Raw genomic sequence first — 115,343 nt, forward strand, 5'->3', positions numbered from 1 at the left:
GCTGTTGAGTTCTCAAGGAACGGACGCTTCCTTTGTACTCACCCTCTCGGGCTTTCCTCCGGGCGCTTCCCTTCGGTCTTGCGTTTCCGACTCTATCAGATCTTTTCTCGATCCGATTTCCTCGGTGCTTTCCAGGTTCTCGCTTTCGCGTTTCCCTTTCCGGCGGCTCCGACTTTATCAGAGATTCTGAGTCGGAATTCCCGCCCCCTTCGGGGACTGGTTCCGGCGCACGAGGTGGCCGGGTTCCCGTTCGGGCGGAGCCGTAAACGTACTGGAGCGGGGCGCCCCGATGCAAATCGAGGCGCCCCGCTCCGGGTTCAAACGGTCGTGCGTCCGACGGGCCGTCAGACCTCCACCACGACAGGGAGGATCATCGGCCTGCGTCGATACGTGTCCGAGACCCACTTGCCCAGGGTGCGGCGCACCAACTGCTGCAGCTGGTGGGGTTCGACCACACCGTCCTGCGCCGATCGCTCCAGCGTCTCCGTGATCTTCGGGATGACGTCCCCGAAGGCGGTGTCCTCGATGCCGGAGCCGCGGGCCTGAATGTGCGGGCCGCCGGTGATCTTGCCGGTGGAGGAGTCCATCACCACGAAGACCGAGATGATGCCCTCGTCGCCCAGGATCTTGCGGTCCTTGAGCGCCGGTTCGCCCACGTCGCCGACCGAGAGACCGTCGACGTACACGTAGCCCGCCTGCACCTTGCCGGAGATCTTCGCCTTGCCCTCGATGAGGTCGACGGCCACGCCGTCCTCGGCGATCACGATCCGGTCGTGCGGAACGCCGGTCAGGGCGCCCAGTTCGGCGTTGGCGCGCAGGTGGCGCCATTCGCCGTGCACGGGCATCAGGTTCTTCGGGCGGCAGATGTTGTAGAAGTACAGCAGCTCGCCGGCCGAGGCGTGGCCCGAGACGTGGACCTTGGCGTTGCCCTTGTGGACGACGTTCGCGCCCCAGCGGGTCAGGCCGTTGATGACCCGGTAGACCGCGTTCTCGTTACCGGGGATCAGGGAGGACGCCAGGATCACGGTGTCGCCATGGACGATCCGGATCTGGTGGTCCCTGTTCGCCATCCTCGACAGGGCTGCCATCGGCTCGCCCTGCGAGCCCGTGCAGACCAGCACGACCTCGCTGTCCGGGAGGTCGTCGAGCGTCTTGACGTCCACCACCAGGCCCGGGGGGACCTTCAGGTAGCCCAGGTCCCTGGCGATGCCCATGTTGCGGACCATCGAGCGGCCGACGAAGGCGACCCGGCGGCCGTACTCGTGGGCGGCGTCGAGGATCTGCTGGATGCGGTGGATGTGGCTGGCGAAGCTGGCCACGATGATCCGCTTGCGGGCGCCCGCGAAAACCTGTCGCAGGACGTTGGAGATGTCGCGCTCGGGCGGAACGAACCCCGGGACCTCGGCGTTCGTGGAGTCGGAGAGGAGGAGGTCGATGCCTTCCTCGCTCAGCCGTGCGAACGCGTGCAGGTCGGTCAGGCGGTTGTCCAGCGGGAGCTGGTCCATCTTGAAGTCGCCGGTGTGGACCACCATGCCGGCGGGTGTGCGGATGGCTACCGCCAGGGCGTCCGGGATGGAGTGGTTGACCGCGACGAACTCGCAGTCGAAGGGGCCGATGCGCTCGCGGTTCCCCTCCACCACCTCGAGGGTGTACGGGCGGATGCGGTGCTCCTGGAGCTTGGCCTCGATGAGGGCGAGGGTCAGCTTGGAGCCGATCAGCGGGATGTCCGGCTTCTCGCGGAGGAGGAAGGGGACGCCGCCGATGTGGTCCTCGTGGCCATGGGTGAGGACGATGCCCTCGATGTCGTCGAGGCGGTCCCGGATGGACGAGAAGTCCGGCAGGATCAGGTCGATTCCGGGTTGCTCCTCCTCTGGGAAGAGCACTCCGCAGTCGACGATCAACAGGCGACCGCCGTACTCGAAGACCGTCATGTTTCGGCCGATTTCGCCGAGGCCGCCGAGCGGGGTGACCCGCAGGCCGCCCGCGGGGAGCGGCGGGGGCGCGCTGAGTTCAGGATGCGGATGACTCAAAAGACTCTCCTCACCACGCGCGCCACGTACCGGTCGGGCACGTGGCGCGCGTGACGTTCGTGCAGAAGCAGTTGTCGTTGTGGGGTGCAGGCACCGGTGGCCCGCTTATTCAGTTGTGAAGTCTGGTGCGCGCCCCGGGCGCGCGAAGTCTGGTGCTAGAGCTGTACCCCGCCCGCAGCAAGATCGATCTTGAGCTGCTCGATCTCCTCGGGTGAGCACTCCGCCATGGGGGCGCGCAGCGGTCCGGCCGGCAGGCCCTGGAGGGCGAGCGCGGCCTTGGTGGTCATGACGCCCTGGGTGCGGAACATGCCGGTGTAGACCGGGAGCAGCTTCTGGTGGATCTCGGTGGCCTTCTGGACGTCGCCGGAGACGTATGCCTCGACGAGCGCGCGCAGGTCCGGGGTGACCACGTGGCCGACGACCGAGACGAAGCCGACCGCGCCCACGGAGAGCAGCGGCAGGTTCAGCATGTCGTCGCCGGAGTACCAGGCGAGGCCGGAGCGGGCGATGGCCCAGCTGGCGCGGCCGAGGTCGCCCTTGGCGTCCTTGTTGGCGACGATCCGCGGGTGCTCGGCGAGGCGGACGATCGTCTCGGTGTTGATCGGGACGCCGCTGCGGCCGGGGATGTCGTAGAGCATGACCGGCAGCTCGGTGACGTCGGCGATGGCCTTGAAGTGCCGGTACAGGCCCTCCTGAGGGGGCTTGTTGTAGTACGGCGTGACGACCAGGAGGCCGTGTGCGCCCACCTTCTCCGCTGTGCGGGCGAGCTCGAGGCTGTGGTGGGTGTCGTTGGTGCCGACGCCGGCCACGACGTGGGCTCGGTCGCCGACGGCCTCCAGTACCGCTCGTACGAGGTCCGATTTCTCCGCGTCGCTGGTGGTGGGCGACTCACCGGTGGTGCCGTTGATGATCAGGCCGTCGTTGCCTGCGTCCACCAGGTGCGTGGCGAGCCGCTGCGCGCCGTCGAGGTCGAGTGCGCCGTCCGCCGTGAAGGGCGTGATCATGGCGGTGAGGACCCGCCCGAAGGGGGTCTGCGGAGTGGAGGTCGGAGCCATGGGTTACACGCTACTCGTTGCGCACGGCCTGGTCTGCCCTCGGGGGGTTCGGAAAAGTCCGGACAAAGATGGAGCCCGGCACTGCCTGCTCGGGGGTTCAAGCAGTGCCGGGTCCGTTTGATCAGGCTAGATGAACTTCTCTAAATGCCGCAATACGGACACCTTGTGAGGCTGGGCCGTGCGGCCCTGCCCGGCCGGGGAACCTGGGTGCGTTACGGCGCCACACGACCGTTCGCATTGAAGGCGGCGTACGTCAGCGGCATGAGCTTGGCCCACTCCGCCTCCATCTTCTCGCCGACCATCTCGATCTCCCGCTGCGGGAAGGACGGGACCTTGGCCAGCTCGTGCTGGGTACGCAGACCGAGGAAGTGCATCAGGGAGCGGGCGTTGCACGTGGCGTACATCGAGGAGAACAGGCCGACCGGGAGGACAGCGCGGGCGACCTCGCGGGCGACGCCCTGCGCGAGCATCTCCTGGTACGTCTGGTACGCCTGGCGGTACGACTCCTCCATGGCGTGCTGCACGAACTCGTGCTGCTCGGGGGTGCCCTCGACGAACACGTACTTGCCGGGTCGGCCCTGCTGGACGAGCTTGCGCGAGGCGTCCGGCACGTAGAAGACCGGCTGCAGCTCCCTGTACCGGCCGGACTCCTCGTTGTACGACCAGCCGACGCGGTGCCGCATGAACTCGCGGAAGACGAAGATCGGGGCACTGATGAAGAACGTCATGGAGTTGTGCTCGAACGGGCTGCCGTGCCGGTCCCGCATGAGGTAGTTGATCAGGCCCTTCGACCGTTCCGGGTCCTTGTTCAACTCATCCAGGGACTGCTCCCCGACGGTCGACACCCGGGCCGCGAACAGCACGTCGGAGTCGGCCGCGCTGTGTTTGACCAGTTCGACGGTGACATCGCTGCGCAGATCGATCTTGAAATCGTCGTCGGGGGTGGGGGTCACGGTTCGGAGGGTCCTTCCCATCTCGTCTCTTGGCGACGCCACTCTACGGCCCACCAAACGGGACGTTCGCTGGCGGGACCGAAGGAAATCGGTGAAACCGGGCACCTTTTGGGGCACTCGCTCGTCTGTGTTGATGACAGTGATTCTTTCGATCCCGAGGGGAGACGCACCACCCATGTTCCGTCGGCGCGAGCCCGTCCCGTTCGCCTTTCTTGCCGAGGCCGACAGGTTCCGCAGTGATGTCACTCCCCCACCTCGTGAGCGGGCGTCCGCAGGTCAGATAGCCGGGCACTGGCTGCTGGGCCTCACCATCGTCGCCGCGCTGGTCGGCTCGCTGGTGGTCGGCATGCCGGCGCTGTCCACCGACACCGCCACGCCGACTCAGCAGTCACAGGCCTCCCAGGGGCGCTGACTCCTCCCCCACTGCCTGAATGGCGTGGGAGGTACCCCCATGGCCCCCCAAGGGTGGTGAGCAGGGACACCGGTCGATAACCTCACCGGGCACAGCCCAAGCATGGATTGAGTGAGGACCAGCCGTGCCCCTGCCCTTCCTGACGGCCGACCGCGCATTCGAGGCAGCCGATGACGTCGCGCTGCCCTTCGACGACCGTGACCGCTGGCGGCGTCCTTACCGTCCCGGGCCGTGCCGGGTGGGCGTTGCGGCGCTGTGGTTGCTGCTCGCCTCGTATGTGCTGTTCGCGGCCGTCATCATCGCCCTGACCGGGACGCTGACCGAGGCCGGTGTCGTCTTCGGTATCGCGCTGCTCGTCATCGCCGGTGCCCTGCGGCTGCTGCGGATGGGTGTGTGGGTGAGCGCGCACGGGCTGCGCCGGGTGGGCTTCCTCGTCACACGTACGGTGCCCTGGGAGCAGGTCGTCGCCGTGCGGACGGTGCAGCAGCCGGTGCGCTGGCTGGGGTTGCCGCGCACCGTGCAGGGGCAGGCGCTGATGCTCGTACGGCGGGATGGGGCGGCGGATGACATGCCGACGCTGATGACCACGCACAATGCGGACTTCCTGGGGCGGGTCGCGGCGTTCGACCGGGCCACCGACGCGGTCGAGGCGTGGGCTGCGGAGAACACGCGCGGCTGAGCCCGACAGGTACGCCGAAGGGGCCGGTCCGCGGTGAGTGCGGGCCGGCCCCTTCGGTGTACGGCTGAGGAGTCACCGCAGGGCTTGGGCGGCTGTCTCCGGGCTCAGGCCTCGACGGTCCTGCCGTCGTGCAGGGCGATGGCCCGTTGCATCGCCCTGCGGGCACGCGGGGTGTCGCGGGCGTCGTGGTAGGCGATGGCGAGGCGGAACCAGCTGCGCCAGTCCTCGGGGGCCGCCTCCGTCTCGGCCTTGCGCCGGGCGAAGACCTCGTCGGCCGAGTCGCGGTCGATACGGCCGCTGGGGGTGCGCTTCAGCTCGTCGACGGGCAGGCCGCCCTCGGCGTCGAGTTCGGCGGCCAGCGCGTTGGCCCTGCGGACGAACTGGGTGTTCTTCCACAGGAACCACACGCCGATCACCGGCAGGATCAGCACCGCCACGCCGAAGGTGACGGTGAGCACCGTGCCGGACTGGATGAGCATCACGCCGCGGCTGCCGACCAGGACGAAGTAGACGACCAGGACGGCGGCCGTTATGGCGTAGGAGAGTTTCGCGCGCATCGGTGAGTCTCGTGTCAGCCGAGGTCCAGGAAGTGCTCCAGGCCGAAGGTCAGGCCCGGAGTGGTGACCACGCGGCGCGCGCCGAGCAGGATGCCCGGCATGAAGCTGCTGTGGTGGAGGGAGTCATGGCGGACCGTGAGGGTCTCGCCCTCGCCGCCGAGGAGGACCTCCTGGTGGGCCAGGAGGCCACGCAGGCGGACGGCGTGCACCGGGATCCCGTCGACGCTGGCGCCGCGCGCGCCGTCGAGGGCGGTCTCCGTGGCGTCCGGCGCGGGGGCCGTGCCGGCGGCGCGGCGGGCCTCCGCGATGAGCTGGGCGGTGCGGGTGGCGGTGCCGGACGGGGCGTCCACCTTCTTCGGGTGGTGCAGCTCGACCACCTCGACCGACTCGAAGTAGGGCGCGGCGATCTGCGCGAACTTCATCGTCAGGACGGCCCCGATGGAGAAGTTCGGCGCGATGAGCACACCGGTCTGCGGGGACTCGGCCAGCCAGCCCTTCAGCTGCGCGAGGCGCTCGTCGGTCCAGCCCGTCGTACCGACGACGGCGTGAATGCCGTGGCCCACGCAGTAGTCGAGGTTGGCCATCACCGAGTCCGGCGTGGTCAGTTCGACGGCGACCTGGGCGCCCGTCTCCGCCAGGGTCTCCAGCTTGTCGCCCCGGCTCAGGGCGGCGACCAGCTCCATGTCCTCGGCGGCCTCGATCGCCCGTACGGCCTCGGAGCCGATGCGGCCCTTGGCACCGAGGACCGCCACGCGCAGCTTGCTCATCTCTTGTGCTTCCTTCACCAGGGGATGGTCAGGCGACCGCGTCGTGCAGCCGGGACGCCTGCTTGTCCTTCAGCGGGCCGATGACCGACAGCGAGGGCCGCTGTCCCAGGATCTCGCGGGCGACCGAGCGGACGTCGTCCGGGGTCACGTCCGCTATCCGGGCCAGCATGTCGTCGACGGACATCTGCTCGCCCCAGCACAGCTCGCTCTTGCCGATGCGGTTCATCAGCGCGCCGGTGTCCTCCAGTCCGAGGACCGTGGAGCCGCGGAGCTGGCCGATGGCGCGGCCGATCTCGTCGTCGGACAGGCCGTGCTCGGCGACGTGGTCGAGTTCGTCGCGGCAGATCTTCAGCACGTCGTGGACCTGCGAGGGCCTGCAGCCCGCGTACACGCCGAACAGGCCGCAGTCGGCGAAACCGGAGGTGTACGAGTACACGCTGTAGGCCAGGCCGCGCTTCTCGCGGACCTCCTGGAACAGGCGGGAGGACATACCGCCGCCCAGCGCCGTGTTCAGGACGCCCAGGGCCCAGCGGCGCTCGTCCGTGCGGGACAGGCCGGGCATGCCGAGGACGACATGGGCCTGCTCGGTCTTGCGGCCGATGAGCTCGACGCGGCCCGCGGTGCGCAGGGCGCGGCGGCCCTCGCGCGGGCCGATGGGCGTGGCGTCCAGGTTCTTGAGGGCGCCCGCCTTCTCGAAGGCCGCGCGGACCTGTCGTACGACCTTGTTGTGGTCGATGTTGCCCGCGGCCGCCACGACCAGGTGGGTGGGGTCGTAGTGCTTTTTGTAGAAGCGGCGGATGCGGTCGGCGGTGAGGGCGTTGACCGTGTCGACCGTGCCGAGGACCGGGCGGCCGAGGGGGTTGTCGCCGAACATGGTGTGTGCGAACAGGTCGTGCACACAGTCGCCCGGGTCGTCCTCGGTCATGGCGATCTCTTCGAGGATGGCGCCCCGCTCGACGTTGACGTCCTCTTCGAGGATGAGGGAGCCCGTCAGCATGTCGCAGACGACGTCGATCGCGAGCGGCAGGTCGGCGTCGAGCACGCGCGCGTAGTAGCACGTGTACTCCTTCGCCGTGAACGCGTTCATCTCGCCGCCGACGGCGTCGATGGCGGAGGAGATGTCGAGGGCGGACCTGCGGGCGGTGCCCTTGAAGAGCAGGTGCTCCAGGTAGTGCGTGGCGCCGTTCAGAGCCGGGGTCTCGTCGCGGGAGCCGACGTGCGCCCAGATGCCGAAGGTCGCGGAGCGGACCGAGGGCAGGGTCTCGGTGACGATGCGCAGGCCGCCCGGGAGGGTCGTCTTGCGGACCGTGCCGATGCCGTTGATGCCCTTGATGAGAGTTTGGGTACGGGCGACGGCCCGCGCCTCCGAAGAGGTGCGGGCCGTCGCCGTGGAGCTACTCGACGTCACTTGTCGGTGTCGTCCTTGTCCTCGGAAGCGTCCTCTTCACCCTCGATCACGGGGATCAGGGAGAGCTTGCCGCGGGAGTCGATCTCGGCGATCTCGACCTGGACCTTGGCGCCCACGCCGAGCACGTCTTCGACGTTCTCCACGCGCTTGCCGCCGGCCAGCTTGCGGATCTGCGAGATGTGCAGCAGACCGTCCTTGCCCGGGAGCAGCGAGACGAACGCACCGAAGGTGGTCGTCTTCACGACCGTGCCCAGGTAGCGCTCGCCGACCTCCGGCATCGTCGGGTTGGCGATCGAGTTGATCGTGGTGCGGGCGGCCTCGGCGGCCGGGCCGTCGGAGGCACCGATGTAGATGGTGCCGTCGTCCTCGATCGTGATCTCGGCGCCGGTGTCCTCCTGGATCTGGTTGATCATCTTGCCCTTGGGGCCGATGACCTCACCGATCTTGTCGACCGGGATCTTCACGGTGATGATCCGCGGCGCGTTCGGGGACATCTCGTCCGGCGTGTCGATCGCTTCCATCATCACGTCGAGGATGTGGAGGCGGGCGTCACGGGCCTGCTTCAGGGCGGCGGCCAGGACGGAGGCCGGGATGCCGTCCAGCTTGGTGTCGAGCTGGAGGGCGGTCACGAACTCCTTGGTGCCGGCGACCTTGAAGTCCATGTCGCCGAAGGCGTCCTCCGCACCGAGGATGTCGGTGAGGGTGACGTAGTGCGTCTCGCCCTCGATCTCCTGGGAGATCAGGCCCATGGCGATACCGGCGACGGGGGCCTTCAGCGGCACACCGGCGTTCAGCAGCGACATGGTGGAGGCGCAGACCGAGCCCATGGACGTCGAGCCGTTGGAGCTCAGCGCCTCGGAGACCTGGCGGATCGCGTAGGGGAACTCCTCGCGCGTCGGCAGGACCGGCACGAGGGCGCGCTCGGCGAGGGCGCCGTGGCCGATCTCGCGGCGCTTCGGGGAGCCGACGCGGCCGGTCTCGCCGGTGGAGTACGGCGGGAAGTTGTAGTTGTGCATGTAGCGCTTGCGGGTCACCGGGGAGAGGGTGTCCAGCTGCTGCTCCATGCGGAGCATGTTGAGGGTGGTGACGCCCAGGATCTGGGTCTCGCCACGCTCGAACACCGCGGAACCGTGCACGCGCGGGATGGCCTCGACCTCGGCGGCGAGCGTGCGGATGTCCGTCACGCCACGGCCGTCGATGCGCTTCTTCTCCTTGATGACGCGCTCACGGACCAGGGTCTTGGTCAGCGAGCGGTACGCGGCGGAGATCTCCTTCTCGCGGCCCTCGAACTCCGGCAGGAGCTTCTCGGCGGCGAGCGCCTTGACGCGGTCCAGCTCGGACTCGCGCTCCTGCTTGCCGGCGATGGTCAGCGCGGAGGCGAGCTCCGGCTTGACGGCGGCGGTGAGGGCCTCGAGGACGTCGTCCTGGTAGTCCAGGAAGATCGGGAACTCGCCGGTCGGCTTGGCGGCCTTCGCGGCGAGGTCGGCCTGGGCCTTGCACAGGACCTTGATGAAGGGCTTCGCGGCCTCGAGACCGGCGGCGACGACCTCCTCGGTCGGGGCCTCGGCGCCGCCCTTGACCAGCTGGATGGTCTTCTCGGTGGCCTCGGCCTCGACCATCATGATCGCGACGTCGCCGTCCTCCAGGGTGCGGCCCGCGACGACCATGTCGAAGACGGCATCCTCGAGCTCGGTGTGCGTCGGGAAGGCCACCCACTGGCCGTTGATCAGCGCGACGCGGACGCCGCCGATCGGGCCGGAGAAGGGCAGACCGGCCAGCTGCGTGGACGCGGAGGCGGCGTTGATCGCCACGACGTCGTACAGGTGGTCGGGGTTGAGCGCCATGATGGTGGCGACGACCTGGATCTCGTTGCGCAGGCCCTTCTTGAAGGACGGGCGCAGCGGGCGGTCGATGAGGCGGCAGGTGAGGATGGCGTCCTCGGAGGGGCGGCCCTCACGGCGGAAGAAGCTGCCGGGGATCTTGCCGGCGGCGTACATCCGCTCCTCGACGTCCACCGTCAGGGGGAAGAAGTCGAGCTGGTCCTTGGGGTTCTTGGAGGCGGTGGTGGCCGACAGCACCATGGTGTCGTCGTCCAGGTACGCCACGGCGGAGCCGGCGGCCTGCTTGGCCAGGCGGCCCGTCTCGAAGCGGATGGTGCGGGTGCCGAAGGAGCCGTTGTCGATGACGGCCTCGGCGTAGTGGGTCTCGTTCTCCACTAGCGTTTTCTCCGTTACTTGTCGTCTTTTGTCCCGTCGCTGCCCGTGTGGCAGGGGGACGGTGGCGGAGAAGCGCTCCGTGCGGTGCGGGCCGGTCTTCGATCGAAGCACCCGGGGCTCACTTCCCCCGGGGGCCACTACCGAGGACCGGCGGCGGCTAGGCGCGCTTCTCCTCTTCTTGTCGTGCTGTGTCGTCCGTATTGCGTTGTGCTACCACACTACAAAGCGTGTGTGACACTCCGCATGTTTCCGCACGCACGGTTGACGTTCCGCACGTACAGCAAAGGGAGCGGCTCCCGATCTCTCCGGGAACCGCTCCCCTCACGGCGTCTTACTTGGCGCCCGCCGCACCACGGCGGATGCCGAGGCGGTCGACCAGCGTACGGAAGCGCTGGATGTCCTTCTTCGCCAGGTACTGGAGAAGGCGGCGACGCTGACCGACCAGGATCAGCAGACCACGACGGGAGTGGTGGTCGTGCTTGTGGGTCTTGAGGTGCTCGGTCAGGTCCGAGATCCGGCGCGAAAGCATGGCGACCTGGACCTCGGGAGAGCCGGTGTCGCCTTCCTTCTGACCGAACTCGGTGATGATCTGCTTCTTCGTAGCGGCGTCGAGCGGCACGCGTACTCCTCGTAGTCTTTGAGTGGCCACCGAGTGCCCCCGGTCTTTGTCTCGGGGGAGCTTCCGTTACTCGGGAGGCGGGGATCCGCTGGGCGCGTCCCCCAGGCGAACCCGGAGGCGCGTACACAAACGGCCGTCACACAGCGTACCAGCACGCAGGCGCGCCCTTGACAGGCGGTCCCCGGCGGCGCCGCGCCGGTCAGAGACCGCCGCGGACCTTGGCGTAGATGTCGAGGACGGCCAGGCAGATCGGGACCAGGGACAGCAGCACCAGCGAGTCGGCGAGGTCGAGCATGCGGCCCCAGAAGGGGGAGAGCCCCTTCTTCGGCACGATCAGGGCGATCGCGATCAGGAGCAGCACGCCGACGCCGACCGAGGCGCCGAGCCACAGGGTCCGTACGTTGACCGGGCCGGAGTTGTTCCGGAGCAGTTCCATGATGATGTCGGCCGGGGGCGAGATCGCGAGGCCGAGGACCAGCAGGGCGAGGGTGACGACACCGGCCACGAACAGGCAGGTCACCTGGGCGGTGTAGCGGAACAGGCGGGCCCGCAGCATCGCGGCGAGGCCGGTGCACAGAGCCAGCAGCTGGGCCCAGCCGCTGCTGCTGAAGCCGAGCACCGCGCCGCCCGCGCCGATGATGACGGCGGCGCAGCCACCGACCAGGCCGAGCAGCAGTTCGTGGCCGCGGCTGGTCTGGGCGACGATGCGCTGGACGTCGACGGCCTCGAGGTCGCCCTCATTGCCCTCGCGACGGGCACGGGCCAGGTCCTCGGGGTTGCGGAAGCCGATCGGCAGCTTGGCGAAGCGGGCCGACCAGCCGGGCAGGAAGCCGACGACCGCGAGAGCGACGACCGAGGTACCGGCGGCGATCTCGCGCGGCTGCGCCTCGGTGAGCACCCCGCAGAACACGGCGAGCGTGCCGATCGCGGAGGCCAGTGCGGCGGCCACGAACGGGGCGTCGCCCTGCGGCAGCAGCATGATCAGTACGACGGAGAAGAGCAGTACGGCAACGCAGCCGACGAGGAACTGGATCCGGCCGGGGCCTTCGCCCGGGTCCTGGGCGATGGCGCCGGAACCCGCGATGAGCGCGTGCGGCAGCGCCGAGATGCCGAGCGCGACGGCGGAGCCGCGGTCGTCGTACACCCGGGCCCGTACGCCGGCGAGTGCCGTCAGGGCGAGCGCGGTCACGCCGGCGAGGATGCCCTGGAGGCCGTGCATGTCGTGCCGGATCGGGTCCGCGAACCAGAAGACGAAGCCGAGCATGATCAGCAGCAGCGACCCCGCGACGAGGCCGGCGACCCGCATCAGGTTGTCGTTCCAGCTGCGCATGTCCTGCTTGACCGCGGCGGCGATCGCGTCCACCACGTCGTCGTGGACGGCCGGTGGCAGCGAATCGGCGAAGGTGCGCAGCAGCAGCACCTCGCCGTCCCTGACGCGGTGCTCGAGCAACGAACGGCTCGCGTCGAGCACTTGGCCCTCGCGGGTCACAAGGTGATAACCGGCGGGGCTGGCGTCCGACTGGACCAGGCCCGAGAGCCTGATGATCTCGGGAAAGAGGTCCTGGATCGGCAGGTCCTCCGGCAGCGCGACATCTACACGGCTGTCCGGTGCTGCGATGGTGATTCGGCAGAAACCTGTCGAAGTCCCCGTGCTCACCTGGTGTTCCCCCTGCTAGACAAGGCTTCCTCACGCCGCTCGTACGACGCGGAGCGCCACCATATCCGTTGCCGTACCGGCCACAGGACCTACCTCCCCCATTCCTCCCAGGACCTGCGCCGCATCTCCATCCGCCTGCCTCACTCGGGCACTGAGCGCATCAGTAGGATCGACGCCTACGCGAACGACGCCTACGCGAACGAGAACACGTCGCGGTACACGGGGGCGTCGGTGCCAGGACGTATCACGTATCAATCGCGAAGGATGAGTGCATCGGTGAGCGTCGTCATCATCAAACGACCACCGCGGACAGTGCCACCGGCCGTCCCGGACGGCGAGGTCAAACTCGAGACGCCGCCCGAGATTCCGCGCGAGGGCGACGACAGCATGCTGATGAACATGCTGCCCATGATGGGCATGCTTGGTTCCGTCGCCTTCTTCTTCACAGCCGGCCAGTCCTACATGAAGGTCGTCGGCGGGCTCATGCTCGCCTCGACCCTGGCCATGATGATCGCCCAGTTCGCCAAGGCCCGCCAGGGGCCCGGCGCCGGCATGGCCCAGGACCGGCGGGACTACTTCCGCTATCTCGAGCAGGTCCGCAAGGACGTGCACAAGACCGCTGAACTGCAGCGGCGCAGCCAGCTGTTCCAGCATCCCGACCCGGAGCAGCTCTGGGCGGTGGCGGCCGACAGCAAGCGGCTGTGGGAGCGGCGCCCGGTCGACGCGGACTTCGCCTCCGTACGGATCGGCCGCGGCACCCAGCAGCTGAACACTCCGCTCGTCGCGCCGGAGACGGCTCCCAAGGACGAGTTGGAGCCGCTGACCGCGGCGGCCATGAAGGCCTTCCTCGACGCGCACGGCAGCCTGCACGACCTGCCCGTCTCCATCTCGCTGCGTGCCTTCTACCACGTGACGATCTGTGGAGAGACCGACACGGTCTACGGCAACGCCCGCGCGACCCTGTCCCAGCTGGCGACGCTGCACTCGCCCGAGGACCTGATGATCGCCGTGGTGGCACATCCCTCCGCGGCGACGGACTGGGACTGGATCAAGTGGCTGCCGCACAGCCAGCACCCGAAGGCGAAGGACGGGGCGGGCTCGGCCCGGCTCCTCTTCGACGACCTCGGCGAGCTGGAGGAGGCGCTCGCGGACCAGTTGGACGACCGCCCCCGCTGGAACCGTGAGGCGACCCCCGTCTACGACCAGCCGCACCTGATCGTGGTGCTCGACGGCGGCACCGTGCCACCGGACTCCGAACTCGCCGGCGCCGAAGGCCTCCAGGGCGTCACCTTCCTGGAGATCGCCCCCGGCGAACTGGAGGAGGAGCTGCGCGCCGGTCTGACGGCCTATGTGAAGCCTGACCGGATGCGGCTGTTCGTCGGCCACGAGTCGGCGTACACCGGCAAGCCCGACGTGCTCAACCCGGCGCAGGCCGAGTCCCTGGCGCGGCAGTTGGCCCCGTTCCGGGTCGGCTCGGCGGAGGAGGGTGAACCCCTCCTGTCCAACCTGGACTTCACCGACCTCATGGGCATCGGCGACGCGGGGACGGTCGATGTCTCCCGCACCTGGCGTCCGCGCACGCTGCACGAGCGGCTGCGGGTGCCTATCGGCGTCGGCGAGAACGGCGAGCCGGTCATGCTGGACCTCAAGGAGGCCTCGCAGGAGGGCATGGGCCCGCACGGTCTGTGCGTCGGCGCCACCGGTTCCGGTAAGTCCGAGGTGCTGCGTACGCTGGTGCTCGGTCTCGCGGTGACGCACTCCTCGGAGACGCTGAACTTCATCCTCGCGGACTTCAAGGGTGGTGCGACCTTCGCCGGCATGGCGGACATGCCGCACACCGCGGCCGTCATCACCAACCTCGCCGACGACCTCACCCTCGTCGACCGCATGCGCGACTCGATCATGGGTGAGACGCAGCGCCGCCAGGAGCTGCTGCGCTCGGCCGGCAACTACGCCAACCTGCACGACTACGAGAAGGCCCGGGCCGCGGGCGCCGCGCTGGAGCCGATGGCCTCGCTGGTGATCGTGCTCGACGAGTTCTCCGAACTCCTCACGGCCAAGCCGGACTTCATCGACATGTTCATCCAGATCGGCCGTATCGGCCGATCGCTCGGCATCCACCTGCTGCTGGCCTCGCAGCGCCTCGAAGAGGGCAAGCTGCGCGGCCTGGACACCTACCTGTCGTACCGGATCGGTCTGCGTACGTTCTCCGCCGCCGAGTCCCGTACGGCGATCGGTGTCCCGGACGCCTATCACCTGCCGTCGATCCCCGGCTCCGGCTATCTGCGGTACGACACCGACACCATGGTCCGCTTCAAGGCGGCGTACGTGTCGGGGCCGTACCACGGCGAAGGCCCGTCCCGGGTGCACCGCTCCACTCAGCTGCGGCCCGCGCTGTTCTCGGCGGAGCACGTGGCGCTGCCCCCGCAGCCGGTGATCGAGGAGCCGGAGCCCGACAACCGGGTGGACGACGCGCTCGCCGACACCGTCCTGGACGTGCTCGTCGGCCGCATGATCAACCAGGGCCCGCCCGCCCACCAGGTGTGGCTGCCCCCGCTGGACGAGGCGCCCTCGCTGGAGCAGCTCCTCCCCCAGCTCGCCGTCAGCCCGGAGCGCGGTCTCACCGCGCCCGACTACACGGCGCTCGGCCGGCTCAACGTGCCGGTCGGTCTGGTGGACAAGCCGTTCGAGCAGCGGCGTGACGTGCTGTACCGGGACTTCTCGGGCGGTGCGGGTCACGGTCTGTTCGTCGGTGGTCCGCAGTCCGGCAAGTCGACGCTGCTGCGCTCGCTCATCTCGTCGTTCGCCCTCACCCACACGCCGTCCGAAGTGCAGTTCTACTGCCTGGACTTCGGTGGTGGCGGTCTGATCTCGATGGAGGAGCTGGCGCACGTCGGCGGGGTCGCCAACCGTCTCGACGCCGAGAAGGTGCGTCGCACGGTCAGCGAGGTCGAGGGGATCCTCAACGCGCGCGAGGAGTACTTCCGCGCGAACAACGTCGACTCGATCCAGACCTACCGTCAGCGCCGGAACGCGGGGCAGCTGCCCGACCAGCCCTGGGGTGACGTCTTCCTCGTCATCGACGGCTGGGCCACGTTCAAAACGGACTACGAGATGCTCGAGGCCACCGTCACCGAGATCGCCACGCGTGGCCTCGGCTTCGGTGTGCACGTGATCCTGACGGCGAGCCGCTACACCGAAGTGCGGCCCGCGCTCAAGGACATGCTGCAGAACCGCATCGAGCTCAGGCTCGGTGACCCGACGGAGTCGGAGATCGACCGCAAGGTCGCTCAGAACGTGCCCGCCACCGTCCCGGGCCGTGGTCTGACCCAGGACAAGCTGCACTTCATGGCGGCGCTGCCCCGCGTGGACGGCTCCTCGGAGACGGAGGACCTGTCCGAGGCGCAGTCGATCCTCATCCGCGGCATCAACGACAACTGGCAGGGCAACCACGCTCCCGCCGTACGACTGCTGCCCACCATGCTGCCGTCGGACCGGCTGCCCAAGGGCTTCGAGCACCCCGACCGCGGTGTCGCCATCGGCATCGACGAGTCGTCGCTCTCGCCGGTCTTCGTCGACTTCGAGACGGACCCGCACTTCATCGTGTTCGGTGAGAGCGAGTCCGGTAAGTCCGCGATGCTGCGGCTGCTCATCAAGCAGATCTGTGAGCGGTACACGCCGGACCAGGCGAAGATCGTCATGGGTGACTACCGGCGCGCCCACCTGGAGGGCGTCCCGGAGACGCACCTGTCGCGCTACTGCGCCTCGGCGCCGGCCCTGTCGGAGACGCTGGAGGGCCTGGCCGGCTCGCTCAGCCGCCGTATGCCGGGCCCGGACGTGACACCCGAGCAGCTGCGCAACCGCAGCTGGTACAGCAGCCCGGACGCGTTCGTCATCATCGACGACTACGACCTGGTGGCGACCGGCGTGAACCCGCTGGCCCCGCTCCTGGAGTACCTGCCGTTCGCCCGTGACGTCGGCCTGCGCATCATCATCGCGCGCGCCTCGGGCGGTGCCAGCCGGTCGCTGTACGAGCCGGTGATGCAGCGCCTGCGCGAGCTCGGCGCCCAGGGCATCGTGCTCTCCGGCGACCGCGCGGAGGGCGCGCTGCTGGGCAACATCACGGCGACCCAACTGCCGCCCGGCCGTGGGTACTTCCACACGCGCCGCCGCGGTGGGCAGCTGATTCAGACGGGGTGGCTGCCGACTCGGTTCTGAGCGGCGGCGGCTCGACGATCGGTCCGGCCGGAGGGGCGGTACCCGCTTGGGTGCCGCCCCTCTTCGTTGTCCGCGGGGCCGGGTGCCCGTGGGGACTGGGTATCGTCCGGGCGCCGCCGTTAAGGTGGAGTCGCGACAGAAATGACGAGCCACGGGGGGCAGTTGTGCCGTCGGACTACATGGACTCCGATCCTGAGGTACTGAAGACCGAGGGATTCCACCTGTTCAACACGGGCGTGGAGTTCGCCAAGGCCGTGAAGACGCTCACGACCGGGCTGGGCGCCCTCGAGAAGGGCGACACCCCGCCGTGGGGTGACGACGACATCGGCGAGAAGTTCGGAGTCGTCTACGAGGGTTTGCGCGACGGCATGTACGACTCGATGGGCAGCCTGGCGGAGCGGATCGCCGGGATGGGGGCCGCCTTGGCCAAGATGGGCGTCGCCCACGAGCAGAACGAGGCCGCACAGGACGCCATCTGGAAGGACACGATGGCCCAGTACGACGGCCAGGTGAAGATGCCGCCCGGGGTCGCGTACGGCGAGATCCACACCCGGCCCGCGACCTGAGGCCTGCCGCCTGAGCCGGTCACCTGAGCCGGTCACCTGAGCCGGCCACCTGATCCGCAACGCACCTGTGGCGGTCCACCCGCGCCAGTAGGGTGAGACACACACTTCGTTCGCACGTCAGGAAGAGGCCCAGCAGCATGACCGAGGCACGGGACAACGAGGTCGCGACTCAGGCCGAGGACATCAAGGCGCGTAAGGAACGGGAGCGGGACGAGCTCTACGCCCTCGACATCTCGGGAGTCGAGTGGCACTGCGCGCCCGGTACCGAGGAGCACGAGGAGCGCGTCGAGATCGCGTACCTGCCCGAGGGGGCGGTGGCCATGCGGTCGTCCCTGGACCCCGCCACCGTGCTGCGGTACACCGAGGCGGAGTGGCGGGCGTTCGTACTCGGGGCGCGGGACGGGGAGTTCGACCTGGAGCCGACGCCGCGCAATGGTGGGGTGGTGGCGGAGTAGGTCGGCTTCGGGGGTCGCCTTCGGCGTTCGCAAAGGGGTCGTCCACTCGCCCCCGGGCCCGGCTCGGCGCCTAAGATCAGGGTCGTACGCGAAGGCGTCCGCGACAGCGGAGGACGGGGACCCATGACCGGCTCGACCGAGGACTACGCACCGCACCCCCACATAGGCGGCCGGGCCGCCGCACTGCGTGCGCTCACCGCTTGGCGCGGGGCCGCGCCCGGCGCTCCGCGCGTGGTGGTGGTCACCGGCGGCTCCGGCAGCGGGCGTTCGCGGTTGCTCACCGGCTTCCTGATGCTGTGTGAGCCGGAGTACCGCAAGCAGCTGCCGCTGGACGAGATGGACCCGTCGACGGTGCCGCCGGAGCTGCCGGCCCCGGCGGTACCGGCCCCTGAGGGATTGACCGCGGCCCAGGTCCTGTGGCTGCTCGCCGACCACTACGAACTCGACGCCACCAGCACCCGGGGGGTGTACGCCGAGCTGGCCGCACTCGACGAACCGGTGACCGTCGTCGTACCGGACGTCGACCGCGCCGGTCCGGTACGGGCAGCGGGCGAGCCCGCACGGCTCGTACGGGAGGTGCTCGTCCCCCTGGCCGTCACGGAGACGGTCCGGCTGCTGGCCGAGGTGCCGCGCCCGCTGGTCGCCGAGTTGGCCGAGGGTCTGCCGTCGGGCACCGTGCAGATCATCGATCTCGACGAGCCGGAGTGGGCCGACCCCGAGGGTCTGGTGCTGCACGCGCAGGCGGCGCTGAACCCGGAGTTCGGGGCGCCCGAGCTGCCGTTCACCGTGGATCCCGCCGCCCGCCTCGCTCTGGGAGCGGCCATCGGTCGCCGGGCCGGGACCAGTCCGCTGGTCGTCCAACTCGCCGTCAACTGCATCCTGATGGCTCCGGAGGGCTTCGACCCGGCCGACGAGAGGCACTTGCCGACCTCTATCGGGGAGGCGCTGGACCTGCATGCCGAGCGACTCGGCGCCGACCCGCGGACGCTGCGGTCCCTGCTGGCGCCGCTTGCCCTGGCCGAGGCCGACGGCATACCGGTCCAGCTGTGGGCGCGGCTGGCGAGCGCGGTCGCCGGGCAGGACATGAGCCAGGCCATCGCGGGCGGGATGCTGCTCGCCGGGCCCTTCGTGCAGCCCGAGGAGCAGGAAGCGGAACCGGAAGGGGGCGCGGCAGAGGGCGAGCAGGGGGAAGGCGGGCGCACGCTGCTGCGGCTGCTGCACCCGGCCCTCGGTGATGAGATCCGCGCCGGTCTGCCGAACGTCGCCGCTGCTCAGACCCAGATCGCGATGGCCCTGCTGGAGGCTGTGCCGGAGCAGGACTGGAGCAAGGCCGACCCCTACGTACGCGACCACATCGCCGGCCACACCCTGGAAGCCGGACTGCTGCCCCAACTCCTCACGGATCCCGCGCTGTTCGTCCACGCCGACCCGGTGCCCCTGCGCGCCGCCATCGAGGCCGTACCGGCTGAGAAACTCGGCGCACCGGCCCGTACGTACCTGCGTACGGCACCCCTGCTGACCCGCACCCAGGCGCCCACCAGACTGCGTGCCGCCCTGCTGGAGACCGCGTTCGTCGAGGACGGCCTGCCGGAGTACGCCGAGGCGATTCACCAGCGACTCGGCCTGGATCTGCCCTGGCAGACCCTGTGGAGCCTGTCCGTGCCCGGCGTCAGCGCCGTGACCGTCGGCAGCCTGCCTCACCCCGAGGGACCTGCCACCCCGGTCGCCGTGCTGGTCGTACCCGCGGGCACACCTGGCGCACGGCCGGTCGGTGCGCCCGGCGAGGAGTCCGGTTCCGCGGTGCTCGTCCGTGGCCTCGTACAGCCTGATGACCTCGGCGACGCCGATCCCGAGCAGGTTCTTCGCCCCACGGAGGAGGAACGTGCCGCCGCCCCGCTGGGCCTGAGCCGCGGCGCCGACTACCTGCGTGTCTGGGACCGGGCGGATCAGGAGGTCGTGGCCGCGCTGATCTCCGACACACCCTTCACCGCGGTCGACCTGTCCCCCGACGGCATCCTCCTCCTCGCCACCGAGCGCGGGGCGAAGGCCCTCCGCATTCGCGCGGCGGGCGCGGGGATAGCCTCGTAGACACGTGCGAGACCCTCGTGAGCCTCGTAGAGGCCGCGACGCGGGGCCCCGTCCCTCCCGGTCGCCCGCACCAGCCGCCTCACCCGCAACCGACCCACTTCGAAGGAGCCTCCCCGTGACCAGCCAGGAGCAGGCGCTCGCCATCGCCGACCGTTGGCTCAACCCGGAAGGCTCCGCGGAGCCACGCCGCGAGGTCCGGATGCAGGAGTTCGACCTGGGCTGGGTCGTGTGGGCGGCGCCTGCGGAGCCCGAGCGTGACCCGGTCACCGGGGAGCGGCGGCCGCCCGCCGAGATCGGCAACGCGTGCGGGGTCGTGGACCGCCGTACCGGCGAGCTGACGGTGTGGCCCTCGGTGCCGGTCGACGAGGTCGTCCAGATGTACCGGCAGAAGCACGGCGGCGCGGCACAGGGCGCGGGGTCGCCGGAAGGTGCCCGTCCGGTCACCGGGCCGGGCAACACCGCAGTCTTCACGTACGTCGACCCGGCGAACGGCGAGGAGACCACCCTCTTCCGCACCTCCGCTCCGGGCCTGTCTCCCGCCGAGTACCAGGCGTGGATGGAGCTGCGGCGGATGAACGTGCCCGCCGACAATGTCGTGGCCGTCCACACCGACCTGCGCCCCAGCCTGCTCCCCGGCGGTTACACGGCCGAGCTCCTCAACTCCTTCCCCAACGCCCAGCTGTCCTGCTCGCAGACCTACGGGGCCCGTCCCGAGGCGCGTGCGGAGGGCATCGCGGCGCTGGTCGAGCAGGTCGAGACCATGCACCGGATGGCCGGCCAGCAGCCGCCGCCCCGCCCGCACCGCCTGCCGGTTCCCGCGCAGGTGACGCCCGCGGAGCCGATGCGTGACGTGGCCCTGGGCCGCCATCTCGTCGAGGTCTTCGGCGAGGACGGCGTACGACGTCACGACGCCGACGACGTGGCCGAGAGCCAGTTGCCCGAGGCCGCGAAGTCGTCGCTCACCTGGGCAGGGCTCCCCGCCGACCTCCCGCTCTTCTTCACCGCAGACCGGCCCGACGCGCCTCCGGCCGGCGGCCTGTTCACCGACGTCGCCACGAATCTGCGCGAGCGGCGCAGCCCGGCCGGTGAGGAGAAGATCGGCGCCCTGTCATACCTGACCCGGATCGGCTTCGACGGTGTCGCGGTCGTCGCGGTGCAGTGCCTGCCGGGGACGGGGCAGCCGGACGGCCTCGGTGCCGTGTGGGCGGTGGATCCGGTCACCGCCGCGGCTCGCTACGTCAACGTCTCGGTCGCCGCGTTCGCCCGCTCCCTGGCTCTGCTCGCCACCGCACGGCAGCGGATGCAGGGGCTGGATCCGGTCGCGGCCGGTGCGGAAGTGGCCGCGTTGCAGGAGCAGTTGGCGGCTGTGGACGCGTCTGCGCTGGGGAACGTCGAGACGTGGTGGTCGCTGGTGGTCGAGCAGATGTGGCACGGATTGTTCTGACCGGTCGCCGCCCGGCCCTCTTTGCCTCTCACCACCGAGACAACCAAACGACAGAGGCGACAGAGACGACCAGGAGAGCGACCCGTGACTTCGGACACCCCGGCCACACCGCCCGCCACCTCCGAGCAGGCCCTCGACATCGTGCGCAGCCGCTATGCGCAGCCCAAGCTGCCGGACGGCACCCCTGCCGAGCTGCGCGTCGAGGAGTTTGACATCGGATACCTGGTGTACGCGGTGTTCCCGCCTGTCACGGACACCGCCGGGCGGCCGCAGCCCGCTCCGCCCGGCGGCAGCAAGATCGTGGTCTCCAAGGAGAACGGGGAGACCGTCACCGTCCCCAACCATCCGACTGAAGCTGCCATCGCGCTGTACCGGAAGCAGCGCCAGGGGTAACTCGTACGGCGCCGTTCATAACTCGTACGGCGCGGGTCACAACTCATACGGCCTCCGCGTGATCAATACAGCGAGAACCCTCCGCTGTGCCGCCCCTGGTTCTTCTTCCCGGACTGCGAGCCCTCGCCCTCCGACCGCCTCGGCTCGGACGACCCGGAGGACGGGCCACCGCCGGCGATGGGTTCGCCGTGCCTGACCTGATCGCGTTCCTCCTCCGACAGTGACTCCCACTGGCCGCGCAGGGACGCCATGCCTGCGCCCAGTGCGCGTGACACCGCCGGGTCGTCCAGTGCGTCGCGCAGGGCGAGGCGGCCGGAGAGCAACTTCTTGGCCGCCTCCTGCATGTCCTTGCCGGCGGCGTCGGTCTCGGACAGCTTGCGCAGGGCGGAGTTCAGGGAACGGATCTGCTCCGGTTCGAGTGCCTCGTCGAGCACACCGCGTTCCTGTGAAGAGCCGTGTGGGGTGGGTGAGTTCGGTGAGTTCTGGGGGTTCCTGGTCATGATCGCTTCTCCTCGCCTCTCGACACCTGAAGTATCTCCCGTCCCACACGGGTGCCATGCTGGGGTCGGGCCAATGCCTCACTGGCCGAAGTGGAGAAGGACCGAACGCGGAGTAGGACCGAGGAGTAAGACCGAGGAGAAGGAACGCATCGTCATGGATCGGACGCACGGCACAGGAAGCGGCACAGGCGTCGACCGTTCCCTCACCGGTCTCGTCGGCGGAGCCTTCGGACGCCTCGGGCGGGCGGGTGGCCTGGTCTTTCTGCTCGCGGGACTCGCCCTGAGCGGATTCGGCGCGTACGAGGGGGCGTACGCGGCGGGTTGGGCGGGCACGCCCGGCACCCTGACGGTGCAGCAGTGCCAGGTGAGCTATCCGAGCAACGCCTCCCGCAGCAGCCGTAAGAACCGCCGTCCCGTCCGCTGCGAGGGCACCTTCGTCTCGGCGGACGGCAAGCGTACGGACGCGAATGCCGCGGTTCAGGTCAGGCGACAGTACGCGCAGGGCGCCGAGTTGGCGGTGCAGCAAAGCGACCCGCCGACGGCGGCGGGCGCGACGGATGCCGAGTACGTGCAGACCGGCATGGACCGGGCCTGGCGCTGGTTCGGTGCCTTCTTCGGTGGCTGGGTCCTCACGGGACTCGGCGTCTTCTGCCTCGCCACCAGGTTCGCGCCGTTCGGGCGGAGCCGTATCTCGTTCGACGCGGCTTGGGAGGCGGCGGGGAGGGGCGGGACGCGGTCGGTCGTGCTCGGGATGATCGGGGTGGGGCTTGTCGGCGCCGGGGTGTCGTTCCTGGTCAGCTACCTCTTCTGACAGGTCTTCTGACGCGACTTCTGACCGCAGCCCTACGGCTGCCCGCAGCAACCTCAGCCCCCGCAGTCTCCGCAGTCTCCGCAGTCTCCGTACAGAATCAGGGCAGCGCATCCGCCAGCGACGCGCCCGCCGCCGCCAGAATGATCGCCATCATGGCCCATCGGGTGCGGGCGCGCCGTGCCAACTCCACGCTGAGGCCGGCGAAAGCGAGACTCACGCCGTAGACGACGGTTCCCACGCCCGCCGGCGTACCGCTGTTGAGACGTCCCACGATCACGACGAGACAGACCAGCGCCACCAACGCCCCGGCAGCCATGAGACCCACGCGAGCGCTCCGCGCCTGCTCCGACCGCTGTCTCGCGAACCCCGGATCCGATTGCCGTGGGAAGCTAGCTCTGAGTTCGTCCACGCCGGGCGGGGTCGGATCGCCCCCACCGCCTCCCACCTGCGTCTGTACCTGTTCCCCACCGTGTCCCCGGCCGTGCGTCGTCATGAGGAGGGAGCGTAGGTCAATTCGCTAAGCTCACGCACCATGTTGCCTTCGCACACGCCCTCCCCGCGCCGGATGCCACGGTCATACGCACCGGCCGCCGCGGTGCCATGACCGGGCTCCCCTGCTCCGTCCTGCTCATCGTGCTGGGCGCGGTCGGCCTCTTCGGAGCTGTCGTGGTTGCTACCGGGAACCAAAAGGGCACGGCCAGCCCGGCAGGGTATGCGGGTCTCGTGTTCATGCTGCTGCTCGGGGCGCTCGGCGTGTGCCTGTTCGTCGTCCACTGGGCGAACCGCCGCACCCGGGTAGTCGTCGACGCCACCGGCCTGTGGGTCGAGAACGGAAAGCACCGCGCCGTCATCCCCTGGCAGGGCCTCGCCGGAGTCGCCCTGTACTGGAGCAAGTACGGCCGCCAGACCGTCTACTCCTTGGAACTGTTCCCGACCGGCCCCATCGACCGGGACGACCCCCTCCTGTGGACCCTCGTTCGGGACGAGGAGCCGCTACACCCCGACCTGCCCCGCCTGCGCCACCGTCTCCCCTTCCCCGTCCCCTGCCGTCAGGAGCTGGTCTCGGCGGTCCAGCAGCGCGTCCCGCACCTCTGGCTCGGCGAGTCCGAGCGCGCGGAGGGGCACGTCGGCCGACCCGACGCCAAGGGACACCGACAGCGCGCCCAGGGCCGTACCCAGTGAACGGCCGGCCTCGTACCGCGCTCCTCCGGACAACCACGGCGGCCTGCAACGGACTTGTGACAGCAAACCCCTGAAGTCACCGGCAGGTGAGTCCGTAAACTTTGCGGACGGCTGTACTCCTGTGTGATTTCCCTTGGCTGGTGAGGGATGTGTACGGCCGTGCTGTCTGACGGGGGTGCTTTCTGCTGTGGCGATGATGTTGCCGGACGAGCTCGAGTGGGTTCTCCAGATGCTCGGCTACAAGTGGCCGACTGCGAACGAGGACAAGCTCAGAGACTGCGCCACCGTGTGGCGGGAGTTCGGCGAGAAGGTCAACGAGCTCCACACCAAAGCGAACAGCAGCGCCCGCCAGGTCACGGCCCACAACGCCGGTGAATCGATCGACAAGTTCACCAAGACCTACGAGAAGTTCGACGGTGGCGGCGGTAACGACGGCTACCTGCGCAGCGCCGCCGAGGCCGCGTTCCTCATCGCGAACGTTCTGGAAGCCTGCGCCTACCTCGTCGAGTTCGCCAAATGGGCCGTCATCGCCCAGCTGATCGCCCTGGCCATCCAGATCGCCGCCGCCGCTGCCGCCGCACCCTTCACCTTCGGTCTGTCCTCGGTAGCGGGAATGGGCGCCACCCAGGCCGCCCGCCTGATCGTCCGACGCCTCCTCGACGAGCTCAAACAAGCCATGTTCGAGGCGCTCATCGAGATGATGAAGGAACCCGCGATCTCTGCGGTCGAGGCGATGATCAGCGACCTCATCCGCCAGACCGTGAACGTCGGCTTCGGCGCCCAGGAAGGCTACGACGTCGGCGCCACCCTCAAGGCCGGCGGCGAGGCAGGCCTCGACGCCCTCAGGCAGAGCCCGCAGACCTTCGCCGAAGGCGTCCGCGACAGCCTGGGCCAGAAGGCGGGCAGCCGGGCGCGGCACGCGGTCGACAGCCGGATCGACGGGTACGACTTCGGTTCGGGGCCGTCGGGCAGCGACATCGGCAGCGAGTCCGGGTCGGGAAGTTCCAACTCCTCGTCCTCGGATTCCTCTTCCACGGACTCTTCGTCTTCCGACTCGTCTTCCTCCAACTCGTCATCCTCCGACTCCAGTTCGTCGGGGTCGGACTCCTCCACCTCGACGCGTACCGGCAACGGCATCCCCGGCGCGAACATAGGCAACGGCATATCCGCCGACACAGGCGGCAACGACATCCCCGCACCCAACATCGGCGCGGGCCCCGACTCCGGCTCCGGGCCGGGCTCCGACTCCGGGAACACGTCCTCCTCGGACACCCCGTACTCCAGGCCGACGCCATCCACCGGGCCTTCCCTGTCGGACTTCGACGACCCCTCGTCCGGCGGTCCGTCGTCCAACGGCTCCGACTCCAACGGCTCGTCCGGCACTCCGAGCACGTCCGGCCCCTCGCATTCGGGCGGCGGCTCCCCCGTCTCCGGCCTGTCGTCCCCGAGCCCGCAGTCCACGCCCACGTCCGGCGCTCCGTCGTCGGGCGGTACGTCGTCCTCGCCGGGCGGCGGCTCGATCGGCACCCAGATCGACGGCTTGGCCGCCAGCGCGCCCACGCAGTCCAACGCGGCGCCGACGCCGACGGCCGCCGACCCCTCCCCCGCCGGAACCGGGGGCCGCTCGGACGGCGGCTCGGGCATGCCGACATCGCCTACGGCGCCTTCCGCCGGGACTGCCACTCCGGGCACGCACCACGCCCCGAGCGCTGCAGGCGGTACCCCGACCGCGACGAGCCCAACACCCAACTCGGGCCCGGCAAGGACTCCTTCCGCCGGGTCCCCCAGTACGCCCTCCGCCACAGGGACGGGGCCCGCCTCCACTCCGAGCCCCACGTCTCCCACGGCACCTCGCAGTACGCCTGCCTCGACGCCGGACGGGCGAGCTCCGGGGACGGGGGACAGCCGTACGCCAGGCACGCCTACACAGAGCACGCCGGATGGTCGAATACCGACCCAGCGCCCCGGGAGTGCGATCCCGGGCGACGGCAGCACGCCACGGAACACTCCCGGTGCGACGCCGGGGGACGGCAGCACACCGCGCAACACCCCCGGCACGACCCCGGGCGACCGCACTCCGCCCCGCAACAACCCCGGGACCACAACACCGGGCGACGGCACCACGCCCCGCAACTCCACGGACTCGACCGGCGGCAGCCGTACCAACACCCCGGGCCAGAACCCGAGTACGACCACCCCGAACCAGAACCCGTCCCAGGCGACTCCCTCCAAGACCGCATCGCCGTCCACGAGCAGTCCGACGACGACGCCTTCCACGACGCCCGCTACATCGACCGGCGCCGGATCCGGGCACACGTCGACACCCAGCAGCGGGACGCCGAGTTCCTCGACGCCGAGCAACAGCACGCCGAACTCGTCGACCCAGCCCGGCCCTGCCGCTCAGGGCACGCCCGGCCACCCCAACCAGCCGAGCGCTGGGGCCACCCCGAACAGGCCGCCCCAGCAACCCGCGGGCAGCACGCCGAACACCCCGAACCAGCCGGGCTCGCAGCCCAACAACCAGCAGCCCCCGGCGAACACCCCGAACCAACAACAGCAGCCCCAGGTCATCCCGGTACCGGTCCATCACGTGACCCCGACACCGAGCAACCAGCCTGGGCAGTCCACCCCACGGACCCCGGACTCCGCCCCTCACAGCCCCAACCAGCAGGACTCCTCGGACAACCCGAAGCCGAAGGAGACCCCGACCCCGGCCTCACAGACCCGCAACACCAACCCCCCGGGCGGTGTCACCGACCCCACCCGGGCGGAACAGGACGCCCTGGAGAACTCGGTCCCCCGAGACGAGAACGGCGACCCGACCCGTCCGCCGGACCCGGCGGACGGCCCTTGGGTGGAGCGCATCAACGGCGAGGGCAGGGACGCACCGGGCCGCAACAACAACTGTGTCGACGTCGCCCTGTCCACGGTGGACACCTACGCGGGCAACCCCACGGCAGCGGCCAGCCGTACGCCCGACCTGGACGCCGACGGCAACCCCTCGGACCGCGGCGAGAAGGGCGGCCGCGACCGCATCGAGAACACGCTGGGCGCCCGCTTCAGCGACATGGGCAACGGTCGCGACGCCTTCAACCGCCTAGAGAACACCCTCCGCAACAGCGGCCACGGTTCGCAGGCCGTGATCATCACGCAGGACGCCAACGGGCGGGCGCACGCGTGGAACGCCGTCAACCACAACGGCAAGATCACATACATCGACGCCCAGACTGGGCAGCAGAGTTCGAAGCCGCTGCACAGTGGGGACAACGGGGTCTTCGCGATTCCGCTGGACGGGAACAGGCAGCCGGTCTCGCCCGACGGTGGACCCACGGGTGACCACTCCCGGCCGGACAGCACCGACCAGGCCGACCGCCAGACCCCCGCCACTCCTGCCGGGGCCGACCGAAGGCCGCCGGAGGATCCGGCAGGCGCAGATCCGAAGAAAGACGACCAGAATCTGCCCGACGACCCGACTCGGGAAGAGCGCAACAAGTCGCTACCCAAACCCGAGGACAGGTCTGAAGAGCATCAAAACCTTCCTCCGGACTCACCCCAACAGGCGGTACGCAACTACCCGAGCGACGACCAGCACGAGCACAAGGACCACGATCCGGACGCTCCGAATGGCCTGAAGGTCCACCGCATCGGGCTGGACCCGGTGCACGACAGTCTCAGGAACTGGGCGGACGAAGGCCGTCTGACGCCCCTCCTGCAGAGGGCTGCGGACCGGATGGACGCGTACAACCAGGCCCGTGAGAACGGCGACACGGACCTGCCGGCCACCGCGTTCACGCGACAGGAACTGGAAGACGCTCTGGGTGACGACTTCCGTCAGATGAACGACGGGCAGCGGTACGCCGTAGTCGCCTCGCTCGCCCGGCTCAGTCTCGGATACCACGAGAGCCAGGGAGTGGGACACAACCCCGAGCACGACCGGGACGGCCGGCCCTACGCGGACTCCAAGCGCTCCGACGGTACGGCCGACGTGGCCGCCGACAACGATCGGGCTCGCAGCGCGGAGGCCCGGGACGAGGCCAACGCGAAATTCCCCAAGATGTACCGCTCGGATCCGGAGACCAACAAGAACATCTCCGAACTCCATCATCGAGTCAGCGGACAGAAGAAAGCCAATCCAAGCAACGACAACGTAAATGCCCTCATCGACGCCTTGGGTCCTCATAAACCAGACTTCTCCGGCAAGAACTATGCCGTCATCGAAGTGGTGGACAACAACGGAAACAGCACCTTCGTCGTCGACTCCTCGGTCCCGGCGGACAACAGCGGTGTCAGTCCCCGGCACTCGGAAAAGCATCTCCTCGACTGGTTCGACAGGACGAACTCCGGCCCGGACGGCAAGAAGTACCGGATGGCAGGCCTCTACACGGAGCGTGAACCATGCGGTTCCGGGCAGGGCCACGCCGATTGTTCGACACGACTGCGTACGCACCCTGAATTCAAGGACGGAAAGGTGCCCGTTTACTACAGCACCACCTACCGGACCGATCCCGACGGCGTGGCTGCCCGCGACGCGGAGCGCACAAAGTTGAAGAGCCAGCAGGAGAAGAGCGGGCTGACTGACCAGCAGATCGCCACCAGGGTGAAGAAGATACGCACCCAGAACGAACGAGCGATGCAGGCCGAGATGGACGACCACCTCTCAGTCATCGGATCGGTTTGGGCGAAGGCTATGCTGCACGTCGATCCGCCGCAGTAGGGAACCCCATGTCCGAGACCTCCCCAGACCCCCGCCGCTTCACTCCGGCCCAGGCAGTCGCACAGGTACGAGACTGGTGGGGCGACGGCACTCCCAAGAAGAAGCGCTTGGACATCGTCAGCCTCACCGACGCCACAAGCATCCTTCGGGAAGTGCACCGGCACATCCCCCAAAGCGTGCTGCTCGATGCCACGGAAGCCGATGCGGAAGGCGTGTTCCGAAACGCTCTCAGGCTCATCGGGGTGCCCGATGACAAGGCGCAGCACTGGGCCTGGCGCCAGGCCGCCCGCCGACAAGGGGATGGCAAGCTGGTTCTGATCGCGCACGCGGGCCGGGCTGGGCTCACCCGCAGGTCCGCCCAGCCGGTTCTCGTTCGCGACCATGCGGCGGAGAGTCTCGCCCTCGCCGGACCGAGCGTTGTGGTCGGTACACTGCCATCGGTTCTTGATACGTCACCGTACTCCAGGCCCTCGCTCTGGCTGGACGACACCTCGCCGGACGACGACCCGCAGAACGCACCAGGGGCCGCAGTCGTGACCGCCTCGCAATCCCTGCAACTGCGCGCGCTGGCCCTGTCCGAGCCGCGACGTGTGCCCTGGGAAGCGTGGAGTGAGTTGGCCCGGGCCGCCGGAGCTCCGGACTACGACGAGGCGGCACTGCACGAGCTTGCCGACCGTTTCCCCGAACTCGTCACCGTGACCGAGACGGAAGTCTCGTTCGCCGACGAGGCCGTGGCCGAAGCACTGCGTCATGAGACGCCGGCAGAGTTGAGCAAGCAGGTGAACAGCCACATGGCCCGGTGGCTGCGAGGGCTGGCTCCCCGGCTGCGACATCCGGACGGCTGGGCCGCAACCGGTCCGCTGGGTCGTTACGCCGCGCATGGTCTGGCCATGCATGTGGTGCAAACGGGCGAGTTCGACGAGTTGCTGCGAGAAGGCGGCGTACTCGCCAACCTCCCGCAAAACGCCCTCTTGGACGCTGCCCACTGCGCGTATGACGGTTCGGTGCCCGGTTCCAACGCGGCTGCCGACGCGGTGTACTTGTGGATGCACGGGGTAGCGGCGACGGATCAGGGTGAGTGGGCGGCCTGGCTGCACCTGATGGCCATGGCGCGTAACGACACCGAGCTGTGCGCCGGCATCGAACAGTCCGGCGTACGTCTCCCCTGGAAGGCCCGTTGGACACACTGGCGCCCACCGGGCGGATACGACCCGGCGTACCTCCAACCCGGTCCGGTCTCCACGCTGTTCGAGGTGCGATGGCGCGATCGCCCGGCGGTGGCCGCGAAGGCCGAGGACGGCGGAGTACGTGTGTGGGACGCCGAGACCGCGGAGCTCGTGGCGGGCCCTTGGTTCGATGAGGACTTCCCGGACGAAGCCGCAACTGCGCTGGCCTGGCCGGAGGCGACAGGCCGGACCGGACCGGCCTCTCGCAGTGAACTCCTGGCCCACGACGACTGCGAGGACGGGGCCGACGGCGACCTCCTGCCTGTTTCACTGCGTCTAGGCAACCTGACGGTGTTCGCCGGCCCCGGAGGCGTCCTCGCCGTGGAGGGCTCCGATACGAACGCGGAGCACGTGCTCAGGCCACTGCGCGGGGCGCCGCTTCTCGGCTCACTCACCGCCGCAGGCCCCACCCTGCCCAAGAACGCACCCACGACGACCGCGGCCGACTTGGCAAAGCTCTTCCCCAGGGCCACGGTTCTGCGTACCCGACAGGAAAGTCTGCCGGCCGGACTGACCGATGAGACCGCGCGGCGGGTACTCATCGACATCGGCCTTCCCGTCATGGACGAAATGGGAATCAGGCTGGAGCCCGAGTACGAAAGATTCCTGTGGGAACTTTCCTGGACAAAGAACATCGAACAGCCCGCGGAGCACGGCCCGTTCTTCCAGATCGGCTTGTGGATGGGCGCCGAGATTGTGATCGACGGCCCCTCCGGGCACGTCCTGCGCATGCCGCGTACCGCCGACGAGAGCGGACTCGACGGCTTTCTCGTCGCAACGTCCCTCGACCGCTTCCTGGCCATGGTCACGCGGTGGATCACCGGACGTCGCATTCTCGGGACGCTGGAGAACCAGGACGAAGACCATCTGTTCCGGCAGCACATCGAAGATGCCGTCTGGGAAATCGACGCGGCCGGCTCCCAGGCCGAGGTATGGACGTACGCACTGCACAACGACTGACGCACAATCCGCGCAGGCAGAGGCCCAGCAGGCCTCGCGTGATGCTGATCGGCCCTCGAAGCGGGGCCGCCTCAGCTGCTCACGGATACGGGCCTGTTCGTTGATGCCTACCCCTATCACTCGGGGCGGCTGCCGAGTCAGTGTCGGCCGACGCGCCGGGGGCACCCACCCTCCCGCCCTCACATATCTGCAAACGTCTCCACTGCCCGCCCGCAATGACCGAGAACGCCCGAGTACGCCACGGCTGCTGAGCGTGATGCGTGTCTGCCATCCATGGCCTGGCATGAGCATCGGGCCAAGCGAGACATTGAATTGAGGACCAGGTGGAGCCCCGTGAGCAGGCCTTGGAACGGGCCCAGACGTGGCTTGCGGCGCCACCGAACCGGGGGCAACCCGCTCTGACAATCCGCGGCACGGCCGACTCGGGCAAGACCGAGTTCCTTCGGGGCAAACCCTGGCCGATGGCGGGAACACGCGAACACTGAAGCGAGGAATCGAGTGGAACTGACACCCGAGCGGGCACTCGAGCAGGCCGAAGCCTGGCTGGCAGAACCCCATCGCCTCTACCGAACCCTCGCCGTCCGGGGTGGAGCGGGGTCCGGGAAGACGGCCTTGCTCGATGAACTGGCAGCCATGATTCCGGATGCCGTCCATGTCGATTGCCAGGGCAAGACCGCGGATGATGTCGCCCATCACCTCCTCCACGCCTGGGGCGTCTCCGACTCTCCGGCCTCACTCGTTGCCGGAGCCCAACGCATTCGGAGTGGCAGCGTCGCGCTGCTCAGCAACGTGCAATGGGCCGGTGAATTCGTGACCTCGAGTGAAGCAAGTCGGATCAGCCAGCGCATGGTCCGTACGCTCAAGCAATTCTCGCGACCAACCTTGCAGTTCGTGGTCGAGAGTTCCGCCGACAAACCGTGGGTGCCGGCACCCACCCGAAATGACATCGTCCTGGCCTCGCCGCGCGGCGGGGAGACCCGGTCCGGGGAATGGCTGGACATCCTCACCCGGCACCCTGCCGTCCGGGCTCTGGCGGCAGCAGAACGGCGCACGATCCCTCTCCCTGTCTGGGGGGAGCTGTGCCGATGCCTGGGCATTCAGGTCTCGTCCGGTGAACTCGCCGAACTCGCGGAATCCCTCTCGGATCGCCTGCTCATCACCGAAATCCCCGGCTCGGGCAGGGAGTGCGGATTTCAAGCCGAATCGGATCGGCATCGGATCAGACTGCTCCGCCCCGTCGATCACGGCAGGCTGCTCTCCGCACTCCTGGAGCCGTTGAAGGCACACGGTGCGACAGCCTGGGAGAACGTCGGCCCCACCGGTGCCTATGCGGCGCGAGCCGCGGCGCTCCATGCTGCACATGCAGGTCTCCTGGAGACCCTGCTGGCTGATGGTCAGGCCCTTGCGAATCTCGATGCGACGGGGCTGTTGCAGGGCATGGCCGCGACCTGGCCCCGCGGGATTCCGCAGGGCGGCCTTGCCATCGATGCCCACTATCTCGAGCAACTGGGGCTCGCGGCCGCACCACATGCGGAGTGGGTAGCGTGGCTGCATCATTCCGCGCTCAATCGGGGGGATGAATCGCTGGCCCGGTCGATCATCGCCGACTCCGGGGTCGAACTCCCGTGGAAAACCGTCTGGACCAGGTGCCGACCGTTCGGCACCTTCGGACGGTCGGAAGAGCCCGAGGACACGCTGGCGGACCAGCTGTCGGAGGACGCCCCTGGAACTCGAGACTTTCCGGAACTCGCCGAGAGCGGTTCCTGGCGCCTCCGTGCAGTCGGACCACCGGTGCGCCACATCTTCGACGGGCGCCTGGGCGCATCTCGCCCCTTCAGGTCCAAAGCCGTGTCGGATACGGAGTGGCTGATGTCAGGCCCCACCGGCCCATTCGTCGTGGACGTGACAACCACATCGAGGGAACAACCTCACCTGGAGGCGCCGCCGGAACCGTTTGTCGGCCCCGTCACCGAGGCGGCCCTCTGGCGCTGTCCTGCACAAGCCGTGGCACGGAACGCTCCCACTCGGTCATGGCTGGAGAGCTCGTTCGGGCAAGGTACGTGCCGGGTCCTTTCAGAAGGCGAACTGCCATCAGGTCTGAGCGATTCGGATAGTCGACAGTTCCTGACCGGCGTCGGTTGGCCCTACTTGACGGACCAACTGCCCTTCGTTCGCACGGCCGACCTGGCGAAGACCGGGCTGGTGGAAGTCCCATGGCCTGATGACGCGGATCCTCCGGAGAGCGAGGGCCCCTTCTACTCTCTGGCCGAGTGGACCGGCGGTAACGTGCTGCTCGACGGCGGTACCGGTGCTGTCGTCCAGGACTACAGCACCGGATACAGCTCGTTGACCTTGGCCACGAGTCTTCGCCATTTCTGCACCCTTCTCCGCCTGTACCACGAATTGCTGACAAGCCCCTTCCATACGCCCGCCGAACGCGCAGATGCCCGCCGCAGCTTGTGGCAGTGGGCGGAAGACATCGACTCGGCGACCGAGGACGCGGACCACTGGGAGCACGTCCTCGACGGAGATCTGGATTCCTGGGGCACCGAGTAGGGCCGGGACGCTCCCTCTGCTCGCCGCGCTGTGCACTCCAGTGGCCTGGTCCCCTGCCAGGCTGGGCGCTGGCGAGAAGACGAAATATGATCACCTGCTGCAAGCCACTGCTGGGGACAGGATCTGCTCAACTTCCTCAGTCTCAGCACCTACAAACCTCGCAGGCACCGGCTTCGCCGAGCACAGTCGAGCAACCGGGACTTGGCGAACGTCGGGGCCTGTCGGGGTGTGCGCAGCACGGGTCCTTGGGCTCCATGCCATCCATGTGGGCATGCTCAACGACATGCCGAGTGACGGCCGCGTCCTGGCAAACCTAGTCGTCTATGGCCCCGGATACCGCATGGGCGAACTCACACCCGCAGAAATGCAGAAGCTCAACGAGGATCCGAAGTTCCAGGCCATGTCGGACGAGCAGAAGGCGAAGGAGATCGAGAATCGCCCAAAGGACGCCGCCGAAGTCGGCCCTCCTGACGGGCCTGCACGACGACCTGCCCGATTCACTGGTCCTGGACTGCCGTGGCCTGACCGCAGAGGAAGTACTCGACCGGCTTCTCACCCACTTCGGCCTCGAAGTCAGGCAGCGCCCCCTGCGGGATCCATTGGAGGATGCGCTCACGGGGATGCGCACAGGGGGCATTGTGCTCCTGGCCAACGTGCAATGGGCAGGCCGCCTCTTCTCCTCGCCGGACAAGGCATACGGCATCCAGCGTGTCGCCGCGCAGTTCAGTCGCCGGGGGCAGGACCATGTGCTGCCCGTCCTCGAACTCGGCGGGCCCAGCGGCCCAGCGCGGGCCGACGGTGCGGAACGAGATCCTGTTGGAAGCGGATGTCGATGGGTCCCGACCCTGCCGCCCTGCTCACGGGGCACCCGGCGTTGCGCGCTCTGGCAGCGGCCGAGTTGCGTGAAATCCCCCTTCAGGTTTGGGCATTCCTGGACACCGGGCTAGGTCGACGGAGCACAGAGGACGACCTGCGCCGCAGAAGGAGATTGACCCCGAAGCCGCCGCATCGTCCAACTGGCAAGCAGCACTGGGCGGATACCTGGACGACCCGGAATCGCTGTGACACGAGCGCCGGAGCCGCACCGGAACCCCGGTCACAGATCACCGAGAGGCATCGACATGCGCGGGACCACACCTGACGAGAGGCCATAGAGCAGGTCGAAGGCTGGCTGGCGACGCCTCATCGCTTGGATCCCATACTCGCGATCCGCGGGCGGCTGGGTAGGTAAGACCAAGTTGCTTCGGGAACTCTCCGAACGAATGCCGCACGCTGTTTACTTGGACTGTCAGCGTCTGGAGGTAGGTGACATCGCCCGGCATCTCCTGCGGGAGTGGGGTGTCGCACACGAGGGGCACTGACCGAGCATTTTCAGCGGTGCCGCTCCAGGGTGAGGACGGCTGCGGTGATTTGACGGCATCGATCGGGGCTGCACCGGGCTCGGCGGAAGATCCGCCAGGACTTCAGCCGGTCCCCACCCCGCTGGGTCAGCGACAGCTCGCCGCTGGGCGGGCGCCTGACCGGTGTGGCCACCCACCCTGACGGCGATTTGCGCAGCAGGTCGTTGGTACGCGCTATGCAGGTGGGGGCGGGCTGACGGCGAAGGGCCCCTCGGCGCCGCGGCGGTGCGGCTGGGGGGCCGCAGGTTGTTCGCCGAAGGGGTCGTCCCGCCAGAGGTCGCCCCGCCAGTTGCGGGTCAGCTCGAAGGCGGCCTACTAGTGGCGGCAGGCTGGGCGGGAGGGCGGGGCCGAGGCGTTGGCTCTCCTGGGGCGCGAGCAGGCAGTGCTGCAAGCTGTCGCCGCAGTGTCGGGAGAAGTCGGCCGGCTACCTGGAGCAGGGGCCGGCCACGCACGGCTGGGACCAAGGCCAGGTGTGGACCGGGGCACGGGTGGTGACGCTGATCGGACGGAAACGGGCGGCCTGCGGCGGCTGTTCGTCGCGCTCGTGCGCAACCGACTCAAGCGCCTCCACTACCGACCGAAGTCCTCGACGGCTTCCTCTCCGGGACCGGACTCGCCATCGACCTCCCGCCACCATCGCCCTGAAGCGCTTGGTCAGTTAATCGGTTGCACCCCGCCGAGACGGGGTGTCAGATCCAGGCTATGACGATTGCGCTGAGTACGCCGACGGCCGACGGGGTGCGCGAGGCTGTGGCGGCGCTGCGGGAGTGGCAGCACGACGAAGCGCCGATGCAGCTGCATCCCGGGGACATCGGCTGGAACTACCGGTTCGGAACGGCCGAGACGGCCGCAGCGGTGCGGACCTGGAGCCGGGACGGACGGATCCTCGCTGTCGGGATACTGGATTCGCCGACGCTGGTGCGGATGACGGTCGCTCCCGACGCTTTCCAGGACGAGGACTTGGCGCGGCGGCTCGTCGAGGACTTCTCGCTGCCTGAGCGCGGCGTGCTGCCGGAAGGAGCGGTGTCCATCGAGGCGCCGCAAGGCCTGCTGCTCCACGACCTGTTGACCAAAGAGGGCTGGGGCGTCGACGAGCCCTGGACGCCGCTCTTCCGCGACCTCGCCGAAGCGGTGGAGGACCCCGGCGTGTGGATCAAGGCGATCGGTCTGGAGCAGGCACAGGACTTCGCCGACGTCCTGCGGTCCGCGTTCAACACCACGAGGCCCACGCGCGAGTACCGGCACGAGATGTCCGCGGCACCGTTCTACACCGACGCCCGATGCCTGGGTGCTTACGACGACCAGGGCAACCCCGCAGCGGTGGTGACGGTCTGGTCGGCCGGCCCGGGAAAGCCGGGACTGGTCGAGCCGATGGGCGTCCATGCGGACCACCGCCGCCGCGGATATGGCCGGGCGATCACCCTCGCCGGGGCGGCCGCACTGCAGGAGATGGGCTCGTCGAGTGTGCGCGTGTGCACACCGAGCTCCAACGTCGGCGGCGTCGCGACGTACAAGGCGGCCGGGTTCACGGCGAGGCCGGAGATCGCCGACCGGATCCGGAAGGTCTGACGTCGAGGTCTCCGGGCGTTCTCACCATGCCGCAGCACCTCGTACGGCGGCCGTGCGCGGAAGAGCCTCGTGTGGCCGCCGTACGAGGTGCTCTGCTCTCGACTCGATCGAACATCCGCTGCTCCAACTCCGAGGGAGTCCGGCCGACGAGGACGGTTCCATCCGTCATCCGCATAGCGCATAGCGCCTAGCGCCTAGCGCCTAGCGCTTAGCAACGACGTACTGCGCAAATGACCGCCCGTCAGCCGTACAAACCGGCCCACCACCTCTAAGCGCCGAAATCCGTTAAACCAACATGGAGTTCACCAGGACACAGGCACCACAACCAAGCAGGCCACCGAACAGCAGGACGAGGCCGGTGATGAACGTCCCGCGCCCCCTGGGGCGGTTCCCGCGACGGAACGCGGCGCTCAGTGGGAAGGTCGCCACTCCGAACATGGCGGCGGCGACACACCAGAACCGAACGCCCTCGACGTACAACGACGTGAAGGTGCCGCGGTTGAAATACCCCGTGCCGTACCCCACCGCCTGGACCTTCTCACCCCTGTCCAGGTCCTCACCGGGCTCGAAGTCCTCCGCCCTGGAGCGGACTTGGCCATCGTTGGAACGGAAGGTGCCGGAGCACTCCACGTCGTTCCCGATGTCGTCCTTGCCGCAACGGGCGATGGTGATCGTCCCTTCCATGCCGTCGGACACCTTCCTGGGGCCTTGCTCGTAGCCGGACCCGACGAGGACCAGGCCGAAGAGCAAGAAGAAAACGCCCACCATTCCGGCGCCTATACGGCTGCCGACGCCCCGTTTCGCAGCAACGGGGCCGGCGTCCGGGCCTCCCGTTCCGGCCTTCCGCAGGTTCGGCCCACCACTCGCGTCCGTCTTCAATGCTGTCTTCAATGCCGCCCCGTTCCCCTACTTGGTGCTCATGCACCGACTGGCTCAGAGGATCGTGACGAGGTCGGTTCATGCAGGTCAAGCGTCCCAGCAGTCGCTCCACAGCAACCGCCACGGCCGTTCACGCGTCGGAACAGGGCGTGATCCACATCTCGGAGAGTCCCGACTCTCGCACAGCCCGACTGCTCGAGGTCTGGAGCCGGGTCCAGGCCGACACCAGCCCCAAAGCCGCCCATCCCGTCGTACTCGACGGCGCATGCAGCGTCCTGGCTGACCCCAATGGCGAGACACGACATGTAGGGGTGGCCGGACTCGCGGAGAGGGTGCCGTACAGCGGGGAGTGGTGACGCGGTCGAGGGACCGTTCCGGCTGCCGATCCGCTCGGCGCCCTTCACGCGGCCCGCTCCGGCTCCGACGACCCCCTCCTGATCTCACTGATAGCTTGCTGCTCCAGACCGTTCACTCCGTGGGAAGTCAATGAGCCAGCCGCCGTTCCAACCACCACCGCAGCCTTCGCAGCCACCGCAGGCTCCCAACAACCCCTACGCGCAGCCCGCCCCGCCGCAGCAGCCCCCGGGGTTCGGTCAGCCTCCGGCTCCCGGTCAGCCCCCCATGCCGGCGGGACAGCCGCCGATACAGGCCGGGCCACCGCCTGCCCTCGGCCAGCCCCCGATGTACCCGGGGACGCCGCCCGTCCCTGGACCGGGACAGCCGCCGGGGCAACCGATGTACGGCATGCACGCCGCGCCGCCGTTCCAGGCACCCCCCTTCGGGCAGCGGCCGAACGCGAGCGGTAATCCGGTGGGAGCGGTCTTCCTCGGATTCTTCGTGTCGGTCGTCGTCTCGCTGCTCTACAGCGGTCTCAACCTGGTCACGTACAAGGACCAGTCGTACGTGGTGGGCAACGCGCTCTATCTGGGCCACGCGCTGCTCAACGGAGCGATTGTCGGCTTCCTGGTCGGCAAGGTGGGGCACCGGAGCAACGGCGCCTGGATCGGCGGGGCCGTCATCGCCATGCTCGGCGCGTTCTTCGGCTACACCAATGCCATCGTGCTCATGATCGCCGAGGACAGCGGGGGCGGCACCGTCTGGGACATGGTGAGGTACGACCCCTCCTGGCCGGCCGAACTCTGGTGGACCGACAACACCAACGGCGGCGTCGACTGGTTCTCCCTGCTCGGCCTCGTGCTCGCCGCGGCCGCCGCCTGGGGCCTCGCCTACCTCGTCGGTAACAAGCGCCGTCAGGCGTGACTTCTCGTCAGGTGCCGGTCCGGGCGTCCACCGCCTGGTGCCCGGTCGGTAGCTGAACCCCTGCCGTCACGGCCGCCGTCAGTCGACCGCATTCGGCCCGCCTTCCGCCGACCCGCCTCAACGAAAAGCGGGGCTGTCGCCGAGGCCCGCCAACGCTCCCCCGATACAGGTGACCATCATCGCCCAGCGGGTGTAGCCGATCCTGGCGAGCACGAAACCCCAACCGCCGAGGGCCACACCCATGGCATACGTGGCGACCCAGACGCCGAGCGCATCGCCCTGACCGAGGCGTACGCCGATCAGGACCAGACAGACGACGGCGACCGCCCCCGCGAACGCCGCGTACATCCCACGCGCCTGCCGCGCCTCGCGCCGCCGCTCCTCCTTGGGCTCCGGTAGGCCCTGAGCCTGGAACCGCGCCCTGAGTTCGTCCGCACTCGCCCCAGGACCCGGACCGGAAGACAGCGGCTGCCCGCCCGTCTCGTCCAACCTGTTCGCCGCGTTACCGCCATGCGTTGTCATGGGAGCCGAGCCTAGCGACCGAGCCCGCCGGCACCGTCGTACCCCCCAACCGATCACGCCAAGCACGCCACTTGCGTTACGAGCCCTCGATGTACGCCAGCCCGAGCATCAACGGCAGTGAAATGAAGGCGAGTCCGAACGCCGTAGCCGACATCCCCGTACGAATTTCCCGTCTGGCGCAGATCCCCAGGTAAGCAGCGACCAGCGGGAGAACGGCCGTCACCAGAAAGCTGAAGCGCCAGCCCTCATCTCCGATGAGGAAGACCATGAGGCCTCAACAGGCTGGAACGGACGCGATGCTCAAGTAGCACGAGCGCGTGAGGAACCGCTCCAGGTCGTCGACCCCGCCGAGAAACCCCATTGATCCTGACCGCCTTCTCCACTACACCCGTTCATGGCCGCGGACATGACCATTCCGAGCGCTCTGCGCGCTATCGCGAACCTGTCGAACGCCTCGGCCTCCTCGCCTCACATCTGCAGCAGGTTGACCAGCCGAAGACGAACAGCGCGGCGTATCCGGACCGGCGTGAAACTACCAACACGCGTGTCAACGCATCAACACACGACCGGTCCGGGGTCCTCGGGCGGACGCCGCCCTTCGTAGGACAGAAGGCCTCCGAACCGACGCCAGTGCATGACCGGCCTGCCGCGCATCCCATTGCGCCTCAGCGCTGCCCCGCCCGCCCACCCCGCCCGGAGTCGTGCACCGGCGCATCCCGCTCGGCACGCTCGCGATCCAGCTCCGCCTGCTGCCGCGCGTCCCACTGCTCGAACTGGGCCTTGGACTGCTGGCGTTCCGCGTATGTCTGGTCGTCGGCCGCCCGGCGGATCTCGTGCATCCGCTGGAACACGGCCTCGGTGTAGCGCGGGTCCTGGAAGGCGTCCTTGATGTCGACGCTCCCGCTCAGCACGGCCCGCGCCATCTCGCGCAGGTCCGGGCCGAGCGAGGTCGCGTCGGCGATCGTGCGCAGGGAGCGGCGCAGCCGCAGGGCCTGCTCGGAGTCCTGGGCGATCCCCATGAGTTCCTCGTCCTGGATCTCCCGGTCCGCGGTCATGGGTGCGGCGTGTCCTTCTCATTGGGAGTTGGTGGGGCCGGCTTCGGTGGGGGCAGCTGGAGCGACGGCGGCGTCATCCGAACTCGCTTCGGGCCCAGTCGTCCGCGCCGCCTGAGGAGCCGGAGGAGCGGGAGGAGCGGGAGGAACCGGAGCTCGCCGCGGAGGCAGTAGCCGCCAGCCTGTTGGATGCCTGCGTGGTGCCTGAAGAGCCGGCACCCGCCCCGGAGCCGGAGCCGGAGCCCGCCCCGGATGCGGTGGCCGCCGCCGCGTCGGCCCCCTGCGCGCTCTGGGCACCATGTCCGGCCAGCGCGTCGACGCCGTGCTGTACGCGGTCCCCGGCCGCTCCGGTGACACGCTCGGTCGCGGCGTCCACGGCGTTGTTCACGTGCGTGGTCGGATTCACGTAGTCGGCGAGGGTCGATCCCTCACCGCCGGTGACCTCGTTCTTGAGGCCGTCCACGTACTCGCCCGCCGCCGTCTTGGCAACGTCCGCCGTCTCGCCGAGGTCGACACCGGACCGCGCGTCGAAGTAAGTCTCGATGCTCTGCTGGCCGATGTTCTGCGCCATTCCGACGGCGGCCTCGGTGGCCTTCTCCTTGGCGGCGTCGACCACCTTCTCCTGGACGAACTGCTTGCCCTGCTCCTTGAGCTGGTCCTTGGCGAACTGCTTGACCTTCTCCTTGGTGACCTTCTCGAGCTGCTCCTTGGCCATCTTCTTGATGGCGTCCATGGTGGCGTGCTCCATGGCCTTGGTGACCGCCTCCATGACCTCCCGCTTGAGCCGGTCCAGCAGCTCGCGGACGATCAGCCGCGTGGCCTGTGTCGCGCCCAACGCCCCGACCTCGGACAGTCCGAAGGTGAAGGGAGCCGCGGCCTGCGCCGCGATGATCTCGATGGCCAGCGCCACGAGTTGGGCGATCACGGCCAGCTTCGCCGTGAGTACCGCCACCGCCGCCGCGTCGAAAGCGAGAGCGATCACTTCGCATGCGGTCTTGGCGTCCGGCAGATATCTGTCCTCGCCATTCGCGCCGGTGTAGGCACCCCAGTCCTTGCTGAAACCATCGACAGCCGTACCGAAGTTGTGGGAGACGACGGTGCGGGCGAGACCTTCGCCCTGCCGCTGGATCTCTTCGAGTTCCTCGCCGAAAGCCCGCCAGGTCTCGGCGACATTGTGCAGTGCTTCTTCGTCGGCCTCGGGCCAGTTGTAGCCGAGGAGGTCGAGCACCCAGACAAGCTCGCCGGGCAGTGTGAGCGACATGCCAATAGCCCCGTATTTTATTAGAGTTCGCCGGAAATACCGTTCAGCAGGCCATTGTTCGACGCTTCCGACGCATCGTAGTTACGTGCCATGTCCTGCAGGTTGTAACCGACCTTCTGAAGCCTTTCCGCAAGGCTGTTCATCGATGTGAGGATTCCGTCGCGGATCGGCGTGTACACCTGGCCGAAGATCTCCCCGAAATCCGCGTCCGCCCATGGCTCACCAAGGTCTTCAAGGTTGCCCTTGAGTCGCTTGGACGCGGTTGAGAAATCACCACCGAGGTCGACGAACTTCCCGCCCTGCTTGCGGAGTACACCCGTGTCCACATCGAAGATGTCGAACTCCATTGCGCTCCCCCGAACTCCCCTTGCTGCACTTCATATTGAACGACAGACGGATACCTTAGACTCCTCGCGCACTACCCTGCCAAGCCCGCCAGTCAAGAGATCGTCAAGTTAAGCAAGGGGACGACAAAAAGTGGTGACAGTACAGTCGCGTCACAGCGACACAGGGAGCCTGTGGGCGGGAAGACTCCTCGGCCTGGGGTTGCTCCTGTTGGCCGCAGTCGTCGCCGCGGTGACCATTCCGGAACTGCGCAGTGAACTCGCCGGAGAGGGCACCGCCGGAACCCTCACCGTTTCTTCATGCGAGACACACACGAAGACCCATTACGGCACGCACAGACGTTCCACCGAACTGAAGTTCAGTTGCACCGGAAACTGGAGCGCAGAAGAAGGTAAGGCCGCCTACAAAGACGTAGTGGTGGAAACCTCATCGCGTTTCGAAACGGGGGCGAAAATCCCCGTGGTTCAGGTGGACCACACCTTCGAGCAACCGCAGGACCGCGACCCCGGAGACGACGCCGCCATCCTCGCGTTCTGCCTCTCCTTGCTGACCTTCGGCATCTACTGCCTCCTGACCGGCTTCGGTACCCGCAACGGCCCCGGCTTCACGGCTTCTTGGCAGCGTCTGCCGGCCCGGTCCGTCACCGGCCCCGTCCTGGGCGGCCTCTGCGCCCTGGGCGTCCTGGCAGCGCTCGTCTGCGCCCTCGTGCTGTGACAGCCGGCCACATCCCCATCCCTGAGGAACCCTCAATGACACAAGTACACGGGAACGCCGCGCCGAACACCGCCGAACCGCAAGACCGGGCGGGCCTCGGCCGCCTCATCGGCGCGGGCCTGATCCTCGTAGGCGTCGTCCTGATGGCCCTGGGCGCCTACCTCGGCCCCTACACCTACGCCACGTCCACACCGGGCAAGCTCACCGTCGAGACCTGCACCGTCGACTACAAGTACCGCTCGAGCACGTCGAGCAGCTCCCGCAAGAAGACCAAGACCAGGTGGTGCTACGGCACCTTCACCGCCAACGACGGCTCCGTGAAGGACCTCAACGCCGAGCTCAAGAGCGATGCCCTGCACCAGCGCGGCTACGTCATCGAGGCGCTCAAGACGGGCGACACCTCGTACAAGCTGGACCGCGGCTGGGTCGGCGCCATCGCCACCGGCTGCGCGTGGTTCTTCGGTGGCCTGATGCCCCTCGCGATCGGCTGCTTCGGGGTCGTGACCGGCTTCTCCTCCGGGCGGGCGCCGAGCTCGGGGCTGTTTCGGACCTGTTTGGTGCTGGTCGTGGTGGGCGTGATCGGATTGCTTGTCAGCCTGTTGGTGGGGTTCTTCGCTTGACCTTCGCGTCACCTTCGCGTGACAGAAGCCTTGGCGTTGATCCCGAACGGCACTCGGCGGCATGGCGGACCATGAAGGTCTGCCATGCCGCCGAGTTGCTGTTGCTGCTGGTGTTGGTGCCGGAGTTGGTGCCGGAGTTAGGGCCGGCCGGCGTTTCTTAGGTATCTAGGAATCAGTCGTGGGCAATGCCGCGAGGGAGAAGGAATCCCCACTGATGCCGGCACCGACCGAGGTGACGTAGATCACGCCCTTGTGCCAGAACGGCCACGCACCGATGCCCGTGTTCGTGTCCACCTCTTCCGGATATTCGACGAGTGTCGTCATCGCACCGTCCTCCGGGTTGAACTCCACCAGCTTCGGCCTCTCCGTGGACTCGGTGACGTACACCAACAGACGCTCGTCACCGGTCTCGCGGAGTGGGATGTACTCCATCTTGGGTGATGCCTTCGACCGCCACAGCTCCTTTCCGCTGTCGAGGTCGTAGGCGACCAGCGACCTGGGGCTGCCGGCGCCCCCGTCCGGGTCATAGCCGCCCATGAGGAAGATGTTTCCGAAACCTGCGGCCTGACGCATCGGACTGCCGTTGTCCTCAGCGCTCCGAGTGTATTTCTCCGGCTTTCCTTGGAATTTGCCGCCGCGCTTTTCGCCGGTCTTCTCGTCGAGCGCATATACGCCGCCTTCATCGCCACTGATGACGAGAGGAGAAGTGGAAACGACCTGCCCTGCCGTACCGTCGGCAAATTGCTTGGTCCACTTGGCCCTGCCACTGGCGGGGTCGATCAGCGACACCTCGTCCCAGGCCTTGTCGCTGGTGTCGTCGCCCTCGGTGCAAGCGCGTACCCGGATCAGATTCTTGCCGCCGGTGTACGAACCGGCTGAGCAGCCACCGTCGTGATACAGGTCCTGTGTATTCCAGACCTTGCTGCCGTCCTCCAGCCGCATCGGGTCCCAGGCCTTACTGCCGTCGGCCACCTTCAGCGCCACGTGCTCCGTATCCGCCGCGATCACCACGGCCTCGCCGGAACGAGCCACCGTCAGCCCGTCACCCATGCCGAACTCGTCCTTCACCTTGAAGGCCCGCTTCCAAAGCACCTTGCCGGAGTTGAGGTCGAAGGCGGCAACATGGTCGCACTTACCCCTAGCCCCAGCCGTTGCCGAAGCGCCATAGGCAACGATGCCGACTCCGCCGTCGGATTCAGAAGGAGCCAAGCACGCCTGCTGACCCGCGCCCGGCAGCGCTGTGGCCCAAAGCTGCTTACCGGTGTCGAGCTCGTAGGCCTTCACACCACCGGACAGCGTCTGTACGACTGCCTTGTCCGTGAACCAGGTGCCGTCCACCTCCTGCTCCCTCAGGCCCCAGCTGACGTCCGTCGGCACGCTGTACAGCGGCTCGGTGGCAGCGTTCGCCATCAGGTACCACGCGCCCCCGCCGGCCCCACCGAGCACGACGAGTGCGACGACGAGCAGCACGATCAGCCCGGTCTTCTTCTTCCTCGGCGGTCCAGCCGGGACGGGCCCCCCGGGGAACTGCTGCGGATGGCCCGGCTGGCCGTAGCCCGGCTGGGGGGCCATCGGATACTGCGGGGGCCCCGGCTGTTGGGGGTAGCCGTAACCAGGCTGCCCCGGAGGCGCGGCGGGCGGCGGCTGCTGCGGATGGCCGTACGCCTGCTGCGGATGGCCGTATCCCTGCGGGGGCGGGTTGCCCTGCTGCGGTGGCACGGGGGGCTCCTGCGGCGGAGGGTACTGCTGCCCGTAGGGGCCGGGACCGGGACCAGGGCCGGGACCGGGACCGGTACCCGGCATGGGTCCGTTGGCGCTCATCAGATGTTGCTCCTGACGTACTGGGCCCACGCGGCCTCGAATTCGCTCTCGTTCATGCCAACTGCCGTCTGCAGCTGCTGATCGAGGTTGGTGGGCTTCCTGTAATGGTCTACGACAAACTCGAAGAGCGCTTCCTCGCCGCCCTTCTCCGCGATGAAGCGGATGGCCAGATAGCTGAGGGAGTAGTTCGCGCCCACGGAGCTGTTCTGCAGTTCGAAGTCCTGGCCGGGCAGTTGGCCATCGAACTCCTCGCCCGCGAGATCACTACGTACGCTCGCGTCGCCCATGGCCCGGTCGAACCGGTAGGAAACGTACTCTGCAAACCCTTCGACGACCCACGCCCGAATGCTCGTTTCCTCATCCTGGCCGTATGCGCCGGGGTCCTGCGGCTGAACGAGGGCGTGCGCGATCTCATGCCGGGAGATGTCTCCGACGCCCCTCTGCCACCAGGACGAAGTGAATCGGCCCGTCGAGGTGTCCATCTTGATGCGGGCGCCACCGTATTCGAGGGCGTCCTCGCCGCCGCCGTAACTAGCGTTGAAGGCGGGCATGGGAACGCTCTGTCCTGCATCCCACCCCACGTCCTGACCGTTGTTGTTGTACAGCTTTGTGTACGTCTTGCGGTCGGGCTCGAGTACGACGAGAAAACCCTCAGGAGTGTTGGGAACCGACGACGCATTCGATGCCCACAACTCGAGATCCTTCTTAGCGCTGTCCTCGACAATCGGCGCGAACCGGCTGGCGTCCGCAGCGTTCTTCTTGGCCGCGATCGTAATGGTGTGCGCCTGACGCTTGACGTACATGTCGTCGTAGAGATCCCAAGGGGCCGGATAGTAGACGGCGTTGGCCATGGCACTCGCGCCCGGCGATCCGCCCACCTCACTGATCTGCGGCTCAGCCGACTCGGACTGCTTCTCAACGGTCCACCGATACCACTCGGAGACCGGCCGAACATCAATGCCCTTGATCTGATGCACAAAGGCGACATCCAGCGCGAGCTTCACATCGGAACCCCACTCGTCCGAGCCGTCGCCCGTCTGCTGGAGCACCATGTACTTGCTCTCCGTGAAGGGAATCTTCCGCAGATTCTTGAAGATCGCGCGCTGCTTGTCCTTTGCCTCACCGACGAAGGGCTCCAGGAACTCGTCCTCGTCCCCGCTCTTCAGGGCGTCCGTACGGCCGTTGAGCAACGTCGCGATCTCGTCCGAGCTCAGGATCTGCTGTTTCTCGTCGTCACCACCCTGGGCCCCGGGCAGCGAGCCCCCGCCGACAGCCTGGTACACAGCCAGCCCGCCCACCGCGAAGACGGCCACCACAGCCAGGACCAGCAGACCGATGACGACGCCCTTGAGCCCCTTGCCCCCGCCGGAGTTGCCAGGCGGCGGAGGTGGTGGCGGCGGTGGCTGATACCACCCTTGCTGCTGGACCGGTGCCCCGTACGGGCCGGTATTCCCCGGCCCTCCCGGCGGCGTCGAATAGGACATGACAACCTCTCACGCGGACATACTGATGAGGGGCACGATGCGGTCCGGCCGCACGCGGCAGAGGCCTGGGTGACTCACCCAGGCCTCAATGAGCGATACGTGCAGGCTCTTTGAGCGGCAGTCGCACTGCCGTCTCATCCTCCCCTTAAGTCACACAACACCTTATGACCTTTGCTTACGCGGCCCTTACCTGCCGGCATGGGACTCCTGTGGAGAAACTGTGATCAAAAGTCGCGTCAGCCGCGGCTCTGGGCCCAAGCCTTCCGCACCTGTTGCAGTCGGCTCGGACCGCTGGCGGCGCCACGACCTCGAATCTCCGGACGAGGCATACGACTTGGGCGGTCACCTGCTCCAAGCGGAGCTTCGTTGGCTACGAGACGGCGAGTAGATGTGGCCGCTCCGCCGGACCTGCCCTGCCCTCCCTTCTACGCCGCGCTCTCGTAGAACGCGGGGCTGTCCGCCGCGATGGTGTCGGGCGCGGGCTGTTGTGTACGGGGAGCGCCCAGGGAGGTCGTCGGCATCCTGTCCGTCACAACCGGCGATAAGATCACCAGCCTTGTCGTAGCGAAGAGCAAGGCATGGAGGGGTCGGGCGTGCAGTGGGAAATGGTCATGGTGTGCGTGATGTTGCTCATCGTCGCCGCCATCGGGGTGGCTGAACTGAGACGCCGAACCAAGCCGGAACAACAACGTATCTCGGAAGCCGAACAACGTTTCTTCGCCGCGGCGGAACCCCGGGTCGAAGTTGGAGCGTCCGAGGCGAACCTGAAGAGCGAGCCGCTGGTACGCCTTGCCCTGCGGCATGGCTATGAGCTGGAGCGAACCGGGCGGCGTGGGGCAGGACCAATGAAAGATTCCACGTATCACTTCGTGCTGCGTGGTTCCGAGGCGAAGCCGGCCCCGTTTCTGCCCGAATCGCCGGAATACGAGTCGTATATGCGCTGGGAAGCGGCTCGAAGGCGAAAGCTGAGGCGATTCTACGTGGTGTTTTACGCCGGATTGATCGCCATTCTCGGATTGCTCGGAGCGGCAGCGTCCGCGATGCGCTGACCACTCCCCCTCCTCCTGCCCGGCACGGCCGACGCATCACGCGCGCGTCGCCCACACGGCTGGCGACGCCCACACATTGCTCGACCTCCCGGACATGGCTCCATGGGCAAGCCGACGTCTACCGGCCCGACGGAGCCGGCACGGACACCTGACAAATCGCGACCGAATTCGGCTTCAGCGACCATGCGCAACGAATTCAGACAGGAACGGAAGCACCACATGGAGAGCCCACCCGCGGCACCCGATGTCGCGCAGGTGCTCAAGCACAACCGCACCCTGCTGTACCGCCACATCGCCACGCGCCTCGCGCTCGCAGCGGCCCTTTTCTCCGTGCCGTACGTGGCGCACCTGGCCGGGTACGACGCCGCCCTGCCCGCATTCGGTATCCCGGCCTCCCTGTTCGTGCTGATCTTCCTGGCACTCCGCCTGCGTCACGGGTCGCGGCTCAAGGTGTGCGAAAAGGTCCTGCGCACCTACCCTCTGGAGTACCGCACCCGGGTGTCCAAGAAGGGCTCCGAGTGGAAGTACCTCGGCGATGTGCACACCGTCCGACTGTCAGTGCGTGGACAGCACGGCGCCCCTTCTCTGCGTGCGGTCAACGCCTCGACCGTACGCCGCTGGCCGAAGGAGGCTGAGGAGGGCGGCGCCTGGTTCGCCGGTGACCCTGCCTTCGGCGGCGTCATGATCGTGCCGGAGAGCAACGCCATGCTCTTCACGCAGCCCGCCAACTGGCAGAAGTACGAGCAGGAGCGCGCCCATGCGGACCCCCAGCGCAGGGCTCTTGCCGAACAAGCTGGCATCTCCGGACTGTTGGAGAAGGAGCCGACCATCGGGGTGATCGGATGAAGCGCGTACTCGGCTGGGTGTGCGGCGTCCTCCTCGCCCTCGTCACCACCTTCTGGTGCGTCACCGCGACCGCCGACTTGGCGCTGTCCGCCGGTATCTACGGCACCCCGGGCACGTACATGGTGGAGACCTGCTACGACACCAACTACAGCGGCAGGAACTCCGATTACGACTGCCGTGGGGATTTCACACCGGACGGCGGCACCGCTGACGACGCCGACTACGTGCGCCTTGAGGACACCGGACGTGACTACCCGGACGGCACCGAGTTCGACGCGCGACAGGGCATCGAGCCGGAGACGATCCAACGGGTCGGATTCTGGGGCGTCGTGGGCGAGCTTTGGCAGGTCGCGATCTGCGTGGCCGTCCTCGCGGTCCTCGCGTACCAGGCCATCAAGCCGCGCGGGGCGGACCGACGCCGTGAGGCCCATCGCCGGGAGCCCTCGCGGCGCCAGAAGGTGGCCGACCGAGTGGGCTACGCCGTCGTCGTCGCCATCCCCGTCGGCATCCTGAGCCTGATCGCCCAGGCCGCGGAGCCGGCTCCGTAGCGTCAGCGGATGTCGTGATCGGGGTGGGTCTCGTCGTACGCGCGTCGTGCCTCGGCGATGACGGCGCGGTGGGCAAGGGACCTGTCCGCGAGTGCTTTGACCAAGTGGGTCAAGCCGGCCCCGGTATCGGCCGACGCGGCCGGGCCCGCCCCCTGAGTGGACGACCAGACGCCGTCTGCTGCGTGACCGCGAGGAACGGATGCGGGACTGCTCGCGTGAGCCCGCACCGGCGGCAGACCGGCACCGCATCGTCCACTCCAAGTTCCTGACCTAGTGCGCCGACACCGAGATCCCCGAAGTCCTCCAGCTGGCCGTCACGGTGAGCCGCTGGGCACCGAGATCGCCAGATTCACCCCGAGCTCCCCGCCTGTGCGGCAAACAACTCTGCATGCGTCGGCACCGATGCCACCAACGCGATCCATGACCCATCCGCAAACATAAGCTCGAAACGGCCTCGCTGGAGAACGCCCTTTGGGTTTGCGCGGACTCCAAGGACAGTGGACCGCGGGGCCTCCCACTGGAGTTCGTACGCCCGACTGGTCTGCCATAGTTTGGCTCGGTCGGCGAATGCGAGGACCCGGCGGTTGGTGAACGCGACCGCCAGCGTCGCCGGCAAACGTGCCGCAGTGTAGTGGGTCACCAGGAATCGCCCGGCCTGGCTCTCCCAACCGCCGTGCATGCCCTTGCTATGAGCGGCCCGGGTGAAGGCGTTCTCGGTCGCCTGTTCAGCTCCTTCCATCACCTCCTCGAGTCGGGTGACGGACTTCCGTTCGCTCGGCCGTAGGAGCCTCTGCATTGCCCCAGGAAGGCGGGACTTGAGCCGGCGCTCCAGTTCTGACTCCTGTGGCGGCTGCCGTAGCCGGACCGGCCGCTCCGGCACCCCGGGAGCCGTCTCGCACTCGCATACCGCGAGTAGTCGCTCTCCGGCCTGGAGGCGCGGTTGGATCTGGTCACGGTGCCGAGATTCCACAGTCCGCCGATCGTTGTCTGCCGGATTGGCGATGCCCAGTGCCTCACGAGCGGATGTGCTGGGGTTGGGGTTTTCCGCAAGCCGGTCGTCGACTTCTTCGGCGGCGATGCCCGCGGCTCCCTCCAGACCCTCCTGAGCGGTCTGACCGACAGGGTCACCGGTGAGGCCGACCGCGCCCAGCACCGCCTTACCAGTGGTCTTCACACCTCGATGGGCGGCGAAGGCTCCTCCACGAGACGCCAGGACTGCTGCCGTTCCAGCCGCCCATCCTCGCTTCGATCGCCACCGGCATCCGACACGGCTTCCTGGACGCCCCTGGCCCCGACCTCGCGGAGCTGCTTGGCCGGCCGGCGCGCCAGCCCGCGATCCACTGGGTACGGCCGTTGCAGCCGCCTCCGCCAGGAAACCGCACGTGCGCGTTCAGCGCCAGGCGACGCACACTGGGCAATAAGTGAGTCCTGCCTACATCCATTCACCGAGACCTTCGACGCCGATACGTGATGTGCCGTGCCACTTCCTGCACTCGCTCGCCACGTCGACCGCAAAGGGCACGTCGTGGTGGATGGTCACTCCACGCACCGCTGCCACAAGGTCTGCTCCTGGCTCGCCGGTCATCCCGACGAGGTCAAGCGCAGTGCTATCGTCCCCGCCAACGCCAAGCACACGCTATCGACGGCGACTTCGGCGGCCAACACCCTCCGCTACTTCCTCAAACAGAACCGACCGAGTCGCGGATCAATATTGAGCCATCAGTTCGGCTTGAGCGGAGTGACCAGGCAAGCCCAACCGATGGCCGACGTCACGAAGCAGACCCGACGGCATCCTGGCTGCTGTCCGACCGCCTCTGCGCCGCCGGGTTTTGGCTCACGACTACGTACAGGCCGTACACAAGAAGGACAACCGTGCCGACGATTCCGAGGACCAGGCGCCAAGCCGCCGAAGGAACGGGAAGCGCGAGCGCCACGATACAGAGGGTCCAGAGCAGGAGAACGTTCACCAGACGGTTCGACATGCTGAGGATCCAGCCGCCGTCGAGGTCGAGCAGCCGGCCCTCGCCCGTTGAGTCGACAGAAGCCTGGTGATCAGCCGCCGCCCTCGCGGGCTCCTCATACTCTGGGGCGAGCCCGCCCGGGATGAACCAGCCGGCTTCGCTGATGAAGACCGCGCCCGTACGATGCGGCCCCTTCCGGCCTCCTTGCCGGTTGCTGTCCGGCACCCAGACCAAATGGCCTTCCGCACGGCCCACCGTGTCCACGTACTTGGCGTTGTCCGCGTGGACATGCAGTTGCACCGGCCCCGTGGACGTGTCCAGGGAGATTCGTGCCTTCCCAGCCCCGTAACCGTCGTACCCGGAAATGCTCGCCCGCAGCACACGTTCGTCACCTCGCAGCCGCCGCGGAAATCGCAGGTCCCTACGGCTCGTGAGATAACCGAAGAAGAGAGCCCCGATGAGGAACAGCCATCCCGAACCCAGAATGCCGGTCCACCAGTTGTTCATCGCGCGACCGGAGAGTTGACGATCGACACTTGCCCGTTCGTTGTCGCCCACGGCTCCCAGTTCGGGTCGGTCGGGCGCGAAGGCGACGTAGGCGTTCTCACCGACCACTGCGGGATCTGGCCATTCCGATCGGAACTCGGCGCGCGTCCCTCTCCCGGCCTCGTCGGCCGGAGGCAGCGTCACCGTCACGGTGCAGTAGTACGTGCTGCCGTTCTTGTGTCGGTCCCTGACGACATCCCGCACCGACTCGATCGGCAACGCCCGCACAACCGCCCCCGCAGAGGCGATCTCCGCCGCCTTGCCCGTGGGCTTGGGAGTACCGACCCCTAGGGCGAGCGGGAGGATCAACGCCATGACTCCGCCGTAAAATGACAGAGCCTGTCCGCTCGCCAGGGCGGAGGCTCCTCGCAACCGCGCGGGGAGTGCCCCGGGCCCATGCTCTCTCGCAGCCGTTGTGCGGTCAGCCAAGGCGCGATAGACCGACGCAGGATCCGGGTTGCCCGACGCGCGCCGCAACGCCCATGCCGCAAGGGCAAGAAGAGCGAGTACGACCGCGCAGCCCAGCACCAGCGCGTCACGCAGCGAGGACTTCACCATGAAGAGCCAGCACCCGAGGAGCACCGTCACCAGGAGGCATGCCCCCCAGGCCACCACCTTGCCCAGGAGGATGGCCGGACCGAGCGTGCGATTCTCGCCATCCTTCATGGCACCTGTCCTTCCATCCGAACCATTCATCCGAAGTCGTCCACCAGACTCGTGTTCTTTGCGTGCTCGCGGAGCTGTTCGGCGGTCTTCTGCTGCCCTTCGGACAGGTCGTCCTCAATGCTATCCGCCTCTTTGAGCCTGTTTCCGGCCGCGCCGAACTCTGTGCCCGCTCGGCTGTTCGTGGCCTCGTCGCGAATCGCGTTCTGCTGCTCCTGTGTCAGCCCTTCGGCGTCCGCGCCAGTGTCGGGCGTCGTCTGGTCGCCGCTCCCCTCGCTCGCCCCCGTAGCTCCGCCCGTTGCGCCCGCGTCGGCGGCTCCACCGGAAGCGCCGTCTGCCGTGCCGCTCGCGTCGGCTGCCCCATTGGAAGCGCCGCCTGCTGTGCTATTCCCGTCGGCTGCCCCGCCGGAAGCACCCTCTCCGGCGCCATTCGCCTCCCCGGCTCCCGAACCATGCGTCAGCCCGCCTCCGACGCCTCCGCCAGCCGCTCCGGCTCCGGCTCCGATCAGCGACTGCGACCAGTCGAACTCGTCGTCCTTGTCCGCCCACGGGCCGTAAGCGTTGGCGGCATCCCCGACCAGGCTGCCCGTCGCTCCACCGACGGCACCTGTGCCGATCGACTCGCCGATTCCTCCACCGAGCCTCCCGCCGAGCGCGGCGTCGGCAAGCTTTCCCATGCCTGCCCCAGCCATCCCGCCGACGAGGTTGTTCTCCCACTCAGGACCCTTACCACTGATCATGCTCGTGGCCACACCGTTGCCGAACTCGATCGCGGTCCGGCCCGCGAAGGTACTACCGAACCGGACTCCGTACTGCAGAAACTTGCTTGAGTGCTCGAACGTCCGCAGTCTCTCGAACCAACGGGCGATCGTGGCCAGGATCCTGCCGAGCCTCGCGGCGGCGGCCGCCGCCTGCCCGGCGAGCCGGGCCGCGTTCGCGGCGCCAGCGGCTGCGGAGAAACCGAGGGTGATGAAGGAGGTGGCGATCGACACACCGATCGTGACACCGATCTCCGCGTAGATCGCATGGATCTCGTCGTTGATCTGCTCGATCTTTTCTGCTGCCTCGTTCAGGCCCTTCTTCGCCTCGTCGAAGGTCGGTTGAGCGTCCTCGACGGACTTCTTGACCTCTTCCCAATGCTTGACGAAGGCATCGGCAGCCGGCCCTCGCCAGTCATCGCCGTAAACGTCTCGAACGACCTTGTCCATGTGGACGACGAACTTGTCGAGGGCATCCCCCATCGCGCCCCACGCCTTGGCCGCGTCCTTGAGAACATCCGGTTCGCCACCGGGGTTCCAGAGCTCGAGCCCGGCTTCGTAAATGGTCTCCGCGGCCGACTCGCCACTCACGCCTTCTCCCCCTTGAACAGATCCTCCAAGGTGTGCTCGGCGGCTGAGGTGTTGCGGGAGTTATCGGAGAGGTTGTCAGCCATCTCATAGAGATGCTCCTGCAGCCCCTGGATCGCTTTAGTCATATGGTCGGCCAAGTCAATGTAGGCGGTGGTCACCTCCTCTGACTCCGTCAGAAATCCGAACCCGTCATGGATCGCCTCAGCATCCGTCTTCGGCTTAAACTTAGTCAGTTGCTCACCGAGTTCATCGGCCTCTCTCTTGAAAGCGCCACTCAGCCTTTCGAGCGCGGAGTGGCCGATGTAAAAGCCGTCCGACACAAGGTCCTCTCTCTCGGTGTTGCCGCGCGACAGGCCGAGCCAAGCTGTAGCTACACGCGAACGCTAAACACAATCATCGATTTTGCCAGGAGCTAACTGCGACTCAGCCACGTCATAGGGCCTGGTGCGCTTCTTCACAAGGTTGCGCCCCGTCCCGAAGGGGCCGGGTTACCTGCCCAGCACAGCAGTCGGATAAGACGGCTGATGCCTTGTATTTATGAAGCATCAGGGACTCGTCGGCATCCGCCTCTGGCGACGCTCGGCGATGCGTCCCGATGTGCATCGCCGAGCGTCGCCAGAGGTACGAGTGTCGTGGCTACCGGGTACCCTCTGCTGGGGAGCTACTGCCCTTGCCAGGGGGGGGCTATTGGGCGTAGGGATTGGGCTGCTGCGGGTCTTGCACAGGGGGAGGAGTGTACCCCTGGTTGAAACTTGGCTGGTAGGGCTGCTGGGGATTTGGGTAGTTCGGGTGCTGGAGCGGATAGCCCACGTTCTCCACGTAATTGCCGGAGCCAGGACTGATTGGGCCAGCGTTGGAGTTGCGGCGGCTGCGCAGTACAGCGAAGACGACGACGGCGCCGATTACGGCTCCAAGGCCGATGACGCCAACCACAAGGACGACGAGGCCCATTGAGGGGGATCCCTTCTCGTTCTTGGCTTCTAGGTCCACTGCAGAATCTTGGCATTGACGAGATAGAGCAGCAGGGTCGCAGCATGAGTTCCTGCCCCCACCTTTTCAGAACTCGATTTTCATCGCGGTACCCGCGCACCATGGCCAAGAGACCCACATGCGTGCCGATCAGATTGAGCCCTGTCAGCCACCAAAGTGTGCCGGACACAATCGACATAACGAAGAGCAGCCAAGGGACAAGGATTCCAAGTCCGAGCAAGATGGTGGTGAAATCGCTCGCTGCTCGAGCCGTCATCTCATCGGCAGCGTAGTGGGAATTCAGGGGCTCGTAGTTCCGAGTTCACAGGCTCTCCGAGCGGGAATTACGCCTACTGTCCTTGGTGCGGTGGCTGTTGGGCGTATGGGTTGGGGTGCTGCGGAGACTGTCCCGGAGACGTGGGGTATCCCTGGTTGGGAGCTGTGTTGGGGTACTGCTGATAGCCCGTGGGAGGCTGGGGCGGGTAGCCCGTGCCGGCAGGGGGCGTTCCGCCGCCGGAGCCGGGTCCGCCGTTACCGCCGTTGCGGCGGCTGCGGATTACCGCGATGGCGATGCCGATGACGACCACGGCGGCTGCGATGCCGGCGATGAGAAGGATGCTCCCCGAGGAGGACTTCTTCTTTTTCTTGGCCAGGCTCGTGCTGTCGTTGTCGTCGGAGGCTGCGCCGGAATTCGTGGACGTGGACGGCGTGGACTGAGCGAGGGGGCCCTGCTTGGGGCCCTTGGGGATGTCCATCGTCAGCGCTGTACCGGGGCGGGCGATGCCGTAGCCGAGTTCCCTGTCCGGGGCCGTCCTGCCCTTGTTGTTCAGGAAGGATGCCGACTTGATCAGGCGGTTGATGATCTGGCCTGCGGTTAGGTCGGGGTACTTGGAGCGGAGGAGCGCAACGATGGCTGAGACGTAAGCGCTGGAGCCAGAGGTTCCGTCTGCCACCGAATAACCACTACGTGTGGTCGGGTCAGCCTGGGCCACCTCCACTCCGGGGGCTGCGACAATCACGTTCCCGGTGTTTGACTTAGACCAAGGGTTGAGGCTCTTGTCCACAGCAGCGGCAGCCACAACGCCTGGGAGAGCGGCCGGATAATTGACCGTCCCTGCATCGTTGCCCGTACTCGCTACAACCACGACATCGTGTGCTTGCGCATATTCAATTGCCTTGGCAGCTTTCGAGCCAGGGTAGGCGGAAGAATCATCGAGAGACAGGTTGATTACTTCCGCACCCTGCTCAACCGCAAAGCGGACTCCAGCGACCCAACCCGCCGTATCAATCTTGCCGTCAGTCTCATCCTCCCCCCGCGTCACGCTCACCCGCACCGGGAGAATCTTCGCTTCGGGCGCAAGACCCATCACGCCCGCAGAAGCATTTACCCCATGCCCGTGTCCAGCGATGAGACTGGCCATTGCAGTGCCGTGTCCAACATTGTCTTCGTGAGGGTTTCCAGCTCCGGTGAAGTCCTTACCAGGCAGAACTTGTCCGGTGAGATCCGGATGACTGGCATCTACGCCTGAGTCAATTACAGCAACTGTGACGCCCGCGCCTTGCGAGGTTTTCCAGACCTTTTCTGCGCCATACACCGTCAGCGGCCACTGAGCGTCTCGGACTTGATCCGCCGACGCCATTGGGGCTGAAGTGAGGAGCAAGGCTCCTGTCAACGTCACGACTCCTGTCGTGGACCAGAATCGCTTGACACCCAATTCCTTGCTCCTCACTCAACTAAGACTGGTTTCACCAGCCTTCACAGCGGACCGGAACCAATTGCTCCGGTCCGCTTGCCTGCCTATTCGATGGTTCGGGGCACGTTCCGGTTGCGGTCCTCCTCCGAGATCCACGTCTCTTCGTCCTCGACCAAGTAGTCGGGACGGTCACCGCGGCTGTTCTCGTCATCGGACCGTCGGCCATTGCGACCAACCATGCCGCCGGCCCCGCCCGCCATGGCGCCGCGCTGGCTTCCGCCACGGCTGCCGTGGAGGCCTGCACCGCCACCGGCACCTTTGCCAGTGACTCCCTTGGCCGCGCCGACCACGCCGCCACGGGACTTCGCAAGGGCTCCCCGGCCGCCAGCACCAGCACCACCTCGGCCAGCTGCGCCAGCTCCGGCGCCACCCATACCACCCATACCGGATCGTCCTCCAGCGCCGCGGCCTGCTGCCGCACCGCCACCAGACAGACCACCGCGACCGCCAACGGCGCCAATGCCGCCGCGTGCGGCAGCACCGCCCGCCAGGCCAGATGCTCCGCCAGGGGCCACGATGCCGGAACCTTGAGCTCCGCTGGTGCCGAAGTTGCCACCACCGACGCCGGGTCCGCCAACGCCCGTGCTGGGGCCAGTCCCTGTCAAGCCTGGGGAGATGCTGTCAACCTTCGTTCCAGCTGTCGGGAGCTGGGAACCGCCCGTGATGCCAGGGTCACGGGGTACCGTAGGCGTCGGCTTAATGTTCGTCGTCGGCCCCGCGCTCCAGGGCTTAGCCGTGCTGCCTCCTCTGCTCGGACTCGAGCTGCCAGCGGACGGCATAGGGATGGGGGGAGGCATCGGCGTTTGGGGGTTCGGGGGCTGGAAGGGATCCTTCGGGTCAGTTTCTCGGAGATTTCCGCTCGAGTAAGCCTTGTAGTTGACCCCCAGCTGCTCCATGATCGCCACCCCCTTCAGCTGCGCTTCCTTACCCGCAGAAAGGGAGTCTGCATTCGCCTTGGCGGCGGCCTCCGTACTCACGCCCTTGTTGATGTCTGCCAGCAATTGCTCGTCGCTGCGCTCATCGTCCGTGAGTTTGTCCCAGGCTCTGTCCCAGCCAGAAGGTTCTTCGACCTCCCGCATCTGGGTCATGGAGTTCCGCAGATCGTTCTGGACGGCGTGCATGGTTTCCCCGTAGTGGTTCGCCCACGCAGCTCCGTTCCGAATGTTCTGCATGATCTCGTTGGCCTTCTTGCGGAACGCCTCGGCTGCGTCGCCCTCCCAGTGCTCGAGGACGTTTTCAATGGCGCTCTGCATCATGCCCGCGACGCTGTCCTTCGCGGATACCGAGTCCACGCCACCGGTCTTGCCGTCGCCGTCGCCACCGGAAAGGATGTTGTGGACCGACTTCCAGTGCTGGCTGACCTCGTAGATCCGGCCGGGGTCCGCGTCCAGGATCATGGATCGCAGCTCCGGGATACTCATCGCCATGAAATTCGAGTCGAGTTTGCTGCGGTCCGGCCCCCCCATACCGCCGTCCTTGGTCGACTCAAGCCTTTGGTCGTGCTTGTCCTTGATGCGCTGCTGCTGTGCCTTCTGCTGAGCCTCGTAGTACTCAGGGCTGTTGTAGTAACCGCCATAGCCGTAGCCCATTGCCGTAACGTCCCCTCTGTCAGTGACCTGTCGCTGAACCGATTAGTAGGCCGAGCCCGTAGACCCGCCGTCGGGAGCAGCGCTCACGCCCTGCCTGTTCGCCTGCTCCTGGTTGCTGTACTTGTCCCTGACCTTCGAGGTGCTCGTACTGAAGTCGTCGATCAATTTGTGCAGATCCCGAATGATGTTCTCGATCCGGGTCTTCTGCTTCTGGTGGGCTTCATGAAGCTCGTTGGACTCCAAGAACTTCATGCTGCCGAACGCAGTACTCGGGATGTCCGTCTCGTACTTGGCCTTGGTGTTGGCCTTGTCCATATCCGAGAGAAGGCCGTTGAGCTTGCGGATGACGTTATCCAGCTCGCTCAGATCAACCCGCATGCCGTTACTCATACCCCGTTGTCCTCTCCCCTGTTCCTCAAGTTGTCAGCACCCACTCGGTGCCCAAATCATCGCCCGCGTCGGCTGACGGACTGCCCAGCCCGTCCAACCGGCCCAGCCAACCCATCCCGCCGACTACGCCAGTCCCGCAAAGCCACCCCACTCCCCGCAACCACCAATGCCAGAGCCATCCCCGTGCCCAACACATAGATGGCTACCCGGCGTTCCCGCTCCGCCTCGCTCTCCCCCATGGTCACAGCCATCGGGACAACCCCACCCCCTCCGGGCGCAACCGCCGGATCCGGCTTCGGGGACTCACCCGGTGTCGACTCCTCCTGCAACGCGGCGACCGGGTCGACGACGCCCCACCCGATGTAGGGGTTGGGCTCGCGGCCCGGGCGTTGTGCGGTTTCCTCGATGCGGGTGGCGATCTGGGCGGCGTTCCAGGTCGGGTACTTGTCCTTCAGCAGAGCCGCGACACCCGCGACGTACGGCGCCGCGAAGCTCGTGCCGTCCGCGGTGCACTGGCCGCCGATGGGGACCGTGGAGACCATGCTGACGCCCGGTGCCGCCACGTCGACGAAGTCGCCCGACTGTGAGAAGGGGGCGCGTTCGTCGTTGCGGTCGGAGGCCGCCACCGCCAGGACGCCGTCGTAGGCCGCGGGGTAGGTCTTCGCGAGCTTGCCGTCGGCGCCGTCGTTGCCGGCGGCCGCCACGATCAGGGCGCCCGCATCCACCGCGTCCGCCACGGCGGCCGCGAGTGTCGGGTCGTCCTTCTTGTTCTGGGTGTCCGAGGAGATGTTGATGATCTTCGCGTCCTGGGCGACGGCGTACCGGATCGCGTCGGCCATGGTCCCCGCGTCGCCCTGCTTCTCCTGCCCGCCCGTGTACCGGAGGGACAGGATCTTGGCGGCCGGTGCGATGCCCACGAAGCCCGTGCCCTTGAGCGGGCGGGCCGCGATGATGCCTGCGACTCGGGTGCCGTGACCTTCGATGTCCTTGGTGGCGGCGCCGTCGACGAAGGACTTGCTGCCCGGGGCCATGGCGCTGGTCAGTTGGCGGTTGGAGGCGTCGACACCCGTGTCGATCACCGCGACCGTGACGCCCTTGCCCGTGGCCTGTCCCCACAGCTGGTCCAGCAGGATCCGCTGGAGCGACCACGGCGTGGACTTGATGACCTTGCCGCCGAAGACGCATTCCGTGCTGTCCGCCAGGCCGAACTCCGTGCCGGCCGAGACGGTCCCACTTGAACCACCGGACGAGACGGTGCCGTTCGAACCAGGGGCGTCTGCGGCCGTGAGGTGCGTGGTCGGTGACGGGTCGGCGAATGCCGACAGAGGCGCCGACGCGCAGCAGATACCGGTCACCGCGAGCACGCCAAAAACCCGCTGCAGTGCGCGGGTTCCACTGTTACGGCTACGCGAGCGGGCTGTCCGGCCCTTCACGCTCAGGCCCCCCATGTTCAGGCCCCCAGGGCTTCCTTGCTTCTCTCGAAGCTGGGTCATGTGTATGTGATGGATGTGGCTGATGTAGCGCACGTATCGGAGAAAGCGATACGTGTGAAGATTTGCGGGATTTGCTGCGTGCGGCCCTACCGAAGTCGTGCACGACCCCGAAGCAGAGCTCGGCCCAGCCAACGCCGTGGCGTCAGCTGGGCCGATTCTCTTCATCTCATGCCCCGCGGGCCGCCGACGGGCTCAGGCCCAGGTGTTGGCGTTGCTCTTCTCAGTGGCCTGGTAGTTCTCGGCCGCGCTCTGCAGCGCGGTGGAGATCTTCAGCAGGGTGGAGTGCAGGTCAGCGGCGGTCTGGTCCCACTCGCGCTGCTTGCGCTGGTAACCCTCCTGCGCCTCGCCTTCCCAGGACTGGGCGACGCGCTTGACCGCGGCCTCGAGGTCGTCGAGCTGCTGCTTGATGCGGCCGGCCGTGGACTTCACGTCCGTGGACGCGTTGGTGATGGTTGCGTAATTGACGAGGATCGACATCGTCGTTCCCTTTCAGGAAGAATCGAAGGAAGTCTGTGGAAATCGGGAGGAAGTGGGGAACTTCCGACTGAATGGCTCGATCAGTCCGAAGGGCCTTGTCGGCCCGGACGGCTCGATCGGACCAAACGGCTCGATCAGCCGAAGTCCGACATGATCTTGCTGATCTCGGAGTTCTGCTGCTCTTCCGACGCCGAGTAGTTGCTCCGCGTGGAGTCCACGGCTTCCTTGATGTCGTTGAGGATGTCGCTCATCCTCTTCGCGTCCGCGTTCCAGCGGTCCTGGAGCTGGCGGTAGGACTGGGCCGCCTGGCCCTTCCAGCCGCCGGCGATCTGGTCGATCACTCCGTTGAGACGGCGGATCTCGCCCTGGAGCTGGCCGTTGACGGTGCTGATGTCACCGGAGAGCTTGGTGAGTTCGTCCTCTGTTACCCGGAACTGGCCGGCCATGATGAACCTTCCCCCATGTCGTCGTTGATCCGGGAAACCTGCACTGGTGCCCGGAGAAGCTTCGCACCGTTGAGCGCTGCAAACACTCTATCGTCAGCCTGTCACCAGACCACAGGCAAGCCCAATCAGTTACACGGCTCACACACTTGAGCGATCATCTTGTGACCCGTGCACCGTCTTACTGTCAAGTGCGCCTGCCCGCAAGCCTGTTGGTCAGGTCACTGGCTCTGTTCCTGCGCCGCGCTTCCGGTGTCCAGCATGGGTCCCTTCGGGATGAATGTCGCCCACGTCTGCGGCACGATCGCGGGCTGGGAGACGTCCTCGTAACCCAGCCGTGTGCGCGCCTTGTCCGTCTCGCTCGCGTCACCGTTCGAAGAGCCCGAGGCGTCCGAGGACGAGTCGCTGCCGCTCTCCTCCGCCTTCGCCGCGCTGTCGTTGCTCTTCGGCAGCGAGTACCGCAGGCCCGTGTCCGTCAGCAGGTACTGCCCACCGCCACCCGCTGCCGCGCCGGTGACCTCCGTGAAGAGCAGGCCCGAGCCGGACGAGACGTAGGCGCTGAGCGAGTCGGCGATGACCCTCTTCGGGTACGCCGTCCCGGCCCAGGCGGCGAGCTGCGGCTTGTTGCCCTCGCCGATGGTGCCGTCGTAGACGCTGCACGAGGTGTTACGGGCCTCGCCGTTCGGCGTGGTCGCGGGGTTGGCCTGCTGCGGAACGGTCTGGGGCCAGCCCTTGTTCTGGTAGAAGCGGTTCGCCGGGCCGTTGTTGGCCGTGATGATGTCCTGGGGGGCGACCTTGATGTCGTCGATCACGTCCTGGCCGTACGCCTCCTCGGCGGCGGGCGACGCCTTGAGCAGGGCCGCGACAAAGGGCGTGATGGCGGCAACCTCGTTCTTGAGGACGACGTAGTACTTCTCGCCCTGCGCGTCCTGCGCCTTGAGCACCCTGCCCACCGTGCTCGCGTCGGCGGGGAGCCCCTGGACCGAGGTCGCCTCGCCGACGTTCGGGACCGTCGGGAAGGTGATGACGCTGCCCTTGTTGAGGGTGCGCAACCACTCGGCGCTCACCGGCTGCGGCTCGGCGTCCCGGCCGACGACGGCGGCGCGCAGCAGCTCCATGGTGGCCTTGTCGAGACCCGCCGTGTCGCCCAGCAAGAAGAGGTTGCCCTTGCTGTCGACCAGGAACTGCCGTCCGGTCTGCCGCTCGACGACGTAGAGAGCCTGGCTGGGGCGGACTTTCCCCGCGTTGTTCAGCGACTTGGCGTCGTCGGCGTCGAGGACGAAGACGGCACGGTCGATGGCGCCGGTCTCCGATCCAGGGGTCGGACGCTCGCACACCGCCCAGGTCTTCGGCGTCTCCGCGTCCTCCTTGCCGGGCAGCCGGTCGGGGGCGTAGGGGATGCCGATCGTCGCGCCGTGCCGGATGCCGCTCTTGTCGATCTCCTTGCCGGGGACCTCGAGAACGGTGCCCTTGCCCTTGTCGAGCAGCAGCTTCGCGGAGGCGTAGTTGAGGACCGGGTGGAGGACCTTCTCCACCTTGCTGTCCTTCGGGTCCGGGTCGAGGACCACGTACCGCGTCGTGGAGTCGCTGTCGACGATGATGTACTCGCCCGGTGTGTCCCAGCCCTTGGGCGCCGTGGGCTTGATCACGCCCCAGGCGATGAAGCCGAGCACCAGCACCAGGCCCACTCCGAGACTGGGCATCACCGTACGAATGGGACGCGGGGCGCCTTCCTCGGAGCCGCCCGGTGACGGCGCCAGGAACGCCGCGACGGTGCGCTTGCGAGCGAACGTGTAGGCGGCGAGCTCATCCCGACGCTTTGCCATGGTCCCCGTTTCTCCCGTTTGTGATGCTCGATGGTGTTGCGACGTTCCGGCCGCGTCTGCCGCGCCTGTACTGCTCGATCACGGTCGTGATACTTCGATCACGGTCGTGGTGTTTCGGGCCTGATCGCGATGCTTCGACCGCGCTCGACAGGCCGATTCGGCCGCGCAGGCACCTACTATGCCCTGCGCCACGGGGCGACGATCCATCAGGTGTGTGGCCGACCCCGCATCTTCACAGAGCTTCACGTCAGCGCTCCACCACGCGGGGCCGGTCCATGACAGGCTGACCGCCTGGGTTTTGGGTGTCCCCCGTGTCGCGCGGTGTTCCGCAGCGGGTACCGTGAGCCACCCGCATGGATGTTGTGGGCCATCGGTGCCCCTGGCCCGTCGCCGGGATCCCCGAGACCTCTCGGAGACCACTCGGACAGAGGGTCCGCCCGACAACGGCCACTAACTTCGCGAAAGGGATGTCCCGGGGGATGACCAGCGCTACGAGCACTCGGCGCGGACGCCGCGCACAGCAGCAACAGGGAGGTCCGGGCGGCAGACGTTCGTCGACTGCCCCGGCCGCCCCCGCCGCCGCGTCGCCGCGCACGCTGCCGCGCCCCGGCGGTCTGGGCCCGGTGCGGCTGCAGCAGCTCATCCTGGTGGAGCTCGCGGCGGCGGTCATGCTGGCCGCCTGGGCCGCCGACGCGTCCTGGCTGCTCGTACCGGCCGGTGTCGTGGCGGCGTTGCTGCTGCTCCTGGCGGTTCTGCGCCGGGGTCGCCGTCCGTTGCCCGAGTGGTACGAGACGACCCGCGCGCTGAGGCAGCGCCGACGCGACGCCAAGCAGGCCGTGCCGCCCGGGACCGACGCGATGCTGGCAGCGGTCGTGGAATGCGACCCCGCCCTGCGGACGTACTCCTTCGTCTCCCGTGACGACCGCTCGATCGGCCTGATCGGCGACGGGTCCTTCCTGACCGCCGTCCTGTTCGTGCAGCCGGGAGACCAGCCGTTGCGTCCCGGCGCCGGCGAGCGGCAGCTGCCGCTGCGGCTGATCCAGGACGCCCTCGAGGTCGACGGGATCCGACTCGCCTCCGTACAGGTCGTGCAGCACACGCAGCCGGCGCCGGCGCCGCATCTGCCGCAGCAGTCGCTGGCCGCGCGGTCGTACGGCCCCCTCCAGGCGCAGTCCGGTTCGCCCGCGCTCCGGCTCACCTGGGTCGCTCTCAAGCTCGACCCGGAGCTGTGCCCGGAGGCGGTCCAGGCGCGCGGGGACGGCGTTCCCGGCGCGCAGCGCGCCCTGCTGCGGGTGGCGGACCAGCTGGCGAGCCGACTGGCCGGGGCCGGCTTCAAGGCGACCATCCTGGACGAGACCGAGCTGGTGCAGGCGCTCGCGACGTCCAGCTGCCTGAACCCGCGCGCCAACGCCCAGCACGCCCAGGACGGGCGGACTCCCCAGCGCCGTACGGTCGAGTCGGTGCGGACCTGGCGGGTCGACGACCGGTACCACACGACGTACTGGGTCTCCCGCTGGCCGCAGTTGGGCAGCGGCGGTGTGGCGCTGCCCGAACTGGTCACGCGGTTCACCTCGTTGCCGGTGCTCGCCACGACGTTCAGCATGACGCTGAGCAAGGCCGGCAACCGGGGTGTCGCCCTCACCGGGCACGTCCGCGTCACCGCTCGCGGTGACAGTGAAGTCGGCCAGGTGGGGCGGGAGTTGGAGCGGGCCGCGAGTGCCGCGAAGGTCGGTCTGGTCCGTCTCGACCGGGAGCAGGTCCCCGGTGCTCTCGCCACTCTGCCGCTCGGAGGTACGTACTGATGTCCCACCCCGCCTCGACCATGCCCCCGGGGCAGCAGGGCCGGGCCCCCGGGCGCACTCCGGCACACGTGGCCTCGCCCACCGACACCGGCATGATCCCCATCATCGGCCGGCAGCCTGAGGCACCGCAGCAGCAACGCCGCATCGTCAGCCCGGGGTTCGGGCTGCGCGGGCCACGCCGCAACCGCCATGTCGTCACCGCCGACGAGCTCGCGGCGATCAGCATGCCGATCGGTGACGACGGCGTGATCATCGGCACCGACCCGGAACAGCAGCCGGCCGTGCTGGGTCTGTCCCGTCCGACCGCCTTCGACGTCGTGCTCGTGGGTGGCCTGTGGCTCGCCCAGGTGCTGGCGTTGCGCGCCGCCGCGACGGGTGCGCGCGTGGGCGTCGAGACCGGACGTCCGCAGGCGTGGCAGCAGTTGGCCCAGGCGGCCGGCGGCGGTCAGCAGTGCGTGACGGTCTATCCGGTGGGCCGGGTTCCGGCGCAGGGACCGTCGGTGTCCAGTCCGGTGGTGTTGTTCCGGGACTGTGGCATCCGCCCGCCGCGTGGGCGGGTGACGTCCGTGCCGTGGCAGGCCGTGGTGACGGTGCTGCCGTTCGTCAGTGAGCATGCGCCGCGCTGGCTGGCTCAGGCCCATCTGGTCGGAATCCAGCGCATCTCGCCCTACGAGACCGAGGCCGTACGGGACACGCTCGGGATCCCGGAGGAACAACTCCAGCACCTGCCGACCCTTCACGACGGCGTCGCCCTGTGGTGCACTCGCAAGCATCAGAAGTTCGTCATGACCGAACCCACCGATGCGGAGACGGGCCTGCTCGGCGTGGCCCGTCGTATGGACTGACACGTCGTCGTCTTGGGGCGGGGCGCGAACGAGGCCTCGCCCGCGGGGCTTTGCGTCCACGCCCATGCGGCACTCACGTCCACACGACCGCGGCTATGGCGTCCGCGCCCGTGGGGGCTTTTCCGTCCCGCCATGCGAGTGATTAGGCTTCTGGTGGTGCGGTGACGATCGCAGTCGCGTGGGACTAGCCACTCGGTCCGCCCGGCCGCGACGACGACCAGCTCAGCAGCAGTGGCTGACCAGGAGGCAAGCAGTGAACAGGGATCGGTCCGAGTACAACGGCGGGAGCCCTTCCTCGGACGGGGACGATCACGAGGTGGATCTCACCGGCGAGTTCGAAATCGTCTACACACCTCCCGCCTGGTACGCCCAAAGTACGCAAAGTGGTTCCTCGGCCGGTGGACAGCAGGACGGCGGGCAGCCGTCGCCCCCACCGCCGACGGGATCGCCCGTCGGGTCGCCCACCGGGCCGCCCGGCGTTCCCGCACCACCCGCGCCCGGACCGGCCCAGCCGCCGGCCCAGGGTGCGCCTCAGCAGCCCGCCCAGGCCCCGCAGTCGGCCCAGCCCGCACAACCCACTCCGGCTCAGGGCACGCCCAGCCCGCACCAGCAGGGCCCCGCCACGGGTGGCTACGGTTTTCCGCAGCAGCAGTCCACGCCGGGCGCCCCCGCGGCCGGTGCGTACGGCTATCCCCAGCAGACCGGAACCGGTGCACCGCAGCCGGCCCAGGACACGTCCGGCGGGTACGGCTACCCCCAGCAGACCGGAACCGGTGCATCGCAGCCGGCCCAGGACACGTCCGGCGGCTTCGGCGTACCCCAGCAGGACACCTCGGGTGGTTTCGCCGCCCCGCAGCAGGGCGCGCCTGCCCAGCAGCCCGCTGCACCCCAGCAGCACACCCCTGCCCAGCCACCCGCCGCACCCGGCTTCCCCGTGCTGCGTCCGGTAGACACGGACGCCCAGGCCGGCCCGTCCCCGACCGCCACCCCGGCGGCCGGCGTCCCGGCAGCGCCCGCGCCCGCACAGCCCGCCCCCGCACAGCCGGTGGCGGAGCCGGAGCCCGAGCTGAACCACGCCGCTGCGGACGCCGAGGCGGCGCTGCTCTTCGGCGGTGGCGACGACGACGCGGAGCCGGAAGCACAGAGCGACGAGGGGGAGTCGGCTGACTCCACCGGTTCCGTACCCGGTGCCGAGGGCGACGAGCCGGCGGCCGCCCAGGCCGACGCGGACTCCGCCGCGCAGGCCGATTCCGAGGCCACCGCGGCGACGGCGGAAGCAGAGCCGGAGCCGCAGGCGCAGGCACCGACCGCGCCGGCCCCCGCCGCCCCCGCGGACTCGGCGACGGCTCAGGGACAGCAGCCGCAGGCACAGCCCACCGGGCAGGTCCCCACGCCGCCCCAGACCGGGCAGCCGCTTCCCCCGCTGCCCCAGGGCTTCGCACCGGCGCACCCCGGCCAGGGCATGCCGCAGCAGGCAGGGCACCCGGACCAGCAGGCCGCGGCAGCCGCTGCCCAGGCAGCCGCCGCACAGGCAGCCGCCGCACAGGCCGCCGCCGCACACGCCGCCGCCGCACACGCGGGCGGCTACGGCTACCCCCAGCCCCCCGCCCAGCAGCACCCCGCACCTCCGGCTCACCAGACCCCGCCGCAGGGCACGTTCGGCCCCGCCCAGCAGGCCGGCTACCCGGCGCCGCAGGCCGGACAGCCCGCGGCCGACCCGCGGCAGGCGCCTCAGCCCGGACAGCCGCATCCCGGACAGCCGCAGGCCGCCGGATACGGCTACCCCCAGCAGGCACCGCAGGCCGCACAGCCGCAGCCCGGACACCCCCAGCCGGGGCACCCCCAGGCCGGACAACCGCAGGCGGACGGATACGGCTACCCCCAGCAGCCGCAGCACCCCGCACAGCCCGGCTACGGCTACCCGCCCCAGCAGGCCGGTTACGGCTACCCGCAGCCCGCACAGCCGCAGCAGCCCGCCCCTCAACAGCAGCCCCCGGCCCAGCCCCAGCAGCAGGCCCCTCAGCAGCAGGCGCCGCAGCAGCCCGCGCCGCAGCAGAACCCCGCTGTGCCGCCCGCCGCCTACGGCAACCCGGGCGCCCAGGGCAACCAGGGCTGGAGCGCCCCGCCCGGCCCCCAGGCCGGCCCCGGCGCGCCCCAGCAGCAGCAAGCCGCGCCCGGAACGCCGCTCGGCTACAACGCCGCCGTGGAGCTCTCCTCCGACCGGCTGCTGCGCAACCAGCCCAAGGCCCGCAAGAACAACCAGGCCCCGTCCCGGTTCAAGCTCGGCGCCAAGAAGGAGGCGGCGGAGCGGGAGCGGAAGCTCGGTCTGATCCGTACGCCGGTGATGTCCTGCTACCGGATCGCGGTGATCAGCCTCAAGGGCGGCGTCGGCAAGACCACCACCACCATGGCGCTCGGCGCCACCCTCGCCACCGAGCGTCAGGACAAGATCCTGGCGATCGACGCCAACCCGGACGCCGGCACCCTCGGCCGACGGGTCCGGCGTGAGACCGGCGCGACCATCCGTGACCTGGTGCAGGCGATCCCGCAGCTGCACAGCTACATGGACATCCGCCGCTTCACCTCGCAGGCGCCCTCCGGTCTCGAGATCATCGCCAACGACGTGGACCCGGCGGTCTCCACCACCTTCAACGACGAGGACTACCGCAGCGCGCTCGACGTGCTGGGCCGGCAGTACCCGATCATCCTCACGGACTCGGGTACCGGTCTGCTCTACAGCGCGATGCGCGGAGTGCTGGACCTCGCCCACCAGTTGATCATCATCTCCACCCCGTCGGTGGACGGCGCGAGCAGCGCCTCGACCACGCTCGACTGGCTGTCGGCGAACGGCTTCGCCGACCTCGTCCAGCGGTCGGTCACCGTGATCTCCGGTGTCCGCGAGACGGGCAAGATGATCAAGGTGGAGGACATCGTCGCGCACTTCGAGACGCGTTGCCGCGGTGTCGTCGTGATCCCGTTCGACGAGCACCTCGCGGCCGGTGCCGAGGTGGACCTCGACATGATGCGCCCCAAGACCCGCGAGGCCTACTTCGACCTCGCCGCCCTCATCGCCGAGGACATCGCGCGGACGCAGCAGGGCTTCGGCAACCCGAACATGCAGTACCAGCAGCAGCCCCAGCAGGGGTACCCGCCCCAGCAGGAGTACCCGCAGCAGCAGCCCCAGCAGCCCTACGCCCAGCCCGGCGGCGCCCCGCAGCCGGGGCAGGGCTGGGGGCAGGCCCCGCAGCAGCCCGCGCCGGGCCAGGGCTGGCAGCAGCAGGCGCCGCCGCCGCAGGATCCGCAGCAGGGTCAGCAGAACCAGCAGCAGGGCGTCGTACCGCCCGGCTGGACGCAGCAGTAGCGGACGGCTGGAAAAGAGCTGGAAAACAGAGGGCCGGCACCTTCACGGTGCCGGCCCTCTGTCGTCGTGCCGTTCAGCCCGCGGCGGCGATGAGCTCCCGGCAGCGCTGCACGTCCTCGGCCATCTGCTCCAGCAAGGCTTCCAGCGAGTCGAACTTCGCCTGGCCGCGGACGAAGGAGAGGAAGTCGACGGCGACATGCAGGCCGTACAGGTCCAGGCCCACGCGATCGATCGCGTACGCCTCCACCGTGCGCTCGGTCCCGTCGAACTGCGGGTTCGTGCCGACGGAGATCGCGGCCGGCATCACCTCGCCCTGGGCGTGCAGCCAGCCGGCGTAGACGCCGTCGGCGGGAATGGCGGTGTGCGGCAGCGTCTCGACGTTGGCGGTCGGGAAACCGAGCTCTCGCCCCCGCTGAGCGCCCCGTACGACCACGCCCTCCACGCGGTGCGGGTGGCCCAGGATCTCGGCGGCGCCGGTGACATCGCCCTCGGCGACCAGGCGCCGGGTCAGGGTCGAGGAGAAGGGCTCGCCGCCGCCCGCCTCACCGGTCACGTACAGGTCGACGACCTCGACCTCGAAGTCGTAGATCTTGCCCTGTTCGGTGAGGAAGTCCACGTTGCCCGCCGCACGGTGGCCGAAGCGGAAGTTGGGGCCCTCGACGACCGCCTTGGCGTGCAGCTTGTCGACCAGGACCTTGACGACGAAGTCGGCCGGCGACAGCTTCGAGAACTCGGTCGTGAAGGGGAGGATCAGGACCGCGTCCACGCCCAGCTCGGCCATGAGGTCGGCGCGGCGGTGGTGCGGGGCCAGCAGGGGCGGGTGGCTGCCGGGGCGGACGACCTCGCTGGGGTGCGGGTCGAAGGTGACGACGACGGCCGGAACGCCCAGTTCACGGGCGCGGTCCACGGCATGCCGGATGATCAGCTGGTGCCCGCGGTGGACCCCGTCGTAGGAGCCGATGGTGACGACGCTGCGTCCCCAGTCCTCGGGGATGTCCTCCAAGCCACGCCAGCGCTGCACTGTGCCTGCTCCTTGTCGCAAACTCGTCGAACCCGTGTCCGTCTGTGCCTCAGACGCTCTTACGCAGGTCTAAGGGTGCCATGCCGGGCGCCTCGGGCCCGCATCGGCATGGGGCTGTGACCGGGCGCACGTAGGGACGCGCTGGTCAGCTGCTCATGCGGGAACTCGTACGCCGGCCAGGCTCTCGATCATCCGGCGGGTGCTCGGCCCCACCACCGTCGCCCATTCCTGCGGGGTGTCGTTCAGCCAGCCGGCGATGCGCGCGGCGAAGCCGGGGACGTGGCGGCCGAGATCGACCAGTCCGCGGTCGAAGCGGGCCGCGCCGTCCGGGGTGCGGACGAGGAGCACGCCCGTGTGGTGGACCAGGTCGCGGAGGTGGCCGTCACCCTGCTCGCCGCTCTGCCGGACGGAGGCGTGCAGGAAGGCGTCCAGCACGGCGGGGCTGCGCTCGCGGTCCAGCAGGAAGTCCAGGAGCTCGCGGCGCAGGGCACGCGAGGCGGGGGTGCCGGGAGCGGCGAGGACGGCGGCGAGGGCGGCCCGCACCTCTTCCGGGCCGTCGGCCAGCAGGCCGGTGACCAGCGGGAGGAGTACGGCGCGGGCGATGGGGCCCTGGTCGAGGCGCCGGCCGACATACGCGGCCATGTCCTCGGCAGTCTCGGGGTGCCGCTCCACCGCCTCCCCCACGAGGGCGGCGATCCGGCCGGCGAGGCCGGGCGGGGCGACATCGGCGAGGGTGCGCAGCGCCTCCGCGGCGTCCGATCGGTGCAGGCGTGCGCGGAAGGCGTCGAGGACCGACTCGGGGTGCGTGGTCAGGGCGGTGACCAGGGCGCTGGGCGGCAGCTGCGGGTCGCCGGCCGCGAAGTGCCGTACCGCCTGCGGGAGATGACGGGCACGGGTGCGGGGATCCCGGACGAGCATGGCGAGCGCGCCGCCGTGCAGGGTGCCGTCGGTGGGGCGGTCGAGCAGGGCGAGGGCCGCGGAACGCAGGAGCCCGCGGTCGGCCTCGGTGCGGGCATGGGGCGCGGCGCGCGGCCCGTACGCCACCGCGGCGACGCGTCGGGCGGGCCGCTCGTCGTGTGCCCAGCGGTCGACGGCGCGGCACATGACGGACGGTTCTTCTTCGGCCAGCACGGCGAGCAGCTCGTCGGCCCGGCGGTGCGCGCTGTCGACCAGCGTCTCCGTGAGGTCGTCCGGCGCGCCGTCGCGGTGTGCGTACAGCAGGGCCTGGGCGGCGCGGCCGACGGTCGCGTGGGGGGTGGCGGGGAGCGGGCGGTCGTCGTCGAACCAGCGGGTGAGGTGGGGCTGTACGGCGGTGGGGTCGGCGGCGAGGAGCTGGGCCACGGCGTCGAGGTAGCGGGGCTGCCGGGGCGCTGCGGCGTCGGTCGGCGGGCCGTCGGCGAGGACGAGTCGGCGGAGCAGGTCGAGGCGCTCGCCGTCCGGGACCGGCAGCGCGGTCCAGAAGTCGGGGCCGAGCTCGGGGGGCACGCTGCCGTGGTGTCGGCTCCAGGCCACGATCCGGTCGGTGAGGAGGCGCAGTACGTCCTGGTACGGCGTCGCGTCGGGGACGCGCAGCAGGGTCTCGGCGAGGAGCCGGGCGGCCCACCAGGAGTGCCGGTCGGCGTCCAGCGCATGCGTCAACTCCTCCAGGCGGAGGGCGAGTCGGTGGACGCCCTGGTGACGCGCCAGCAGCAGGAGGGCCTGGACGACGGGACCGATGCGGTGGTGCGGCACGGGCACGGGGTGGGCGGCGTCGGGGTCGCTGCGGCGGCGGTGCACCAGGGCGTGCAGGGCCTCGTCGAGGTCGAGGTGCAGGCCCTGGATCCAGTCGGCGAGTTCCTCGTGGGCGAAGCGGTAGCCGTTGCCGGCGGGGACGAGGAGGCCCTCGGCGAGCACGGCGGACGCCCAGCCGGTACCGCCGCCGAGCCTCGCGGGGGCGGTGCCCCGGGGGAACACGGCCTCGAAGGACGTGCGGTCCAGCTCCCCCTGGCCGGGGCCGAGGCTGCGGCGGGCGGCCTCGTGCACCTGGCCGGAGACCTTGGCGGCGAGGCGGCGTACGGCGGTGCCGCGCAGGCCGTTCTCGGCGGCGAGGCGGACGGCGATGCGCAGGCACATGAGGTCGAGGTGGGCGGAGAGGACGTCGTCGCGGTCGAGCCGGGGATGGGGGGTGTCGGGGAGGGCGGCGCGGACCTCGGAGAGGAGGCGGAGGGTGAGGGGGTGGCGGGCGTCGGGGCAGGCGAGGGCGCTCTCCGGGATGCCGTAGCGGGCGCGGGCGTGCCGGGCCTCGTCGGGGGTGAGGTCGTCGAGCCGTACACAGGGCGGAAACCGCCCGGACGTGCCGTGCACCGCCCGATCGGCGGAGCCGTACAGCACTTCCTCCGGGAACTCGGCGCCCGCCCTTTCCCAGTACTCCGCCCTGCACGCCACCACCAGCCGCGCCCCCGTCACCCGCAGCCACTCCTCCGTGCCCTCGGTCCACTCCGTGAGGCGGTGGGCCAGGACGGGGGGCATTTCCTCCGGGCCGTCCAGCAGGAGCAGGAGGGGGCGGCCGGTGCTGTGGGCGAGACGGGCCAGGCGCTCGGGGGTCGTGTCGCCCAGGGCGGCGGGGCCGGACGAGGTCGACGCCGCCACGATGCGGGCCGCTCGGGTCAGAGCCCGACCCGCGGCGTCGGCCACCGAGGTGTCGTCGTCCTTCAGGTCTGCGCCGCGCAGCCACAGGGTGGGGCACGGTTCCGGGCCGCAGTGGCGGCGGGCGGCCAGGGCCGCGAGTTCGGTCGTACGTCCGCTGCCCGGAGGCCCGACCAGGCCCAGCACCGCTGCCCCACTCTCGGTGAAGGCCTTGAACTCCCGTACCACCGAGGTCCGTTCGACGGGGGCCACCGCCGCCACTCCCCCGGCCTCCACGGTGCCGGCGCAGCCTGCCGGAACCCCCGCCGGACCGCCCTGGCCGACCGAGGTGGCCGTCAGTTCCAGTACGCCCGCCAGATTCAGGTCGGCGCCGTACGCCGGCACCGTCGCCGCGTTCTCGGCAAGCAACTCGGCCAGCGGCCCGTCGGCCGTGCCGGGAGGCGGCAGCGGCACGGCGAACCCGGCGTCGCGGTGACCGGACCTCAGTGCCGTGCCGAGAACGCCCACCACCGCGCCGGTCCCGGCGTCGACCACGGGGCCTCCGGCCGCCCCTCCGCCCAGCCGCAGCGCGTCCCGGCCGGCGGTGCCGATCGCCAACTCCAAGGCGTCGTCGAGGAGATGGCAGCGGTCTTTCGCCGGGTAGGTCACGGACGTGGCGCCCAGCACCCTCGCCTCCCGCCAGCCGCCGGCCGCGATCCGTACGTACGCCCCGGTCTCGACCCGGTCCCGCACGGTCACCGGCAGCGGGTCCACGCCCAGCCCTTCGGTGCGTACGAGCGCCAGGCCGAGGGCGGGCAACGGGGTCACCGCGCTCTCGGGCACCACACAGCTGCGGTCGCCCTCGGCGGCGTGCAGGACCAGACGGGACAGGCCGTCGACGGCCTCGTGGCTGGTGACGACCGTGCCGTGGTGGTCGGCGACGAAGCCGAGGCCGCGGGGCCGACCGGCCGGGTCGTGGATGCGCACCAGGGCCGTTTCGCGGACGCGGGAGCCGATGCCGTCCGCCGCATCCCACGGGTCCGATGGATCCGGGCCCTCGGCGCCCCACGCCTCCCCCGTCACCCCCGCCCCGTCAGCCATCCCCGGCGTCCCCGGCATCCGGCGGTCGCCGCCCGCCCGCGGGCCCCGTCCCGCCATCGTCGAACCTCCCCGCCGTACGTCCACACGCCCATACGCCCGCGCCCTGTTTTTTCGACGGTAGGTGCGATGTGATCAGCGGGACAGCTCGCGCGGCGAACGCGCCCCCTTCCGCTCCCTCGGTTCACTCCGAGCGCCCGCACGGACGGGTGAACAGACGGGGGTCGCTGGATACACCCTAGGGGTGGGGGAACCGAGGGGGACCGTGGAGCGGCGGGCAGAGGACCACCCCGTGACCGCCGCTCCACGGGCGGACATCCGAAGGAGGCCGGGCGCCTCGGCCGGCCTCCTCTGTCGGCCCCTCAGCCGAAGATGGCGAGGCTCTTCGCCTTGCCCTTGTGCTGCTCCACGAGCGCCAGGAAGCGGCCCTCGGGGTCGAAGACGGCGACGGGGCCGCTGCCCGCGTACTCGTCGGGCATGTCGAGGCGGACGCCGTTCGTGAGCAGCCGGGCGCGCCTGGTGTCCACGTCCCAGCGCGGGAAGGCGGCCGCCGCGGCCTCGGCGATCGGCATCACGGTCAGCTCCTGCTGGAGCTGGTCCAGGGTCTTGGCGGCATCCAGCTTGTAGGGGCCGACCCGGGTGCGGCGCAGCGCTGTGAGGTGGCCGCCGACGCCGAGGCCGGCGCCGAGGTCACGGGCGAGGGCACGGATGTACGTGCCGGAGGAACAGACCACCGACACGACCAGGTCGAGAACGGCGGTGCCGTCGTCAGCGACGGCGTCCCGGACGTCGTACACGGAGAACGACGAGACGGTGACCGGCCGCGCCGGGATCTCGAAGTCCTCGCCGTCCCGGGCCCGCTTGTAGGAGCGCACGCCGTCGATCTTGATGGCGCTGACCTTGGACGGGATCTGCATGATGTCGCCGGTCAGCTTGGCGATGCCGGCGTCGATGGCCTCGCGGGTGACCTTCGAGGCGTCGGCCGACCCCGTGATCTCGCCCTCGGCGTCGTCGGTGACCGTGGTCTGGCCCAGGCGGATGGTGCCGAGGTACTCCTTCTCGGTCAGGGCCAGATGACCGAGGAGCTTGGTCGCCTTCTCGACGCCGAGGACGAGGACGCCCGTCGCCATGGGGTCGAGGGTGCCGGCGTGCCCGACGCGGCGGGTGCGCGCGATGCCGCGCATCTTGGCGACCACGTCGTGCGAAGTGAAGCCCGACGGCTTGTCGACGATGACAAGGCCGTCGGGCGTGGTGTGCTTCTGCGTCATTCCGCGGTGTCGCCGTCCGTCTCGTCCTCGGAGCCCGGCTTGCGGTACGGGTCCGCCTCACCGGCGTACTTCGCGCCCGCGGACACCTCGCGCACCTTCTCGTCGGACTGGCGCGCCTTGTCGAGGAGGTCCTCGATGGTGCGCGCGGTGTCCGGCAGGGCGTCGGCGACGAAGGTGAGGGTCGGCGTGAACTTCACGCCCGCGGCCGCCCCGACGGCCGAGCGGAGCACGCCCTTGGCGCTCTCCAGTCCGGCGGCCGCGGCCTTGCGCTCCTCGTCGTCCCCGTACACCGTGTAGAAGACGGTCGCCTCCCGCAGATCACCCGTGACGCGGGTGTCCGTGATGGTGACGTGCGAGCCGAGCCGCGGGTCCTTGATCCCGCGCTGCAGCTTCTGGGCCACCACCTCTCGGATGAGGTCCGCCAGCTTTTTCGCCCGCGCGTTGTCGGCCACTGGTCCGTCTCCCGTTCTTTCTTCTTCTACGTTCTTGGCTGTTGGTCGTCAGTCGTCGTGCTCACCGTGGAAGCGCCGCCGTACCGACAGCAGTTCCACTTCGGGACGCCCGGCGACCAGCCGTTCGCACCGGTCCAGTACGTCGGTGAGATGACCGGCGTCGCCGGACACCATGGCGATGCCGATCTCGGCCCGCCGGTAGAGGTCCATGTGGTCCACCTCGGCCGCGCTCACCGCGTACTTGCGCTGGAGCTCGGCGACGATCGGGCGGACGACGGAGCGCTTCTCCTTCAGCGACCGTACGTCGCCGAGGAGGAGGTCGAAGGACAGCGTCCCCACGTACATGTGTAGCCGGTTCACCCGCCGGTACGGGATCGATGGTCCTGCCGGCCGTGTGGCCAGGGACATCAGAAACCGTACAACGAAGGGGCCGGGCGGATCGACGGATATTACGCTCCGCAGACCATGCGGCCCGGCGTCCCCGTGCCGGTCGGACACTCTCCGCAAACGGCGCGCTGGCCGACAGGACCGAAGTCCCGCCGGCCAGCACGAACCGTCGGCTTTACGCCCGCGGCTTCTCCCGCATCTCGTACGTCGCGATGACGTCGTCGACCTTGATGTCGTTGAAGTTGCCGAGGTTGATACCGCCCTCGAACCCTTCGCGGATCTCGGTGACGTCGTCCTTGAAGCGACGCAGACCCTCGATGTTGAGGTTCTCCGCGATGACCTTGCCGTCGCGGACCAGACGCGCCTTGGTGTTGCGCTTGACCTCGCCGGAGCGGATGAGAACACCCGCGATGTTGCCCAGCTTGGACGACTTGAAGACCTCGCGGATCTCCGCCGTACCGAGCTCGACCTCTTCGTACTCCGGCTTGAGCATGCCCTTGAGGGCCGCCTCGATCTCCTCGATCGCCTGGTAGATGACCGAGTAGTACCGGACGTCCACGCCCTCGCGCTCCGCCATCTGCTGCGCACGGCCGGCTGCCCGGACGTTGAAGCCGATGACGATGGCGTCGGAGCCCATGGCCAGGTCGATGTCGGACTCCGTGACCGCACCGACACCGCGGTGCAGGACGCGGATGTCGACCTCTTCGCCGACGTCCAGCTGGAGCAGCGAGGACTCGAGGGCCTCGACGGAACCGGAAGCGTCACCCTTGATGATCAGGTTCAGCTGCTGGACCTCGCCGGCCTTGAGCACCTTGTCCAGGTCCTCCAGCGACACGCGGCGCGTGCGCTTCGCGAAGGCCGCGTTGCGCTCGCGAGCGGCACGCTTCTCCGCGATCTGGCGGGCCGTACGGTCCTCCTCGACCACGAGGAAGTTGTCGCCCGCACCCGGGACGTTGGTGAGACCCAGGACCTGCACCGGCGTCGACGGACCGGCCTCGGTGACGAGGTTGCCGTTGTCGTCGTGCATCGCCCGGACTCGGCCGTACGCGTCGCCGACCACCATGGTGTCGCCGACCCGCAGGGTGCCTCGCTGGACGAGGACCGTCGACACGGCACCGCGGCCGCGGTCGAGGCGGGACTCGATCGAGATGCCCTGCGCGTCCTGGTTCGGGTTGGCCCGCAGGTCGAGCGAGGCGTCGGCCGTGAGGATCACGGCCTCCAGCAGGGAGTCGATGTGCAGACCCTGCTTGGCGGAGATGTCGACGAACATGGTGTCGCCGCCGTACTCCTCGGCCACCAGCCCGTACTCGGTGAGCTGACCGCGCACCTTGGTCGGGTCGGCACCCTCGACGTCGATCTTGTTGACCGCGACGACGATCGGGACCTCGGCCGCCTTGGCGTGGTTGAGCGCCTCGACCGTCTGCGGCATGACGCCGTCGTTGGCCGCGACGACCAGGATCGCGATGTCGGTCGACTTCGCACCACGGGCACGCATGGCGGTGAACGCCTCGTGACCCGGGGTGTCGATGAAGGTGATCTTGCGCTCTTCGTCGTTGACCTCGGTCGCGACCTGGTAGGCACCGATGTGCTGGGTGATGCCGCCGGCCTCGCCCGCGATGACGTTCGTCTTGCGGATGGCGTCGAGCAGTCGGGTCTTACCGTGGTCGACGTGACCCATGACGGTGACGACCGGCGGACGGACCACCAGGTCCTCCTCGTCGCCCTCGTCCTCGCCGAACTCGATGTCGAAGGACTCGAGCAGCTCGCGGTCCTCCTCCTCGGGGCTGACGATCTGAACCGTGTAGTTCATCTCGTCGGCGAGGAGCTGCAGCGTCTCGTCGGAGACGGACTGCGTGGCCGTGACCATCTCGCCGAGGTTCATCATGACCGCGACGAGCGACGCCGGGTTGGCGTTGATCTTCTCCGCGAAGTCGGTGAGCGACGCACCGCGCGACAGGCGAATGGCCTCGCCGTTGCCGCGAGGCAGCATCACGCCGCCGACCGACGGGGCCTGCATGGCCTCGTACTCCTGGCGCCTCTGCCGCTTCGACTTGCGACCGCGACGCGCGGGACCGCCGGGACGACCGAAGGCGCCCTGCGTGCCACCACGGCCACCGGGACCACCGGGACGACCACCGAAGCCGGGACGGCCACCGCCGCCACCGCCGGGACCACCAGGACGGCCGGCGAAACCGCCGCCACCGCCACCGGGACCACCGGGACGACCGGCGAAGCCGCCGCCGCCACCGCCACCGGGACGACCGGCGAAGCCGCCGCCACCCGGACGACCGCCGCCACCGCCACCGGGGCGACCGCCGCCACCGGGACCGCGGCCACCGGGGCCACCGCCGCCGGGACGCGGGCCGGCAGCAGGACGCTGCGGCATCATGCCGGGGTTGGGACGCGGGCCGCCGGGGCCGCCGCCGGGACGAGGACCGCCGCCCTGCGGACGGGGCATACCGCCCGGGGTCGGACGCGCGCCGCCCGGAGCCTGCGGACGGGGACCGCCCGCCGCGCCCTGGGGACGGGGACCGCCCTGGCCCTGCGGACGCGGAGCGCCGCCGGGAGCACCGGCGCCACCCGGGCCGCCGGGACGCGGGGCACCGCCCGGACGGGGCGCCTGCGGGCGCGCCATGCCGGTGGAGCCACCAGAGGTGAACGGGTTGTTGCCCGGACGGGGACCGGCCGGACGGGCACCGGGACGCGGGGCGCCGCCACCCTGACGCGGAGCGCCGGGACGGTCACCGCGGTCACCGCGGCCCTGGCCACCCTGCCCGGGACCACCCGGACGCGGAGCGCCGGGACGCGGGGCCTGGCCGGCCGGACGCGGGGCGCCCGGACGCGGGCCGGAGCCCTGGCCCTGAGAGGCGGCCGGCGCGGCGGGAGCCGACGGGGGTGCCGTGAACTCGGGCGTGGTCGGAGCCGGGGACGCCGGGGCAGGCCGCGGCGCGGGCTTCGGGCCCGGAGTGGGACGGGGGCCGGGAGAGGCCGGTGCGGCGGGAGCCGCGGGCTTCTCGGCAGCCGGCTTGGGGGCCGGCGGGCGCGGGGCGGCCGGACGGGCAGCCTGCGCCGGAGAGGGGGCTGCCGGCTTCGCCGGGGCAGCCTTGCGGGCGGGGGCGGGCTTGCCGCCTCCACTGCCCTGCTGGAGGGCGTCCGTCAGTTTGCGGACAACGGGCGCTTCGATGGTCGAAGACGCCGAACGGACGAATTCACCGAGTTCCTGGAGCTTGGCCATGACGACCTTGCTCTCCACACCGAACTCCTTGGCGAGTTCGTATACCCGGACCTTAGCCACTTCGCTCCTTTTAGGTCCGGGTTGCGGCCGGACCGTCGCTACTTCATGGGCGTACTCATCGCGTGCTCATCGAGTGCTCATCGCAATCTCGACCTACTTCCAACTCGCGGGGTACCTGGGCCGCACGGGGGTTCCGCACGACGCTTCTTACGGTGTTGCCTGCTCAGCAACTCTTGTCTGCTCGACGTACTGGCGCAACGCCTTTGTGTCGAGCGCTCCCGGGGCGCGCAACGCCCGCGTGAACGCCCGGCGGCGTACCGCCTGGTCGAGACAGACCAGTGCGGGGTGTACATACGCACCCCGGCCGGGCAGCGTACCGCGAGGATCAGGGACGCACTCGTCCTTGATCGCCACGATGCGCAGCAGATCAGCCTTGGCCGCTCGCTCCCGGCACCCCACACAGGTGCGTTCAGGGCATGCGCGGACGCGTGTCCGGCCAGACACTCTTAAGTCTACCTCCCCGCACCGACCTCACCCCTTCGGGGCAGGATCCGAACAGTTGTCGCGCAGTAACCTGACGTGATCTAAGCGACCTGCGGCCGGGATCTATTCCCCGGCCTGCTCGGTGTCCGGACGGATGTCGATCCGCCAGCCGGTGAGCCGGGCCGCGAGTCGGGCGTTCTGCCCTTCCTTGCCGATCGCCAGCGACAGCTGGTAGTCGGGCACGGTCACGCGCGCCGAGCGGGCCGCCATGTCCACGACCTCCACCTTGGAGACCCGGGCCGGCGACAGCGCGTTCGCCACCATCTCGGCCGGGTCGTCCGACCAGTCGACGATATCGATCTTCTCGCCGTTCAGCTCGCCCATGACATTGCGCACACGTCCGCCCATGGGGCCGATACAGGCGCCCTTGGCGTTCAGGCCGCTGCGGGTGGACCGTACGGCGATCTTCGTGCGGTGACCGGCCTCGCGGGCGATGGCGGCGATCTCGACGGAGCCGTCGGCGATCTCCGGCACCTCCAGGGCGAAGAGCTTCTTCACCAGATTGGGGTGCGTGCGCGAGAGGGTCACGGAGGGACCGCGGACGCCCTTCGCCACTCGTACGACGTACGACCGAAGCCGCATCCCGTGCGGGTACGTCTCGCCCGGGACCTGCTCCTGCACCGGCAGGATGGCCTCCAGCTTGCCGATGTCGACGAGCACGTTCTTCGGGTCGCGGCCCTGCTGGACCACGCCGGTGACGATGTCGCCCTCACGCCCCGCGTACTCGCCGAGCGTCGCGTCGTCCTCGGCGTCGCGCAGCCGCTGCAGGATGACCTGCTTGGCGGTGGTGGCGGCGATACGGCCGAAGCCGGACGGGGTGTCGTCGAACTCGCGGGCCTCCTGGCCCTCCTCCAGATCCTCGGGATCCTCCTTCGCCCACACGGTCACATGGCCGGTCTCCCGGTTCAGCTCCACGCGCGCGTGGCGGCGGCTTCCCTCGGTGCGGTGGTAGGCGATGAGGAGGGCCGACTCGATCGCCTCGACCAGCAGGGGGAAGGAGATCTCCTTCTCCCGAACCAAGCCCCGCAGGGCACTCATGTCGATGTCCACGGCTACGCCTCCTCTTCCTTCTCGTCCTTGCTGTCTTTGCTGTCCTTGCGGCTGAACTCGACCTGCACGCGCGCCTTGTCGATCTCCGGGAAGCCGAGTCTGCGGGAGGTGGCCTTGCGGCCCTTCACTCCGGGCACTTCGAGATCGACCCCATCGTCGTCGACCTTCAGGATCCGGGCCACCAGCTCGCCGCCCTCGGCCAGTTGGAACTTCACCAGCCGGTCGACGGCACGCACGTAGTGCCGGTGTTCCGTGAGGGGGCGCTCCGCGCCGGGGGTGCCGACCTCGAGGGTGTACTCGCCCTCGCCCATCGCGTCCGTCTCGTCGAGCTTCGCCGAGAGCGCACGGCTCACATCGGCGATCTGGTCCAGGTCCGCCCCGGTGTCGGAGTCGACGACGACGCGCAGCACTCGCTTGCGTCCGACCGAGTCCACCGCGATCTCTTCGAGATCCAGGCCCTGGGAGCTGACGAGCGGTTCCAGCAGTTCTCGCAGCCTCTCGCTCTGGGTGGTGCTCATCCGGGTGACTCCTCGGCCGCGTGTGCTGTTGTGGGATGGTCGCGTGTCTGGTCAAAGGGTATCCGGTCACAAGGACTGTTGCCGTCCACCTGCGCGCGGACGGTGCCGATGAGTGGTGCCGTCCGATTGCGCGGGTACGGTGATCACGGGCCTGCGGCCCACTGATTCCGTAGCTGCCTTCGGAGCCGCTTTCGCAGCTGCTCCGTTACGAGTTCCCCGAGGACGACTGCCGTGCCGTACCCCTCGCCGCCGCGCTCCCCCTCAGGGCCGCGCAGAAGAACCCTGCTCGCCTCTGCCGCCGGGGCCGCCCTGCTGGTTGGCTGCTCCGCCGGGGCCGAGGACTCCGACGGCGGCACGAGCGGCAGCCCGTCGGTCGCCGAGCGGGCACGCGCGCGTGCGGCTCGGGACAGCGAGGGGCTGGTCGAGCGGTACGACGCGGTGCTCGCCGCCCATCCGGCGCTGACGGAGCTGGTGGGGCCGTTGCGGGCGGAGGCCGTACGGCATGTGGAGGCGTTCGGAGGCGGCCGGAAGGCCTCGGACAGTCCGTCACCTTCCGCGTCGCCGTCACCTTCCGGTTCGCCGTCGGCCGCCGTGCCCCTCGACGAGAAGGAGGCCCTCGCCGACCTCGCCGCCACCGAGCGGGCGCTCGCGGACCGGCGGGCCAAGGCGCTGCTGGCCGTGCCGGGCGAGCTGGCGCGGCTGCTGGCCTCGGTGGCCGCGGCCGGGGCGGCACACGCGTATCTGCTGACGGAGGGGGCCAAGTGAGCGAGGCGAAGAAGCAGCGGCTGACGGCGCTCCAGGCGGCGCTCGCCGCCGAGCATGCGGCGGTGTACGGATACGGCGTCGTCGGCGGCCGGATCCGCGAGGGACGGCGCGCTGAGACGCGCGCGGCGTACGACGCACACCGGGCGCGGCGGGACGCGCTGGCGCGCGAGGTGCGCGACTTGGGCGCCGAGCCGGCCGCCGCGAGCGCCGCGTACGCGCTGCCGTTCCCGGTGCCGGACTCGGCCGCGGCCGTCCGGCTCGCCGCCGAACTGGAGGACCGGGTGGCCGGGGTGTACTCCGACCTGGTGCGGGCAGCCGAGGGTGAGCTGCGGGGTACGGCCGCCGAGGCGCTGCGGGAGGCCGCGGTGCGGGCGGTGCGCTGGCGGGGCGAGAGCGTAGCCTTCCCTGGGCTCGCCGAGCGGGCGGGCACGGCGTCGGCGGCGCCCACCGCCTGACGCCGGGCCGACGGACACGTACGGGAGTACGGGAACGGGACACGGGACACGGGACACGGGACACGGGACACGGGAAGGGAACGACTCGCGCATGGCTTTCGAACCGCCGCAGCGTCTGGTCAGGGCGCTCGGTGAGACGGCACCGGACGGTGACGACTGGTTGGAGAAGCTGCCGGAGGCGGCCCACCAGGCCGTCGCGCTACGCGAGTTGACCGTTGAGCGGGTGCAGATGCCGGGAGGCCGCAGCAGCCTGGTGGTGCTGGTACGCCGCCCGGACGGCACCCCCGCCGTGCTGAAGCTGGCCCCGCCCCGGGCCCGCCCGGAGAGCGAGCGGGCCGCGCTGGCGCACTGGGGTGGCGTGGGCGCCGTACAACTGCTCGACGAGCCCCCCGTCGAGGGCGTGCTGTTGCTGGAGCGGCTTCACCCGGATGTTTCGGTGCGGTCGTTGCCGGAGGCGAAGGCGCTGTTGGAGGCGGCGGGGACGCTGCGGCGGCTGTGGGTGGAGCCTCCTGGTGAGCATCCCTTCGAGACCGTCGCCGGGCGGACGGGGCGGCAGGCCGAGGCGATGCGGGCGACTGCGTCTGCGGATGCGGGGGTGGCGGCGCTCGTCGACGCCGCGCTTGCCGCGCGCGAGGAGTTGTTGGCCGCACCGCCTGAGCGGCGGTTGCTGCATGGGACGTTTCGGCAGAGCAAGGTGCTGGCCGGGGAGCGGATGCCGTGGCTGGCGGTGGGGCCGGATCCGGTGGTGGGTGAGTGCGCGTTCGATCTGGCTCGGCTGGTGCGGGATCGAGTGGAGGACCTGATTGCCTCGCCTTCGGGGGCGGCGACTACGCGGCGGCGGGTGAAGCGGCTTGCGGAGTCGTTGGAGGTGGATCAGGAGCGGCTTCGGGGGTGGACGCTGTTTCGGGCCGTGGAGTCCGGGGTGCGGGCGGTCAGGGTTGGGCGGCCCAAGGATGCCGAGTTGTTGCTGGAGTTTGCCGGGTGGCTTTGAGGGTTGTGTCTTGTCTGCGGGTGAGTGGGGGCTGGTCGCGCCCACGCGGCCATGCCGCATATTGATACAGCTCCGCGCTTGAGGCAGGGCCGCACTGGCCGGCCGACGGGAGGGCCAGGTAGCGCTGCACTCGGGAGGTTTCCGCGAGGCCGCAGCGGTCGGCGGGGGGGGCGGCGAGTTCCGAGTCCGTACGGAAGCGGCTGCACGCCGCGTCGGACGCTCGTGCCGAGGGCCCGCCAGTCGGCGGCGGCGGTCGTGCGCAGGGCTGTGCTCATCACGACGCCCCCGACGAGCTCGACGAGGAACTGCTCGATGAGGACGAGGAGTTGTCGGAAGCCGAGGAGTCGTCGGTCGACGAGGTCGAGGACGTCGATTCCCTGCCGCCGCTCGACGTGCTGCTGGAGCTGCTGGAGCTACTCGACCCCGCGCTGCTGCGGCGCCTCTTTCCCTGGTACGCAAGACCGTTCCCCTCCATAGTGACGCTCTGTCACGTCCTACGGTCGGGGAACGGCCTGAGGGAAAGCTGTGCGGCGCCTCCAGGCCCCCGGAGAAGATTCTGAGGGGTTCCTTCAAGGCGCCCCGGGGCGGCTACGCCGTCAGGCGGGCGATCGCCTCGTCCACCGTGAGTTCCTCGCGCTCCCCGGTCCTACGGTCCTTGAGCTCGACGACACCCTCGGCGGCGCGCCGCCCGGCCACCAGGATCTGCGGTACGCCGATCAGCTCCGAGTCGGTGAACTTCACGCCCGGCGAGACGCCCGCCCGGTCGTCGCACAGGACGCGCAGGCCGGCCGCGGAGAGCTTCTCGGAGACGTCGAGGGCGAGTTCGGTCTGAAGGGCCTTGCCGGCGGCGACCACGTGGACGTCGGCCGGGGCGACCTCAGCGGGCCAGCACAGGCCCTTGTCGTCGGCGGTCTGCTCGGCGAGGGCCGCGACGGCGCGGGAGACGCCGACGCCGTAGGAGCCCATGGTCACGCGGACCGGCTTGCCGTTCTGGCCGAGGACGTCGAGCTTGAGGGCGTCGGCGTACTTGCGGCCCAGCTGGAAGATGTGGCCGATCTCGATGGCGCGGTCGAGCTTGAGGCCGGTGCCGCAGTTCGGGCAGGGGTCGCCCTCCTGCACGACCACCACGTCGACGTACTCGCCGACCTCGAAGTCACGGCCGGCGACGACGTTCTTGGCGTGCGTGGCGTCCTTGTTGGCGCCGGTGATCCAGGAGGTGCCGGGGGCCACGCGCGGGTCGGCGATGTACTTGACCTTCTCGCCCAGGCCCTGCGGGCCGACGTAGCCGCGGACCAGGTCCGGGCGGCCCGCGAAGTCCGCCTCGGTGACCATCTCGACGACGGCCGGGGCGAAGTGGGCCTCGACCTTGTCCATGTCGACCTCGCGGTCGCCGGGGACGCCGACGGCGACGATCTCGCCGTCGACCTTCACGAGGAGGTTCTTGAGGGTGGCGGAGGCCGGGACGCCGAGGTGGGCGGCGAGGGTTTCGATGGTGGGGGTGTCCGGGGTGGGGATCTCTTCGAGAGCGGCCACGCCGTCGGCGTCGACCTGCTTCAGCTCGTACGAGATCGCCTCGGTGTTGGCCGCGAAGTCGCAGTTCGGGCAGTCCGCGAAGGTGTCCTCGCCGGCGCCGGCCGGGGCGAGGAACTCCTCCGACTTGGAGCCGCCCATCGCGCCGGCGGTGGCGGCGCAGATGCGGTAGTCGAGGCCGAGGCGCGCGAAGATCTTCTGGTAGGCCTCGCGGTGCAGGGCGTAGGACTGGGCGAGGCCCTCGTCCTCCGTGTCGAAGGAGTACGAGTCCTTCATCAGGAACTCACGACCGCGCAGGATGCCTGCGCGCGGACGGGCCTCGTCACGGTACTTGTGCTGGATCTGGTAGAGGATGACCGGCAGGTCCTTGTAGGAGGATGCCTGGTCCTTCACCAGCAGGGTGAAGATCTCCTCGTGGGTCGGGCCGAGCAGGTAGTCGCCGCCCTTGCGGTCCTTGAGGCGGAACAGCTCCTGGCCGTACTCGTCCCAGCGGCCGGTCGCGTCGTACGGCTCACGCGGCAGCAGCGCGGGGAGCAGCACCTCCTGGGCGCCGATCGCGTCCATCTCCTCGCGGACGATGCGCTCCACGTTGGCGAGGACCCGCTTGCCGAGGGGCAGCCACGACCAGATGCCGGCCGCCGTGCGGCGGACGTAGCCGGCGCGGACGAGCAGCTTGTGGCTGAGGACCTCGGCGTCCGCCGGGTCGTCGCGCAGCGTCTTCGCCATCAACTGGGACATGCGCTGGACCGGTGCGTTCGCCATGGTTCTCGTACTCCTGCTGGTTTGGGTTATGGCAGGAGGTTAGCCGGGGGGGACGGGGCGGTGGAAATCGGTTAACGGCGGCGCAGCGGCAGAGCGGCGCCCATCACGACGTACGGCTTGGGGGCGCTGGGGAAGAGGACCTGGCGGGCGAGGTCCTGGTAGCCGAGGGAGCGGTAGAGGCCGCGGGCGGGGCTTTCCACGTCGATCGCCGAGAGGATCGAGCGGGGTTCGGTGGCGCCGTCCGTGATCGTGGTGATCAGGGAGCGGCCGACGCCTCGGTTCTGGTAGCGCGGGTGGACGTGGAGTTCCGTGATGACGAAGGAGTTGTCGAGCCAGTCGTCGTACCCCTGGGCCCGGAGGTAGGGCTCCACGACGGTGGACCACCAGTGGGTGCGGTCGTTGGGCATGCCGTAGACGAACCCGACGAGGCGCTGCGCTGCGGTGGCGCCGAAGGCCCTTGCTCCCGGGTAGGTCATGTGGCGCAGGACGATCTGGCGGCGTACGGCTACCTCGTCGGGGCCCAGGCCGAAGGCGACGGCTTGGACGGCCAGGGCCTCGTCGACCCGGGCTGAGAGGTCCAGGGGGGCGATCACGATGTCGTCGGGTCGGCGGCGGTGTCCGTGACCGGGAAGGCGCATGTGGGGAGCGTACCGGTGCGCTTCGCCGGATTGCGCCGGGGACTGCGAGTTGTCGTTCGGGTGCGGGTTGTGGGGGTCGGTCGCGTAGTTGCTCTGAAGGGCGTTCAGAACAGAACGCTCATGAAAGCGCCCACCTCTTGGAAACCCACCCTGGTGTACGTGCGCCTCGCCGCCGTGTTGAAGTCGTTCACGTACAGGCTCACCACCGGGGCCACGTCCGCCAGGGCGTAGCGAAGCACCGCTGCCATGCCCGGTGCCGCCAGGCCCTGGCCTCGGTACTCGGGGGCCACCCACACGCCCTGGATCTGGCAGGCGCGGTCCGTCGCGGCGCCGATCTCCGCCTTGAAGACGACCTTGCCGTTCTGGTCGAGGCGGGCGAAGGAGCGGCCGGAGCCCACGAGTTCGGCGACGCGGGCCTGGTACAGCAGCCCGCCGTCCCCTGCCAGCGGCGATACGCCGACCTCCTCGGTGAACATCGCCACGCACGCCGGCATGATCGTCTCCATCTCGTCCTTGCGGATGCGGCGGACGTACGGATCCGGGGTGATGTCGGTCGGCATGCGGTCGGTGACCATGAGGGGCTGGTGGCGGCGGACCTCGCGGGCCGGGCCCCAGTTGGGCTCCAGCAGGCGCCACAGCTGGGCGGTGGATTCTGCGGGCCCGACGATGGAGGAGCAGCGGCGGCCCGCGCGCCGGGCCCGGTCGGCGAAGGCCCGTACCGCTCGCGGGGTGGCGCAGATCGGGACGAGGTTGGCGCCCGCGTAGCACAGGGATGTCAGCATGCCGCCGTCGTACCAGCCCCACATCTCGCCGCCGAGGCGCCAGGGGTCGAGGCCGGCGATCTGGACACGGGAGGTCACGAACGCGTTCGCGACCGGCTCGCGGTCGAGGACGGCGAGCGCGGCGTCCAGGTCGCTCGGTTCGAGCACCCGTGAGGTGGTCTGGGTCAACACGTACGGGGCCTCACGCTGGGGTTCTGCTGGTCCCCGCACTGTACCTGCGGAAGCTTTGCCGTGCCGCCCTGTGGAGGTTGGCCGGCGTTCAGGACGTGACCGCCCGCCCCTGAGGGCTGCCGCCCCGGACCCCCGCTTCGGCCCTGAACGGGCCTCGTCCTCAAACGCCGGACGGGCTGAAAAACCCAGCCCCTCCGGCGTTTGAGGAGCAGGGGTCCAGGGGGCAGAGCCCAAGGATGGGACGGGTAGGGGCGGCAGGCGCGAGAATCCTCAGCCCGCCACCGACACCGAAGGCTCGCCCGACGCGGTCCCGTCCGCCTCCATCTGTTCGGCCAGCTTCATGGCCTCCTCGATGAGGGTCTCGACGATCTTGGACTCGGGGACGGTCTTGATGACCTCGCCCTTGACGAAGATCTGGCCCTTGCCGTTGCCGGAGGCGACGCCGAGGTCGGCCTCGCGGGCCTCGCCGGGGCCGTTCACCACGCAGCCCATGACGGCCACCCGGAGCGGGACCTCCATGCCGGTCAGGCCGGCCGTGACCTCCTCGGCCAGCTTGTAGACGTCGACCTGGGCACGGCCGCAGGACGGGCAGGAGACGATCTCCAGGCCGCGCTGCTTGAGGTTCAGGGACTCCAGGATCTGGATGCCGACCTTCACTTCCTCGGCGGGGGGAGCCGACAGGGACACGCGGATCGTGTCGCCGATGCCCTGGGAGAGGAGGGCACCGAAGGCGACAGCGGACTTGATCGTGCCCTGGAAGGCCGGGCCCGCCTCGGTGACGCCGAGGTGGAGCGGGTAGTCGCACTGGGCGGCGAGCTGCTTGTACGCCTCGATCATGATGACCGGGTCGTTGTGCTTGACCGAGATCTTGATGTCCCGGAAGTCGTGCTCCTCGAAGAGCGAGGCCTCCCAGAGCGCCGATTCGACCAGCGCCTCGGGCGTCGCCTTGCCGTACTTCTGCAGCAGGCGCCGGTCCAGGGAGCCGGCGTTGACGCCGATGCGGATCGGGGTGCCGTGGTCCTTGGCGGCCCGCGCGATCTCCTTGACCTTGTCGTCGAACTGCTTGATGTTGCCAGGGTTCACACGGACCGCGGCGCAACCCGCCTCGATCGCCGCGAAGACGTACTTCGGCTGGAAGTGGATGTCCGCGATGACGGGGATCTGGGACTTGCGGGCGATGGTCGCGAGGGCGTCGGCGTCGTCCTGCGTCGGGCAGGCGACGCGCACGATCTGGCAGCCGGAGGCCGTGAGCTCGGCGATCTGCTGGAGGGTGGCGCCGATGTCCGACGTACGGGTCGTGGTCATCGACTGGACCGAGACCGGCGCGTCTCCGCCCACCGCCACGGAGCCGACCTGGATCTGCCGGCTCTTCCGGCGCTCGGCAACCCTGGTCGGAACGGACGGCATGCCGAGAGAAATCGCAGTCATCTGCTGTGCAACCCCAAGTCGTGGATCAAGGTCCGGTCCCGTCAGCAGCGGGCTCCAGGCTTCGAGATTACGGCACCGGGGCTGGCCCCAGCACATCACGGTCCGTAAACCCACTCAATGGAAGGCGGCCCGGGACATACGCTCCCGGGCCGCCTTGAACTCCGTATGACTAGGAGATTCTGACCGGGTTAACCACGTCCGCGACCAGAACCAGCAGTGTGAAGCAGATGAAGATTCCGGCCACCACGTACGCCACGGGCATCAGCTTCGCCACGTCGAACGGGCCCGGGTCCGGGCGGCGCAGCACCTTCGCCGTGTTGCGGCGCAGCGACTCCCACAGGGCGCCCGCGATGTGGCCGCCGTCGAGCGGCAGCAGCGGGAGCATGTTGAACAGGAACAGGGAGAGGTTGAAGCCGGCCAGGAGGAAGACGAAGGTGGCCAGCTGTTGCGAGGCCGGGATGTCCAGCGTCGCGATCTCACCGCTGACCCTTGCCGCGCCGACGATGCCCATCGGGGAGTCCGGCTCGCGCGGGCCGTCGCCGAAGGCCGCGTCCCACAGTGCGGGGATCTTGGAGGGCAGGGCGACGAGGGAGTCGACGGCGTCGCCGACCCGGTCGGTCATCCAGGTCACCGAGTCGCCGAAGTCCTGTTTGACGACGCCGGTGGCGGCGCTGAAGCCGAGGAAGCCGGCCTGGACGAAGTCGTCCTGGACATACGCCCCGCTGGCGTCCTTCTTCACGACCCAGTTGGTGGCGATCTTCGCGTGCAGGGTCAGTTCCTCGCCCTTGCGGTCGACGACGATCGGGACGTTCTCGCCGGCGCTGCCGCGGATGAGGTCGGAGAGGGTGTTCCAGTCCTCGGTCCGTACCCCGTCGAAGGAGACGATCTTGTCGCCGGCCTTCATGCCCGCGGCCGCGGCCGGGGACTTGTCGTCGGACGCCTTGCAGTCCTCGCGCTTCTCCTTCTGGTCGATGACGCACTGGGAGACCGAGCTGACGGTGGTGGTCTGCTGCTGGATGCCGAAGCCCATCAGCACGGTGAGGAACAGGGCCACCGCGAGGACGAGGTTCATGAAGGGGCCCGCGAACATCACGATCACGCGCTTCCACGGCTTGCGCGTGTAGAACAGGCGGCTCTCGTCGCCGGGGCGCAGCTCCTCGTAGGACTGTGCGCGGGCGTCCTCGATCATGCCGCGCCAGGGTGAAGTGGAGCGGGCTTCGAGGCGGCCGTCGGGGCCGGGCGGGAACATGCCGATCATGCGGATGTAGCCGCCGAACGGGATCGCCTTGATGCCGTACTCGGTCTCGCCCTTGTTCCGTGACCAGAGGGTCGGGCCGAAGCCGACCATGTACTGCGGCACACGGATGCCGAACAGCTTGGCCGTGGACAGGTGGCCCAGCTCGTGCCAGGCGATCGAGAAGAGCAGCCCGACCGCGAACAGCACTATGCCGAGGATGAACATCAGGGTCGTCATGCACGGGCCTCCGCCGTGTGTACCGCCAGTTCCTGTGCCCGCCTTCGAGCCCAGGTCTCCGCTTCGAGGACGTCCGCGACGGTGAGTGAAGTTCCCGTCCGCGGGGTGCCGTGTTCCTCCACCACCCGCGTCACGGTCTCCATGATCCCGTTGAACGGCAGTGCGCCGGCCCGGAAGGCCTCCACGCACTCCTCGTTGGCCGCATTGAACACCGCGGGTGCCGTGCCCGCGAGCTCGCCCACGTGGCGCGCCAGATTGACCGATGGGAACGCGTCGTTGTCGAGCGGGAAGAACTCCCAGGTCGACGCCTTGCTCCAGTCGAACGTGGGCGCGGCGTCCGGGATGCGCTCCGGCCAGCCGAGGCCGATGGCGATCGGCCCGCGCATGTCGGGGGGCGTCGCCTGGGCGATCGTGGATCCGTCCGTGAACTCAACCATCGAGTGAACATACGACTGGGGATGCACGACCACCTCAATGCGGTCGAAGGAAATGTCGTAGAGCAGATGCGCCTCGATGACCTCCAGACCCTTGTTGACGAGGGTCGCGGAGTTGATCGTGATGACCGGGCCCATCGCCCAGGTGGGGTGGGCGAGGGCGTCCTCGACCGTCACATTGGCCAGCTCGGCCTTGGTGCGGCCGCGGAAGGGGCCGCCGGAGGCGGTGACCACCAGCTTGCGCACGTCCGCGCGCGTGCCGGACGCCAGCGCCTGGAACAGGGCCGCGTGCTCGGAGTCGACCGGGATGATCTGCCCGGGCTTGGCGAGGGCCTTGACCAGCGGGCCGCCGACGATGAGGGACTCCTTGTTGGCGAGCGCGAGGGTGCGGCCCGCCTCCAGGGCGGCGAGGGTGGGCGCGAGGCCGATGGAGCCGGTGATGCCGTTCAGGACGGTGTGGCAGTCGGAGGCGGCGACCTGAGTGGCCGCGTCCGGTCCTGCGAGGATCTCGGGGAGCGGCTCCCCCGTGCCGTACTGGGCCGTCAGAGCTTCCCGCAGTGCCGGTACGACGTCCTCGCGGGCGACCGCGACGGTCCGCGCCCTCAGCCGGTACGCCTGCTCGGCGAGGAGGGCGACCCGGCCGCCGTTGGCGGACAGGGCGGTGACCCGGAACCGGTCGGGGTTGCGCAGCACGAGGTCGATGGCCTGAGTGCCGATCGAGCCGGTGGAGCCGAGGATCACCACGTCCTTGGGGCCGTCGCCCGCCAAAGGGTCGTAGACGAGATGCGGGTCGGCGAGGGGGGCTGGACTGTCGCTCATCCCCCCATTGTGGCCGTAACGGCTGGCGGGGAGGACAGGGCGTCCCCTTCGGTGGGTTACAGGATGGTGAGAGGTCGCTGCGGGCAGTGACCCCTCAGCGACCTCTCAGCGACCTCTCAGCGCGTCCGTCACCTGATCGGGCGGTGCACGTTCTCCCGCCGGCTCGGGCCCGGTGTCGCGTCGGCGATCCATGGGGCGCCGTCGTCCGACGGGTCGACGATGCCCTGCTCCAGCCACTCGTACGTGCCCGACATCACGCCCTTGACGACCTTGCGGTCGAGGTCGTCGGTGTTGGACCACAGGCGGCCGAAGAGCTCCTCGATGCGCAGGCGGGCCTGGTGGCAGAAGGCGTCGGCGAGCTGGTAGGCCTCGCGGCCGTGCTCGCCCTGGCCGCGCAGGTGCTCTGCGCGGACACAGGCCGCGCTCATGGCGAACAGCTCGGCGCCGATGTCCACGACACGGCCCAGGAAACCCTGCTTGGTCTCCATGCGGCCCTGCCAGCGGGACATGCCGTAGAAGGTGGAGCGGGCGAGCTTGCGGGACGTTCGTTCGACGTAGCGCAGGTGTGCGGACAGGTCGACGCCGTGTTTGAACTCGCCGAAGGAGTACGGCAGTTGACCTTGACCCGCAACCAGCTTCGGCAGCCACTTGGCGTAGAAGACGCCGGCGTTCGCGCCTGCCTTCGCCTTGTCCTGGAGGGACTTCTCCGGGTCGATGAGGTCGCCGGCGACCGAGAGGTGGGCGTCGACGGCCTCGCGGGCGATCAGGAGGTGCATGATCTCCGTCGAGCCCTCGAAGATGCGGTTGATGCGCAGGTCGCGCAGGACCTGCTCGGCGGGGACCGCGCGCTCGCCGCGGGCCCGCAGCGACTCGGCCGTCTCGAAGCCCCGGCCGCCGCGGATCTGGACGAGTTCGTCGGCGATCAGCCAGGCCATCTCGGAGGCGTAGAGCTTGGCGAGGGCGCCTTCGATGCGGATGTCGTTGCGGTCCTCGTCGGCCATCTGCGAGGCGAGGTCGGTGACGGCCTCCAGGGCGAAGGTGGTGGCCGCGATGAAGGAGATCTTCGAGCCGACGGCCTCGTGATGGGCGAGCGGCTTGCCCCACTGCTCACGCGCCGCCGACCACTCGCGGGCGATCTTCAGACACCACTTGCCGGCCGCGACGCAGGATGCGGGGAGGGAGAGCCGCCCGGTGTTCAGGGTCGTCAGGGCGATCTTCAGGCCCGCGCCCTCGGGCCCGATGCGGTTGGCAGCCGGGACCCTGACCTGGTGGAAGCGGGTGACGCCGTTCTCGATGCCGCGCAGGCCCATGAAGGCGTTGCGGTTCTCGACCGTGATGCCGGGCGAGTTGGTCTCCACGACGAAGGCCGTGATGCCGCCCTTGTGACCCTCGGACTTCGGCACCCGGGCCATGACGACGAGGAGGTCGGCGACCACGCCGTTGGTCGTCCACAGCTTGACCCCGTCGAGGACGTAGTCGTCCCCGTCCGGTACGGCGGAGGTGGCGAGGCGGGCCGGGTCGGAGCCCACGTCGGGCTCGGTCAGCAGGAAGGCGCTGATGTCGGTGCGGGCGCAGCGCGGCAGGAACCGTTCCTTCTGCTCCGGGGTGCCGAAGAGCTTGAGCGGCTGCGGTACGCCGATCGACTGATGGGCGGAGAGCAGGACGCCGATCGCCGGGGACGCCGAGCCGGCCAGGGCGAGGGCCTTGTTGTAGTAGACCTGGCCGAGGCCGAGCCCGCCGTACTTGGTGTCGATCTTCATGCCGAAGGCGCCGAGTTCCTTGAGCCCGTCGATCACGTCGTCGGGGATGCGGGACTCGCGCTCGATGAGGGCGCCGTCGACCTTCGTCTCGACGAAGTCGCGCAGTTTGGCGAGGAACTCCTCGCCGCGCTGGGCGGCCTCGTCGGTGGGCATCGGGTGGGGGTGGATGAGGTCGAGGCGGAAGCGGCCGAGGAACAGTTCCTTGGCGAAGCTGGGCTTGCGCCATTCCTGTTGCCGGGCGGCCTCCGCCACCTGGCGGGCCTCACGCTCACTGACAGTAGGCTTCGTGGGTGCTGCGGACATGAGGCTCACCTCGCCGCGAATCGGGATCTTGGGCCGTTTGGTTACCGACGGGTGCTACCCGATCGTATGTACCCGATTCCGGGCGACCCCACCACCCCGCGCGCGTCCGTTCAGCCGACGTTGACGGAGTACGCCTTGGTGTCCAGTCGGCCCGTGCCCTTGAAGACCTCGGTGCCGGACTCGATGCCGGAGACGTACTTGTCGTTGCTCAGCAGGTTGCGCCGGACGAGTGCTTGGGTGAAGTCGTCGAGGTTGAGCGTGGCCTTGGTGGTGTTGGTGCGGCGGACGAAGGAGTAGACGTTCCAGCCGATGTCGCCCCGGTAGATGTCCCACATCGCACCGCCCAGGCTGACGCTGCCGAACTTGGTGCCCAGCGGGCCCGCGCCGCCCTGGCGGTTGAGCCAGATCATGACCTCGTCGGTGGGCCGGTCCTGCCAGTCGGCGGTGTTCTTGGTGTGCAGCCACAGGTCGTAGGCGACGTTCATGGTGCCGGGGTTGGAGCTGACGGAGAACTCCCAGCTCGTCCGTACCGGCTTGCGGTCGCCGACGCGGATCGGCAGGCCGGTGGTCGCCTTGTCGACCTTCCAGCCCCAGTGCCAGCCGAGGACGGTGGAGGCGTACGTCTTGACGTCGTAGTCCTTGCCGGTGGCGCTGTTGGCCAGGCTGTAGTTCGTGCCCCAGGAGATCGTCGAGCCCGACCGGGAGTTGTCCCAGACGCACTGGGTGCCGGTGAACTTGCCCTCGTTCCAGAGGTTGTTGTTCACGTAGTACTTGCCGAGCGTGATCGTGTCGAAGGCCGCGCACTTCTTGCTCGACTCGTCCGCCTGGGCGACGGTGACACCGGCGGCCGCCGCGAGGGCGACAGCGGCGGAGACCAGGGTCTTCGCCTTCTTGGACAGGCGGGGGCGGCGGTGCTGCATGGGGGACGGTCCTTCCGGGGCTGGATCGCTTACGTCCCCTCAGTGGCCGCCGCCTCCGGGAAAGGTTGCCGTCAGGTGGGCGGGAGGCCCGTGACCGAGGGCAGCTCGCAGCGGCCGTCGACCGGGTTGTCCGGCCACGCTCGGCCACCGGGACCCGCCCTGCTCGAACAGCCCGCACCCGGCCACCGCCCCCCTGGAGCGTCGGCCCGGCGAGACAGGTGACGGTCCAGGGGGCTGGGCCGCCGAGGCCGTATCCCAGGACCGGCGCGCCGCCGGGCGACCACCGCCGGCGCCGCATCGGTCTTCCGCCTGAAGCACCGCCGCGATCCGGTGCGGACCGATCGTCCGGCCGCCGAGGTCCGGGCAGCCGCCGCTCACCAGCGGCCGCACCGTCCGGTCCAGCGCGCGCTGCGTGAAGGTCATCACGCGCCCGCCGCCCCGGCCGTGCTGGAAGAACCGCACCACACCGCCGGGCCGCAGTACCCGCCGTGCCTCACCGAGCGCCCGCGGCGCGTCCCGCACGCTGCACATTCCGTGGTCCCCCACGCCCGGTCATGGTAGGGAGGAAGGCGCACCCCGGAAGCCCATACCGGGCACGCGGCGCGGAGGGCCGCCCCGGGCACCCGCCCCGGACGCCGTCCCGGGCACGCGGCGCGGAAGGCCGGCGTACCCGCCAAGGCCCGCGTCGACGTGCCCCGGGAAACTCCGAGTCGAAGCGCTTCGACAACCTATGGACACCCACCCCCGGTGGAGCTACTGTCGAACCACCCTCACACCCGCCCTTATTCGTACTGCGCACTGTCGAAGCGCTTCACAAAGCTTGGAGAGCTGGATGGTCACCCTCGCCGAGGTCGCCCAGCACGCCGGAGTCTCGGCGAGCACGGTGAGCTATGTCCTCAGCGGCAAGCGGTCCATCTCCGGGGCCACCCGGCAGCGGGTCGAGCAGAGCATCCGCGAACTCGGCTACCACCCGAACGCGGGCGCCCGTGCCCTGGCCAGCAGCAAGTCGAACATCATCGCGCTGATGATCCCGCTGCGCACCGACATGTACGTGCCGGTGATGATGGAGATCGCCATCGCGGTGGCCACCACGGCCCGTACGCACGGATACGACGTGCTGCTGCTGACCGGCGAGGAGGGCCCCGACGCCGTGCGCCGGGTCACCGGCAGCGGGCTGGCCGACGCGATGATTCTGATGGACGTCCAGCTGGACGACGAGCGGCTGCCGCTGCTGCGCGGCACCGACCAGCCGTCCGTGCTGATCGGGTTGCCGGCCGACACCTCCGGGCTGACCTGCGTCGATCTCGACTTCAAGGCGACCGGCGCGCTGTGTGTGGAGCATCTGGCGATGCTGGGACACCGGGACATCGCTGTCATAGGCGAGGCCCCGGCCGTCTACGAACGGCACACCGGTTTCGCCGAGCGCACACTCGACGGACTCCGGCTGCGCTCCCAGGAGTTGGGGATGCGGCTGCTGCACCGGCCCTGCGAGGGCGGGTACGACGCGATGGCCGTCACCCTCGCCCGGATACTCGACGAGCGGCCGAGCACCACGGGGTTCGTCGTGCAGAACGAGTCGGCGGTCGAGCCGCTGCTCGCCCTGCTGCGCCAGCAGGGCCGTGCCGTGCCCGAGGACGTGTCGGTGGTCGGCATCTGCCCCGACCAGGTCGCCACCCAGGCCTCGGTGCGGCTGACGTCCGTCTCCATTCCCGCGCAGGAGATGGGCCGGCATGCCGTGCAGCAGCTGGTCGCCAAGCTGGAGGGGCGCGGCAGTGACGAAGTCGTGCTGATCGCGCCCGAGTTGACGCAGCGGGCGAGCACGGGCCCGGCGCCGTCCGCCACCCACTGACCGTTCCTCCATCCGTTCCTCCGCCCCGTTCCTCCACTCCGTCCCGCACCTCCTTTCCGCACCGTGCCCTTGCGGGGCACCCCCATGTCTGCCCCCGCCGCCCTCTTCAGGAGCGCCTCTCGTGAATCAGCCTGCCGACAACCAGCCCCAGCCAGGCACGGTCAGCCTCGCGCAGTCGTCCCCGACCGTCGGCACGTTCCGTGAGCGGGACGGCGCGCTGGAGTGGAGCGGCCGCCAGGAGACGCTGCGCGTCGAGCCGTGGGGTCCGGACGCGGTCCGGGTGCGTGCCCGGCTCGGCGGCCCCATCCTCGACAAACTGCCGGGCGCGCTCCTGGAGTCCGCCCCGGCGACCGAGTCGACGGTCAAGATCGAGGACGGGCTGGGAGTGGTGACCGTCGGCGCACTGACCGTCGAGGTCGACGCCGAGGGCCTGATCCGCTTCCTGCGCACCGAGGACGGCACCGAGGTGCTCGCCGAGGAGCGCGCCCACTTCTGGTGGCCGGGCTCGCGGCTCTACACCGCCGTCGGCAACGGCTACCACCGGCTGGAGCAGCGCTTCGCCGCGTACGACGACGAGAAGCTGTACGGCCTCGGCCAGCACCAGCACGGCCGTCTCGACCAGAAGGGCCTGGTCCTGGACCTGGTCCAGCGCAACGCCGAGGTCGGCATCCCGGTGCTGGCCTCCAGCCGCGGCTACACCCTGCTGTGGAACAACCCGGCGATCGGCCGCGTGGAGCTCGCGCACAACGGCACCCGGTGGGTGGCCGACTCCGCCCGCCAGATCGACTACTGGATCACCGCGGGCACCCCGGCCGACGGCCAGCGCCGCTACAGCGCGGTGACCGGCCGTACGCCGATGCTGCCCGAGTGGGCGGCGGGCTTCTGGCAGTGCAAGCTGCGCTACCGCACGCAGGACGAACTCCTCTCCGTCGCACGGGAGTACAAGCGCCGCGGTCTGCCCATCGACGTCATCGTCTGCGACTTCTTCCACTGGACCCACCTGGGCGAGTGGAAGTTCGACCCGAAGGAGTGGCCGGACCCGGCGGCGATGGTGCGCGAGCTGGACGAGCTCGGCATCAAGCTGGTGGTCAGTGTCTGGCCCTCGGTCTCCCCGCTCTCCGAGAACCACCCGGTCATGGAGCAGCGCGGCTACTTCATCGGCACCCAGTACGGACCGATGGCACACGCCGACTGGCCCGACAAGGAGGTGGCGTCAACAGTCCAGGTGGCCTTCTACGACGCCACCAACCCCGACGCCCGCGAGTTCGTGTGGTCCAAGGTCAAGCAGAACTACCTCGACCGGTACGGCATCACGGCCTTCTGGCTGGACGCCTGCGAGCCGGAGCTGAAGCCGGGCTTCCAGGAGAACCTGCGCTACTGGACGGGCCCCGGCCTGGAGGTCGGCAACATCTACCCGGCCGAGAACGCCCGCACCTTCTACGAGGGCCTGCGAGCGTCCGGCTCCGGCGAGGACGAGATCATCACCCTCAACCGCTCGGCGTGGGCGGGCAGTCAGCGCTACGGCGCCGCCCTGTGGTCCGGTGACATCGGCACCGACTTCCCGACGCTGCGCCGCCAGATCGCGGCCGGCCTGAACACCGCGCTGTCCGGCATCCCCTGGTGGAACACCGACATCGGCGGCTTCCACGGCGGCGACCCGGACGACCCGGCGTACCGCGAGGTCATGGTCCGCTGGTTCCAGTTCGGCGCCCTGTCCCCGCTGATGCGCCTGCACGGCTTCCGCGACCCGGGCATGCCGCTCGGCCCGCAGATGACCGGCGGCCCGAACGAGGTGTGGTCGTACGGCGAGGAGGCCGGCGCCATCCTGGAGCGGTACCTGCGGCTGCGCGAGCGCCTGAAGCCGTACGTCCTTCAGGTCATGCGCGAGGCTCACGAGGAGGGCCTGCCGGTGATGCGGCCGCTGTTCCTGGAGTTCCCCGAGGACCAGGCGGCCTGGTCGGTCGACGACTCGTACCTGTTCGGCCGCGACCTGCTCGTCGCGCCGGTGCTGACGGCGGGCGCGACGGCCCGCACGGCGTACCTTCCGGCGGGGGCGCGCTGGACGGACGCGTGGACCGGGGAGACGTACGAGGGCGGTACGACCGTGACGGTCGACGCCCCGCTGGACCGCATCCCGCTGTTCCTGCGGGATGCGGCACGGCTGCCTGTAGCGGAGTAGCCGTGTCGGAGGGGGTGGCCGGGGGGTGGAGGTCTTCCGGTCACCCCCTTGACCAATCACCCAACTCACCGTCGCCGTGGGCGAGTTCAGCGGGATAGAGTCGCCGCGTGCCCTCGACTCCGATAGCCCTCGCCCTGGCCGATCTGCTGCTGCGTCCGACCTTCGGCTCCCGCCGCGGGCCCGACCGGGTCTTCGACCGGATCGCGGTGGAGGCCGGGGAGTCCGCGGGGGACGACCGGTTCGTCGACGACTTCCGGTCGCTGCTGGGCTGGTGGGCGCGGGCCGAGAACCTCACCCCGGTCGGCTGGCAGTCCGCGCAGGTCTTCGTGCGCCGGCATCTCACCAACCGGGCCCGCGTACGGCGGTTGATCGCCGAGCATCCCGAGATCGAGCGGGAGCCGATCGAGAAGCCGGTGTTCGTCGTGGGGCTGCCGCGCACCGCGACCACCGTCACGCACGCCGTCCTGTCGCTCTCGGCCGAGCACCGGGGCCCGCTGCTGTGGGAACTGCTCACGCCCGACCTGGAGTTGCCGCCCCGGCAGCGCCGCAAGGCGGTCACGGCGGGGCGTCGTCTGGTCCAGGGCACCAACCTTTTCGCGCCGCGCTTCCGCGACATCCATCCGATGGCCGCCGAGGGCCCGGAGGAGTGCACCTTCGCCCTGCCGCACGCCCTCATGCCGCTGTCGCAGGCGCTGATCCCCGAGTACGGGGCGTGGTACCGCGAACGGGACTTCGTCGACGAATACCGGTATCTCAAGCAGGTGTTCCAGGTCCTCCAGTACGGCCGCCCGCACCGCCGCTGGATCCTCAAGTCACCCATGCACCTGGGCAACCTCGACGCGCTGCGGACGGTCTTCCCGGACGCCACGATCGTGTGGTGCCACCGCGACCCGGTGACCGTCGTGGCCTCCTTCTGCAGCCTGATCGAGCACGGCATGGCCGTCAGCACCCGCCCGCTCGACCTGCACCGCATCGGCACCCTCTGGCTCGATCTGCTGAGCCACGCCATGACACGCGGCCTCGCGGCCCGCGCCGCCATCCCGCCCCACACCCTGGTGGACGCCCCCTACGCCCGGCTCGCCACCGAGCCGGCCACGGGCGCCCCCAAGCTGTACGACGCGATCGGCGCCCGCTGGACCGACGCCGAGGCCGCCCGGCTCCCCGGGGCCGTCGCCCGCCCGAAGGGCACCCGCCCGCACCGCTACGACCTGGCCCGCTACGGCCTGACCCGCGCCGACGTGGAGTCCGCCTTCGCCGACTACAACGCACTGCGGGCCGAGGTCGACCGCGCCTGAGGACAGACACGGCGCGACCCCGGCCCTGATGGCACGTCAGCTGCTGCTGACGGTCAGGTTGTTGGTGTTGAAGTCCAGCCCGCCGGACGACGAGGTGATCTCGAAGCCGAACTGGACGTCACCGATGGTCTCGCTGCTGGACATCCAGCCCTTGCCGGCGATCCAGCTGAGGATGGGCTTGATGTTCACGGTGCCGGAGTTGGAGTCGGAGGTCCGCAGGAACGAGTAGACCTCGTTGGCGCCGTTGTTGCCCTTGTAGACGGTCCAGGTGTGGCCGCCCAGGCTGACGTTGCCCTGCGAGGTGCCGAGCGGGCCCACGGCTCCGTTGTAGTTGACCCAGAGCATGATCTCGTGGTCGTAGTCGGTGTCCCAGATGTCGTACGACGTGTTGTACGCGCCGGACGACGGGACGGTGACGTTGTAGCTGCTGGTGAGCGAGCCGAGGGAGGCGATCGTCTTGTTGATCACCTTCTTGGAGTTGGGGTAGGACTTGATGCCGCCGGTGTTGGGGTGGTTGGCCCAGACACCCCAGTTGGTGCCGGAGTTGGCCCATATGCACTGGCTGCCGGCGCCGGAGCCCCAGATGTTGTTGTAGAGCGTGTAGCCGTTCAGGCTGGTGTTGCCCCACTGGTCGCAGGAGTTCCAGACCGCGGCCGAGGCGGGGGCGGAGGCGAGGCCGACGGTGGCGCCGAGGGCCATCGCCGGGGCCAGTGCGGCCATGGTGATCTTGCGCAGTGCCTTCTTTGCCATGGTGTCCCTTTCCATGGGTGGGGGGAATTGCGGGGGGAGTTACCACGCCCCCAAGGTGAGGACGTGGTCTTCTCCGGCTACGAGGTCGAGCGGTCGTGCGTCACCACGGCCGTCGCCGTCACCGGCGGAAGTCCGGAGTTCTATGCGGACGGTGCGGGACGGCTTCAGGACCGCCGTCGCCCCGTCGGGCGTCCAGGTCAGGTCGACCTCCGCGCCGAACCGCGTCCGTACGCCCCGGAGTCGGCCCTGCGGGAGCGTCGGCGGCAGCGCGGGCAGCAGGACCAGCCGGTCCGGGGTCGACTGCACCAGCATCTCGATCAGTACGGCGGGCAGGGTGTGCGCGGCGTCCGCGTTGTAGACGTCGCGCTTCGGGTAGTGCGCGCTCATCAGCGAGGCGTGGAAGAAGTCGCCGCCCAGCACCTGGTCGAGGGCGTGGGCGACCCGGGCGGCGTCCCTGAGGCGGGCCGCGATCAGGGCGTGGTGGAGGTGGCCGTGCGCCGAGTCGTTCTCGGCGCCGCGCAGTTCGAGGGCGCGGTGGGCGGCCGCCGCGAGGGCGGGGGTGTCGTACGGGGTGATCTCGTCGAGCGGCCAGACGCCGTAGAGGTGGCTGAGGTGGCGGTGGTCGTAGCTGTCCGCCAGGCCGGGCCAGGCCCATTCGGCGAGGGCGCCGTCCTCGTTGATCCGGTGCGGGGGGAGGCGGTCGGCCAGGGCGCGCCAGCGGTCGGCGTCCGGGGTGTCCGGGTGGTGGTCGGCCGCCGTGAGCAGGGCGTGCCGGGCCGCCGAGAGGTCCATGGCCGCGTTGATGGTGCCCCAGCTCGCGTTCGCCGGGCGGTTCTCGGGTGAGTAGGAGGGGACGACGACCAGGTGGCCGTCGTCGTCGGTCCGGGTGAGGAAGTCCTCGTAGAAGCGGGCCACTTCGGCGAGGACGGCGGCGGTGCGCGGGTCGCGGGCGCCGCGTGTCTCGTCGTGGTCGACGAGGGGCTTGAGGAGCCAGTCGGCGCCCGCGGTCCACAGGTGCAGGGGGTATTCGCGGCTGAAGTGGTAGATGTGCCCGGACTCGCCGTCGGTGTGGGCGGGGGCCACGACGCCACGGGTGCCGAAGATCGTGCGGGCGTTGTCGCGCCAGTGCTCCAACTGGCCCTGGATGAGGGCGGCGTGTGCCTCGGTGACCTCCGGGAGCGCGGCCGCGGCGGCCGATGCGGTCTGGAGGTTGAGGTTGGCGTCGGTGGTGAACGCGCCCGACCACGCCGTGTTCCAGTCGCCGGTCCACAGACCGGTGAGCCGGGGCGGCAGCATTCCGGCGGCCGAGAGGAGGTGGTAGCGGCCGGCTGCGAAGAGGCGTTCCAGGAGGGCGGGGCTGTGCGATCGGCTCAGCAACTCGGCGCCGGCCAGGGCGCGTTCGGCGGGGTCGGCGTCCAGGTCGAGGGTCACGCGCCCGTAGGCGGTGCGGTGCACGGGAGTGTGCCGGTCCAGGAGGTGGGCGTAGGCGTCGGACTCGGTGAGCAGGTCGCGCAGGGCGTCGACATGGGCCTGCGTGTCCAGCTCTCCGGTGTGCCGTACGACCCGGGTCAGGAGGAGGACGGAGTCGGCTCCGGTGACGCGTGCGCCCGGCGGGATGAGCGCGGTACGGCCCCCGGTGGGCACGACCAGGGTCATTCCGGTGTAGCCGCGGTCGCTGTCGGGGTAGCGGACGCGGATGGTGAGGAGGGCCCCTTCGGCGGCGCGGACGATGCTCTGGCCGACGATCAGGGTGGTGGGGGCGCCCGGGAGCCGGTGGTCCAGGGTGACGACGAGGTCCTCCGCCTCGACCCGCTGGACGATGACGTCGTCCGCGCGCGAGACGAAGACCCGGCTGTTCCAGCCCGCGCACTCGGCGTGCGTGACGCCGGTGGCGAAGTCGACGGACCGGCGGTAGCCGGAGGTGTCGGCGTCGGGGCGACGCAGCCGGATCTGGAAAGCGGGATGGAAGGGCTGCACCCACTGCAGCTCCCGCCCGTCGGTGAACCCCTCGGCCGCCGTGACGTCTCCGGCGAGCAACCGGTCCTGGAGCTGCGGGAGTTCGGCGGCGAGGGCCGGTGGGCGGGCGTGTTCGCTGCCGTTGGGGCGAACCAGGGTGTGGTGGTTGACGATGATCCGGTCGGCGTTCGGATCTCCGAACACCATGACGCCGTGTCGGCCGTTCCCGCTCAGGAAGGAGTCCTCCCAGCGCTCGGCGGGGGCGGGCTCCCAGGTGCCGTGGACCGGTCCGCTCATGAGACGGCCTCCAGTACGGCCACCCCGTACCGGCCCAGCTCCACCCCGTCGGTGACGTCCGCGCCGGTCAGCAGGTCGCGGTGGCGGCCGGGCACCGGCACGGTGACGCCGTCGCGCCCGTGGTTGAGCAGGAACAGCAGCCCGCCCCGGCGGACCGCCTCCACGCCGGCCGGGAGCCCCGTGAGGGTAGGCCGTACGCCCGCGTCGGCGGCGATGTCGGCGAGCAGGGTGCGCAGGGCGTGCGGCTCGGGGAGGGTGGAGACGTACCAGGCGCGGCCCTTGCGCAGGACGGCCGGCAGCCCGTCCAGTTCGCCGCCCTTGTAGGGCGTCACGGCGTCCACGTCGTCCGCCGCCTCGATCTCCTCGGACCACAGGGTGCCGTGGAAGCCCTCGACGTCGGCCTTCTCGCCCGCGTCGAGCGGCCACCACTCGTGCAGCACACGGATGCCGAACAGGTCGCGAAGCCGGGCGTCCATGCCACCCGCGCGCACCCGGTCGTCCTCGTCGGCGACGCCGGTCTGGAAGCCGGCGACGAGGGTGCCGCCGCCCTCGACGTAGGCGACGAGGCGGTCGATGGCCGCGTCCGTCATCAGATACAGCTGCGGGACGACGACCAGCTTGTACGCGGACAGGTCGTGCTCGGGGTGGGCGAAGTCCACGACCGTGTGCGCCTCCCACAGGGCGCGATGCCAGGCCCGGACCACCTGCGGGTAGTCGACCTCGGCAGACAGCCGCCCGTCCTGCTGGCTCGCCCACCAGGCGTTCCAGTCGAGGAGTACGGCGACCTCGGCGGCCTCGACCCGGCTGTCGGCCACCTTCTCGCTCAGCAGGGCGAGTTCGGCGCCGATCCGCTTGACCTCCTGGAAGGTACGGCCCTGCTCCCCCGCGTGGCTGACCATCCCGGAGTGGAACTTCTCCGAGCCCTGCCGGGACTGCCGCCACTGGAAGTAGCAGACGGCGTCGGCGCCGCGGGCCACGGCCTGCAGGGACCAGAGGCGGTTGAGCCCGGCGGGCTTGGGGTGGTTGACCCCGCGCCAGTTGACCGGCCCGGCGGCCTGCTCCATGACCATCCAGGGACCGCCGCGGGCCTGCGAACGCGTCATGTCATGCACCAGCGCCCCGTACTGTCCGCCGAACGGATCACGCGGATCCGGATAGATGTCGACGGAGACGACGTCCTCCCGCTCGGCCCAGACCCACGCGTCCTGCCCCTGCCAGAACGGCATGAAGTTGGTCGTCACCGGGATGTGCGGGGTGTGCCGGGCGACGATGTCGCGCTCGGCGAGGTAGCACTCCAGCAACGCGTCGGAGGTGAACCGCTTGAAGTCGAGAACCTGGCCGGGGTTCTTCATGTAATGCGCCCGGCGCGGCGGCAGGACCTCGTACCAGTCGCCGTAGCCCTGGCTCCAGAAGGCGGTCCCCCAGGCCTCGTTGAGGGCCTCGAGGCTGCCGTACTTCTCCCGCAGCCAGCGGCGGAAGGCGGCCTCGGCCTCGTCGCCCCAGTCGTAGGTGCAGTACTCGTTGTTGATGTGCCACATCCGCAGGGCCGGGTGGCTGCCGTAGCGGGCGGCGAGGTCCTCGGTGATGGCGGCGGCGTACCGGCGATAGGTGGCGCTGGAATGGGAGAAGTGCTGGCGGGAGCCCCACCACTCGGTCCGGCCGTCCTCGTCGCGCGGGAGCGTCTCGGGGTGCAGTCGGCCCATCCAGGGCGGGGGCGAGGAGGTCGGAGTGGCGAGGACGACCCCGATGCCGTTCTCGTGCATCAGATCCATCAGCCGGTCCAGCCAGCCGAACTCCCTTGCCCCCGGGTGGGGTTCGAGCTTCGCCCAGGAGAAGACGCCGAGGGTGACTGAGTTGACCCCGGCGTCCTTCATCAGGCGGACGTCGTCGTGCCAGGTCTCCTCGGGCCACTGCTCGGGGTTGTAGTCGCCGCCGAAGAGGATGCGGCCACGGGTGGCGTCGGACAGGGAGGGGCCAGAGGGGCCCTTCCCCGCGAGTTCGTTGCGCTCCGGCATCAGACCGGCTCCCCGTACTGCACGCCGCGCCCGTTGGTGGCCAGGTAGACACGGCCATGGACGCGCGGGTCGCCGGTGATCGTCTCGCCGGTCCAGCCCCACTGGTGCTGGTCGTCGTTGATCCGCATCCAGGTCTTCGCCTCGTCGTCGGAACGGTAAACGGCGGTGATCGTCTCGGTGGAGCCGACCATGTAGATCGCCGGGTAGTCGGCGCCGTCGGCGGCCTTGCCGAAGCCGAGGGTGTACGAGGCCCAGCAGCTGGCGACCTTCGAGAAGCCGGCCCCGCCGTCGGTGGACCGGTAGAGCCCGTTCCCCTTGGTGGAGAGCCAGAGGTCCCCGGAGCGCCCGGGCGCCGCGACCAGCTCGAACTGGCTGTCACCGGAGGGCAGTCCGCTCGCCCGGGCGGTGAAGGTACGGCCACTGTCAGTGCTGGCGAGTAGCGTTCCTGTGTCGGTGTCGTACGCGTAGAAGAGCGTCGGGTCGGCCGGGTCGGCGACCGGCGTGGCGCCCTTCGGGAAGGAGGAGACCTCGGACCAGGTGGCACCGTTGTCCGCCGAGCGGTGAGCAGGGTACTTCGTGCCGTCCCAGTGCGCGAAGACCCACAGCAGCACACTTCCGTCGGCGTTGGTGGCGATCGGCCCCGGTGCGTCCTTGGCGATGGAGGGCTGGGCCTCGAAGGGCGCCCACGTCTGCCCGCCGTCGTTCGAGTAGGCGCCGTTGCCGTTGTCGCCCCAGCCGGTGCGGACGACATACGCCGGCCTGGCCGCGGCCTGGGCGAGTCCCGTCGCCGACCCGAACACGGGGTTCGACGCCATGCCGCGCGAGGGGGATGCCGTGAGCGACTCGTGGTACATCACGCCGATGTCCCCGTTGCCGCTGATCAGATGCGCCTCCCCGACCGGGGGCGAGATCAGCTGGCGTACGGACGTCTCCTCCAGGCCGCGGATCTGCGGGGCCCAGTTCTTCAGGTCCCGCGTGCCGTAGAGGGTCGCGCCGGTGCCGTAGACGACGTGTTTCGAGTCGTACGGGTCGAGGGCGACCGCCTGGATCCACCAGCCGAACTTGGGCTTGTCCTGGCCCCACTTGAGGAAGGGAGTCTCGGAGACGTCGAAGACGGCCGTGTCCTTCAGGGAGGTCCAGGTGCGGCCGCCGTCGGTGCTGCGGTACACCGTGTCGACCGCCGCCCAGCGGTTGTTGGTGGAGACGACGAGCGTGCCGGGCCGCCGGGCGTCGACGGCGACACCGCCGTAGCCGAAGGTGTCGGCCGACCCGTCGTCCGTGGTGCCGCCCGGCTTCACGGGCGTGACCTCGGTCCACTTGCCGTTGAGGGTGCACAGCTTGTGCACGCTGCCGTCGGACTGGCCGTTGGGGCCGGGGGCGTTGGCGTACGTGACGTACAGGTGCCTGGTGCCCCGGTCGTACGCGGCGCGGATCGGGACCTTGGCGGCGGTGCCGGCGGGCTGCCCGGGGACGGCTTCCCAGGTGGTGCCGTTGCTGGTCCGGTACAGGTTCTTGGTCCCGGACGTACCGTCGCCGTCGCCCCAGCCGGCATAGAGGGTGCGTCCGGCGGCGACGAGGAGGGTGACGCCCTGGCCGCTCGCGCTCGGGGTGCCCGGGAAACCGGCGGCGGCGGCCCAGGTGGCCCCTCGGTCGGTCGACTTCAGCAGCCCGTCGTGCCGGGTGCCCAGCCACAGCGTGTCACTGTCCCGGGGGTCCACCAGCAGCCGCTCACCGCAACCGCGCCCGTCCTCGTTGGCGCCGAGCTTCACGGAGAGGTCGGCGCGGGTCCAGGTGGCGCCGCGGTCGTCGGAGCGCAGGACGGCGCCGTTGGAGGCCCAGGACTGGGCGTAGGTGCCGAGGGCGAGATAGACGCGGTCGGGGTGAGCGGGGTCGACGGCCATGGCCTCTACGCCGAGGAGGTTCCAGTCGTCCCAGCCGAGGTGATCGGTCAACGGGACCCAGGCGGCCGTACGGTCGTCCCAGCGGTAGGCGCCGCCGATGTCGGTACGGGCGTAGGCGAGGCCGCGGACGGAGGGGTGGAAGAGGACGCCGGTGATGAAGCCGGTACCGCCCATGACGGCGGTGCGCCAGCGGTACGCCTGGCCGGCGGCGGCAGCGGGCTCTGCGGCGGACGCGCGCCCGGCGAGGGAGGGGAGGGTGGTGAGCGCGGCGGCGGCCGCGGTCCCGGCGAGAACGGCGCGTCTGCTGAGTCGGGACGTACGCATGGACATACCTCGTTCTTGAAAGAGAGGGGGGAGACCTACCTAGGGGTGCGGGGCTGTATCGATGTGCGGCTCCGCCGCGTGGGCGCGACCAGCCACGACGAATTCGCAGCCGCCAAACCGCAGAAGCTCCCCGCCACCCCACCCGTTCGGGCTTCAGCCCTTCACCGCGCCCGTGAGCATGCCCTTCTTGAAATGCTTCTGGACGAAGGGCGACAACACAGCCACCGGCAGCAGAGCCATCACCATGACCGCCATCTGTACAGCCAGCCCCGAAAGCTGCCCCGTCTTGATGGCCTGCCCCAGCCCGACCGGGGCCTCTTGCTTCTGCACAAGCTGGATCATGACGTTCTGCAAGGGCATCATGTCCTGGTCGTTCAAGTACAACGACGCGTTGAACCAGGCGCTCCAGTACCCGACGGCATAGAACAGGGTGATCACCGCGATCACCGCCCGGGACAACGGCATGACGATCTGCCACAGAATCCGGAAGTCCCCGGCGCCGTCAATGCGCGCGCTGTCGACGAGTTCCTGCGAAATCCCCATGAAGAACCCGCGCAGCACAAGGATGTTGAACACGGACACCGCGCTCGGCAGGATCAGCGCCAGATAGGAATCCGTCAGCCCCAGGGTCTGCACGAGCAGATACGTCGGAATGAGCCCGGCGCTGAAGAACATCGTCGCCAGCAGTGTCATCAGAATCCAGCGATGCCCGAGCGACCCGGTCCGGGACAGCCCGTACGCACACAGCACGGACACGGCCATGGAGAACACCGTGCCGACGAGAGTGACAACGATGCTGATGATCGCCGCACGGGTGACCTGTCCCCCGCTCAGCAGTTCCTGGTAGGCGATGAAGGTGATGTCCTTCGGCACCATCACCAGCCCACCCGCCTCGTCGATCGTCTTGCGCGACGAGAGGCTGGTGACGACGACGATCCACAGCGGGAAGAGGATCCCGAGGCAGGCCAGCGTCAAGGCGATGCCCTTGCCGGCGAGGCCGGCCCGGGAGGGCGCTTCCTCCCAGCTCGGCCGGGGTGGCGCCGCCCACCAACGGGGTTCGCGCACCGGCTTGTCGATGACGGCGGTCATTTCTTGTACACCCCCTGCTCGCCCATGAGATGGGCCACCTTGTTCGCGGCGAGGACCAGCCCGAGGCTGACGACACCCTTGACCAGGCCGGCCGCGGCCGCGTAGCCGAAGTCCTGGTTGCGCACACCGTTCCACCACACGAAGGTGTCGAGGACCTCCGCTGCGCCCGGTCCCACCATGTCCCGTTGCAGCAGGATCTGTTCGAAGCCGACAGTGAGGGCGTCACCGACGCGCAGCACCAGCAACAGGGCGATCACCGGGCGCAGCGCGGGCAAGGTGACGTGCCACATACGGCGCCAGCGGCTCGCGCCGTCCATCGCGGCGGCCTCGTACAGGTCGGGGGGTACCGAGGCGAGCGCGGCGAGGAAGACGATGATCCCCCACCCGGCGTCCTTCCAGACGCTCTGCGCGGTGATCAGCAGCGGGAAGGTGTTCGGGTCGGTCATGAAGTCGAGGCCGTCGTACCCGTGTTGCCGCAGCAGCTGGGAGAAGATCCCGGCGCCGCCGAACAACTGCTGGAAGACGGCGATGACCAGCACCCAGGAGAAGAAGTGCGGCAGGTAGAGGATCGCCTGCGAGACCGCCCGCACCCGGGGCCTGACCACACTGTTGATGAGCAGTGCGAGCAGGATCGGGATCGGGAAGAACAGCACGAGCTGGAGGAAGAACAGAATCAGGGTGTTCTGGACAGCGTTCCAGAAGGCCGAGTCCTCGAAGATCCGCTGGAAGTTCTCCATGCCCACGAAGGGGCTGTTCAGCATGGAGACGACGCCGTTGTCACTGATGTAGGGGTCGTAGTCCTGGAAGGCGACGACGTTGCCGAGGATCGGTACGTAGTTGAAGAGCAGGACCAGCACGACGGCCGGCAGCGTCATCAGAAGCAGCAGCCTGTCGCGTCTGAGCCTGACTTTGAGGCTCAGCTTTCCCGATGGGCGCTCCCCCGCGGAACCGGTGGCGCCGCCGGACGCCACCGGGGTCTCCTCACCCGGGATCTTCTTCTTCGCCTCGGCACTGCTCCGAGGCACCGTGCTGTGCGACACGGCCTTCTCCTTGCCTCAGCCCCGGATCAGTTGGCCGCGCTGCCGTTCTCGTCGAGGATCTGCTTGTACCAGTCGCGCAGCTTGTCGCCGCCCTTGCTCTTCCACTCCGAGACGAACTGCTGCATGTCGCTGATCTTCTTGCGACCACGGACGATGTCGTCCTCCAACTGCTCCATGTTGTTGGACAGGTTGGTGTAGCGGGCGGGTTCGGTGATCTGCATGCCCCAGAAGGACGACTTCTTGGCGAGGGCGCCCATCCGCTGCTGCCATTCGACCTGTGCCTTCGCAACCTCCGGGAAGTCCGGGTGGGCGAGGGTCGAGGCGGGGCTCGCGACCATGACGTAGGCGTTGAGAACCTCGTTGTTGCCCTGGTCGGTCTTGACCGGGACGCCGTCCTTGAGGGTGTAGTGGGTGCCCTCGACTCCGTAGTTGGTGAGCATGTACTCCTTGGTGCCGTACGGCGCCGCGGTCACGTTGGCGACGGCCAGCGCGTCGCGGATGACGGACTCGGAGGCCTTCTTGTTGATGAAGGCGAAGATGCCGGCCGGCTGGGCGGCCCACGGGACCGGGTCGTTGCCGCCGGCGCCGAAGATGTCCATGCCCGAGACCTTGAAGTCCGGGTTCTGGGTGGCCTGGGAGGCGGTCAGGCCGTACCAGCTGGAGATGTCGTTGTTGTAGATCAGGAACTCGCCGGCCGCGAACTTGGTCTGCGGGTCGGTGGCCTGGCTCTTGCCCAGCTGGAAGTCGGGGTGGACGACCCCGGCGGCGAACAGCTTGCGCGTCCACTCCAGCGCCTCGAGGTACTCCTCGGTCTCGATGCGGTAGATCAACTTGCCGTCGACCAGGTTCCAGCCGAGCGGCTTCTCCGACCCGGAGAGCACGCCGAAGGAGTTGAACGCGGTCCACTTCATGTCGCCGCAGGCCCACACCTTGGCCTTGGCGTTGGTGATGTCCTTGGCCAGCGCCATGAACTCCTCGGTGGAGGTGGGGACTTCGTACCCCTCCTTCTCGAAGAGGTCCTGGCGGTACAGGGGCACGATGTTCGTGACGTACGAGGCAGGCATCGGCAGGCCGCGCAGCGCGCCGCCGAAGATGGAGCGCTGCCAGGCATCGGTGGGGACGGCCGCGAGGTTGGAGTACTCCTTGACCTTGTCCCCGGAGAGGTAGGGGCCGAGGTCGGCGAACTTGCTGATGATGGCGCTGGGTATCTTGCCGCCCATGTTCCAGCCGGGGATCACCACTACGTCCGGAACGTTGCTGGAGGCGAGGACCGCACCGAGCTTCTGGTCGTAGGTGTTGCCGTCCTGGTTCTGCCACTGGACGTCGACGCCGATCAGATCGTTCATCGCCGTGTAGTAGGGGTTGCTCGCCTTCGGCGGCGAGCCCCAGAACGGCGCCATGATGGTGACCTTGCCACCCTTGCCGAGCTTCTTCGCGACCGACGTCTTCAGCCCGGCCAGGTCCAGCTTGCTGGTGAAGCCGATCGACGAACCGTTCTTCGACGGGATGTCCGGCGTCACCACGTTGCTGGCCACGAACGCCGGCAGGAGCTTCTTCGCGTCCTTGCCCGACGTGGTGCCGTCACGCGAGCCACCTTCCGAACCGCCGCAGGCGGAAAGCAGCGGCATCCCACCAGCCACCGCTGCGGTGGCGACCGCCGTAGAGGCGAGGAAGCTTCTCCGGCTGGGTCCGGAGGAGGCGGAGGCGGCGTTCGGCGTCATTGCGTCAACCCTTCATGGCGCACCTGGACACCCGGCGGTGGGCCGTCGGCTGCGGTGTCTTAAGTGGATCTGGCTGAGCTGAAGCGGTCCTCCGACCACTGCCGAGGGCCGTGCACCCCTGAGGTGGGCGAGCCTCGTAGTCGTAGTCGAAGCGCTTCGATGTTGCTGCGAGGTTAAGTGAAGGCATGGGGGCGCACAAGGGTCGATTCCAAGATTCCTCCGACGTGGTGCGGTTCCGACCCCACCCGCGTACATCGCTTGAAATAACGGTCAGGCGTCGGAGTTGTTGCGTCGGGGTGTCTTGACACCCGCCCCGGATCGAATGAGCATCGAAGCGCTTCGAAAGCGCCTCGCCGCTCCACCGCAAGGGGATCCCCACGTGACCGCACAAACGCCGCCTACGCCGCCTTTCCGCGACCAGCGACTGCCGTTCGCGAAGCGCATCGACGACCTTCTGTCGCGGCTCACGCTCGACGAGAAGATCGGATTCCTGCACCAGTTCGCCCCGGCCGTCGAGCGGCTCGGCATCGCCGCGTTCCGTACCGGCCAGGAGGCGCTGCACGGTGTGGCATGGATGGGCCCGGCCACCGTGTTTCCCCAGGCCGTCGGCCTCGGCGCGACCTGGAACACGGATCTCGTACGACGGGTCGGCGACGCCGTCTCCAAGGAGACCCGGGCGATGCGCGCCCGCGACGACCGCGTGGGGCTGAACGTCTGGTCGCCCACCGTCAACCTCCTGCGCCACCCCCTGTGGGGCCGCAACGAGGAGGGCTACTCGGAGGACCCGAAGCTCACCTCGGCCATCGCCACCGCGTACACCCGCGGCCTGCGCGGCGACCACCCGACGTACTGGCGCACCGCGCCCGTCCTCAAGCACTGGCTGGCCCACAACAACGAGACGGGCCGCGACGTCACGTCCTCCTCGGTGCGCCCGCGCGTGCTGCACGAGTACGACCTGCGCGCCTTCCGCGAGACGGTCGAGGCGGGCGCGACGGCCGGGGTCATGCCGGCGTACAACCTGGTCAACGGCCGCCCGAACCACGTATCGCCGTATCTGCGCGAGCACCTGCGCGCCTGGACCGACGAGGACCTGCTGGTCTGCTCGGACGCGGGCGCACCGTCCAACCTGGTCGACTCCGAGCACTACTTCGACACCCACGAGGAGGCCACGGCCGCCGCGATCCTCGCCGGCGTCGACAGCTTCACCGACCACGGCACCGACGGCTCGAAGATCACCGCACGGATCCGCGGAGCCCTCGACAAGGGCCTGCTGGCGGAGTCGGACATCGACACGGCGGTCCGCCGTCAGCTCTCGGTCCGCTTCCGCCTCGGCGAGTTCGACCCGGAGTACGACCCGCACGCGCTCATCAGGGACTTCGACACCCCGGCCCACCGCGCGCTCGCCCAGGAGGCCGCCGAGCAGTCGGTCGTCCTGCTCAAGAACAGCGGCGGCCTGCTGCCGCTCGCCCCGGACACCCGGCTCGCCGTGGTCGGCCTGCTCGCCGACGAGTGCAAGCTCGACTGGTACAGCGGCACGCTCATCCACCGCTCCACGCCGCTGGAGGGCATGTACGAGCGGTTCGGCGCGGACCGGGTGGAGTTCACGGAGGGCGTCGACCGCGTCCGGCTGAAGACCTCGGCCGGAACCTTCCTGCACGTCCCCGAGGCGGACGCCGACGACGAGGTGCGCGGTGCCGAGGGCGCCCTCGACCCGGCCCTGCTCGCCGGCCGCACCGACCTGCCGCCGCTCACCACCGACCCGACCGGCACCGAGTTCGCGCTCGTCGAGTGGGGCGAGGGCGTGTTGACCCTGCGCGCCCCCGACGGCCGCTACCTCTCGGTCGCCGAGGACGGCCGGGTCCGCGCCTCCGCCGACCAGCCCGGAGGCTGGGTCGTCCAAGAGACATTCCACCTGGAACCCCATGAGAACGGACACCTCCTCCGGCATCTCGGCACGGGTCGCCACGTCTCAGTCGCCGCCGACGGCGTGCGGGTTGCCGAAGCGAATCCGGAAATCTTCGAGATCATCGTCGTCGAAAGCGGCGAGGACGCAGTGACCAGGGTCACCTCGCAGGCGGACGTGGTCCTGGTGGTCGCGGGCAACGACCCGCACATCAACGGCCGCGAGACCGAGGACCGTACGACGCTCGCCCTCCCCGGCCACCAGGAGCGCCTGCTGCGCGCCGCCCGCGCGGCCAACCCGAACACGGTGCTGGCGCTGGTGTCGGCGTACCCCTACGCCGTCGACCCGGCCGCCCTTCCGGCGATCCTCTGGATGTCCCACGGCGGCCAGGCGGCCGGCACCGCCCTCGCCCGCGTCCTGGCCGGCGACGTCTCCCCCGCGGGCCGTCTCCCGCAGACCTGGTACGCCGACGACGCCGACCTGCCCGACCTCCTCGACTACGACGTGATCGGCAGCCGCCAGACGTATCTGTACTTCGAGGGGACCCCGCTGTTCCCGTTCGGCCACGGCCTGTCGTACGCGGCCTTCTCCTACGCCGACCTCACGACCCGCACGACGGACGACACACTGCACGTCTCCTTCACGGTCACCAACACGGGCGATGTACCGGCCGACGAGGTGGCCCAGCTCTACACCCGTGCCGTGGACCCGACGGTGCCGCGGCCGCGGCGGGAGCTGGTGGCGCACAGCCGGGTGCGGCTGGAGCCCGGCGAGCAGACGACGCTGGCCTTCGAAGTCCCCTTGCCTTCCTTCGACTTCTGGGACGTGGCGCGGGGCGGATGGCGCCGCGAGCCGGGCCCGTACGAGATCCTGGCCGGCGCCTCCAGCGAGGACATCCGGCTGCGCACGACCGTGCTCCTGGACGGCGAGGCGGCCGCACCGCGTCCGGTGCTCCAACGCGGCCTGGACGCGGCCGACTTCGACGAGCAGAGCGGCGTGGCGATCGTCGACCGCACCAAGGCGTCGGGGGACGCGGTGACGCCGGCGCAGGGCAGGTCGGGCGAACTGGTCTACCGGAACTGCGACTTCGGGGACGGCGCCACCGAAGTGACGGCGACCCTCGCCGGCGAGGGTGCGGTCGATGTGTCGCTGGACGGGGGCGCGGTGCTCGCCGTACTGACGTCCCGGGCAGCGGACGACGCGAGCCCGTACGACTACACGACACTGCGCGCCGGGATCATCGCCGAGGGCGTCCGGGACGTCCACCTCAGGCTGCGCGGCCCGGTGCGGCTCGCGCACGTCGGCTTCTCCGGTTGAGGGTCCGGAAGAGGCCGACGCGAAGAAGGGGCCCGGCACCGGAAGGCATCGGTGCCGGGCCCCTTTTTTCATCCCGGGATGCGGTCCACTCTACCTGAAAACGATTGTCACAAGCTAGAGCGGATTCCGAATCGACTCAGAGAACTCAGAGAACTCAGAGAGGTCAGAGAGGTCAGAGAGGTCAGAGAGCTCAGAGAGCGAGCCCGGTGAGGACCATCACCCGCTCGTAGGTGTAGTCGTCCATCGCGAACCTCACGCCCTCACGCCCCACACCGGACTGCTTGGCACCGCCGTACGGCATCTGGTCGGCACGGTAGGAGGGCACATCGCCGATGACGACGCCGCCGACCTCGAGGGCGCGGTGGGCGCGGAAGGCGACCTGGAGGTCGTGCGTGAAGACGCCCGCCTGGAGGCCGTACTTGGAGTCGTTGACGGCGGCGAAGGCCTCGGCCTCTCCATCGACCTTCTGTACGGTGAGGACGGGTCCGAAGACCTCCTCGCAGGAGAGGGTCGTGTCGGCCGGTACGTCGGTGAGGACGGTCGGCGCGTAGGAGGCGCCGTCGCGCTTGCCGCCGGTGAGGAGGGCCGCGCCGGCGTCGACGGCCTCCTGCACCCACGCCTCGACGCGCTTGGCGGCGTCCTCGCTGACCAGCGGCCCGACGTCGGTCGCGTCGTCACTCGGGTCACCGGTGACCTGCGCCTCGACGGCGGCGACGATGCGCGGCAGGAGCCGGTCGTACACGGAGGCGTCCGCGATCACCCGCTGCACGGAGATGCAGGACTGGCCGCCCTGGTAGTTGGAGAAGGTGGCGATACGGGTGGCGGCCCAGTCGAGGTCCGCGTCGGTGGCGTAGTCGCCGAGCACGACGGCCGCGCCGTTGCCGCCCAGCTCCAGGGTGCAGTGCTTGCGCGGCACCGAGTCCATGATCGCGTAGCCGACCTTCTCGGAGCCGGTGAAGGAGATCACGGGCAGGCGCGGGTCCTGGACGAGCGCGGGCATACGGTCGTTCGGCACCGGGAGGATGCTCCAGGAGCCGGCCGGAAGGTCGGTCTCGGCGAGGAGCTCACCGATGACGAGCCCGGACAGCGGGGTGGCCGGGGCGGGCTTCAGGATGATCGGCGCGCCGGCGGCGATGGCCGGGGCGATCTTGTGGGCGCACAGGTTCAGCGGGAAGTTGAACGGCGCGATGCCCAGGACGACGCCCTTGGGGAAGCGCCGGGTGAGGGCGAGGCGTCCCTGACCGCCGAGGTCGGTGTCGAGCCGCTGGGCCTCGCCGCCGTTGAACCGCCGGGCCTCCTCGGCCGCGAAACGGAAGACGGACACGGCACGGCCGACCTCGCCTCGGGCCCACTTCATGGGCTTGCCGTTCTCGGCGGAGATCAGCCGGGCGATCTCCTCGGTGCGCTCGGCGAGCCGCTTGCTGACGTGGTCGAGGGCTGCGGCCCGCACGTGGGCCGGCGTCGCGGCGAAGTCCTCGCGGACGGCGTACGCGGCGGCCACGGCCTCCTCGGTCTGCGCGTCCGTCGGCACGCTCACCTTGCCGACGACCCTCCCGTCCCACGGGGAGGTGACATCGAAGCTGTCCTCGCCGCTGACCTGGCGGCCGGCGAGCCAGAAGGCGTGGGTGGAAGTCATATCGATTTCCCGGCCCTTCCGCGTTGGGGGTGTCCTGGTGTGTCGGGGTCCACGGTAGGGGGGTGGGGGCGGAGGGGCGTTTGTCCGGGGTGTAGTGGTAGGGGCGGGGGGTGCGCCGGTTTGGCGGGGTGGGGGTACGGCCCGGGAATTCTCGCCCCCGCCGCCCCTACCCGTCCCATCCCTGGGGGCTGCCGCCCCCAGACCCCCGCTTTCGGCCCTGAACGGGCCTCGTCCTCAAACGCCGGACGGGCTGAAATGCCCGGGCCGGCATTGAAGGGTGAAGCTCCCTGCGGGTGGGTGGGGCTAGGGATGGGGCGGCCTCCTCCTCCAACGGCGGGCGCGCCGAATCCAGCCCCTCC

General features: G+C 69.2%; 87 protein-coding genes and 3 pseudogenes. 31 read left to right on the plus strand and 59 right to left on the minus strand.

The genetic code is table 11. From position 1 onward, the window contains the following. Positions 1 to 344: 344 nt before the first annotated feature. The 3 genes from ACTMVF_RS30225 to thyX all read right to left on the minus strand — a co-directional run bounded on the left by ACTMVF_RS30225 (position 345) and on the right by thyX (position 4,038). A complete protein-coding gene (locus ACTMVF_RS30225) occupies positions 345 to 2,030 on the minus strand; it encodes a ribonuclease J (RefSeq protein ID WP_441274275.1) in 1,686 nt (561 codons plus the stop codon). 155 nt (positions 2,031 to 2,185) lie between these two features. Then, the gene (gene dapA / locus ACTMVF_RS30230; RefSeq protein ID WP_441274276.1) at positions 2,186 to 3,085 is read right to left on the minus strand and encodes a 4-hydroxy-tetrahydrodipicolinate synthase; all 900 of its coding nucleotides are present in this window, start codon (positions 3,083 to 3,085) and stop codon (positions 2,186 to 2,188) included. A gap of 212 nt (positions 3,086 to 3,297) precedes the next feature. Beyond that, complete coding sequence (gene thyX / locus ACTMVF_RS30235; RefSeq protein WP_441274277.1) at positions 3,298 to 4,038, minus strand: FAD-dependent thymidylate synthase; 741 nt, start codon at positions 4,036 to 4,038, stop codon at positions 3,298 to 3,300. Positions 4,039 to 4,213: 175 nt separating this feature from the next. On the opposite strand from thyX, the gene ACTMVF_RS30240 reads away from it, so the two are divergent. Together ACTMVF_RS30240 and ACTMVF_RS30245 are read left to right on the plus strand one after the other, a co-directional pair. Continuing rightward, positions 4,214 to 4,450, plus strand: coding sequence for a hypothetical protein (locus tag ACTMVF_RS30240; protein ID WP_441274278.1), 237 nt, complete (start codon positions 4,214 to 4,216; stop codon positions 4,448 to 4,450). A 124-nt stretch (positions 4,451 to 4,574) separates the two neighbouring features. Then, positions 4,575 to 5,129 (plus strand): hypothetical protein, encoded by a 555-nt coding sequence (locus ACTMVF_RS30245; protein ID WP_441274279.1) that lies wholly within the window; start codon positions 4,575 to 4,577, stop codon positions 5,127 to 5,129. A 104-nt stretch (positions 5,130 to 5,233) separates the two neighbouring features. On the opposite strand, the gene ACTMVF_RS30250 is transcribed toward ACTMVF_RS30245, so the two are convergent. The 6 genes from ACTMVF_RS30250 to eccD all read right to left on the minus strand — a co-directional run bounded on the left by ACTMVF_RS30250 (position 5,234) and on the right by eccD (position 12,353). Beyond that, positions 5,234 to 5,686, minus strand: a complete 453-nt coding sequence (locus ACTMVF_RS30250; RefSeq protein ID WP_441274280.1) for a hypothetical protein — start codon at positions 5,684 to 5,686, stop codon at positions 5,234 to 5,236. A gap of 14 nt (positions 5,687 to 5,700) precedes the next feature. Beyond that, entirely contained in the window at positions 5,701 to 6,453 is a 753-nt protein-coding gene (gene dapB / locus ACTMVF_RS30255) for a 4-hydroxy-tetrahydrodipicolinate reductase (RefSeq protein WP_441274281.1), read from the minus strand. A 28-nt stretch (positions 6,454 to 6,481) separates the two neighbouring features. Next, positions 6,482 to 7,861, minus strand: coding sequence for a M16 family metallopeptidase (locus ACTMVF_RS30260; protein WP_441274282.1), 1,380 nt, complete (start codon positions 7,859 to 7,861; stop codon positions 6,482 to 6,484). Beyond that, positions 7,858 to 10,077 carry a polyribonucleotide nucleotidyltransferase gene (locus tag ACTMVF_RS30265; RefSeq protein ID WP_441274283.1) on the minus strand — a complete coding sequence of 740 codons (2,220 nt, stop codon included), beginning with the start codon at positions 10,075 to 10,077 and terminating at the stop codon, positions 7,858 to 7,860. The genes ACTMVF_RS30260 and ACTMVF_RS30265 overlap by 4 nt, the downstream gene beginning before the upstream one ends. A gap of 331 nt (positions 10,078 to 10,408) precedes the next feature. Next, the gene (rpsO, locus tag ACTMVF_RS30270; RefSeq protein WP_062701899.1) at positions 10,409 to 10,696 is read right to left on the minus strand and encodes a 30S ribosomal protein S15; all 288 of its coding nucleotides are present in this window, start codon (positions 10,694 to 10,696) and stop codon (positions 10,409 to 10,411) included. Positions 10,697 to 10,895: 199 nt separating this feature from the next. Next, a complete protein-coding gene (eccD, locus tag ACTMVF_RS30275; protein WP_441274284.1) occupies positions 10,896 to 12,353 on the minus strand; it encodes a type VII secretion integral membrane protein EccD in 1,458 nt (485 codons plus the stop codon). Between the two features lie 276 nt (positions 12,354 to 12,629). On the opposite strand from eccD, the gene eccCa reads away from it, so the two are divergent. From eccCa to ACTMVF_RS30305, 6 genes are all read left to right on the plus strand, one after another. Continuing rightward, positions 12,630 to 16,571, plus strand: a complete 3,942-nt coding sequence (gene eccCa, locus ACTMVF_RS30280; protein ID WP_441274285.1) for a type VII secretion protein EccCa — start codon at positions 12,630 to 12,632, stop codon at positions 16,569 to 16,571. 179 nt (positions 16,572 to 16,750) lie between these two features. Then, on the plus strand, positions 16,751 to 17,137 hold the full coding sequence (locus tag ACTMVF_RS30285) for a hypothetical protein (protein ID WP_441274286.1): 387 nt from the start codon (positions 16,751 to 16,753) through the stop codon (positions 17,135 to 17,137). Between the two features lie 137 nt (positions 17,138 to 17,274). Further along, positions 17,275 to 17,592, plus strand: coding sequence for a DUF397 domain-containing protein (locus ACTMVF_RS30290; protein ID WP_441274287.1), 318 nt, complete (start codon positions 17,275 to 17,277; stop codon positions 17,590 to 17,592). 123 nt (positions 17,593 to 17,715) lie between these two features. Further along, positions 17,716 to 19,680, plus strand: a complete 1,965-nt coding sequence (locus ACTMVF_RS30295) for an ATP-binding protein (RefSeq protein WP_441274288.1) — start codon at positions 17,716 to 17,718, stop codon at positions 19,678 to 19,680. 115 nt (positions 19,681 to 19,795) lie between these two features. Further along, positions 19,796 to 21,124 carry an SUKH-4 family immunity protein gene (locus tag ACTMVF_RS30300; protein ID WP_441274289.1) on the plus strand — a complete coding sequence of 443 codons (1,329 nt, stop codon included), beginning with the start codon at positions 19,796 to 19,798 and terminating at the stop codon, positions 21,122 to 21,124. A gap of 84 nt (positions 21,125 to 21,208) precedes the next feature. After that, the gene (locus ACTMVF_RS30305; RefSeq protein WP_441274290.1) at positions 21,209 to 21,517 is read left to right on the plus strand and encodes a hypothetical protein; all 309 of its coding nucleotides are present in this window, start codon (positions 21,209 to 21,211) and stop codon (positions 21,515 to 21,517) included. A gap of 62 nt (positions 21,518 to 21,579) precedes the next feature. Here the strand turns inward: ACTMVF_RS30305 and ACTMVF_RS30310 are convergent, their stop codons facing one another. After that, entirely contained in the window at positions 21,580 to 22,017 is a 438-nt protein-coding gene (locus ACTMVF_RS30310; protein WP_441274291.1) for a hypothetical protein, read from the minus strand. A 154-nt stretch (positions 22,018 to 22,171) separates the two neighbouring features. Between ACTMVF_RS30310 and ACTMVF_RS30315 the strand changes: the two genes are divergently transcribed. After that, complete coding sequence (locus tag ACTMVF_RS30315) at positions 22,172 to 22,828, plus strand: hypothetical protein (RefSeq protein WP_441274292.1); 657 nt, start codon at positions 22,172 to 22,174, stop codon at positions 22,826 to 22,828. A gap of 97 nt (positions 22,829 to 22,925) precedes the next feature. Here ACTMVF_RS30315 and ACTMVF_RS30320 read toward each other — a convergent pair whose 3' ends face one another. Continuing rightward, positions 22,926 to 23,153, minus strand: coding sequence for a hypothetical protein (locus ACTMVF_RS30320; protein WP_441274293.1), 228 nt, complete (start codon positions 23,151 to 23,153; stop codon positions 22,926 to 22,928). 275 nt (positions 23,154 to 23,428) lie between these two features. On the opposite strand from ACTMVF_RS30320, the gene ACTMVF_RS30325 reads away from it, so the two are divergent. The 4 genes from ACTMVF_RS30325 (at position 23,429) to ACTMVF_RS30340 (ending at position 33,466) form a co-directional block, all read left to right on the plus strand. Beyond that, on the plus strand, positions 23,429 to 24,010 hold the full coding sequence (locus tag ACTMVF_RS30325) for a hypothetical protein (RefSeq protein ID WP_441274294.1): 582 nt from the start codon (positions 23,429 to 23,431) through the stop codon (positions 24,008 to 24,010). A 193-nt stretch (positions 24,011 to 24,203) separates the two neighbouring features. Further along, positions 24,204 to 28,724, plus strand: coding sequence for a toxin glutamine deamidase domain-containing protein (locus ACTMVF_RS30330; RefSeq protein ID WP_441274295.1), 4,521 nt, complete (start codon positions 24,204 to 24,206; stop codon positions 28,722 to 28,724). An 8-nt stretch (positions 28,725 to 28,732) separates the two neighbouring features. Beyond that, positions 28,733 to 30,910, plus strand: coding sequence for an SUKH-4 family immunity protein (locus ACTMVF_RS30335; protein ID WP_441274296.1), 2,178 nt, complete (start codon positions 28,733 to 28,735; stop codon positions 30,908 to 30,910). Between the two features lie 498 nt (positions 30,911 to 31,408). Then, entirely contained in the window at positions 31,409 to 33,466 is a 2,058-nt protein-coding gene (locus ACTMVF_RS30340; RefSeq protein ID WP_441274297.1) for an SUKH-4 family immunity protein, read from the plus strand. A gap of 497 nt (positions 33,467 to 33,963) precedes the next feature. Here ACTMVF_RS30340 and ACTMVF_RS30345 read toward each other — a convergent pair whose 3' ends face one another. Both ACTMVF_RS30345 and ACTMVF_RS30350 read right to left on the minus strand, forming a co-directional pair. Next, positions 33,964 to 34,212 carry a hypothetical protein gene (locus ACTMVF_RS30345; RefSeq protein WP_441274298.1) on the minus strand — a complete coding sequence of 83 codons (249 nt, stop codon included), beginning with the start codon at positions 34,210 to 34,212 and terminating at the stop codon, positions 33,964 to 33,966. 625 nt (positions 34,213 to 34,837) lie between these two features. After that, positions 34,838 to 34,948 (minus strand): annotated as a pseudogene (locus tag ACTMVF_RS30350) (IS5/IS1182 family transposase); the annotation flags it as partial. Positions 34,949 to 35,568: 620 nt separating this feature from the next. Here ACTMVF_RS30350 and ACTMVF_RS30355 point away from each other — a divergent pair. Further along, a complete protein-coding gene (locus ACTMVF_RS30355; protein ID WP_441274299.1) occupies positions 35,569 to 36,435 on the plus strand; it encodes a GNAT family N-acetyltransferase in 867 nt (288 codons plus the stop codon). Positions 36,436 to 36,720: 285 nt separating this feature from the next. Here ACTMVF_RS30355 and ACTMVF_RS30360 read toward each other — a convergent pair whose 3' ends face one another. Next, positions 36,721 to 37,203 (minus strand): hypothetical protein, encoded by a 483-nt coding sequence (locus ACTMVF_RS30360; RefSeq protein WP_441274300.1) that lies wholly within the window; start codon positions 37,201 to 37,203, stop codon positions 36,721 to 36,723. 846 nt (positions 37,204 to 38,049) lie between these two features. On the opposite strand from ACTMVF_RS30360, the gene ACTMVF_RS30365 reads away from it, so the two are divergent. After that, entirely contained in the window at positions 38,050 to 38,574 is a 525-nt protein-coding gene (locus ACTMVF_RS30365; protein WP_441274301.1) for a hypothetical protein, read from the plus strand. A gap of 117 nt (positions 38,575 to 38,691) precedes the next feature. Here the strand turns inward: ACTMVF_RS30365 and ACTMVF_RS30370 are convergent, their stop codons facing one another. The 5 genes from ACTMVF_RS30370 to ACTMVF_RS30390 form a co-directional block, all read right to left on the minus strand. Further along, a complete protein-coding gene (locus tag ACTMVF_RS30370) occupies positions 38,692 to 39,096 on the minus strand; it encodes a hypothetical protein (protein WP_441274302.1) in 405 nt (134 codons plus the stop codon). A 76-nt stretch (positions 39,097 to 39,172) separates the two neighbouring features. Further along, complete coding sequence (locus tag ACTMVF_RS30375; protein WP_441274303.1) at positions 39,173 to 39,364, minus strand: hypothetical protein; 192 nt, start codon at positions 39,362 to 39,364, stop codon at positions 39,173 to 39,175. 397 nt (positions 39,365 to 39,761) lie between these two features. Next, on the minus strand, positions 39,762 to 40,151 hold the full coding sequence (locus tag ACTMVF_RS30380; RefSeq protein ID WP_441274304.1) for a hypothetical protein: 390 nt from the start codon (positions 40,149 to 40,151) through the stop codon (positions 39,762 to 39,764). A 73-nt stretch (positions 40,152 to 40,224) separates the two neighbouring features. Beyond that, positions 40,225 to 41,409 (minus strand): PE-PGRS family protein, encoded by a 1,185-nt coding sequence (locus ACTMVF_RS30385; RefSeq protein ID WP_441274305.1) that lies wholly within the window; start codon positions 41,407 to 41,409, stop codon positions 40,225 to 40,227. Positions 41,410 to 41,429: 20 nt separating this feature from the next. Further along, positions 41,430 to 41,756: a hypothetical protein gene (locus tag ACTMVF_RS30390; protein WP_441274306.1), complete on the minus strand. Its 327-nt coding sequence runs from the start codon at positions 41,754 to 41,756 to the stop codon at positions 41,430 to 41,432. Between the two features lie 208 nt (positions 41,757 to 41,964). On the opposite strand from ACTMVF_RS30390, the gene ACTMVF_RS30395 reads away from it, so the two are divergent. Then, positions 41,965 to 42,468, plus strand: a complete 504-nt coding sequence (locus ACTMVF_RS30395; protein WP_441274307.1) for a hypothetical protein — start codon at positions 41,965 to 41,967, stop codon at positions 42,466 to 42,468. 35 nt (positions 42,469 to 42,503) lie between these two features. After that, positions 42,504 to 43,088, plus strand: a complete 585-nt coding sequence (locus tag ACTMVF_RS30400) for a hypothetical protein (protein WP_441274308.1) — start codon at positions 42,504 to 42,506, stop codon at positions 43,086 to 43,088. A 165-nt stretch (positions 43,089 to 43,253) separates the two neighbouring features. Here the strand turns inward: ACTMVF_RS30400 and ACTMVF_RS30405 are convergent, their stop codons facing one another. Both ACTMVF_RS30405 and ACTMVF_RS30410 read right to left on the minus strand, forming a co-directional pair. Further along, entirely contained in the window at positions 43,254 to 44,807 is a 1,554-nt protein-coding gene (locus tag ACTMVF_RS30405; RefSeq protein WP_441274309.1) for an outer membrane protein assembly factor BamB family protein, read from the minus strand. Between the two features lie 101 nt (positions 44,808 to 44,908). Then, entirely contained in the window at positions 44,909 to 46,393 is a 1,485-nt protein-coding gene (locus tag ACTMVF_RS30410) for a hypothetical protein (RefSeq protein WP_441274310.1), read from the minus strand. Positions 46,394 to 46,986: 593 nt separating this feature from the next. Here ACTMVF_RS30410 and ACTMVF_RS30415 point away from each other — a divergent pair. From ACTMVF_RS30415 to ACTMVF_RS30425, 3 genes are all read left to right on the plus strand, one after another. Next, positions 46,987 to 47,442 carry a hypothetical protein gene (locus ACTMVF_RS30415; protein ID WP_441274311.1) on the plus strand — a complete coding sequence of 152 codons (456 nt, stop codon included), beginning with the start codon at positions 46,987 to 46,989 and terminating at the stop codon, positions 47,440 to 47,442. A gap of 219 nt (positions 47,443 to 47,661) precedes the next feature. Continuing rightward, complete coding sequence (locus ACTMVF_RS30420; protein WP_441274312.1) at positions 47,662 to 48,288, plus strand: hypothetical protein; 627 nt, start codon at positions 47,662 to 47,664, stop codon at positions 48,286 to 48,288. Continuing rightward, the gene (locus tag ACTMVF_RS30425) at positions 48,285 to 48,836 is read left to right on the plus strand and encodes a hypothetical protein (RefSeq protein WP_441274313.1); all 552 of its coding nucleotides are present in this window, start codon (positions 48,285 to 48,287) and stop codon (positions 48,834 to 48,836) included. Before ACTMVF_RS30420 ends, ACTMVF_RS30425 begins: the two co-directional genes overlap by 4 nt. Positions 48,837 to 48,838: 2 nt before the next feature. On the opposite strand, the pseudogene ACTMVF_RS30430 reads toward ACTMVF_RS30425, so the two are convergent. From ACTMVF_RS30430 to eccB, 12 genes and pseudogenes are all read right to left on the minus strand, one after another. Further along, positions 48,839 to 48,964 (minus strand): annotated as a pseudogene (locus ACTMVF_RS30430) (winged helix-turn-helix transcriptional regulator); the annotation flags it as partial. A gap of 221 nt (positions 48,965 to 49,185) precedes the next feature. Continuing rightward, entirely contained in the window at positions 49,186 to 50,010 is an 825-nt protein-coding gene (locus ACTMVF_RS30435) for a hypothetical protein (RefSeq protein WP_441274314.1), read from the minus strand. 595 nt (positions 50,011 to 50,605) lie between these two features. After that, positions 50,606 to 52,009, minus strand: a complete 1,404-nt coding sequence (locus tag ACTMVF_RS30440; RefSeq protein ID WP_441274315.1) for a hypothetical protein — start codon at positions 52,007 to 52,009, stop codon at positions 50,606 to 50,608. Positions 52,010 to 52,035: 26 nt separating this feature from the next. Then, on the minus strand, positions 52,036 to 53,355 hold the full coding sequence (locus tag ACTMVF_RS30445) for a WXG100 family type VII secretion target (RefSeq protein WP_441274316.1): 1,320 nt from the start codon (positions 53,353 to 53,355) through the stop codon (positions 52,036 to 52,038). Next, complete coding sequence (locus tag ACTMVF_RS30450) at positions 53,352 to 53,675, minus strand: hypothetical protein (RefSeq protein ID WP_441274317.1); 324 nt, start codon at positions 53,673 to 53,675, stop codon at positions 53,352 to 53,354. The genes ACTMVF_RS30445 and ACTMVF_RS30450 overlap by 4 nt, the downstream gene beginning before the upstream one ends. A 999-nt stretch (positions 53,676 to 54,674) precedes the next feature. Next, the gene (locus ACTMVF_RS30455) at positions 54,675 to 56,003 is read right to left on the minus strand and encodes a S8 family serine peptidase (protein WP_441274318.1); all 1,329 of its coding nucleotides are present in this window, start codon (positions 56,001 to 56,003) and stop codon (positions 54,675 to 54,677) included. Between the two features lie 119 nt (positions 56,004 to 56,122). Beyond that, positions 56,123 to 57,667 carry a hypothetical protein gene (locus tag ACTMVF_RS30460; protein WP_441274319.1) on the minus strand — a complete coding sequence of 515 codons (1,545 nt, stop codon included), beginning with the start codon at positions 57,665 to 57,667 and terminating at the stop codon, positions 56,123 to 56,125. A gap of 42 nt (positions 57,668 to 57,709) precedes the next feature. Continuing rightward, entirely contained in the window at positions 57,710 to 58,057 is a 348-nt protein-coding gene (locus tag ACTMVF_RS30465) for a hypothetical protein (RefSeq protein WP_441274320.1), read from the minus strand. Between the two features lie 56 nt (positions 58,058 to 58,113). Further along, positions 58,114 to 59,421 carry a type VII secretion-associated serine protease mycosin gene (gene mycP, locus ACTMVF_RS30470; protein WP_441274321.1) on the minus strand — a complete coding sequence of 436 codons (1,308 nt, stop codon included), beginning with the start codon at positions 59,419 to 59,421 and terminating at the stop codon, positions 58,114 to 58,116. Positions 59,422 to 59,742: 321 nt separating this feature from the next. Then, entirely contained in the window at positions 59,743 to 60,027 is a 285-nt protein-coding gene (locus ACTMVF_RS30475) for a WXG100 family type VII secretion target (protein WP_403341898.1), read from the minus strand. A gap of 134 nt (positions 60,028 to 60,161) precedes the next feature. Further along, complete coding sequence (locus ACTMVF_RS30480; RefSeq protein WP_019754507.1) at positions 60,162 to 60,473, minus strand: WXG100 family type VII secretion target; 312 nt, start codon at positions 60,471 to 60,473, stop codon at positions 60,162 to 60,164. Positions 60,474 to 60,691: 218 nt separating this feature from the next. Continuing rightward, complete coding sequence (eccB, locus tag ACTMVF_RS30485; RefSeq protein WP_441274322.1) at positions 60,692 to 62,296, minus strand: type VII secretion protein EccB; 1,605 nt, start codon at positions 62,294 to 62,296, stop codon at positions 60,692 to 60,694. Between the two features lie 479 nt (positions 62,297 to 62,775). Here eccB and eccE point away from each other — a divergent pair, with 479 nt between their 5' ends. The 3 genes from eccE (at position 62,776) to ACTMVF_RS30500 (ending at position 68,304) form a co-directional block, all read left to right on the plus strand. Further along, positions 62,776 to 64,098 (plus strand): type VII secretion protein EccE, encoded by a 1,323-nt coding sequence (gene eccE, locus ACTMVF_RS30490; protein WP_441274323.1) that lies wholly within the window; start codon positions 62,776 to 62,778, stop codon positions 64,096 to 64,098. Further along, positions 64,098 to 64,943 (plus strand): hypothetical protein, encoded by an 846-nt coding sequence (locus tag ACTMVF_RS30495; protein WP_441274324.1) that lies wholly within the window; start codon positions 64,098 to 64,100, stop codon positions 64,941 to 64,943. Before eccE ends, ACTMVF_RS30495 begins: the two co-directional genes overlap by 1 nt. Positions 64,944 to 65,196: 253 nt before the next feature. Continuing rightward, a complete protein-coding gene (locus ACTMVF_RS30500) occupies positions 65,197 to 68,304 on the plus strand; it encodes an SCO5717 family growth-regulating ATPase (RefSeq protein ID WP_441274325.1) in 3,108 nt (1,035 codons plus the stop codon). A gap of 73 nt (positions 68,305 to 68,377) precedes the next feature. On the opposite strand, the gene ACTMVF_RS30505 is transcribed toward ACTMVF_RS30500, so the two are convergent. The 9 genes from ACTMVF_RS30505 to rimP all read right to left on the minus strand — a co-directional run bounded on the left by ACTMVF_RS30505 (position 68,378) and on the right by rimP (position 80,480). Continuing rightward, positions 68,378 to 69,325, minus strand: a complete 948-nt coding sequence (locus ACTMVF_RS30505) for a bifunctional riboflavin kinase/FAD synthetase (RefSeq protein ID WP_441274326.1) — start codon at positions 69,323 to 69,325, stop codon at positions 68,378 to 68,380. A gap of 153 nt (positions 69,326 to 69,478) precedes the next feature. Further along, a complete protein-coding gene (locus ACTMVF_RS30510) occupies positions 69,479 to 73,087 on the minus strand; it encodes a serine protease (protein ID WP_441274327.1) in 3,609 nt (1,202 codons plus the stop codon). Positions 73,088 to 73,389: 302 nt separating this feature from the next. Continuing rightward, positions 73,390 to 74,295, minus strand: coding sequence for a tRNA pseudouridine(55) synthase TruB (truB, locus tag ACTMVF_RS30515; RefSeq protein ID WP_441274328.1), 906 nt, complete (start codon positions 74,293 to 74,295; stop codon positions 73,390 to 73,392). After that, positions 74,292 to 74,747 (minus strand): 30S ribosome-binding factor RbfA, encoded by a 456-nt coding sequence (rbfA, locus tag ACTMVF_RS30520; RefSeq protein WP_403341877.1) that lies wholly within the window; start codon positions 74,745 to 74,747, stop codon positions 74,292 to 74,294. The genes truB and rbfA overlap by 4 nt, the downstream gene beginning before the upstream one ends. 48 nt (positions 74,748 to 74,795) lie before the next feature. Further along, positions 74,796 to 75,092: a DUF503 domain-containing protein gene (locus ACTMVF_RS30525; RefSeq protein ID WP_302003545.1), complete on the minus strand. Its 297-nt coding sequence runs from the start codon at positions 75,090 to 75,092 to the stop codon at positions 74,796 to 74,798. A gap of 217 nt (positions 75,093 to 75,309) precedes the next feature. Then, positions 75,310 to 78,429, minus strand: a complete 3,120-nt coding sequence (gene infB, locus ACTMVF_RS30530; protein ID WP_441274329.1) for a translation initiation factor IF-2 — start codon at positions 78,427 to 78,429, stop codon at positions 75,310 to 75,312. Between the two features lie 147 nt (positions 78,430 to 78,576). Further along, on the minus strand, positions 78,577 to 78,873 hold the full coding sequence (locus ACTMVF_RS30535; RefSeq protein WP_441274330.1) for a YlxR family protein: 297 nt from the start codon (positions 78,871 to 78,873) through the stop codon (positions 78,577 to 78,579). Between the two features lie 102 nt (positions 78,874 to 78,975). Beyond that, positions 78,976 to 79,962, minus strand: coding sequence for a transcription termination factor NusA (nusA, locus tag ACTMVF_RS30540; RefSeq protein WP_030054478.1), 987 nt, complete (start codon positions 79,960 to 79,962; stop codon positions 78,976 to 78,978). A 2-nt stretch (positions 79,963 to 79,964) separates the two neighbouring features. Beyond that, positions 79,965 to 80,480 (minus strand): ribosome maturation factor RimP, encoded by a 516-nt coding sequence (gene rimP, locus ACTMVF_RS30545; protein ID WP_441274331.1) that lies wholly within the window; start codon positions 80,478 to 80,480, stop codon positions 79,965 to 79,967. 231 nt (positions 80,481 to 80,711) lie between these two features. Between rimP and ACTMVF_RS30550 the strand changes: the two genes are divergently transcribed. From ACTMVF_RS30550 to ACTMVF_RS30565, 4 genes are all read left to right on the plus strand, one after another. Then, positions 80,712 to 81,245, plus strand: coding sequence for a hypothetical protein (locus ACTMVF_RS30550; RefSeq protein ID WP_441274332.1), 534 nt, complete (start codon positions 80,712 to 80,714; stop codon positions 81,243 to 81,245). Further along, positions 81,242 to 81,700 carry a ferritin-like domain-containing protein gene (locus ACTMVF_RS30555; protein ID WP_441274333.1) on the plus strand — a complete coding sequence of 153 codons (459 nt, stop codon included), beginning with the start codon at positions 81,242 to 81,244 and terminating at the stop codon, positions 81,698 to 81,700. Before ACTMVF_RS30550 ends, ACTMVF_RS30555 begins: the two co-directional genes overlap by 4 nt. Positions 81,701 to 81,791: 91 nt before the next feature. Further along, positions 81,792 to 82,691, plus strand: a complete 900-nt coding sequence (locus ACTMVF_RS30560) for an aminoglycoside phosphotransferase family protein (RefSeq protein WP_441274334.1) — start codon at positions 81,792 to 81,794, stop codon at positions 82,689 to 82,691. A 326-nt stretch (positions 82,692 to 83,017) separates the two neighbouring features. Next, positions 83,018 to 83,251, plus strand: coding sequence for a hypothetical protein (locus ACTMVF_RS30565; protein WP_441274335.1), 234 nt, complete (start codon positions 83,018 to 83,020; stop codon positions 83,249 to 83,251). A gap of 28 nt (positions 83,252 to 83,279) precedes the next feature. Here the strand turns inward: ACTMVF_RS30565 and ACTMVF_RS30570 are convergent, their stop codons facing one another. The 9 genes and pseudogenes from ACTMVF_RS30570 to ACTMVF_RS30610 all read right to left on the minus strand — a co-directional run. Continuing rightward, positions 83,280 to 84,983 (minus strand): proline--tRNA ligase, encoded by a 1,704-nt coding sequence (locus ACTMVF_RS30570; RefSeq protein WP_441274336.1) that lies wholly within the window; start codon positions 84,981 to 84,983, stop codon positions 83,280 to 83,282. 71 nt (positions 84,984 to 85,054) lie between these two features. Continuing rightward, positions 85,055 to 85,621 carry a GNAT family N-acetyltransferase gene (locus tag ACTMVF_RS30575; RefSeq protein ID WP_441274337.1) on the minus strand — a complete coding sequence of 189 codons (567 nt, stop codon included), beginning with the start codon at positions 85,619 to 85,621 and terminating at the stop codon, positions 85,055 to 85,057. Between the two features lie 104 nt (positions 85,622 to 85,725). Next, positions 85,726 to 86,574 carry a GNAT family N-acetyltransferase gene (locus ACTMVF_RS30580; protein ID WP_441274338.1) on the minus strand — a complete coding sequence of 283 codons (849 nt, stop codon included), beginning with the start codon at positions 86,572 to 86,574 and terminating at the stop codon, positions 85,726 to 85,728. A gap of 270 nt (positions 86,575 to 86,844) precedes the next feature. Next, entirely contained in the window at positions 86,845 to 88,002 is a 1,158-nt protein-coding gene (gene ispG / locus ACTMVF_RS30585) for a flavodoxin-dependent (E)-4-hydroxy-3-methylbut-2-enyl-diphosphate synthase (protein WP_441274339.1), read from the minus strand. A 169-nt stretch (positions 88,003 to 88,171) separates the two neighbouring features. After that, a complete protein-coding gene (locus ACTMVF_RS30590; RefSeq protein ID WP_441274455.1) occupies positions 88,172 to 89,464 on the minus strand; it encodes a M50 family metallopeptidase in 1,293 nt (430 codons plus the stop codon). An 8-nt stretch (positions 89,465 to 89,472) separates the two neighbouring features. Then, a complete protein-coding gene (gene dxr, locus ACTMVF_RS30595; RefSeq protein ID WP_441274340.1) occupies positions 89,473 to 90,729 on the minus strand; it encodes a 1-deoxy-D-xylulose-5-phosphate reductoisomerase in 1,257 nt (418 codons plus the stop codon). A 128-nt stretch (positions 90,730 to 90,857) separates the two neighbouring features. Then, entirely contained in the window at positions 90,858 to 92,792 is a 1,935-nt protein-coding gene (locus ACTMVF_RS30600; RefSeq protein WP_441274341.1) for an acyl-CoA dehydrogenase family protein, read from the minus strand. A 110-nt stretch (positions 92,793 to 92,902) separates the two neighbouring features. Next, positions 92,903 to 93,712, minus strand: coding sequence for a GH12 family glycosyl hydrolase domain-containing protein (locus ACTMVF_RS30605; RefSeq protein ID WP_441274342.1), 810 nt, complete (start codon positions 93,710 to 93,712; stop codon positions 92,903 to 92,905). Between the two features lie 363 nt (positions 93,713 to 94,075). Further along, positions 94,076 to 94,243: pseudogene (locus ACTMVF_RS30610) on the minus strand (SAM-dependent methyltransferase); the annotation flags it as partial. 301 nt (positions 94,244 to 94,544) lie between these two features. Here ACTMVF_RS30610 and ACTMVF_RS30615 point away from each other — a divergent pair. From ACTMVF_RS30615 to ACTMVF_RS30625, 3 genes are all read left to right on the plus strand, one after another. After that, positions 94,545 to 95,561 carry a LacI family DNA-binding transcriptional regulator gene (locus ACTMVF_RS30615; protein ID WP_441274343.1) on the plus strand — a complete coding sequence of 339 codons (1,017 nt, stop codon included), beginning with the start codon at positions 94,545 to 94,547 and terminating at the stop codon, positions 95,559 to 95,561. 121 nt (positions 95,562 to 95,682) lie between these two features. Next, positions 95,683 to 97,740 carry a glycoside hydrolase family 31 protein gene (locus ACTMVF_RS30620; RefSeq protein WP_441274344.1) on the plus strand — a complete coding sequence of 686 codons (2,058 nt, stop codon included), beginning with the start codon at positions 95,683 to 95,685 and terminating at the stop codon, positions 97,738 to 97,740. Between the two features lie 107 nt (positions 97,741 to 97,847). Then, positions 97,848 to 99,035, plus strand: coding sequence for a sulfotransferase family protein (locus ACTMVF_RS30625; protein ID WP_441274345.1), 1,188 nt, complete (start codon positions 97,848 to 97,850; stop codon positions 99,033 to 99,035). Between the two features lie 36 nt (positions 99,036 to 99,071). Here ACTMVF_RS30625 and ACTMVF_RS30630 read toward each other — a convergent pair whose 3' ends face one another. The 7 genes from ACTMVF_RS30630 to ACTMVF_RS30660 form a co-directional block, all read right to left on the minus strand. Then, entirely contained in the window at positions 99,072 to 99,785 is a 714-nt protein-coding gene (locus tag ACTMVF_RS30630; RefSeq protein ID WP_441274346.1) for a glycoside hydrolase family 12 protein, read from the minus strand. Between the two features lie 39 nt (positions 99,786 to 99,824). Then, a complete protein-coding gene (locus ACTMVF_RS30635; protein WP_441274347.1) occupies positions 99,825 to 102,038 on the minus strand; it encodes a glycosyl hydrolase family 95 catalytic domain-containing protein in 2,214 nt (737 codons plus the stop codon). Continuing rightward, the gene (locus ACTMVF_RS30640) at positions 102,035 to 104,053 is read right to left on the minus strand and encodes a beta-galactosidase (RefSeq protein WP_441274348.1); all 2,019 of its coding nucleotides are present in this window, start codon (positions 104,051 to 104,053) and stop codon (positions 102,035 to 102,037) included. Before ACTMVF_RS30640 ends, ACTMVF_RS30635 begins: the two co-directional genes overlap by 4 nt. Continuing rightward, a complete protein-coding gene (locus ACTMVF_RS30645; RefSeq protein WP_441274349.1) occupies positions 104,053 to 106,278 on the minus strand; it encodes a 1,4-beta-glucanase in 2,226 nt (741 codons plus the stop codon). The genes ACTMVF_RS30640 and ACTMVF_RS30645 overlap by 1 nt, the downstream gene beginning before the upstream one ends. A gap of 153 nt (positions 106,279 to 106,431) precedes the next feature. Then, positions 106,432 to 107,367: a carbohydrate ABC transporter permease gene (locus ACTMVF_RS30650; RefSeq protein ID WP_441274350.1), complete on the minus strand. Its 936-nt coding sequence runs from the start codon at positions 107,365 to 107,367 to the stop codon at positions 106,432 to 106,434. Beyond that, positions 107,364 to 108,407, minus strand: coding sequence for an ABC transporter permease (locus ACTMVF_RS30655; RefSeq protein ID WP_441274351.1), 1,044 nt, complete (start codon positions 108,405 to 108,407; stop codon positions 107,364 to 107,366). Before ACTMVF_RS30655 ends, ACTMVF_RS30650 begins: the two co-directional genes overlap by 4 nt. A gap of 26 nt (positions 108,408 to 108,433) precedes the next feature. Continuing rightward, positions 108,434 to 110,128, minus strand: a complete 1,695-nt coding sequence (locus ACTMVF_RS30660; protein ID WP_441274352.1) for an extracellular solute-binding protein — start codon at positions 110,126 to 110,128, stop codon at positions 108,434 to 108,436. 379 nt (positions 110,129 to 110,507) lie between these two features. Between ACTMVF_RS30660 and ACTMVF_RS30665 the strand changes: the two genes are divergently transcribed. Continuing rightward, the gene (locus ACTMVF_RS30665; RefSeq protein WP_441274353.1) at positions 110,508 to 113,348 is read left to right on the plus strand and encodes a glycoside hydrolase family 3 C-terminal domain-containing protein; all 2,841 of its coding nucleotides are present in this window, start codon (positions 110,508 to 110,510) and stop codon (positions 113,346 to 113,348) included. Between the two features lie 190 nt (positions 113,349 to 113,538). Here the strand turns inward: ACTMVF_RS30665 and ACTMVF_RS30670 are convergent, their stop codons facing one another. After that, a complete protein-coding gene (locus tag ACTMVF_RS30670) occupies positions 113,539 to 114,984 on the minus strand; it encodes an aldehyde dehydrogenase family protein (protein WP_441274354.1) in 1,446 nt (481 codons plus the stop codon). Positions 114,985 to 115,343: the final 359 nt, after the last annotated feature.

Source organism: Streptomyces sp. SD31, assembly GCF_052068475.1.
GTDB lineage: Bacteria > Actinomycetota > Actinomycetes > Streptomycetales > Streptomycetaceae > Streptomyces.

Bases quoted from the DNA above. Each gene is read 5' to 3' on its own strand.
- ACTMVF_RS30560 (WP_441274334.1), top strand. From the start codon at position 81,792: ATGGCTTTCGAACCGCCGCAGCGTCTGGTCAGGGCGCTCGGTGAGACG.
- ACTMVF_RS30670 (WP_441274354.1), bottom strand. From the start codon at position 114,984: ATGACTTCCACCCACGCCTTCTGGCTCGCCGGCCGCCAGGTCAGCGGC.
- ACTMVF_RS30375 (WP_441274303.1), bottom strand. From the start codon at position 39,364: ATGGTCTTCCTCATCGGAGATGAGGGCTGGCGCTTCAGCTTTCTGGTG.
- ACTMVF_RS30525 (WP_302003545.1), bottom strand. From the start codon at position 75,092: ATGTACGTGGGGACGCTGTCCTTCGACCTCCTCCTCGGCGACGTACGG.
- dapB (WP_441274281.1), bottom strand. From the start codon at position 6,453: ATGAGCAAGCTGCGCGTGGCGGTCCTCGGTGCCAAGGGCCGCATCGGC.
- ACTMVF_RS30345 (WP_441274298.1), bottom strand. From the start codon at position 34,212: ATGGTCCTGCCCCCGGCGACTGAACTGCGCGGCGACACGCTGGATGCC.
- eccB (WP_441274322.1), bottom strand. From the start codon at position 62,296: ATGGCAAAGCGTCGGGATGAGCTCGCCGCCTACACGTTCGCTCGCAAG.
- ACTMVF_RS30250 (WP_441274280.1), bottom strand. From the start codon at position 5,686: ATGCGCGCGAAACTCTCCTACGCCATAACGGCCGCCGTCCTGGTCGTC.
- ACTMVF_RS30285 (WP_441274286.1), top strand. From the start codon at position 16,751: ATGGACTCCGATCCTGAGGTACTGAAGACCGAGGGATTCCACCTGTTC.
- ACTMVF_RS30630 (WP_441274346.1), bottom strand. From the start codon at position 99,785: ATGGCAAAGAAGGCACTGCGCAAGATCACCATGGCCGCACTGGCCCCG.
- ACTMVF_RS30660 (WP_441274352.1), bottom strand. From the start codon at position 110,128: ATGACGCCGAACGCCGCCTCCGCCTCCTCCGGACCCAGCCGGAGAAGC.
- ACTMVF_RS30315 (WP_441274292.1), top strand. From the start codon at position 22,172: ATGGATCGGACGCACGGCACAGGAAGCGGCACAGGCGTCGACCGTTCC.
- ACTMVF_RS30650 (WP_441274350.1), bottom strand. From the start codon at position 107,367: ATGACCGCCGTCATCGACAAGCCGGTGCGCGAACCCCGTTGGTGGGCG.
- ACTMVF_RS30495 (WP_441274324.1), top strand. From the start codon at position 64,098: ATGTCCCACCCCGCCTCGACCATGCCCCCGGGGCAGCAGGGCCGGGCC.
- ACTMVF_RS30385 (WP_441274305.1), bottom strand. From the start codon at position 41,409: ATGTCGCTCACACTGCCCGGCGAGCTTGTCTGGGTGCTCGACCTCCTC.
- ACTMVF_RS30365 (WP_441274301.1), top strand. From the start codon at position 38,050: ATGTACGGCATGCACGCCGCGCCGCCGTTCCAGGCACCCCCCTTCGGG.
- ACTMVF_RS30400 (WP_441274308.1), top strand. From the start codon at position 42,504: ATGACACAAGTACACGGGAACGCCGCGCCGAACACCGCCGAACCGCAA.
- ACTMVF_RS30570 (WP_441274336.1), bottom strand. From the start codon at position 84,983: ATGGCGAACGCACCGGTCCAGCGCATGTCCCAGTTGATGGCGAAGACG.
- ACTMVF_RS30380 (WP_441274304.1), bottom strand. From the start codon at position 40,151: ATGACCGCGGACCGGGAGATCCAGGACGAGGAACTCATGGGGATCGCC.
- ACTMVF_RS30460 (WP_441274319.1), bottom strand. From the start codon at position 57,667: ATGGGCTACGGCTATGGCGGTTACTACAACAGCCCTGAGTACTACGAG.
- dapA (WP_441274276.1), bottom strand. From the start codon at position 3,085: ATGGCTCCGACCTCCACTCCGCAGACCCCCTTCGGGCGGGTCCTCACC.
- ACTMVF_RS30295 (WP_441274288.1), top strand. From the start codon at position 17,716: ATGACCGGCTCGACCGAGGACTACGCACCGCACCCCCACATAGGCGGC.
- ACTMVF_RS30410 (WP_441274310.1), bottom strand. From the start codon at position 46,393: ATGTCCTATTCGACGCCGCCGGGAGGGCCGGGGAATACCGGCCCGTAC.
- ACTMVF_RS30615 (WP_441274343.1), top strand. From the start codon at position 94,545: ATGGTCACCCTCGCCGAGGTCGCCCAGCACGCCGGAGTCTCGGCGAGC.
- ACTMVF_RS30480 (WP_019754507.1), bottom strand. From the start codon at position 60,473: ATGGCCGGCCAGTTCCGGGTAACAGAGGACGAACTCACCAAGCTCTCC.
- ispG (WP_441274339.1), bottom strand. From the start codon at position 88,002: ATGACTGCGATTTCTCTCGGCATGCCGTCCGTTCCGACCAGGGTTGCC.
- ACTMVF_RS30635 (WP_441274347.1), bottom strand. From the start codon at position 102,038: ATGAGCGGACCGGTCCACGGCACCTGGGAGCCCGCCCCCGCCGAGCGC.
- truB (WP_441274328.1), bottom strand. From the start codon at position 74,295: ATGACGCAGAAGCACACCACGCCCGACGGCCTTGTCATCGTCGACAAG.
- ACTMVF_RS30640 (WP_441274348.1), bottom strand. From the start codon at position 104,053: ATGCCGGAGCGCAACGAACTCGCGGGGAAGGGCCCCTCTGGCCCCTCC.
- ACTMVF_RS30605 (WP_441274342.1), bottom strand. From the start codon at position 93,712: ATGCAGCACCGCCGCCCCCGCCTGTCCAAGAAGGCGAAGACCCTGGTC.
- ACTMVF_RS30355 (WP_441274299.1), top strand. From the start codon at position 35,569: ATGACGATTGCGCTGAGTACGCCGACGGCCGACGGGGTGCGCGAGGCT.
- rimP (WP_441274331.1), bottom strand. From the start codon at position 80,480: ATGAGCACCACCCAGAGCGAGAGGCTGCGAGAACTGCTGGAACCGCTC.
- ACTMVF_RS30420 (WP_441274312.1), top strand. From the start codon at position 47,662: ATGGAGAGCCCACCCGCGGCACCCGATGTCGCGCAGGTGCTCAAGCAC.
- ACTMVF_RS30590 (WP_441274455.1), bottom strand. From the start codon at position 89,464: ATGTTCATCCTCGGCATAGTGCTGTTCGCGGTCGGGCTGCTCTTCTCG.
- ACTMVF_RS30600 (WP_441274341.1), bottom strand. From the start codon at position 92,792: ATGTCCGCAGCACCCACGAAGCCTACTGTCAGTGAGCGTGAGGCCCGC.
- ACTMVF_RS30325 (WP_441274294.1), top strand. From the start codon at position 23,429: ATGACCGGGCTCCCCTGCTCCGTCCTGCTCATCGTGCTGGGCGCGGTC.
- ACTMVF_RS30360 (WP_441274300.1), bottom strand. From the start codon at position 37,203: ATGGTGGGCGTTTTCTTCTTGCTCTTCGGCCTGGTCCTCGTCGGGTCC.
- ACTMVF_RS30475 (WP_403341898.1), bottom strand. From the start codon at position 60,027: ATGTCGATCCTCGTCAATTACGCAACCATCACCAACGCGTCCACGGAC.
- ACTMVF_RS30290 (WP_441274287.1), top strand. From the start codon at position 17,275: ATGACCGAGGCACGGGACAACGAGGTCGCGACTCAGGCCGAGGACATC.
- ACTMVF_RS30310 (WP_441274291.1), bottom strand. From the start codon at position 22,017: ATGACCAGGAACCCCCAGAACTCACCGAACTCACCCACCCCACACGGC.
- eccE (WP_441274323.1), top strand. From the start codon at position 62,776: ATGACCAGCGCTACGAGCACTCGGCGCGGACGCCGCGCACAGCAGCAA.
- ACTMVF_RS30510 (WP_441274327.1), bottom strand. From the start codon at position 73,087: ATGGCGGGACGGGGCCCGCGGGCGGGCGGCGACCGCCGGATGCCGGGG.
- ACTMVF_RS30465 (WP_441274320.1), bottom strand. From the start codon at position 58,057: ATGAGTAACGGCATGCGGGTTGATCTGAGCGAGCTGGATAACGTCATC.
- ACTMVF_RS30645 (WP_441274349.1), bottom strand. From the start codon at position 106,278: ATGCGTACGTCCCGACTCAGCAGACGCGCCGTTCTCGCCGGGACCGCG.
- ACTMVF_RS30330 (WP_441274295.1), top strand. From the start codon at position 24,204: ATGATGTTGCCGGACGAGCTCGAGTGGGTTCTCCAGATGCTCGGCTAC.
- ACTMVF_RS30240 (WP_441274278.1), top strand. From the start codon at position 4,214: ATGTTCCGTCGGCGCGAGCCCGTCCCGTTCGCCTTTCTTGCCGAGGCC.
- ACTMVF_RS30335 (WP_441274296.1), top strand. From the start codon at position 28,733: ATGTCCGAGACCTCCCCAGACCCCCGCCGCTTCACTCCGGCCCAGGCA.
- dxr (WP_441274340.1), bottom strand. From the start codon at position 90,729: ATGAGCGACAGTCCAGCCCCCCTCGCCGACCCGCATCTCGTCTACGAC.
- ACTMVF_RS30575 (WP_441274337.1), bottom strand. From the start codon at position 85,621: ATGCGCCTTCCCGGTCACGGACACCGCCGCCGACCCGACGACATCGTG.
- ACTMVF_RS30390 (WP_441274306.1), bottom strand. From the start codon at position 41,756: ATGGAGTTCGACATCTTCGATGTGGACACGGGTGTACTCCGCAAGCAG.
- ACTMVF_RS30425 (WP_441274313.1), top strand. From the start codon at position 48,285: ATGAAGCGCGTACTCGGCTGGGTGTGCGGCGTCCTCCTCGCCCTCGTC.
- ACTMVF_RS30440 (WP_441274315.1), bottom strand. From the start codon at position 52,009: ATGAAGGATGGCGAGAATCGCACGCTCGGTCCGGCCATCCTCCTGGGC.
- ACTMVF_RS30370 (WP_441274302.1), bottom strand. From the start codon at position 39,096: ATGACAACGCATGGCGGTAACGCGGCGAACAGGTTGGACGAGACGGGC.